Here is a 113087-nt window from a genome sequence, read left to right on the forward strand (position 1 = left end):
AGTTGGGAGTCAGCTGGACGTTCACTGTACGCGGTGTCGAGGATGAAGGTGCGAGCCCTGGAAGGCGTGCCCCGCAGCCCGGTGCGGACCTCAGCGCACGGCGCGCTGGATCTTCTCCTGCTGACGACGCAGCTTGCGGATGGTCCAGCCCATCTGGATCATCCGCATCGATCCCACCAGGGCCATCACCAGTGCACCGGCGATCGCGGCCAGCAGCATCGCCACGCCCAGGGGCAGGTCGAACTGTGCGTTGAAGTACTGGAACGTGGCGGTGACGTTGTTCTGGATCACGAAGATCAGCAGCAGGATCAGGATGATCGCGCCCAGGATCAGAGAGATCCAGATCGCGGCCGTCTTGCCGCCGCTGCGGGGCTCGGGCTCGACCGCCGGATCGTGCTGCTCCCGCGCGGGGGCCGGGGCAGGCTCGGTACGACGACCATCAGCGCGACGCTCATCAACGCGACTCTCACCGGCCCTGCGGTCATCGGGGGCAGGGCCACGGTCACGCAGGTCCCGACCCCCATCAGGGCCCAGGGGCTCGCGGGTGACCGGGCGGTCCAGGTTCTCGCGTCCGTGCTGCTCAGGTCCGGTGCTCATGGAGTGCTCCTCGGGGAAGAACGGGTGGCCACGGCCGGTTCCCGCCGCGCTGGGACCACTCTAGCCACCGGCCAGATCCTCCGCGTCCACGATGCGGTAGGCGTAGCCCTGCTCGGCCAGGAACCGCTGCCGGTTCGCAGCGAAGTCCTGGTCCTGGGTGTCCCGCACCACCACCGTGTAGAAGTGCGCGGTGCGGCCGTCGGCCTTGGGCCGCAGCAGGCGTCCCAGACGCTGCGCCTCCTCCTGCCGGGACCCGAAGGCGCCGCTGACCTGCACAGCCACGGAGGCCTCCGGCAGGTCGATCGAGAAGTTCGCGACCTTGGAGACCACCAGGCGGGTGATCTGCCCGGCACGGAACGCGTCGAACAGCTCCTGCCGGCGCTTGACCGGGGTCTTCCCTGTGATCAGATCAGCGTCCAACCGCTCGGCGATCTCCTCGAGCTGGTCCAGGTACTGGCCGATCACCAGCATCGGCTCGCCGGCATGCCGCTGGGCGATCTGCTCCACCACGGCGTGCTTCGCCGGGTGCGCCGCACCAAGGCGCGCACGGTCCTCCGGCTCGGCCATTGCGTAGGCCATCCGGTCCGAAGCAGGCATCGCCACCCGCACCTCGGTGCAGTCCGCCGGGGCGATGTACCCCTGGGCCTCGATGTCCCGCCACGGGGCGTCGTACCGCTTGGGGCCGATCAGGGAGAACACCTCGCCCTCGCGGCCGTCCTCCCGCACCAGCGTGGCGGTCAGGCCCAGGCGCCGGCGGGCCTGCAGGTCCGCCGTCATCCGGAACACCGGGGCGGGCAGCAGGTGGACCTCGTCGTACACGATCAGTCCCCAGTCCCGCGCGCTCATGAGCTCCAGGTGGGGGTGGATGCCCTTCCTCTTCATGGTGAGCACCTGATAGGTGGCGATGGTGACGGGACGGATCTCCTTGGTGGCGCCGGAGTACTCGCCGATCTCCTCCTCGGTCAGCGTGGTGCGGCGCAGCAGCTCCGAGCGCCACTGCCGGGCCGAGACCGTGGAGGTCACCAGGATCAGCGTGGTGCGCTCCATGGCGGCCATCGCCCCGGCGCCCACCAGGGTCTTCCCGGCGCCGCAGGGCAGCACCACCACGCCGCTGCCGCCGTGGCGGAAGCCGTCGATCGCCTCCACCTGGTAGGGGCGCAGCTGCCAGTCGTCGTCGCGCAGGGCGATCGGGTGGGCCTCGCCGTCGACGTACCCGGCGAGGTCCTCCGCCGGCCAGCCCAGCTTCAGCAGGGCCTGCTTCAGCGCGCCGCGCTGCGAGGGGTGCACTGCCACGCGGTCCGCGTCCAGGCGCTCACCGAGCATCCCCTGCACCCGCTTGGAGCGCATCACCTCCTCCAGCACCGCCCGGTCCAGGGCGTGCAGCACCAACGAGTGCTGGGGGTCGGTGACCAGCTGCAGCCGCCCGTAGCGGTCCATCGTGTCGGCCACGTCGATCAGCAGCGAATGGGGCACGGGATAGCGCGAGTTGTCCACCAGCGCCGCCACCACCGATTCCGCGTCGTAGCCGGCGGCGCGGGCGTTCCACAGCCCCAGGTCGGTGATGCGGTAGGTGTGGACGTGCTCGGGGGCCCGCTCCAGTTCGGCGAACGGGGCGATCGCCGCCCGTGCGGTGGCCGCCCGTTCATGGGCGACCTCCAGCAGCAGGGACTTGTCGCTCTGGACGATCAGGGGGCCATCGGTCATCGAACCAGGCTACGCGCCTGCGAGGAGCGAGCCATGTGAGGTCAGACGGGCTACACCGTGGTCATGCCTGGGCAGGCTCGGGGAGCTCGCGCCCGTTCAGCCGCTCGAACATGCCCATCTGGAACAGCACATAGAAGGGGATCACGACGATCACCGGCAGCACGAACATGCCCGCCACATTGCTGATCACCAGCATCACCAGCCAGGCGACGATCGTGGAGCCCAGATTCGCGCGCACCAGCGCCACGCTCTGCTTGAGCGCCTCGACGGGGGAGGCCCCCTTGACCGCAGCGGGGATGGCGTAGAACAGGAGCACAGAGGCGATCAGCCCGGGGATGTACAGCAGCAGGGAGCCGATCAGCGCGATCGCGCCCACCAGCAGCGCGGTCAGGAAGATCCGCATCGGACCCACCATGGCCTGGCCGATCGTGGGCCGACCGCCCTGGAGCACTACCTCTGCCGATCGCGCAGCACCCGTCTGCCACAACAGCATCAGCGGGATCAGCGGCAGCATGAACAGCAGCATCAGCCCGTAGATCAGGAGGATCTCGGCCCCGGGTGACTCCTGGGAGGCCGGCGTGCTGGTGAGCATGCCGAACAGCACCATCATGGGCACCACCACCGCAGCCACGATGATCAGCATCATCACCACGAAGTAGATGAGCCCGGAGACCAGGTACGCCACCGGGTTCCGCAGCAGGGCGTTGCCGGAGAACTTCAGGGCCGCCCCCAGGTCGGAGGAGAGATCCGTGCCGGGCGCGGGTGCATGCGGGGCGGTGGCCTGCGGTGCGGGGTCCTGCGGCCCGGGGAGGGGGGACTGGGAGCTCTGCGACTCGGCCCACTGGGGAGCAGGGCTCGGTTGCCCGTACGTCGGGCCCGTGCCAGGGGCCGGGGACGGGGAGGACGGCGGCGGGAAGGTGGTCATCGCGTCGGTTCTCCTGGAGCGAGGGGATCAATGGGTCTGGGCTGGCCGCGCTGCCGCCATGTTCCTGAGGGGCTGCCGAGGCCGCAGAAAGAAGCAGGCGGTCACATGGTGGGGCGGGACAGGTCCACAGTAGTCGTGACGGCCCCCGTCGCGATCGTGGCCGGGGTGAGGGTTGCCGGGGATTGCCCCTGCCCCCCGTGCGAATCCGTCCCCGGTCCCTAGAATGGCCGAGAAGAACCGGGCTCCAGGAAGCCCCACCAGGGGCGTCACCCCGGATCGACAGCCACCGACCAGAGGAGTTCCCATGGCATCCTTCGAACCTTCGCCCGCCGACGTCGCCGACATCGGCGTGACCGGCATGGCCGTAATGGGCTCGAACCTGGCACGCAACTTCGCCCGCAACGGCTTCAAGGTCGCGATCCACAACCGCAGCGTCGGCAAGACCGAGAAGGTCATGAACGAGCACGGCTCGGACGGCGAGTTCTACCCCTCGGAGTCCATGGCGGACTTCGTAGCCTCTCTGCAGAAGCCGCGCGTGGCCATCATCATGGTCAAGGCCGGCAAGCCCACCGACGCCGTGATCGACGAGCTCGCCTCCCTGATGGACGAGGGCGACATCATCGTCGACGCCGGCAACGCCCTGTTCACCGACACCCGCCGCCGCGAGGCCGCGCTGCGCGAGAAGGGCCTGCACTTCGTGGGCGCCGGCGTCTCCGGCGGTGAGGAGGGCGCGCTGAACGGCCCCTCGATCATGCCCGGCGGCACCAAGGAGTCCTACCAGCGCCTGGGCCCGATGTTCGAGAAGATCTCCGCGCACGTGGACGGCGAGCCCTGCTGCACCCACGTGGGTTCCGACGGCGCCGGCCACTTCGTGAAGATGGTGCACAACGGCATCGAGTACGCCGACATGCAGGTCATCTCCGAGGCCTACGACATGATGTCCAAGGCGCTCGGCATGAGCGCCCCGGAGATCGGCGAGGTCTTCGCCGAATGGAACAAGGGGGACCTGGAGTCCTTCCTGATCGAGATCACCGCTGAGGTGCTGGCCCACACCGACGCCGATTCCGGCCTGCCCTACGTGGACGTGATCCTGGACCGCGCCGCCCAGAAGGGCACCGGAGCCTGGACCGTGCAGACCGCCTTGGACCTGGGCGTGCCGGTCACCGGCATCGCCGAGGCCACCTTCGCCCGCTTCGTCTCCGGCTCCGTCCCGCAGCGCGAGGCGGCTCGTGCGGTGCTCCCGGCCGAGGCCGATGCCCCCGAGATCGCCGACCGCGAGCAGTTCATCGACGACCTCCAGAAGGCGCTCTATGCCGCGAAGCTGGTCTCCTACTCCCAGGGCTTCGACGAGATCGCCAAGGGTGCCGACGAGTACGGCTGGGACATCAACCTCGGTGACATGGCACGGATCTGGCGCGGTGGCTGCATCATCCGCGCCCGCTTCCTGAACCGCATCACCGAGGCGTACGAGCGCACGCCGGACCTCGCGCTGCTGCTGGCCGATGAGTACTTCACCACCGAGATCGCGAAGTGCATCCCGGCCTGGCGCCGTGTGGTGGCCTACGCCGCCACCGCCGGCTACCCGGTGCCGGTGTTCGCCTCCACCCTGTCGTACTACGACGCGGTGCGTGCCGAGCGCCTCCCGGCGGCCCTGGTGCAGGCGCAGCGCGACTTCTTCGGTGCCCACACCTACCAGCGGGTGGACGCCGAGGGCACCTACCACGTGGAGTGGTCCGAGGATCGCCGTCAGACCCGCCAGGACTCCGACCAGCAGGGAGTCACCCACGGTGTGGTGGACCGCGAGGCCGGTGAGCACACCCAGCGGGAGTCCGCCGACGGCAAGGGGCAGAACCCGGCCTGAGGCCAGCATCCCGCCTGAGGGCGGGATCGCCTCTGAGGGCGGGCCCCGCCTGGATGGCGACGGCCCGCCCCGGCACAGCAGAAGGCCCGGACCGCGAGGTCCGGGCCTTCTGGCAGTCACCGCTTGCCCACCAGGGGCAGCGGTGAGGAGCGGATCAGTAGGTGGTGGTGCCGGTCTGGCTCACCAGGGTCGCGATCAGCACGAAGTACAGGATGATGCCGATGATCGAGAGCACCCAGATGATCGCGAAGGCGATCCAGGCCCACTTGGTGAACTTCTTGGCGGTGACGGGTTCGGTGTCGGCCTTGAGGTAGCCGAGCAGGCCGAGCACGCCCGGGATCATCCCGCCGCACAGGAAACCGACGATGGTGGCGATGAGGGCGTTCTTCTTGATCGACTCGACGTCGAAGCCGCCGGTGGGAGCGGTCATGGGGGTTCCCCTTCCAAGCAATGTGTCACCGGCCGCGGACGCGTACCGGACGATGAGGGCCGCGCGGAGCGCACCGCCTGGCCATGGGGATCGTACCTCAGGTCACACCCCGTACCGCCATGGGGACAACTCCCCATCACTGCGGCGTGTCGACGCAGGTCGTACGGAAGGGTCCTGTGTTCAGCCCAGCCCAGGCCCATCCGGTGCATCAGCCGAGCGTCACCCGGTGCACCAGCACCGTGAACTCCTCGTCACGGCCCACCTCGCGGGCCCGCAGCCTGCCGCCCTCCAGGGAGATCGGCCTGGCCTGCTTGACCACCACTCCGCCGCGACCGTCCACGATCCCGAGCGCCAGGTCGGTGCCCTGAGCGATGGCATCCAGCAGGCGGTCGGTGACGCTGAGGTCCCCACCGCCCGCCTCGGCCTCGCGGATGCGGGCCACGACCTCGGCCGGGGGCAGGCGCAGCTCCGGCCCGTCCACGGTCACCAGGTCCGCAGCGAGCGGACCGCCGGAGAGGGAGTGGGACAGTTCGGTATCCACCGCTCGGCCGTCGGCACCCACGGCCTGGGGTGACAGGCCGGCGCGGCGGGCGCACTGCAGCGCGAAACCGGGATCGGACATGGTCACCGCGACCGTCGGCGCCAGGCGGTGCAGGTTCAGCGCGGCCGCCTCGGGGGCGGCCTGCAGAAGGTCCAGCACCTCGGCCTCGGCCTGCAGCACGGTGGTGGCTCGGGAGACGTGCACGCGCCCGTGGCGCCGCTGCTCGTCGCGGACCAGGTACTCCAGGGCCTGGGGGAGCGGGGTGCTGGAGTGCGCGGCCAGCAGGTCCAGCAGCACCTGCGCGTCCCCGCCCACGCCGAGCGCCCGACGGATCGAGGCGGCGCTGAGGCGCAGGGTGATCGCGCCGCCGCGGGAGATCACCTCGGCCCAGTCCAGCAGCGGCATCAGCTGCTCCGCAGGCCAACCGGGGATCACGATGGTGAGGTCCGCATCGACCAGGACCTCGGTCACCGGTGGGGGAGCGGAGACCCGCAGGGCCTCGGTGAGGCGTTCATCGGCCGCCATCTCGTCCTCGTCCAGGGCCAGCACCAGCTGCCCGCCCAGGACCGTGAGGGCACCGGCGTCGATCAGGCCCACCGCCTCGCCTTCGCGCAGCGCCGCACGGACCTCCTCGGCGATCACGGAGGCCGGGACCAGGGGGAACGCCCAGGCCAGCGAGGCCTGCAGGGACTCCTCGGTGGCGCTGAGGCCGGGGGAGGTGCGCAGAGCCCGCAGCAGGCTGCCGCGGCGGGTGCGCACCCCGTCGCGGCGAGTGGTGTCCGAGAGCAGGGGACGGGCAGTGCCGGAGGCATCGGGGGTGCCCACCACCGCGGCCAGGTGATGGCCACGGGCCCAGGTGAGGGCGAGCTCGGCCCAGCGTGACTCCGCCGGGCGGCCCCGGTGGGCGTCCCAGTCCTGGGTGGGGTGCCATTCCTGGCCGTCGTGGCCGATGAGCCCTGCCTGCCAGGCGGTCTGGAGCACCGTCGCATAGGTGAGCAGGTCGGTCCCGGCCCTCTCGGCCAGCCGGTTCAGGTCCCGCTGGGGGATGCCGCCACGGCGAAGCACACCGGGCGGGTCCTCGTCGAAGCCCCGCACGGTGCCCAGCAGACGCAGCGCCTCGAAGGCCCTGTCCACCGCCTGGGCGGTGCGGCTGCCAGGGATGCGCTCACCCAATGGCGGCCCCTCGGGGGCGGGGCGGCGCGCGGTGTGCACCCGCCGCACCCGCCCCTCGCGCAGGGCCAGATGGATGCTGCGGGGGATCTGCCAGGTGCCGTCCTCGCCGGCCTGCACGATCCGGGCCTCGCGCAGCTGCTGGGCCAGGCGACCGTTGCCCTGCACCTCGGCAGGGCCCCAGGCCGGGGCATCGAGCACCTCGCCGTACTTCTCACGGGCGGCATCGACGATCTGCTGGGCCTGGTCAGGAGCCGGGTCGTCCTCCTGTGCGGGGGCGAGCCCCGCCGGGCTGCGCAGGCCCTCCCGCAGGGGACGGATCAGGTGCAGTGCGTCCTCACCCCACACCACGGCCAGGGTCTCCAGGCGCTCCAGGGCGGGGGAGACGGTGGCCGGGTCGGAGGAGACGGCGGCGGCCAGGTCGCGGGGGGAGGCACCGTCGGGCAGCACCGCGAGGGCCTCCACCAGGTGCAGCTCAGGCAGGGTCAGGGCCGACAGGGCGCGCCGGGCGGAGCCGGCCCCGGCGGCGCGCGCGGCGAGCGGGCCGATGCCCTTGGGCAGGGGCGAGGCGAGATCCGGTCGGGCGACGAGCAGGGCCTCGAGGCGGTCGTCGCCGAACCGTCGCAGGGAGTCCGCGAGGGACCGGATCACAGCGGTCATGGTGCCATCCAGCATAGGGTGAGCAGGCCCTGCGCATCAGCAGTCCGCGAGGGGCACGCCCCTATAGCCCAATCGGCAGAGGCAGCCGCCTTAAAAGCGGCGCAGTGTGGGTTCGAGTCCCACTGGGGGCACCGTGTGCTCGCATGGTCAGGTCCCGCGAGCAGCCAGGTCCCGCGAGGAGGGATCCGCCTCAGATCAGCCCGCGCTGCTGCGCCAGGTGCACCGCCCGGGAGCGGGAGTCCACCCCGAGCTTGGTGAACACGTGCACCAGGTGGCTCTTCACGGTGGCCTCGGTGACGAACAGCTCTCGGGCGATCTCGCGGTTGGTGGCGCCGGTGGCCAGCAGGCGCAGCACCTCCACCTCGCGATCCGTGAGCCGGGGCAGGGGAGCGCGCATGCCCTGCAGCACACGGGTGGCGAGTTCCGGTGCCAGCACCGTCTGACCGGCGGCAGCGCGCACGATGCCGTCCACGATCTGCTCGGGCGGTACGTCCTTCAACAGGTACCCGGCAGCACCGGCAGTGATGGCTCCCAGCAGTTCGGCGTCCCGGTCGAAGGTGGTCAGGATCAGCACCGCGGGGGCGGGGTCCAGGCGGCGCAGCGCCTCGGTGGCCTCGATACCGGTCATGCCCTCGCCCAGGCGCAGGTCGCACAGCACCACGTCCGGCCGCAGCTCGCCGGTCAGGCGCACCGCGTCCTCCCCGGTGCCGGCCTCGCCCACCACCTGGACCGAGGGGTCGGCAACGAGCACGGCACGCAGTCCGCTGCGCACCACGGGATGGTCGTCCACCAGCAGGACGGTCGCAGTCATCTCATCTCCTCCGTCATCGTCCAGTCCCCGGAGTCCCGGCCCCAGGGTGCAGCGGGAGCGGTCCCGGTGCGGGCGGGCGGTACGTGCGGGAGATGGGCCGATATGGCCGTGCCCTCACCCGGGGCGCTCTCGACCTCCAGGTCCCCGCCAAGTTCCCGCAGTCGCTGCCGCATGAAGCGCAGGCCGAAGCTCGCGGAGCCGTCGGCCTGTTCCGGCCCAGGGCCGACGGCCTCCCACCGGCCCACGTCGAACCCGGTGCCGTCGTCACGCACGTCCAGACGCACGGAGTCCCCGGCGCCGCTGAGGCTCACCGCTACCCGGGTCGCCCCGGAGTGCCGTCGCACGTTGCCCAGCGCTGACTGGGCGGTGCGCAGCAGTGCCACCTCCACCTCGCTGGGCAGCTGCGGCACCCCGCCGTCGACGTGGAGGGCCACCTTGATCCCGGTCTCGTCCTCGACGCGGTCCAGCAGCTGATGCAGGGCCCCGGTCAGGGCATCGTCCTCCAGCTGCGCCGGCAGCAGTGCGGCGACGATCCTTCGCACATCCACCAGGCTGTCCTGGGCCAGGCGCTCCACGCGGGCCAGGGTGCGAGCGGCCTCGGGGTCCGAGGTGCGCTGGGACTCGGCATGGGACAGCAGACGGATCGAGGAGAGGCCCTGGGCGACGGTGTCGTGGATGTCGCGGGAGAGCCGGTGCCGCTCCTCGATCGCACCGGAGCGGCGCTGGGCGAGGGCGAGCTCGTCCTGCAGCTGGGCCATCTCGCGATGCGCACGCGTCAGCGAGGCCAGCAGGCGTTCCCGCTCCGCGGCCTCCCGCAGCAGCTGCAGGTATCCGCGGGAGATCTCGAAGGCGAACACCCCACCGATCAGCGGTCCGAGCACGTTCGCCCAGCTGGTGGTGCCGTGGTGCAGCACGGGGGCGACCGCCACCACGCCCAGCACCACCACCGAGAACACCAGTCCCCACCACAGCGGCAGCAGGTGCCCGGCAAGCAGCCACAGCAGGAACGCCAGCCACACGAACTCCGGCGAGACCGCCACGGCCGCGACCCACACCATCGCCAGGCCCAGCAGCCACCACACCGGCCGGGCGGCACGGGGACCGATCCGGCCCGGCGCAGAATCGCCCGGGGAGGGACTCGTGGCGATCACGGAACCGGCCGCATGCCAGCCCAGGATCGCCAGGCCCGCCACGATCGCGGCGGCCGGGGTCACCCCGTCGGCGAGGGCACGCAGCACACCGATCACCGTGAGGGCCACCGCGATCACGTGCCGACCCACCTCCATCGCTCGCGCGGTGAGGCCGGCCGGCACCCGACCGGTGCGCTCAGGCCCGTGCAGGGGCGACTGGATAAGGCTCATGGTCCGATTCTGCGCTGTCGGGCAGGTCCGGCGCACCCGGGGAGGGCGCGGCCGACGGCCTGCCCGGCCACCAGATCCGTTCTCCCACCAGGGAGAAGATCGCCGGGACCATCACGGTGCGCACCACCAGGGTGTCCACCACCACGCCTACGCCCACCACCAGGCCCAGCTGCGCCAGGGTGACCAGTGGCAGCACGCCGAGGGCCGCGAACACCGCGGCCAGCACCACGCCGGCACTGGTGATCACCCCGCCGGTGTGCGTGACCGCCTCCACCATCCCGCGCCGCGTGCCCCAGGTCGCAGCCTCGGACCGGGCTCGGTGCACCAGGAAGATCGTGTAGTCGATGCCCAGGGCCACCAGGAACAGGAACGCCAGGATCGGCACCTGGGGGTCCAGGGCCTGCTGCTCCAGCAGCATGCGGCTCAGCCACGCGCCGGCCCCGATCGCTGCGACGGTGCTGGCCAGGTTCACCATCAGCAGCAGCACCGGGGCGACTGCAGAACGCAGCAGCACCAGGAGCACCGCGAAGGTGACCGCCAGGATCAACGGTGCCACCAGCAGCAGGTCCGCGCGGTTCCCCTCCCGGGCATCCAGATCGCTCGCCACACTGCCGCCCACCAGGGCATCCGCCTCGTCGATCGCATGCACCGCCGTGCGCAGCTCGCGCACCTGGTCCAGGCTCTGCTCGGTCCCGGGGGTATATTCACCCGTGACCATCACCGAGGCCAGAGAGCCGTCCTCCATCGCCGCCAGGGGGTGCGCCCGCACCACTCCGTCCACACCCTGAGCCGCCTCGGCCACCTGCTCGACGCTGCCGGGCGCGGTCACCACGATGATCGGCGCTGCCTCCCCGGGCGGGAAGTGCTCCGAGAGCACCTCCAGTCCCTCCGCGGATTCCGATTCCACACGGAACCGTTCCGCCTGGTCCAGCCCCACCGTGGTGCCCAGCAGGCCGGTGGCCATCACACCGAGCAGGGCGAGGGAGGCGGCCAGGGCGATGACGGGACGGCGCACCACGGCGCCGGCCACCGTGCGCCAGGCAACCGCCCGGGAGCGGTGGCCACCACCATCCACCTGAGGGACGAACGGCCAGAAGACCCGGCGCCCGCACACCGCCAGCAGCGGTGGCAGCACCAGCAGCACCGCTGCCATCGCGATCAGCAGCCCGATCGCGGCAGGGATGGCGAGACCGCGGGTCAGGGGGATCGTGGCCAGCAGCAGGGTCAGCAGTGCCAGCACCACGGTCGCGTTCGATGCCACCACTGCGGGGGCCACGCCTCGCCAGGCTCGGGCCAGCGCGACCCGGTGATCGGCCTCGGTGTGCAGCTCCTCGCGGTACCGGGAGATCAGCAGCAGCGCGTAGTTGGTGCCCGCCCCGAACACGAGCACGCTGATGATGCCGGCATCGAACTGGAGGCCCCAGTGGGCCCCCACCGCGGCGGTGACCCGACCGGCGAGGCCGTCGGCCAGCACGATCACCATCAGCGGCACCAGCCACAGCACGGGGGAGCGGTAGGTGAGGATCAGCAGGGCCGCCACGATCAGGATCGTCACCGCCAGCAGGGTGAAGTCCGCACCGTCGAAGGCGGAGGCGATATCGGCCCCGAAGGCGGGACCGCCGGTGACCTGCAGGGAGACTCCCTCGATCGCGTGGTCAGCGAGCGTGGTGCGCAGGGCGTCGATGGTTTGGGCTGTCTCAGAGTTGTCCGTCCCCACGGTGATCGGTGCGATCAGCAGGGCCGCCTGCCCGTCCTCGCTCACCACCGGTCCCGAGGGCTCCGCTGCCGTGTGCTCACCGAGAGTGGGCAGCAGTCCGTCCAGTGCCTGCAGGTCGTCGGCTCCGAGGGGGCCGCCATCGGTCCGGCTGGCCACCACCAGCACCGACTAGCGATCCGCATCCGGGAACTGCTCCAGCAGGGCACTCACCCGTGCCGATTCGGAATCCACCGGGGCATGGGTGCTGCGCGCTGGGGCATCGGCCCCGCGCAGCAGACCGAACAGCGCCACCATCAGCACCAGGGCGATGGCCAGTACGGCCCACGCACCGCGGCGCGAGGTGAGCAGGGAGGACAGGGAATGGTTCATGCCTGCAGTCCACCGCGTCGCACCTGTCCCGAGCATCGCGTAGGAGGGGGAACCGGATCTCCATCGAACGATGGATGCGGAGACCTCACCGCAGCCGCCGCGGCCCCTCCGGTGGCGCGACACACCCATCCGGTGCCGGGTCCGGGTCACAATGGGAACCATGACTGCCCCATCCCCCGTCGGCCCCCAGCTCACCTCCCGCATCGACGAGGTGCTCTCCCGCATCGATTCCGCCGCGACCCGTGTGGGTCGTGACGGCGCCGACATCACCGTGCTGCTGGCCACCAAGACCCGCACCCCCCAGCAGATAGCCGCGGTGATCGAGGTGCTGCGGGAGCGCGGCCGCACGGCGGCGGTGGGCGAGAACCGCGCCCAGGAGATGGCCAAGCACGAGGACCCGCTGCTGGCAGGCAACGGGGTGCCGCGGCACTTCATCGGCCGCCTGCAGACCAACAAGGCCCGCGACGTGGTGGCCTTCGCCGAGATGATCCACAGCGTGGACCGCGACGACATCGCCGAGGCACTGCAGAGGCGAGCCGAGCAGGCAGGGCTCACGCGGGAGGCGCTGGTGCAGGTGAATACCTCGGGGGAGGAGTCCAAGGGCGGCTACGCGCCCTCCCTCGACGCAGTGCTTCCCGTCGTTGAGCGCCTGCGGGGCAGTGCGAATCTGCGGCCGATGGGGCTGATGACGATCGGGGCCAACACCAGCGACGATGCCGCCGTGCGCGCCTCCCTGAGCTCCCTGCGCGAGCTCCGCGACGGGGTGCGCGAGCGCCTGGGGCTCGAGGACTTCGCCCACCTGAGCATGGGCATGAGCGGGGACCTGGAGATCGCGGTCGAGGAGGGCGCCACCATCGTGCGGGTGGGCTCGGCGATCTTCGGGCCCCGCCCCACCTGAGCGGCCCCGGTTCGCGAGCGGCCCGCCGCACCTGAGCGGTCCCGGTTCACACAACGTCATCTTCTTCTTGGGTGCGACATAAACGGTGCTTAGGTGAGGTGGTCGATCCCGATCACAACCCTTGAGAACCGGAGGCTTCCGCGTGCACATCCAGACCGCCGCCGTGCAGACGCTGCGTGACCACGAGCACGGAGCCGTCGTCCCCCCTGTGCACCTGGCCTCGACCTTCGAGCTCGACGCCGCCACCGAGGACGCTGCCTACGCCTACCAGCGCGGCTCCAACCCCACCCGCGCCCAGCTCGAACAGGTGCTGGCCACCCTCGACGGGGCCGAGCACGGCTTCGCCTTCGCCACCGGCATGGCCGCCACCGCCGCCGTGTTCTCCACCCTCCAGGTGGGCGACCAGGTGCTGCTGCCGGCCAGCGTGTACGGCGGCACCTTCCGCTTCGTGGACAAGGTGTTCCCCTCCCGCGGCCTCACCGGCCGCTTCGTGGACGACCTCGGTGCGCTCACCGACGCCGACTTCACCCCCGCCACGAAGATGGTGTTCGTCGAGACCCCCGCCAACCCCACCCTGCGCATCACCGACCTGCGCCGCCTGGTGGAGCTCGCCCACCGCCACGGTGCCCTGGTGGCCGTGGACAACACCTTCATGACCCCGGTCCTGCAGCGCCCCCTCGAGCTCGGGGCCGACGTGGTGGTGCAGTCCGCCACCAAGTACCTCGCAGGGCACTCCGACCTGCTGGCCGGCACCGTCACCACCAACGATCCGGCGCTCGCCGAGGCCTACGCCCTCGCGCAGAAGGCCCAGGGCGGGGTGCTGTCCCCCTCGGACTCCTTCCGCCTGATCCAGGCGATCAAGACCCTGCCCCTGCGCCTGGATCGGCAGCAGGCCAACGCCGAGCAGATCGTCGCCCACCTGCGGGAGCACGACGACGTGACCACCGTGTTCTACCCCGGCTCCCACAGCGAGGACGAGGCCCGCATCCACGCCTCCCAGGCCACCGGAGGCGGCGCCGTGCTCTCCTTCGAACTCGCAGACGGCCTTGACCGGGTGCGGTTCATCCAGGCGCTGCGCTACCCCGTGTACGCCGTGAGCCTGGGCGGGGTGGAGTCGCTGATCTGCCGCCCGGCCACCATGACCCACGAGGCCATGACCCCCCAGGCCCGCGCCGCCGCCGGGATCTCCGACGAGCTGCTGCGCCTCTCCGTCGGCATCGAGAACATCGACGACCTCATCGAGGACCTCGACCAGGCCCTCGCCGCCGCCCGCTGACCGCCGCCTGTTGACCGCAGACGCAGCCCTGCCCGCTCCCACCCCGCTGACCGCAGACGCAGTCCAGCCCGCTCCCACCCCGCCGCCCCCCGCCGGCCCGCGCCGCGGGACCAACCCTGAAGGACACACCATGAACAGCACCCCCCGCCCCGTTCCCGGTCAGCGACCCACCCGTCGCCTCACCCTCGCTGCCGGCGGTGTCGGCATCGCCGCCCTGCTCGCCGCCTGCAGCTCCGACGGTGACTCCCGCGGCGCCGGGGGACCCGGGGGTGCCGGCGGATCCGACGGCGGGGGCGGCTCGGTGGACGAGGACATCCTGGCCCGCATCAAGGAGAACGGCACCGTGCGCATCGGCCTGGAGGGCACCTACCGCCCCTACGCCTTCCACGACGACTCCAATGAGCTGGTGGGCTTCGAGAAGGACATCGCCGACAAGATCGCCGAGGGCCTGGGCGTCCAGCCCGAGTACATCGAGACCGAGTGGGACTCCCTCATCGCGGGCCTCGACGTGGACCGCTACGACCTGGTGATCAACAACGTGGGAATCACCGAGGAGCGCCAACAGAAGTACGCCTTCACCGAGCCCTACGCGCAGTCCATCGGCCGCATCGCCGTCCCCGAGGACTCCGAGGTGCAGACCGCCGAGGAACTCGAGGGCAAGCGCTCCGCCCAGACCGCCACCTCCAACTGGGCCGCGCAGATGGAGGAGCTGGGGGCTGAGATCGTCCCCGTCCAGGGCTTTGCCGAGGCCATCGAGCTGGTGGTCCAGGGCCGCGTGGACGCCACCGCCAACGACTTCATCTCCTTCCAGACCTACCAGGAGGAGCACCCTGAGGCACCGTTCCGCCTGCTGGACGCGGAGCTGCCCACCGACGTCGCCGTCGGCGTGATCATGCAGCAGGGCCAGCAGGCACTGCTGGACGAGGTCAACGGGATCCTGGAGACCCTGAAGGGCGACGGCACCCTCACCGCCATCTACGAGGAATGGGTGGGTCAGGACATCACCCCGGAAGCCTGAACCCATGCCCGAGTTCCTCGAACTGTGGATCCAGTCGCTGCCGCGGCTGCTGCGGGCCGCCATCGAGGTGACCATCCCGCTGTCGCTGATCTCCTTCGCGATCGCGCTGGTGGTCGCGGTGCTGGTGGCACTGGTGCGGCTGTACGGGCCCGCACCGCTGAAGGTCGTCGCCTGGGCGTACGTGCAGGTGTTCCGCGGGACCCCACTGGTGGTGCAGCTGTTCATCGTCTACTTCGGCCTTCCCAGCATCGGCATCGCGCTGGACGCGTTCCCCGCCGCCGTGGTGACCCTGGCACTGAACACCGGCGCCTACGCCTCCGAGGCGGTGCGCGCCTCGATCCTGTCCATCCCGAGAGGCCAGTTCGAGGCCGCGCAGACCCTGAACCTGTCCCGCGCCACCACGTTCCGCAAGGTCGTGGCCCCGCAGGCGATGCGGATCGTGCTGCCCCCGCTGGCCAACGACTTCATCGACCTGGTCAAGGGCACCTCACTGGTGTTCGCCATCACGCTGATCGACCTGTTCCAGGTGGGCCGCCAGATCGCCGGCAGCACCTTCGAGCCGATGGCCATGTACACCCTGGTGGCGCTGATCTACCTGATGATGGTGTCGCTGCTGAGCCTCGGTCAGAACGTCCTGGAGAAGAAGGTGTCCGCCCATGTCCGCACCAGCTGACCCCCGTGCGACAGGCCCCCACGCGGCCGACGCCCACCACCCGCTGCGGTTGACCGGCATCCGCAAGACCTTCGGTGAGCTGGTGGCGCTGGATTCCGTGGACCTGGAGATCGCCCGCGGCGCCACCACGGTGCTGCTGGGCCCCTCCGGCTCCGGGAAGTCCACCCTGCTGCGCTGCATCAACCTGCTGGAGAAGCCCGATGCAGGCCAGATCGACCTGGGCTCCGGCCCCATTGACGTGGGTGGGAAGCTCTCCCCGCGCACCGTGCGGCAGATCCGGTCCCGATCCACCATGGTGTTCCAGCAGTTCAACCTGTTCCCGCACCTCACCGCGCTGGGCAACGTGACGCTGGCGCCTATCGAGGCGCTGGGGCGGCCCCGTGCCGAGGCCGAGGCCACCGGACGCGAGCTGCTGGCCAAGGTGGGGCTGGCGGAGAAGGCCGACGCCTACCCGGACCGGCTCTCCGGCGGGCAGCAGCAGCGCGTCGCGATCGCCCGGGCTCTGGCGATGGACCCCGACTTCCTGCTGTTCGACGAGCCCACCTCCGCCCTGGACCCGGAGCTCGCCGCCGAGGTGGTCGCGGTGCTGGCGGCCCTTGCCGAGGAGAACCGCACCCTGGTGGTGGTCACCCACTCCCTGGCCTTCGCGCGGCGCGTGGCGGACCGCGTGGTGTTCCTCGAGGACGGCCAGGTGCTGCAGGACGGCACCCCGGACGAGTTCTTCCGCAGCGAGGACGAGCGCCTGCGTCGCTTCCGCGAGGTCATCGGCTCGGTGTGACCCGCCCGGATCCCTCTGGCGGTCCCGGGCTGACGCCCTGAGCGAACGCCCAGGTCGCCCACAGCAGTGGCGAACGGCGACCCTATACAGTAGAACCCGACCGGGCCATCAGGACCTATCGCCCCAGGGGTCACCTTCGACAGGGAGTCCCAGGCGGTGGCCGTGCGGCCCGGCCCCATCGATCTTCCCGAGGAGCACCATGGCCCGCCATAACGTCATCTTCGGCCGTGACCCGGCCGTTCAGCGGGGGTCCCACAACGGCCCGCAGTTCGGTCAGTCCGGCCCGCCCCAGGGGACCCAGTGGTCCTCCGACTTCGGTGCGCAGCAGGCGCAGCAGAACGACCAGCTCGAGGCGATGTACTCGCGCCCCGCAGCCAGCGGTCACGACACTGGCCGCATGACCATGCGCGATGCGCTCAACGCCATCACCGCCACCCTCGGCGTGATCATGGTGGTCGGTTTCGCCGTGGGCATCAGCCCGGCCGTCCTGGGCTTCGTGGCCGGCGAGTCCGGCCTGCAGCTGGGCCTGGTCATCGGCATGGGCGCCACCGTGATCGGCCTGATCGGCGGTCTGGTGCTGGGCCTGGTCAACTCCTTCAAGAAGCAGCCCTCCGCGATCCTGGTGCTGGCCTACGCCGCTTTCGAGGGCCTGCTGCTGGGCGGCCTGAGCGCCTCCCTGGAGTACACCAACTACCCGGGCATCGCCCTGCAGGCCGTGATCGGCACCCTCGCCGTGGCCGCCACCGTGCTGGTGTTCTTCCACCTGGGCATCCTGCGCACCTCCCCAGCCCTGACCAGGATCTTCATGGTCGCCATGGTCGCGTACCTCCTGTTCGGCCTGGTCAACATCGGCTACCTGCTCTTCACCGGGCAGAGCCTGCGTGACGGCCTGCTGGGCCTGGTCATCGGTGGCCTCGCCGTGGTGATGGCCTCCTACTCGCTGGTGATGGACTTCGAGGACGTCAAGCGCGCCGCCGCCGGCTACACCCCGCGTGCCTATGCGTGGCGCTGCGCCTTCGGTCTGGCGGTCACGATGGTGTGGCTGTACGTCGAGATCCTGCGCATCCTCGCGATCCTGCGTGGCAACGACTGAACCCATGCGAGCGCAGCGTCATCCTCGGGTGGTTGCTGGGTTCGCACTCGCCTCGTAGAGCGATTGCTGATCGCGTCCCACTGACGAGGCAGCACACACGGCGGGTCCCCGGAAACGGGGGCCCGCCGTTGTTCGTTTCCCTCGACGCGCAGATCGAGTGTGCCCCTCTAGACGCGCAGATCGAGTGTGCCCCCTGGATGCGCAGATCGACTGTGACGAAATGTGGTCCATCAGCGCTGATAGACCACATTTCGTCACAGTCGATTCCGATTCCGATGCCGTGTCATGTCCCAGGGCTATTGGTACGCCAATCCCAGGGTGACTGGTTCGCCGACCTCGACGTCGCGCACACCGACACCATCGCCACGCATACTGAGCCGTTGTTCTTGAGGGGAATCGGGCTCGAGAACCCACAAACTACGCGGCTCGGTGGGAAGTCGAGACGGGTGAGGCGTGGCAGGCAGGGCAGCGGGGTGAGGCAGGTGAGGCAGGGGGCAACCGGACGGGGCAGGGCAGCGGGGTGAGGTAGGTGAGGCAGGGGGCAACCGGACGGGGCAGGGCAGCGGGGCGAGCCGGGCGAGGCAGGGGGCAACCGGACGAGCCGGGACAGTCGGGGTAGCCGGCGAGTTCGTCGATCAGCCGGACAGACCGGTGAGGGACTTGTACGCCTCAGTGGCGCCGTCCTCGTGCTCCGTCACGCCGATCGCCACATCGGAGGCGAACACGCTGGGGCCCTCCGGGGTGCTCACCACGACCACCTCCAGGCGGGTGGACTCGAACTTCTCGAAATTGTGCTTGCCGAACTTGAGGGTCGCGGTGGTGCGGTAGCCGGGCATCCCGGCCACGGTCACGGCCTCGGTGACCTGGTCGTGCAGGGTGCGCTGGGAGGTATCGCCCCAGATCGAGGCGTTGGCGAACAAGCAGCTGATCAGCCGTTCGGAGGCCGCCTTGTCACCGGGGTACTCCACCCCGGGCTGCCACTCGATCTTCCCCACCATGATGGAGGACACCCAGGTGCCCTCGATCGGGGCTGAGGCCATCTGCGCATCGGTGGTGAAGGCCAGGAACGTCCGGTTGGAGCGACTGTCGAATCCTGCCGGGGGAACCATTTCGAGGCCGCCACCGCGCAGGCGACCAGAGGGGTTCTGCGAGACCCGCTCATCGGAGGCGCTCCAGCAGAGCTTCTCCTCCTCGGGCGGGCTGGACTCCGGCGGCGGAGTGGTGCTGGGTTCGGTGCTCACCGGTTCGCTGGAGATGGTGGTCTGCGACGCGGACGCCGAGCCACCCCCGCCCTCACCGCCGGCACCGCCTCCGGAGGAGCGCAGCACCAGGTAGCCCACGGTAGCGCCCACGATCAGCAGGAACACCAGGGCGAAGGAGATCCCACCGATCAGCAGGGCAACGTTGCGCCCACCGCTGGGTGAATATTCGCCTCGCTGGGGTCCGCTGATCGAGGGTTCGGGTGCCACGTCGCTGCCGTAGCGGTGGCGTCGTTCGGGACCACCAGTGGTGTCGTTGGGGCCGCTCTGTCTACGCTCCTTCCGCCGTGTGTATAGGGCACGCGGCGGAAGGAGCAATCTGGAATGGTACGGAAGATCAGGGCGAAGCTGGTGCTCCAGCTGCGCGCAGAAGGTCTGTCGGGGCGAGCGATTTCGTCCTCGCAGGGCATGTCCCGCAAGTCCGTGAGGGCGGTGTTCGAGGCCGCTGACGCTGCAGGGATCGGGTGGGGCGATATCGCGGACGTCGCCGATGAGCAGGTGTATGCCCGGTTGTTCCCGGGCCGGGGCGAGCACGAGAGCGTGTTCGCACAGCCGGACTGGGAACAGGTCCATCGAGAGATGGCCAGGGTCGGCGTGACGCTGAAGCTGTTGCACGGCGAGTACTTCGACGCGACCACGGCGGCTGGGGATCCGGCGATGGGGTATGACCGGTTTTGCCGCACCTACCAGCACCACGTCATGGTCACCGGTGCCGCTTCGAGAGTCGGTCACAAGGCCGGCCAGAGCGTGGAGGTCGACTGGTCCGGCCCCACGATGGAGCTGGCCGATCCGGTCACCGGCGAGGTCTCGAAGGTGTTCTTGTTCGTTGCCTGCCTGCCTTTTTCTCGTTACGCGTTCTGCTTCCCGGCGCTGGATATGCGCCAGGAGTCCTGGCTGCGAGCGCACGTAGCGATGTTCGAGGCGCTGGGCGGGACGGTCCCGAGGATCGTTCCGGACAACCTCAAGACCGGTGTGGTGAAGCACCCCCGCGAGGGCGAGATCGTCCTGAACGATGCGTATCGCGAGATGGCAGCGCATTACTCGGCGGCGGTGCTCCCGGGGAGGGTGCGGAAACCGAAAGACAAGGCGAGCGTGGAGAACACCGTCGCGCACGTCGCGACCTGGGTCATCGCCGGGCTGCGGGATCAGCGATTCACGTCCCTGCCCGAACTTGCAGCCGCCATCGGGCAGCGGATGGAGGCCTATAACGCGGAGCCGTTCCAGAAGCGGCCCGGATCCCGCGCCAGCGTGTTCGACGCGGAGGAGCGGCCGCTGCTGACGCCGCTGCCGGCGGTGCCCTACGAGATCTCGACATGGCACTACGGACGACGAGTGGGCAGGAACGGGCACGTCACGTTCGCGCGGAACTTCTACTCCGCGCCGTTCGCGCACATCGGCGCGAAGGTCGATCTGCGCATCACGGCCCGGACGCTGGAGATCTATCAGGGCAGCCAGCGACTGACCAGTCACCTGCTGCTCCCGGAGACCGCGAGCAATGAGTACCGCACCAACGACGCGGACCTACCTGCGGGCGAGCGTTTCCAGGCCTGGGACGCGCAGAGGGTGCGGGCGTGGGCAGATCGGGTCGGGCCGGCCACGGTGATCGTGATCCAGCGGATCTTCGAGTCCGTGCCGATCGTGGAACAGGGCCTGGATCCCGCGTTGGCGGTGCTACGGCTCTCTCGCCGCTTCTCCGTAGATCGGGTCGAGGCGGCCTGCGCACTCGCGCTGACGGGACGGGTCCGTTCACCGCGCTATGCGCATCTGCACCCGATCTTGGCCACCGGGCAGGACAAGGTCGCCGCCCTGCGTCCACCCCGCGAGGAACCCGCGGAAGACGGCGGATACGTCCGTGGCGCCGACTACTACGCCGGAGGTGTCCGGTGAGCGTGATCGATAACGACACGAAGCGGAAGCTGCGCGAGATGGGCGCGACCGCGCTGCTGGACGCGATCGATGCCCAGGATGAGGCTCACGTGCTGGGGATGTCGTTCCAGGAACGGCTCCAGCTGATCGTGGACGAGGCGCATTCCATCTTCAATCATGGAAAGGTCGAGGGTCTGATCCGCCGGGCGGGGCTGCGTTATCCCGGAGCGGACCTGCGGCGGCTGGATCTGGTCGAGGAACGGGGACTGAACCGGAACGTGATCGCGCAACTGGCAACCTGCTCCTTCATCCAGCGGCAACAGAACGTGGTCTTCCAGGGCTTCACCGGCTCAGGGAAGTCCTACCTCGGCTGCGCGCTGGCGAAGCAGGCCTGCCAGCACCGGCTCCGAGCCCACTACATCCGAATGCCCGACCTCGAAGAGGCCTGGGCCCTGGCAAAGGACAAGCCGCAGGGCCAGACGAAGTTCCTGCGGAAGTACTCCACGTTCTCGCTGCTGGTGATCGACGAGTGGCTGCTGGACCATCCTGACGAGGGAATGCGTTCGATGCTGCTGGAACTGCTCGAGCGCCGCTATGACACCGGCTCGACCGTGTTCTGCACCCAGTACCCGAAGAAGGACTGGCACGCCCGGCTCGGTGGAGCAGTCCACGCCGATGCGATCATGGACCGCATCGTGCACAACACAATCTGGATCGACACCGGCGACAGGAACATGCGAGAACACACCGCACTGCCCCAGTGACCCGATGCCGGCGGGAGCCAGTGGTCCCCACCGCGGCGGCTACTGGCCCCCGTCGGCACGATCGGCGGTCCCCAAGAGCAAGATTCGGTGGCTCCCACGACTACGAATACTCACCGGGGCCGCTGGGCCGCTGCGGCGCCGTGTAATGAGGTCCTGTGTGCACGGGGTGCTCCTTCGACTGGTCTCGCCGGTGCTGCGTCACTGGATCGCGTCGCCGCTCGATGTCCTCGTCACTCGACGACGTTGAGGCTGGCGATGATCTCCTCGAGCTCCTGGACATGGTCGGGATGATCGGCCGCGACGTCGGAGGCCAGTGCGCTGGGGCCGTTCGGGCCCTCCACCACGATGGAGGTCACGATGGATGCGCTCGAGGTCTCCAGCATGTCCGGGTTCTCGAAATTGTAGGTGGCCTGGACGATCCAGGCGGGGTATCCGTCCACCTCGATGGCCTCGGTGCGGTAGTCGGTGACCTCGGGGTTCTCGCCGAAATGGGTAATCACCCCCGTGGTGGTGGCGTAGCACTGGAAGATGGCCACGGCAGCGCGTTCCATGCCGGGGTATCCGCCCTCGGAGTCGGGGAAGACCACGCGGCCCAGGTTGACCACGCTGTACCAGTTGCCCTCGACGTTTCGCCCTTGGGCATTGACCTGGTCCATGTAGGGCATGGAGTTGGATCCCCAGGGGAAGTCCCAGTTCTCCGGGATGGTGTACTCCAGGTCGCCGCCGCGGATGGTGCCGGAGCCGGACCGGGGAGCCTCCGCGTACTCGGGGACGTGGCAGTCCACGGTGGGGGCCTGCGTGAAGATCGGTGGTGGGGGAGCGATGTCCGGGTCCTCGGGGTCCGGCACGTACTCGCTCTGCCCTTCGGCCGTGCGCGGCCCGGTGGGGTAGGCGGTGGGTGGGTCCTCGTCGAGCACGCTGCGGAACACGGTCTGGGACAGCACCAGGGCCACCACGGCCAGCAGCACCACGCTGGCGCCCACCACGGACAGCACCACGGCGCGTGCCCGGTTGCGGCTGCGCTGGCTGGGTTCGCCCAGGGTCACCGGGCCGCCCGTGCCCCCGTAGGTGGGGAGTCCGTTGGTCCCGTTCCCGTCGGCATCGCTGTGCCCGGAAAAGTCCGGCAGGCCAGTGCTCGGGGGCATGCCGCCTCCGTCGCCACCGCTGCCGGAGTCACTGCCCTCGGCGCGGTTCACCCCCTGCGGATCCTGCGTCATCGCCACCTCCCCGGCGTCACGGGGCCCACCCCCGGTCGTGGGCCAGTGCCCCCGGAGATTCTCGCACGAGAGACCGCCCCGACGCCGGTGGGTCCGGGGCAGGCGCCCGCCCAGTGCGCGTTGGTACCCTCCGGGTGTCGGCCCTGTGCGCCGGGTGTCGGCCTGTGCGGTCGACCATCCGTCGCACATCGATCAGCCGCCCATCGCACGTCTGCCCGGTACCCACCGGGTCGGATCCCTCGATCCCGGAGGAACACATGCGTCCGCCCCTCGTCCTGACCGTCTCCGCCTCCGACTCCGACGGCGCCGCCGGCATCCAGGCCGACCTGAAGACCTTCTCCGCGCTCGGTGTGTACGGCGCCTCCGCAGTGAGCATGGTGTGCGCCGTCAACACGCAGGGCCTGCGCGGCACCCACTACCTGCCCGGTGACGTGGTGCGCTCCCAGATCGATGCCGTCGCCGAGGACCTGATGCTGGACGCCACCAAGATCGGTGCCCTGGGCAGCGCCGCCGTGGTCGAGGCCGTCGCGGCGGCGGTTCGCGCCCACCGCGAGCGACTGGGATGGATCCTGCTGGACTCGGTGATGATCGGGACCGACGGCGCGCCGCTGATCTCATCCGAGGGTGCCCGCGCCCTGCGCACCGCCCTGCTGCCGCACGTGGACATGCTCACCTCGAACATGGTCGAAGCCGCGCAGCTGCTGGGGGTCGCCCCGGCCACCACCATCGACGGGATGCGCGAGCAGGCCCTCGCCCTCCAGGCGCTGGGCCCCACGATCGTGCTGATCACCGGTGGCCGCCTGGTCGGGGACGACGCCGTGGACGTACTGGTGCACCCCGGTGGCACCGACCTGCTGCGGGCTGAGCGGGTGCCGGGCCGTCATGTGCGCGGCGCGGGTGCCACGCTCTCTGCGGCGATCACAGCCCAGATGGCGCGGATCCGGGAGTTCGACCGTGCCGGTGAGCTGGACGAGATCGGGGAGAAGGGTGTTGATGACGACGTCGTCACGATCGTCGCCTCCGCCCGCGAGTTCCTGGCCAGCGCCATCGAGAACGCGGAGGACTGGGAGGTCTCCCGCACCAACGGGCAGGCCTTCGGGCCCGTCAATCACCTGATCACCCTGGACCGGGCCTGATCCACCGCACTGTCAGTCGGGGTTGGTGCCCAGCAGACCGCGGCGCTCCTTCAGCGTGAGCATGCGGCCGGCCGATGCCCGCACCCTTGCGGCCTGCTCCTCCCTGCGGGTCGCCCATTCCTCGATCGCGTCCACCAGTGCGCCGGTGATCGACGGATCGGCGGTCAGCAGAACGTCGCCGCCGGCGTCCAGGAAGCGGGTGGCTCGCTCGGCCACCGGTACCGAGGCGACGGCCTTGGCGGCACCGATGTCGTCGGTGACGGCGAGCCCTTCGAACCCCAGCTGATCCCGCAGCAGGTCGGTGACCACGGCCCGGGAGAACATCGCCGGGGCCTGCCCGTCGATCCGGGCGTAGGTGGCCGAGGACAGCATCACCAGCTCGGCCCCGGCATCGATGCCTGCGGCGAAGGAGTCCAGGAACGGGTCCGCGGCGGTGGTGACCTCATCGAGGATCCCCTCGGCGGAGTGGTCGGTGTTCTGCTCCACCCGGCCCAGGCCCGGGAAGTGCTTGAGGGTGGCGGCGGTGCCGGTCGCATCCAGGGCCTCGACGGCGCCGGCCACGCAGGCACCCACCTGCTCCGGGTCGGTGCCGAACCCGCGATCCAGGCCACCCACCGGGTCGTTGCCCGATCCCAGTTGCGGGTCCACCACATCGGCCACGGGGGACAGCGCCACGGTGATGCCGCGGGCCGCCAGGTCTTCGCCGATGGTCGTGTACGCCTCGCGCACTGCCTCCGGGCCGGTTGAGCCCAGCTCTTTCGCCGAGGGGGTGCGGCGGGCGGCGTCGCCGCGCAGCATCCTCACCTGTCCGCCCTCCTGGTCCACCGCGATCAGCGGCGGCAGCTGCGGGTCCGAGCCCTCGCGGGCCGCGGTCACGATCCCGTCCACCTGGTCGGGGTCGCGCCACACGTCCAGCAGGAAGATCCCCCCGGCGTGGTGCTCGGTGAGCACCTCCGGTGGGATCGAGCCACCGGCCACGATCCCCACCAGCACCAGCTGCCCGGCCATCTGCCGCGGGGTGAGCCTGTCCAGCAGTGCGGTCACCTCCTCGGAAGGGTCCCAGGGCCCGGGTGCCTCCTGGGACGGGGAGGCGTCGCCCCCGTCGGTGCCGTCGCTGCTCGTGCTGGTGGGAGCGTCGGTGCCGGGCCCGGTGGCCTCGGGGCCATCGGGCAGGGCGGGGGTGGAGGTGCCCTGCGGGTCCGTGCCACCGGCACCACAGGCAGCCAGTGCGAGCGCGGGGGAGAGGGCCAGGAGGTGACGACGACGCATGCTGTGCAGTCTTCCAGGCACCGGCCCCACGGGCGAGGCGCCCCGTCTCCGAGGGCCACGACCCCCCTCGGTCAGGGGGCAGTGTCCCCTCCCCGCTGTGACCGGCCCCACCGCCTGACGTCTAGGCTGGTCCCCATGACAGCCGAGCCCGCGCCGAAGGACTATCCGGGCGCGTCCGCGATCTCCCATGCCACCGGCACCGACTTCCCCACCTGGGTGCAGCGCCTGGACGGAGCCGGGGCCCGGGACCTCGACCACACCGCCATCGCCCGCCTGCTGGTGAAGGACTGGGGCGTGCAGGAGTGGTGGGCGCAGTCGCTCACCGTCGCCTACGAGCAGCAGATCGGCCGCCGCGTGGTGGGCCAAAGCTGCGAGGGGGACTTCAGTGCCTCCGCCTCCCGCACCGTCGGCGGCGACATGGACGCCGTGCGCGAGGCGTGGGACCGCTTCATGACCGACGCCCGCCGCGAGCAGTTGGGCCTGAGCGAGGGCCGCCTCACCGACACCGAGAAGTGGCGGTACTGGCGGACCGACGTGGAGGACGGCACCAAGCTCTCCGTCAACGTCACCGCCAAGAACGGCACCGCCGAGAACGACACAGCGAAGAACGGCACAGCCAAGACCGACGCCGCGAGCAGCAGTGCAGACAGCAGCGCAGGCGACAGCTCCCGCAGCACCCTGGCGATCGAGCACAAGGGCATCGAGACCGCCGAGGCCCGTGACGCCTGGAAGAGAGCGTGGAAGAGCACGCTGGACGACTTCACCACCTGGATCAAGAAGAACCGCGACCGATGAGCACCCCCCGCACCGAGGGCTCCACCGAGCCCCGCCACGAGGACCGCACCACCCCCCAGCTGCCCGCTCCCGACGGCAGCAGCGACCCCCACCAGTGGCTCGAGGAGGTCGAGGGTGAGGACGCCCTGGCCTGGGTGCGCGAGCGCAATGCCACCGCGGAGCAGGAGCTGGACGCCGTCGCCGACCCGGCGGATCCGGACGGCGCACCGCTGGCCGTGACCCTGCAGCGGGAGATCCGCGAGATCCTCGATGCGAAGGACCGCATCCCCGGCGTCACCAAGCGCGGCCAGTACCTCTACAACCTCTGGACCGACGCCGAGCACGAGCGCGGCCTATGGCGCCGCACCACCCTGGACTCCTACCGCACCGACGACCCCGAGTGGGACGTGCTGCTGGACGTGGACGCCCTGAACGCCGCCGAGGGCGAGGACTGGGTGTGGCACGGCGCGAGCCTGCTGCGTCCCGCCGAGGGCGAGCCGTACCGCAAGGCCCTGGTGAGCCTGTCCCACGGAGGCTCCGATGCGGACGTGACCCGCGAGTTCGACCTAAAGACCCGCAGCTTCGTCCCCGAGGCCGACGGCGGCTTCCTGCGCCCGGCTGCGAAGGGCTCCCTCAGCTGGATCGACGAGGACACCACGTGGGTGTCCACCGATTTCGGTGAGGGTACCACCACCCTGTCCGGCTACCCCCGCCAGGCCCGCCTGTGGAAGCGCGGCACGGCGCTCGCCGAGGCGGAGCTGGTGTTCGAGGCCGACGAGACCGACATGAGCGTGTTCGTCGCCCACGACTCCACCCCCGGCTGGGAGCGCGACTGGGTGATCCAGATGCACGCCTTCTACGACACCACCCTGCACCTGGCGGACCTGGGCCAGCAGCCCCCGGCGCTGGAGACCATCGACGTCCCGCGCGATCTGGAGGCCAGCGCCCACCGTGACCTGGGGATCTTCTCCCCGCGCAGCGACTGGGAGGTGGCCGGGTCGGTGTACCCGGCAGGATCCCTCGTCGTCGGCGACTTCGCGGCGTTCCGCGCCGGTGAGCCGGAGCTGACGATGCTGTTCGAGCCCAGCGAGAGCACGTCGCTGGCGGACATGACCATCACCCGCAACACGGTGGTGCTGTCGATCCTGGAGGACGTGGTGCACCGCCTCGAGGTGCACACCCGTGACCAGGACGGTGCCTGGGTACGGCAGGACCTGTACCCCGAACTGCGCGGCTCGCTCGCGGTCTCGGCCGTCGACCCCGACGAGAACGACGAGGTGTGGGTGACCGTCACCGACTTCGTGGAGCCCACCACCCTGCTGCTGGGCGACCTGGCGGCGGTGCCCGCCGGCGGCGAGCCCACCGAGCCGGAGCTGATCAAGACGGCCCCGGCCCGTTTCGACGCCGACGGGCTGGAGGTCACCCAGCACTTCGCCACCAGCGACGACGGCACCCGCATCCCCTACTTCGAGATCGGCCGTGCCGACCGCGGGGATGAACCCGGCGCTGGTCCTTCCCCCACGCTGCTGTACGGCTACGGCGGGTTCGAGATCTCCCTGACTCCCGCGTACCTCGGCCCGATCGGCAAGGCGTGGCTGGAGCGGGGTGGCACGTACGTGCTGGCCAACATCCGCGGCGGCGGCGAGTACGGGCCCCGCTGGCACCAGGCTGCCCTGAAGGACAAGCGCCACCGCGCCTACGAGGACTTCTCCTCGGTGGCGAAGGACCTGATCGAGCGGGGCGTTACCGACACCGCACATCTCGCGGTGCGGGGCGGCTCCAACGGTGGCCTGCTCACCGGCAACATGCTCACCCAGTACCCGGAGCTTTTCGGTGCGGTGATCATCCAGGTGCCGCTGCTGGACATGAAGCGGTACAGTCACCTGCTGGCCGGCAACTCCTGGATGGCCGAGTACGGCGACCCGGACACCGAGGACTGGGAGTACGTGCGCACCTTCAGCCCGTACCACCTGCTGGCCGAGGGCACCGACTACCCGCCGTCCTTCGTGCTCACCTCCACCCGGGACGACCGGGTCCACCCCGGTCACGCCCGCAAGTTCACCGCCGCCTTGGAGTCCCTGGGGGCCGACGTGCGCGCCTGGGAGAACATCGAGGGCGGACACGGCGGCGCCGCCACCAACGAGCAGGCCGCCCGCATGAACGCGCTGATGTACACGTTCCTGTGGAGCACCATCGGCAGGAACGACGCATGAGCAGTGCCGAGGAGCCGGAGGCGTTCGATGCGCTGATGGACCGGCTCTCCGCCGAGCAGGAGCAGGCGGAGCAGGATCGCGTCGATCAGGAGCAGGCGGCCCGGCAGCAGGCCGAGCGCGGCGTGTTCGCCGAGGGGCACGCGGGTGAGGGCGAGGACCGTCCCGAGCCGCCCCTGCTGGGGGACGAGGCAGCCACCGTCGACGGATTCCTCGCGTTCCTGCGCGCCACGGTGCTCACCAAGACGGCCGGCCTCACCGACGAGCAGGGTTCCCGTCAGGTGCTGGGCACCCTGACCACCGTCACCGGGCTGCTGCGCCACCTGGCCGACGTGGAGCGGTACTGGTTCCGTGAGGTCCTCGGCGGGGTGCCGGAGGACGAAGTGGGCTATCGCTGGACGGACACCACGGTGCCGGGGGACCCCGATCTCGAGTTCCGCCTCGAGGACGGCGCCTCGGTGGAGGAGGCCCGCGCCGACTACCGCGAGGCCTGCCAGGCTTCGCGGGAGCAGCTCCGCCAGCGCGAGCTGGACGAGGAGGTGCGCGGCTCCTCCGAGCCCCGCACCGTGCGCTGGGTGGTGGTCCACATGATCGAGGAGACCGGCCGGCACGTCGGCCATCTCGACGTGATCACCGAACTGATCGACGGCCGGACGGGGGAGTGACGTGCGCCTGCTGAACAACCACTCGATCATCGAGCGGCCCGGCCAGGACGAGCTGCTGTCGATCCGCAACGACCTGATGACGGTGTACCGCGAGATCGACGGGGCCGGTGTCCATGCGGTGAGCAGCGGTGGCGCCGAGCACGGTGGGGCAGAGGAGGGCAGCGCGGAGCTGTTCCCGCTGCGGTACGCCCGTGCCACTCCACGGCGGTTCCCCCGCCGCCGGGTCCCCGGTTCCTCCCGCACGGTCCTCGATCACGCCCAGGCGCCCCTGCTGGTGATCCCCGACGGTCCCGGCATGGCCTCCGTGCTGCCCTACGACGTGCTGCGCCGCTCCCTGGCCTCCCGCGGGGTGGACGTGCTGATGATGGAGCACCGCGGGGTGGGCCTGTCCCGCCTGGACTCCACCGGCGCTGACCTCCCGATGGCCTCCATGCAGGTGCGCTCGGTGCTGGGCGACCTGCTGGCGGTGATGGACCACGCACGCGTCCAGAAGGCCACCGTGTACGGCGTGGGATACGGCGCCTACCTGGCCCAGGGCCTCGCCGCTCTGCACCCGGACCGGGTCCACTCCCTGGTGCTGGACTCCCCCCTGACCGGCGTGGATGACGAGAAGGCCGGTCAGCGGGCCCTGCGCGCCATGTACTGGGACGGCGAGGACCCTGCGACCGCCACCACCGCCGCGGTACTGCGGCGTCTGGTGGAGGACGGGGTGGTGGACGGCCACCGGGCGGGCACCATCGTGCTGGCCGTGCACGAGTACGGCGGACCCGATGCGGTGCGCGACCTGGCGGACCTGCTGGCGATTGATCGTGGGCAGCTCACCTGGAACAGCATCCGGCAGGTGCTGGCACAGAGCTGGCTGGAGTCCACCCCGTACGTGAGGGAGCTGGACCTGGTGGCGCCGATCGCCCACACCGAGCTGGGCAGCGGTCACGATGCGGACGGCGACCCGATGGACACCCTGGCCCTGTTCGGCGAGCAGTCCCGCGCGGTGCCCAGGTTCTCTGGCGAGCCGCTGGACATGCACGACCTGTCCACGCGCATCACCGCCCCCACCGTGGTGATCACCGGTGGCCGGAACCTGATCTACCCCCCGTCCACGGCGCGCAGCCTCGCGCAGCGGATCCCGGGGGCGAGCCTGCTGGAGCTGCCTGGCACCGGTCACTCGGTGCTGGACTCCCATTCGCAGGTGGCGCAGGTGGCGGCACGCTGGAGCGTCGCCGGAGCGGCGCACCTGCTGCCCGAGCGTGCGGACGAGCTCGCTGCCCTGCCGGCGACCCCCGTGAACCAGGTGCTGCAGCGCGGTCTGCAGCTGGCCATGACCGCCGAGCGGCTCTCCCCGTGGCGGCTCCGGTTCGAGTCGGCCCGAGCCCGGCGCGAGGAGGCCCACGCCGATCCGATGGCACGCCGCTCCCGCCGAGTGCGTTTGGACTGATCTGAAGCCGAACGAGCGCGCCTCCGGCATCCGTTGCACTGACCGGGCCCGTCAGTTGCGGCACACCACGATGAACCCGCCCTCGTCCAGCACGGTGGCGTAGCTCGCGCCCCAGCGTTCCTGCGCCCATCCGGCCGGGTCCTCGGGGAAGCGATCACCCCAGGAGAAGGCGTACCGGTCGGCCAGCACGCAGTCCGGCACCCGCAGGTTCGGCCCGTGCACCCACTGCACGTCGTGGTCGGGCACCGCCTGCGCCAGCAGGGTGATGTCGGAGGCCAGGACAGCGCCGTCCGGTACCGCGTCCAGGGCCTCCTGCGCGGGTGCGGCACGCCAGGTGCGCTCCCACGTGTGCTCCCGAGCCAGGTCCAGCAGCGGCATCGAGGCGCCCAGCACCAGCGTGACGGTGGCAGAGGCCGCGACCGCGGTGATGCGCACGGAACGGGCGGGGCGAGGCACGTTCGTCCTCAACCACGCCGTCGCGCGCCCGGTCCGCCGGTCACCCAGGGCATCCAGCAGTGCGGCCAGCGCGATCGGCATCAGCACCGCGTTGTAGTGCCAGTACCAGTCCCAATAGAACTCCACCGTGCCGGTGAAGCGCCAGGCCAGGGTGGGGACCATCAGCCAGATCAGCGGGGAGCGGGCCCCGATCAGCCCGGCGGCCAGCAGCAGCATCCCCACCGTCATCCACTTCAACGGCGGCCAGAACACGTCCAGCGGGGAGCCCAGGTTGTCGGTGTAGTCGTACTGACCGGCGGTGTTGAGGATCGGCAGGACCACGAAGGTGGACAGCACGAACCAGCCGATGCCCCAGCTCGCCAGCCCCAGCCCCTCGCGCCGATGCGTGCGGTGGCGCAGCGCGATCACCGCGCCGAGCACCGCGACCGTGAGTCCCAGGTCCTCCTTGACCAGCACCAGCGGCGCGGCCCAGGCCACGGCCAGCCCGATCCGTTCCCGCAGCAGGGCGCTCAGGGAGAACGCGAGCAGCGGCACGGCAAAGGCGATCTCGTGGAACTGCACGTCGGCCGCGGCCTGCAGGCCGAAGGAGAACACATACGCCGCCCCCGCAGCAGAGCCGAGACCGGGACCCAGACGGTCGATGGCCACCCGGGTCAGGGGGATCGCGGAGATGCCGAACAGCAGCGCCTGGGTCCACAGCAGCGCCTCACCGGAAGGCCACGCCCACCACACCGGGGCCAGCAGCACCAGGATCGGATGGAAGTGATCGCCCAGCAGGTTCACCTCGTCGCCCTTGATGGGCACGATCGGGGCACCGAACTCCCCGTACGCGCGGGCCAGCTGGGTGAATATCCCCAGGTCCCAGGAGGGGGAGACGAGGTTCCGCCACTGCCGGGAGCCCAGCAGCCCGTAAGCGAGGGTGGCCAGGACCGCGAGCAGCGGCGGCACCAGGCGACGGGTCCACAGGGCCGCGGAGTCGGTGCCGAGCTCGTTCCCCTTGGGGGCATGCAGTTCGGGCTCGGTGCTCCCGGCCTCGGTGCTCCCGGCCTCGGGAGGCGGGGACCCGGAGGGGCGGACGGTCGCTTCAGGCACGCTGCGAGGCTATACGGGGCAGTGGGGGTCGCGCAGTTCAGGAACTGCAGCGCAGCTCAGGAACCCCAGCGGGGCATGTCGAACTCGAGGGTCACCGAGCCGTCGGCCACCGCCCGCTGGTGGATGCCGCGCCGGTTCGCAAGGACTAGACCTTCGACAGGACGGATACGACCAGAGTTCGACGTCCGTCGATGGGCCCGCGTCTACGGTGCATCCATGAGCTCCTCCTCGATCTTCGACCCCGGTTCCGCCCTCCCCGGCCCCCTCGCATCCCGTCGTACCCGGATGCTGATCGCCGCGGGTGTCTCCGGTGCGCTCACGCTGATCGAGCCGCGCGACCTGGGCCCGTGGCAGCGTGCCGCCTACCGCACGGCCGTGTCCGTGGGCAGTGGTCTGCTGGGCGCGGATCTCGCGCGGGAGGATGAGCCGATCATGGACCCGGCCCGGGACGGCCTGCTGATGGGCGGCCTGACCATGGGCCTGATGGACCTCACCGAGCACGTGGACGGGAAGATCGTGGACATCCTGGAGGGCGTGGGTGTTCCCAGGCCGCGCCTGGCGATGGCCGTAGTCAACGCTGCTTCCGCGGCGCTGCTGTATGCGAAGACGCCGGTGGGGGACGGGTGGCTCGCCGCGAGCGACGCCTTCGAGGAGCCCGAGCCGCAGGACCTGCCCGAGCCGGTGCGGGAGCTCATCGGCCTGCTGCTGGCCGCGCCCGAGGGCGGCGAGGAGCTTCCCGGTGCCCCGACCCTGCGCGAGCAGCTTGCCGGCGTGCGCACCCAGGACCTCGGCTACCCCAGCAGCGATGTGCTTCTGATCGTGGAGGACGCGGAGCACCTGGTGGTGCCCCACCAGCAGACCTGGCCGGCCACCGGCTCGTTCGAGCGCGAGGGGATCACCTACCGCCTCGAACTGCAGATCGGTGACGGCGTGCTCAGCATGCTGAGTGTGATGGTGGACGACGAGACCTTCGCCGATGAGGCAGGGGTCGTGGACGACGAGCAGCTGGAGGCGGCGATCGAGTCGCTGTCTTCCCCGGATTTCCGGTGGCCCCGGCCGGCGGAGATCACCGTGCAGACCGAGTCCGAGCAGGCGGTCTGACCAAGGAACGTCAGGGGTGCGGGCGAGAGCCTGCGAGAGGTGCGGGCGGGTACCTGTGGGCGGGACGTGTCGGGGGACGCGTCCCGCCCACAGCATGTCCGGACGGTTCCGTGCCGATCCCGGGCGCGTCCCTGTCGGTCTCGGACGCCTCAGGCGCCGATGCTGCAGGCCACCCCGTTGAAACCGTGGTTGCAGTAGCCGGAGGGGTTGCGGGCCAGGTACTGCTGGTGCTCCGGCTCAGCCGTGTAGTAGACGCCGTTGCCGGCCTCGGCCAGCGGGGACAGCTCGGTGGTGATGGTGCCGCGGCCGGCCTCGGAGAGGGCCTCCTGGTACCGGGCGGCGCTGTCGCGCACTATCTCGCCCTGCGCGGGGGTGGTCCAGTACACGGCGCTGCGGTACTCGGTGCCCACGTCGTTGCCCTGACGGTTGGCGGTGGTGGGGTCGTGCTGCTCCCAGAACTCGGTAAGCAGGGCCCGCAGGGTGTCATCGCCCCCGGTGTAGATCACGCGCACCGCCTCGGTGTGCCCGGTGCGGGCCGAGAACACTTCCTCGTACGTGGGGTGGGGCGTGAATCCGCCGGCGTACCCGGAGGAGGTGGTATGCACCCCGGGAATCTGCCAGGCGATCCGCTCGATGCCCCAGAAGCAGCCGCCGGCCAGGATGATCTCCTCGGCACCTGCGGGCCAGGGCCGCGGGTCGGTGGGGGAGTCCGGGCCCAGCATGTCGGTGCCCAGCACCAGGTGCTCGCGGGCGAGCGCATAGGGGTACCGGTCACGCCCGGGGAGGGCTTCCTCCCGGGTGACCATCTGCTTCTTGTGCCCGTACAGCAGGTCCATCATCTGCCACATGCGCCCCACCGTACGCCGAGGTGGGCCGGTCGCGCCGTGGCGCCCGCCACTGCTTCGCCCTCAGCGGAGCGGTGCTCGCCCACGGCTGCCGGTCCTTGAGCGGCACCCGACCCGAATCAGTTCGATGGAAGGATGGCGGACATGGATCCTGCCGCCGCCACCGCAGCCGTGCCCGCCACCGCAGCCGTGCCCACTACCCCTGGTGAGTCCGCGAAGCGCCCGAACATCGTCTTCATCCTCACCGACGACCACGCCGCCCACGCGATCAGCGCCTACTCCGGGCGCATCAACGCCACCCCGCACCTGGATCGCATCGCCACCGAGGGCGCGCGGCTGGATTCCCTGTACTGCACCAACTCGATCTGCACGCCCAGCCGGGCCAGCATCCTCAGCGGAACGTACTCGCACGTCAACGGCGCGGCCACGATCTACTCGGGCTTCGACTACCGGGTGCGCACCTTCCCGCAGGTCCTGCACGACTGCGGGTACCGCACGGCGCTGTTCGGCAAGTGGCACCTGGGTGAGGCCCCGCAGAACGATCCGCAGGGCTTCGATGAATGGCGGATCTACCACGGCCAGGGCGAGTACAACGACCCGGTCATGTACGGGGTCGACGCCCACGGTGAGCGGACCGAGGGCACCGTTCCCGGCTACGCCACCGACACCGTCACCGACATCGCCCTGGACTTCCTGGACCGCTCCCGGGCCGAGCACCCCGATCAGCCCGTCTGCCTGCTGCTGCACCACAAGGCGCCGCACCGCAACTGGATCCCTCACCCCCGCCACGCCGAGCTGTACCCGGCCGGCTCCATCCCCGAGCCCGACACCCTGTACGACACCCACGAGGGCCGCAGCCGAGCCGTGCGCGGGGTGCGGATGAGCGTGGCCGACGACATGCTCGAGACCGACATCAAGACCCCCACACCACCGGAGCTGCAGGGGGAGGAGAACCGCGAGGCGCGCCTGCGCCGCAACTACCAGCTGTACATGCGCGACTACCTGCAGACGGTGCAGGCGGTCGACGACTCCACCGGCCGTGTGCTGGAAGCGTTGGAACGGCACGGCATCGCCGAGGAGACCATCGTGGTGTACACCTCCGACCAGGGCTTCTTCCTGGGCGACCACGGCTGGTACGACAAGCGCCTGATGTTCGACGAGTCCCTGCAGATGCCGATGATGGTGCGCTGGCCGGCCCGCATCCGCCCCGGCGCAGTGGTGGACCAGCTCGCCACCAACGTGGACATCGCCGCCACGATCCTCGATGCCACCGGCCTGGACCCCCAGCAGGAACTGCCACAGCAGCAGGGACGCAGCCTGCTGCCGCTGCTGGACGGCAGGGCCGACGACGACCTGCTCGCTGCCTGGCCCGATGCCATGTACTACCGGTACTGGGAGCACGAGGACCCCTCCCACGATGCCCCCGCGCACTACGGCATCCGCACCACCACCCACAAGCTGATCCACTACTACGGCGACGGCATGGGCGCTCCCGGTTCGAGCGATGCGCTCCGCGAACCCGAGTGGGAGATGTACGACCTGGTGGCCGACCCCGCGGAGCTGCACAACATCGCGGACGACCCGGCCCAGGCCCAGGTGCGGGCCCAGCTGGAGAAGCGGTTGCGCACCCTCCAGGAGCAGCTGGGTGACCGCCCCTACGAGGGCCCGGACACCCCGCGTCCCGACTGGGGCTGAGCTTCGTGGCCTGACTCCCGGGCACTTCTGCACCGACCGAGGTGCCGACGCACAGATCGGTGTCGCTTCGGTGCACGAATTCCGACGCGGATCTGTGCGTGGGCGGCGGCCGTGGCCTCGGCTCTCGCCCCACCTCGTCCCCGACCATTGCAGCCGAGGTTTCCGGAGCGTACAGTTTTCTGTACAGGAGGTGGATCGTGCGCACTATCAGCTACACAGAATCCAGGGCCAAGTACGCAGAGGTACTGGACAGCGTGATCAATGACCGTGAAGAGGTCATCGTGACCCGTGCGGGGCATGAGCCCGTCGTCATCGTGTCCCTCGAGGACTACGAGTCGATGCGTGAGACGGCCTATCTGATGCGTTCGCCGGCCAATGCGCGGCGTCTGCTGGATGCCATGGAACGTCTTGAGACCGGCCGAGGGACCGTGCACGAGCTCGCCGAGGACCAGTGACGTGCTGCTGGTGTGGGATGAGCACGCGTGGGAGGACTACGTGTGGTGGCAGGCTCAGGACCGTCGTGTCCTGAAGCGGATCAACCTGCTGCGCAAGGACGTCGAGCGGAACGGGAACGAGGGCATCGGCAAGCCTGAGGCTCTCAAGCACGATTTCGAGGGCTACTGGTCACGCCGCATCACCGACGAGCACCGCCTCGTGTACAAGGTGTCCGGCGATGAGATCCGTGTTGCCGCGTGCCGGTACCACTATGGATAGCGCTGGGGCGAGGGCGTCTGCTTGTGTCCCGCCGCGGTAGCACCGCGGCTAGCCCTCGCGAGGCAGCACCGCGTCTAGTCCCCGCGCGGGAGCACCACGGCGAACAGGGCGATGACGGCGAGGATCCCCGGCACGATCATCCACGGCCCCAGGTCCACGCCGATCAGCGCCACCACCATCAGGCTCGCCAGCACACTCCCACCCAGCACCGTCGCGGCCCCGCGCCCCATCAGGGACCAGGCAGAGCGCGACTGGACACCGTGAGCCGGGGCGGTCGCGGCGATCGCGAAGGCGATGTGGGCGACCAGCAGCGCGAACCCCACGCCTGCTGCGGTGAGCAGAGCCCCGTCGGCTAGAACGGCCCCGGCACTCTGCCCGGCACTCGCGCCAACACTCTCCCCCGCACTCGCCCCGGCACTCTGTCCGGCAGTCGGGTCTGTGCCGCCCAGGCCGCCCTGCCCGGCCAGCAGCAGGAGGACGGCGATGGGGGAGAGCAGCCCCAGGTCGGAGTCCGGTCGCAGCACCTGGATCAGCAGGCCGCAGGCCACCGTCATCGCCGCCAGGATCGAGCCCAGGTTCGAGTCGAGCGGGCCGGGGGAGGCCAGCAGCAGGGCCGCCACGGTGGCGGCCACGCCGATCCCGCGCAGAAGCAGTTGGGAGGGGCTCACGGTGCGCAGCTCCAGCAGGCGCTGCGCCACCGGATCCATCATCTGGGACAGACGCATCAGGACCTCCTCATCCGCGGGGCCGACCGGGCCTGCGACAGGGACAGCAGCACCGGCGCCAGGGACGACGGGCCCTCCCAGGCGGTGACCGGCACCCCGGCCTCGCGCAGTTCCCGGACCGTGCGTTCGCGCAGCATGCGCCGCAGCGCCCATGCCTCCGGCCAGAACCGCTCCGAGGAGGCGTCGTTGATCCGCACGGACCTGCCGCGCAGCACGGAGACGTCCCCGATGCTGGGCGGAAGGGTGTCCACCACGATCACGTCGGCACCCTGCGCCACCAGCTCACCGATCTGGGTGATGGTGGTGGGGGCCAGCAGCGGGGAGCACACCACGGTCAGTGTGCCCGTGCGTACGCTGCGCAGACGACGGGCCGGCTTGGCCAGCCCGTCCTCTCGGCGTGACCGGGACAGGGCGTCGGTGAGCACCCGCAGTTGGCGCGGGCCGGTGCCGGCAGGGACCGGGCCGATCAGGTGGCCCAGGTCGAACAGGGACACCCGGTCCCCGGCGGTCAGGTAGTGCCGGGCCACGGCGGAGGTGGCGCGGATGGTCATGTCCAGGCTGGAGGGGGCCTCGTCGTCGGCCCAGGGGGCGGGCCGCACGTCAGCGGTGGTGTCGGTGACGATGAGGACGTCGGTGTCCTGCTCGGTGAAGGTGGCGTTGGTGTGCAGCTTCCCGGTACGGGAGGTGACGCGCCAGTTGATGCGGTGCAGGCGATCGCCGGGGCGGAACTGCCGCACCTCCGACAGCGCCGTGCCGTCACCGCGACGGGTGGACAGGTGCACTCCGCTCACCCCGATCGGGGTGGGGACGGACACGGGGGCATCGAGCACGGTCGATGCCGGCACCACCTGCAGGGCGCGGGCGGGCAGGGTCTGCTGGGCACGGAAGGCCCCCAGGGAATCGGTGAGCAGCACGTGCACCGGTCCCACGTCCACGCGGCCCCAGCGGTGGGAGGTGAGCCGGAGGCGTGCCTCGCCGTCGCCGCTGAGCGAGCCGTAGCGGGGGCTGAGATCGGCGTGGGGCTGCATCGGCGCGGTGGCGGTGGTGAGCACTCCGGGGGTGCTGCGCACGCTGATCGCGGTGGTGGCGTCCTCCTCGATCACCCCGCGCCCCAGTCTCAGCACTGCGGGGGTGGTGCCGCGCATCTCCTCGCGTGCGATGCGACGGGCGATCGCGATCAGTGCCCACACCAGCAGCGGCAGCCCCGCCAGGATCAGCTCCGGCCTGCCCAGCAGCACGGCGAGGGCCAGCGCGGCGCAGCCAACGATGGCGGCGCGCACCAGGGCGGCGGTGGGCCGGGTGGGCAGGCGTTCACCGCCGCGACCCGGGGCGCTGCCGGGGTCGCGACGGGGGCCTGTGGGGGAGGAGCTCACGCGCCGTCCCGGGGGCCGCCTGCAGGTCCCGTCTCGGATCGGGCGTGGCCGGGCGCCGAGGCGTGCTCGGACGTGCCGGCGTGCGCGGTCGTGCCGGCGTGCTCGGACGTGTCGGCGCGCCCCGACCTGCCGGGCGCGGGCTCGACGGCGGCGGGCACCGCGACTGACCCCAGGGCGGATTCGACCACGCCCGCACCGGTGGCGTTCTGCAGCCACAGCTCGGGCTTGACGGTGACGCGATGGTCGAGCGCCGGGTGGGCCAGCTGCTTGACGTCCTCGGGCACCACGTAGTCGCGTCCCCGGATCACCGCCAGGGCACGGGCGCAGGTGATCAGCGCCAGGGTGCCGCGGGGGGAGGCTCCCACCAGGGAGTGGGAGTGATCGCGGGTGGCGGTCACCAGCTCCACGGCGTAGTGGCCCACGCTGTCCTCCACGTGCACGGTCTCCACGGCCTGCTGCGCGGCCAGCAGACCGTCGGCGTCCAGCACCTGGGGAACGGTCTGCTCCTCCTGGCGGCGGCGGATGCGTCGGGCCACCACGTCCCACTCCTGGGCAGGGCTGGGGTAGCCGAAGGACAGCCGCAGCAGGAACCGGTCCAGCTGCGCCTCCGGCAGCGGGTAGGTGCCCTCGTGCTCGACAGGGTTGGCGGTGGCCAGCACGTGGAAGGGCTGGGGCAGCTTGCGGGTGGTCCCCTCGACCGAGACCTGCCGCTCCTGCATCGCCTCCAGCAGCGCGGACTGGGTCTTGGGCGGGGTGCGGTTGATCTCGTCGGCCAGCAGCAGACCGGTGAACACGGGCCCCGGACGGAACACGAACTCGCCGGTGCGCTGGTCGAACACCTCGGCACCGGTGAGGTCGGCCGGCAGCAGGTCGGGGGTGAACTGCGCACGGGTGAAGGGCAGGCCCAGGGCCTGCGCGAAGGAGCGCGCGGCGAGGGTCTTGCCCAGCCCCGGCAGGTCCTCCAGCAGCACGTGGCCACCGGCGAGGATCCCGGCCAGCACCAGCTCCAGGGCCTCCCGCTTGCCGACGACCGCGGTCTCCACGGCATCGAGCACGGCGGTGGCGGCCCGGGCGGCCTCCTGGGTGGATGTCGGCGTGGGCACGGTGCTCGGGGTGTGGGTCATCGGTCCCTCTCCTCGCGCGCGGCGAGCTCATGAAGATAGCGGTGCAGGGTACGGCGGTCGATGGGGGCTACCTCCGGTACGGAACCGTCGGGGCCGGCGGGGGTGCGGGAGCGTTCGATCAGCGTGGTCAGCCCGCTGCTGAGGGCAGGCGGATCAGGGGCCAGAGCGCGTTCGTCGGCGATCTCCCCGAGCACCTGGCCCAGGCTGCGGGCGGTCATGCGGCGGGAGGGCTGGGCCCCATGGACGGCGTCCTCGAGGCGGCGCACGCGCATGTCCTGGGCGTGGGGGAGGGCGTAGTCCGCGGCGAGGTCCAGATCGGGATGGTGCAGCGGCTCGTCGCGGTCGGCCTCCATGTGGATGATCCACAGCACCGCGCCGACGGCCAGGCCCACCGCGAGCGGCACCGGCCAGGAGAGGTGGAGGTCGAACAGGCCGGCCACCACGATCACTGCCGCTGCGAGGCCCGCTCCGGCGGCGAGGCGCCACAGCAGTGGCAGCAGGTCGTCGCGCAGGGTCATCGCGCTCCCCCGTCCGCGTGCTGGTCCAGCTGGGCGGTGAGGCGGTCCAGCAGCGCCAGGGCGCTGTCGCGATCGGACTCGGTCAGCGGCGCGGCATCGAACAGGGCTCGCCGGTACAGGTGCGCGAGGCGGTCCAGATCAGTGGCATCGAGGTCCGCCCCTCCCAGCACGTCCACCACGTACTCCAGGGTGGTCTGGGAGGGTCGGCGGCGGATCCCCACCTGGGCGATGGCGCTCTCCAGCGTCAACCAGGCAGCGATCACGGCGTCCTGCGCGTCCACCTCGGTGGAGAGGCGCTCGCGGGCATCGGCCAGGGCGCCGCGGGCCTGCTCCACGGTGAGCTCCTCGGCATCCGGCATCTCCTCCGCTTCCTCCAGCGGTGGGCTCACCAGGGCCCGCATCCGGATCAGCAGCCACACCGCGAGGCCCGTGACGACCACGGCCAGCAGCACCACCAGCAGGGCGGAGCCGGTGCCGGAGGATGTGCGCGTCTGCGGCGGCTCGGGCACGTCGGTGGGCTCCTCCTGCTCCGGGGCGACCGACGGCGGTGGGGTGCTGCCGCGCACCGTGACGACGTCCCGGGTGGGGCCGTCGTAAGAGCCCAGGGAACCGCGGTCGGCGCTCGCTCCCAGGGTGGCCAGGGCGATCCCGCCCAGCGCCGCCACGAACAGCAGCACCGCGACCAGACGGTGGGCGCTGCCGCCACTGCCGGGGCGCGAGGCCACGGGAGCTGAGTCCTGGTCGCTGCCGGGGGTGGTCGACGGTCCCGTCATCAGTGCGCCCCGGGCGCGTCACGGTGCGGGGAGGCCACGATCACGTGCTGCTCCCCGGCGATGCGGGTGAGGACCAGGGTGGCCGATTCGTCACCGAAGCGCCGCGGACGCAGCTTGCGCCTCAGTTCATCGGGCTCCACGGCGGTGCCGCGCTTCTTGATCTCCAGCACCCCGAGCCTGTGCTCCTTGAGGTAGGTCGTGAGGTGCTTGAGGTTGAAGGGCATCACGTCGCGCACGGCGTACCCGCGGGCGAACGGGGTGGTGGCGCGATACTCGCAGGTCAGGTAGGCGATCGTGGGGTCAAGGGTGTGGGCCCCCAGGTCCTGGGCGAGCAGACCGATCAGGCCTGCGCGGATCACGGCTCCGTCGGGCTCGTACAGGTGGTCCGACAGCGCCCCTGGCTCGGGATCGCCAGGTACGTCGGCACCACCGGAGAGCCGGTGCGCACCGGTGCGGTCCACCACCAGGGCACTGGTGGGTGTCTCCGGGGTGGCCAGGGGGCCGAACCAGCAGGCGGCCTCCAGCACCTGGCCGTGCCAGGACAGCCACTGGGTCTCCGTCCCTGTAGGCAGGGCGTCGCGGTCGATCGCAGGTCCGAGCTTCGCACCCAGCGGGCCGAACCCCTCGCGGCCCTGTGCGCTGCCCAACCGGGAGGCCAGGTCGATCACGGCCGACAACGGCGGTTCGTACTCCTCGGGGTCGTGGATGCGGCGACTGCCGCGACCAGAGACGGTGCGGCGGGCAGGATCCAGCCAGATGCCCTCGGTCTCGGTGGGGTCATGGCCCTCGGCGCGGCCCAGCCGCACCCGGGCGGTGGGGAAGGGACGCAGGTTCACGGTGGCCACGGCCACGGTGGCGGGGTCGCGGTCCACCGCCAGCACGTCCATGCCCAGGCCCGACAGGGCCATCGAGTCCCCGCCGATCCCGCAGCCCAGGTCGGCCACCGAGGCCACGCCGGCGCGGGCGAAGCGTTCGGCGTGCAGGGCGGCCACGGGCAGTCGGGTGGCCTGTTCGAGGCCGTGTGGGGTGAACAGCATCGAGGCGGCGAACTCCCCGAACTTCTCGGCTCCGCGGGCCCGCAGCCTGGCCTGCGTGAGGGCGGCGGAGACCAGGGCCGCATCGTGCCCGGCCTCGCGAAGGCGGGCGCCGAGGCGCAGGGCGTCCTGCTCCTGGTAGGGGGGAAGGGAGTTCAGCAGTGCCCAGCCGTCGGGGTGCAGCAGGGGTTCCAGTGCACGCACCGCATCATCGGCGTCGTCGGCGAGGGGCGCAGGCATGGGTGCGACCCTACCGGGTCCGCGCCGGGTCCTGTTCCTGCCGTGCACCTGTCGGGCACTGCCCCTGCACGCTCACGCGTCGAGGTCCAGCACGATCTTCCCGCGGGTGTGGCCGCCCTCGAGCAGTTCGTGGGCCCGGGATATCTGCTCCAGTGGCAGCACATGGGACACCTCCAGCGGGTAGTGGCCCTCGCGCAGTCCGATCACCAGTCGGTCCAGGCGATCGCGGGTCACGGTGATCTCCGGGATCACCGCGGTGATGCCACGCTCGGTCGCGGGCGTGAGGTCGGCCAGGGTGGGCAGGGGCACCGCACGGCCGCCGGGAGCGATGTGGTCCAGGCTGGGCAGGAACGTGGAGTGGTAGTGGGTGTCCAGCACCACGTCCACCCCGCGACCCTCGGTGGCCTCCTCGATCACCTTCTCCCAGTCCTCCTCGTCGTAGGCGATCGGGGTGGCGCCGAGCTCACGGATGCGCTGCGCGTTGGCGGCACGACCGGTGGCCCACACCTGGGAGGCCCCGGCCTCCAGGGCCATGGGGATCAGCAGCTGGCCCACCCCGCCGGTGCCGCCGTGGATCAGCACCGTGTCACCCGCGCAGACCCTCGCGGCATCGTCCACGGCGGAGATCGCGGTGAGACCCACCAGGGCCAGACCGGCCCACCGGGGCAGTTCCTCGTGCATCACCTCGGTGGGCACGGGGGAGAGGGCGTCGGCCGCGATCGCGATCACCTCGGCCGCCGTACCGCGCAGGTCCCCGGGCGGGCGCATGCCGAACACGCGAGTGCCAGGGGCCAGGCCCCGCGAGCCCAGCTCCGAGTCGTCCAGGTCGGCGCCGCCGCTGATCACGGTGCCGGCCATCTCACGCCCCGTGCCCGCCGGCAGCTCCAGTTGGGACGCGAGGCGGGAGGAGCCGTCACGGATCTTGTGGTCCAGCGGGTTCAGGCCCACGTGGGTGACCTGCACCAGCACCTCCTCGGGCGTCGGTTCCGGCTCCGGGGCATCGCTGGCCACGGTGAGGACCTCGGGACCGCCGAAGCGGTCGAACACGATCGCGCGCATGCCTCCATCATGCACCCCGCATGCGTGGAAGGCGAGGGGCGGGGCGAGCTCACGGGAGGTGGTGGCAGACGGCGACGCCGGCATCGGTGCATGATGGAGTGATGAGCGGCTCCTCGATCGACGTGTTCACCTGGCGAGCCACCGTGCGTGAGCAGGTCGTCCTCGACCCCGGGTGCCTGGACCTGCCGCTCGGTGAGGCCCTCGGACGTGTGCTGGCCCGGCCCGTCACCAGTCCCGAGGACATCCCCGCCGTGCCGCTGTCGGCGATGGACGGCTTCGCGGTGCGTCGATCCGATCTCACCGCACCTGGTGCCACCCGCCTGCCCGTCGTGGCCGACATCCCGGCCCGTCCCGGCACGTCCCCGGAGCTGCCCCTCGGCGTGGCCATGCGCATCATGACCGGCGCCCCGGCGCCGGGTGGTGCCGATGCGGTGGTGGAGGTGGAGGCCACCGATGCGGACCCCTTCGGTGCGGTCCCGGCCGAGGTGACGATCACCCTCGATGCGCTGCCGCCCGAGAACCGCCACATCCGTGGGCGCGGGGAGGAAGCCACCCGCGACGACCTGCTGGCCGAGGCAGGCGACCAGGTGGGCGCGGGACTGATCGGGGTGGCACGGGCCCTGGGCATCACCTCCCTGCCCGTGCTCGCGCGACCGCGCGTGGGCGTGGTGGTCACGGGCGATGAACTGGCGACCAGCGGCCAGGGCGCCGACGATGCCCGCACCGCCGCGGCAGATCCCGCTCCCGGCATGGTGCGCGAGTCCAACGGCCTGATGCTCACCAGCGCCTTGGAGGCCGATGGTGCTGCAGCGCGCGCCTGGCACACCGGGGATGACCCCGCCACCCTGTGCTCCCTGCTGACCGAGATCGAATCCGAATGCGATCTGGTGCTGACCACCGGCGGGATCGGTCAGGGCGCCTTCGACGTGGTGCGCGCGGCACTGGGTGACGGGGGCACCGGCACCTCCCAGCTGGTGCATCTTGCCCTGCGCCCGGGCGGGCCGCAGGGCATGGGACGCCTGCCTGGCGGAACCCCGGTGATCCACCTGCCCGGTACGCCCGTCGGTGCACTGGTGGGGTACTACCTGTTCGTGCGGCAGCTGCTGCCCGCCGGCCACGCCGAGCCCCGACGAGTGCTGCTGGGGGAGGACCCGGGGCCGTTCAGCAGCCACCGGCATCGCCGCGCCGTGCTCGCCCAGCCCGGCAGGCTGCGCACCACGAGCGACGGCACGGAAGTGGTGGACGTGCTGCCCGGCAGGCGCCTGACGCCGTACGCCCGGGCCGATGCCCTGGTGCTGCGGGAGCCCGGGGTGAAGGACCAAGCGGATGCCGGCGGAGCGCCCTGCGCGGATGCAGCGGCTGTAGGCACGGTGCTGGTGCTGCCCCTCTGAACTCAGTCGCGCAGGCCCACTGCGGTCCAGTCCACCCGCTCCACACTGGAGGGACCCAGGTTCAGCACCCCGTCACGCACGGCCCACACCTCCGGCACCACGTGCAAGGGGATCACGGTGAAGGTCTGCGCGATGAGGGTGGAGATCTCATTGGCCAGCCTGGTGCGCTCGTCCTCCTCGGTCGCGGCGTCCAGCTGCTCCACCACCGGCCCGATCCGATCCTCGGCCATGCCGGTGAAGTTCTGGCCCGATTCCAAGGGATAGGCCATCGCCACTGCGGAGGTCCCGGGGAAGCGTGTCACCCGCCACGCGAAAGTGGTCAGGTCGAAGTCTCCGCCGGCGAGATGCGGGGCGAAGAACTCCGCCGCCGGGACAGTGCGCACCTCGACCTCGATGCCCAGGGCGGTGAGGTCCTCCTGCACCAGTGCCGCCCGCTGGGCGAGGGACGGCGAATCGGAGGGCACCACCATCACGATCGACAGGGGCCGGCCGTCCTTGGAGCGCCGTTCGCCCTCCAGCACCCAGCCGGCCTCGTCCAGCAGCGCTGCGGCGGCCTCCGGATCATGCGCGAGCCCGCCGAAGGAGTCCCGGTAGCCGGGCTGGCCTGGGAGGAACACCAGGTTGTCCATCAGAGTCACCGGCGCGCCAAGGGGGTCCAGGGCGGCATGGGCGAGGGCCTGCCGGTTGATGCCGCGGGCGATGGCCTCCCGCACCGCGGCATCGTCCAGGTGGGCCTCGGGCCCTGCCACGTTGAGGGTCAGGTGCGTGAAGGAGGAGCCCGCCGCCTTCTGGATCTGGGCATCGCTGCGCGTTGCCACCTGCTCGAGTTCCTCGGGGGTGCTCACCTCGAGCACGTCGAGCTCACCGGCCACGAAGGCACCAGGGGTCTGGGCCGAGTCCATCGCGGTGACCACGATGCGCTCCAGCCGCGGGGCGCGGCCCCACCAGTTCTCGTTGCGCACCATCGTCACCACGCCGCCTGCGGCATCGATCGACTCCACCCGGAAGGGGCCGCGGGAGGGAGTGGGCGTGGAGACGAACTCCTGGTTGAAGGCCTGGGGCGTGGCGGTGACCGTGGCGGGCACATCCGGATGCAGCACGGTGGGCCAGTCGGCGTAGGGAGAGGCGAACACGATCCTGCCGGTGAACTCGTCGCCGGTCTGTTCGATGGAGTGGATGCGGTCCCAGCCGGCAGTGGTGGCCACCTGGTACGCAGGGTCGCTGCCGTTGTTCGCCTGCCAGCGGGAGATCAGATCCGCCACGGTGATGGGGCTGCCGTCCTCCCAGGTGGCGGCGGGGTTATACCGGAAGCTCACCGTCTGCGGTTGGGTGGCGGTGACCTGGGAGCTCTCGATGTACGTGGGATCGGGGTCGATGCCCTGGGCCGTGAACTCCGCCCCCAGTCCCATCGGCCCACGCAGCAGGTCCAGCTCGGCCACGGCCCCGGCCACGTGATGGGAGTTCCAGTTCTCCGGCAGGCGAGGCACCACCAGGCGCAGCGTTCCACCCTCCGGCACCACGGTGTGGTCGGCGCGCTCCCAGCCCACATCCGGCAGGGTCGGCGCGCTGGTGGTGGCCGACGGGGTGCCCGGGGCAGGGGAGCCCCCGTCGCAGGCTGTCAGCACGATGCCGGTGCCCAGCAGCCCCGCGCCGCTGAGCAGCGCTCGCCGCGTGGGCGGGATGCTCACAGGACCGTCCGGTGGGGGTCGGCTTCCGGTTCCTCCATCTGCCGGGCGCGTTCCTGCTCCCTTCGCTGCTTGGAGTCCCGGCGTTCGCGGCGTCCTCGCATCACCGAGCGCACCAGGTCCAGCCCCGCGATCGCCCCGTATCCCAGGGCGAGGCCCAGGGTGAGGGAGGCCAGCCAGGGGCTGTAGGTCCAGCCGGTCAGCGGGATCAGCACGAGCACGAGCACCCCGATCGGCCAGGTGCCGCGGTCCCGGTGGCGCAGCAGATCGGCCGCCACCACGCACAGGACGACGCCGAGGGCGAGCACGATCAGATGCAGGAAGGTCACGATTCGAGCATAACTTCGCACCCTGCAGGGGCGCCTCAGGCACGGGCGGGGGCGGGAGGGGAGTCCACAACCCGTTCCCGAGACAGGACCCCGGCTGTCAAGGCATTATCGTGTCAGGCGCTATCGTGGCCGGATGCGTGAATCCGGTACACCCGGAGCGCACCGTGAGTAAGCAGTCGGCGGAATCAGCCGTGGAGCTGGGGAACCCGTCCGCAAGGATGTGGTGGGCGTCCGTCGAGGGGTCCAGCATGTCGTGCCCTGGTGCACGACGGCCGGGCCCGGTCAGACGCGTCGACAGTACGGAGAGGAACGGAACGGATGGTGGACCGCATGCCGAGGAGACGACGTGGCTAGATTCGTCGCAATCCGAGCGCTCACGTACGTGATCCTGGCGTTCCTGGCGACGAGCTTCGCCTACCTGCTGGCCGCCGCACTCATGAACCCGCAAGAAGTGCTGTACCCGCCGATCGCCACCGAGCCGGTGCCGTACCAGACGGCGCAGATGTACCTCGACGTGCGAAACGTCAACCCCGACACCCCGCTGATGGAGCGCTACGCGAACTGGCTGGGAGGCCTGGTGCGGGGTGACCTGGGCGTCACCACCGGCACCAACAAGTCGATGGTCCCGGTGACCACGGAGCTGGCCAACCGGATCCCCATCAGCCTGCGCCTGGTGGTGCTGGGCACCATCATCGGCACCGTGGCCGGTGTGCTGCTGGGCATGATCGCGGCCGTGGCCCGCGACTCCATCGGTGACCGCCTCACCACCCTGCTGGCCTTCTTCATCCTGTCCCTGCCCACCCCCGTGATCATCCTGATCGTGCAGCAGACCAACCAGGGGATCATGGACGTGACCGGCTGGGGCCTGCCCGCGATCAACCCCATCAACCCGCTGCTGACACCCGGGTCATGGGCCTCGATCGAGTACCAGATCAAGGCACTGGTGATGCCCACCATCGTGCTGTCCCTCAGTGCCGCGGCCTCCTACTCGCGGTACATGAAGGTCACCACCCTGGACGTGCTGGGCAGCGACTACCTGCGCACCGCCCGCGCCAAGGGCCTCACCCGCGGGCAGGCGATGAACCGCCACGGCCTGCGCATGGCGCTGATCCCCATGGGCCAGTACTTCGCCTTCGCCGTGGGCGCGGCCTTCACCGGCTCGCTGTTCGTGGAGCTCATGTTCAACTGGCAGGGCGTGGGTCGCTTCGCGGTCTCCGCGATCGGCATGGCCGATGTGAACGGGACCGCCGGCGTGGTCCTCTACACCGCCGTCCTGACCCTGCTCTCCGCCACCTTCGCAGACATCCTGCAGGGCGCGCTCGACCCGAGGATCCGGTGAGACGATGACGAATCCTGGCGGCATCCGTTCCACCGACGACGCCTCCGAACTGCGTCGTCAGACCGAGCCCGATGCGAATCCCGTCATGGGCTCCGCCCTGGACGACCCGACCTTCAGGGAGGACGAGCCCGCCGGCGACGGCCCGGGCATCGAGTCGCTCAGCCGCGGCGAGCTGCTGCGCAGGCGCTTCCTGCGCAACCGCGGCGCCTGGGTGGGGATGATCATCTTCACCGTGCTGGTGCTGATGGCGATCTTCGCGCCGATGTTCTACCAGTACGGTCCCTTCGAGCGGGACCTGCGCAACTCGCTGACCGGCCCCTCCCAGTTCCACTGGTTCGGGGTCAACGAGAACGGCCTGGACATCTTCGCCCGCACCATGGCGGGCCTGCGGATCTCCCTGGTGATCGGCCTGGGCACCGCGGTTCTCACCACGTTCCTGGCGCTGGTGGTGGGCATCACCGCCGGTTACATCGGCGGCAAGGGCAAGTGGGGCGCGATCGGCGACGGCGCGCTGGTGAACCTGATCAACCTGTTCCTGGTGATCCCCTCGCTGCTGCTGCTGATGCTGTTCAGCCCGGTCTTGCAGTCGGCCTCCTGGCTGTGGATGATCCCGCTGCTGGCCCTGTTCGCCTGGATGCTCACCGCCCGTGTGCTGCGAGCCATGACCCAGCAGCTGGTGCGCACCGAGTACGTCGAGGCCGCCAAGTTCATGGGCGTGAACCCCATCATCACGATGGTGCGGCACATCATCCCCAACATCGCCAGCTGGATCATCATCGACACCACCCTCGGGGTGAGCGCCGCGATCCTGGGCGAGACGGGCCTGTCCTTCATCGGCTTCGGCATCCAGTATCCGCAGGTTTCGCTGGGCACGGTGCTGCAGGACTACAACATCTCGGCCCCGTACACCTGGATCCCGCCGGCGGCCGTGCTCGCCGCCCTGGTGATCTCCATCAACCTCATGGGTGAAGCACTGCGCGACGCCCTCGACCCGACCAGCGGCTCCAGCCGACTCTGAGGGGGAGCCGAATGTCTGATCCGATCCTTTCCGTGCGTGACCTGAGCGTCACGTTCCCCTCCGAGTACGGCACCGTGCAGGCCGTCCAGAACCTCGACTACGAGGTGCGTCAGGGCGAGGCCCTGGCGATCGTGGGCGAGTCCGGCTCCGGCAAGTCCGTGAGCTCCCTGGCCGTGATGGGCCTGCTTCCCAAGAGCGCCACCATCAGCGGCGAGATCGAACTGATGGGCAAGAAGCTGTTCACGATGGACGACAAGCAGCTGTCCACCCTGCGCGGCAACACCATCTCGATGATCTTCCAGGACCCGCTGTCGGCCCTGACCCCGGTGTACCAGATCGGCCGCCAGATCGCGGAGGTGGTGCGCATCCACCACCCGAACGTGAGCGCCGACAAGGCCCACCGCCGGGCCGTGGAGCTGCTGGAGGCCGTGGGCATCCCGGAGCCGCAGCGGCGTGCCAAGCAGTACCCCCACGAGTTCTCCGGCGGCATGCGCCAGCGCGCCATGATCGCGATGGCGATCGCCAACGAGCCCGAGCTGATCATCGCCGATGAGCCCACCACCGCCCTGGACGTCACCATCCAGGCGCAGGTGATGGAGCTGCTCAAGAGCGCCCAGGAGATGCTGGGCGCGGCCACCGTGCTGATCACCCACGACATGGGCGTGGTCGCCGGCTTCGCCGACCGCGTGCTGGTGATGAAGGAAGCGCAGCTGGTGGAGACCGGCGGGGTGGACGAGATCTTCTACCGCCCCCGCGAGGAGTACACCCGGGCCCTGCTCTCGGCGGTGCCCCGCGTGGACCTGGCCGGCACCGACCACACCGACAGCGTGGCGGGCTCGGCGATGCTGGACCTCGCCAAGATCGCCGACAGCGCCGGCCCCAAGGCCCCCCGCGAGCAACGGCCCAAGGTCCTCGAGGTCACCGACCTGCACCGCGTGTACCCGATCACCAAGGGCGCCCTGGTGCGTCGCAAGGTGGGGGAGCAGCGTGCGGTGGACGGCATCTCCTTCGACATCCGTGAGGGCGAGTGCCTGGCCCTGGTGGGCGAGTCCGGCTGCGGCAAGACGACCACCCTGATGGAGATCATGCAGCTGCGCGCCCCGCAGCAGGGATCCATCAAGATCGCCGACACGGAGACCGAGAACCTCTCCCGCAAGGAGCGCGCCGCCATGCGGGCGGACGTCTCGATCGTGTTCCAGGACCCGATGGCGTCCCTGGACCCCCGCATGCCCATCGCCGACATCATCAAGGAGCCCATGCGCGTGCAGGGCTACAGCGACAAGCGGATGAACGAGCGTGTGGACTGGCTGCTGGGCATGGTGGGCCTGCTCCCCCAGCACGCCGCTCGTTTCCCCACGGAGTTCTCCGGCGGTCAGCGTCAGCGCGTGGGCGTGGCCCGCGCACTGGCCTGCGACCCCAAGCTGATCGTGCTGGACGAGCCCACCTCCGCCCTGGACGTGACCGTGCAGGCCGGCGTGCTGGCCATGCTGGCCGATCTCAAGGCCCGCCTGGGCGTGAGCTTCCTGTTCGTCTCCCACGACCTGTCCGTGGTGCGCCACATCTCCGACCGCATCGCCGTGATGAAGGCGGGCAAGATCGTGGAGCTCGGCCCCACCGACGAAGTGTTCGCGAACCCGCAGCACCCCTACAGCAAGGAGCTGCTGGCCGCGGTGCCGATCCCGGATCCGGAGATCGCCCGGCAGCGCCGCCGCCAGGTGATCGACCGCGAGGCCTTCGCGGGCTCGGAGAACCTGGACGAGGACGACGCCGCAGCAGGGATCGTGGATCCGCTGAACAGGAACGCGGGCGGTTCCCACGCCGCAGGCTGAGGCCGGACCGACCGGATCCGACGAAGGGGGCCACGCGAGCAGCGTGGCCCCCTTCGCCATGCCTGCGGGCATCACCACGCGTGATTGCGCGCGGACCTGCAGTGTTGCGAACAGGTAACAGGGTGGGCCCCAAGGCGTGTCGCGGGTCACGAGGTCCATAGACTGATTTCACCGCGCGCGAGGACCGTGGCCATGGAGGCCACTTCCAGGCCCCGCAGCACGGCTCGATACATCGAGCGGGCCCGAAGATCTCGGAGCCCGTGAGCGAAGGAGATCCACATGCGATTCACGCGACGTTCCATGCTGGGGGCGACTGCCCTGTCGGCAGTGACCGTGACGGCGCTGGCGGCCTGCAGCCAGGACACCGGCCAGGGTGGCGGCTCCGGCGGCACCGGTGGCTCCGGCGGCTCGGACGGCGGCGGTGGCGGCGGCGACCAGATCGCGGCGGATCAGAACGACATCAATGCCAAGGAGCGCGACGAGCTCGGCGAGGGTGGCGTGCTGCGCCTGGCCAACAACGCCTTCCCGGCCAACTGGAATCCCGCCCATACGGACGGCAACGAGGCCAACACCAGCGAGATGCTGCGAGCGATCTTCCCGCTCGAGCTCTGGTGGTCGAACGCCACTGGCGAAGTCACCGCGAATGAGCTCTACCTGAAGCGGCTCGAACTCACCTCCGAGGACCCCCAGGTCATGGAGATCGAGCTGAACGAGGGCATGCAGTGGTCTGACGGCACCCCGATCAACTTCAAGTCCATCGAGAACGCTTTCACCTACCTGGACGGTTCCAAGCCGGACTACGGCATCGCCTCTTCCGAGGGCTACGACAAGGTCGAGAAGATCGAGCAGGGTGAGAACGACCTCACCGCTGTGGTCACCTTCAAGGAGAAGTACGCCGATTGGATGGGTCTGGCCGCAGTTCTGCCGGACTCGCTGGTCGAGTCGGCTGAGGCCTTCAACACTGGCTGGATTGCGGAGCCTCTGGTCACCGCCGGCCCCTACAAGGTGGGCAAGATCGACGCCGCCAACAAGACCGTGCTGCTCGAGCCGGACGAGAACTGGTGGGGCGACAAGGCCCTGCTGTCCCAGGTGCTGTTCACCACCATCGAGGATCCCTCGGCGATGGCCACCAGCTTCCAGAACGGTCAGCTGGACGTCATCAAGACCACCGTCCCCGCCACCTACTCCGTGGTGGAGCCGCTGATCGACAACGGTGCCGTGCTGCGCAAGGCCGCGGGCCCGAACTGGACCCACATCACCCTGAACGGTGCCGAGGGTCGCCCGCTGGCGGACCAGGCCGTGCGTCAGGCCATCTTCCGGGCCATCGATCGCCATGAGGTGTTCCTCTCGGTCAACTCCACCATGCCGTACCCGGAGAACACCGAGCCGCTGAACAACCGCCTGCTGATGACCAACCAGGAGGGCTACCAGGACAACGCCGGTGATATGGGCAAGCCCGATCCCGACGCCGCCAAGAAGCTCCTGGAGGATGCCGGGTACACGATGGAGGGCGACGTCTACACCAAGGACGGCAAGGCCATCGAGATCACCTACGTGTACAACGACGGCTCCAAGACCAACGAGGCCGTGGTGCCCGTGGTCCAGGAGGCCCTCAAGGCTGTGGGCATCACCATGAACGTGCAGAAGGTGCCGCCGACGGATCTGTTCTCCAAGTACGTGATCCCCGGCGAGTTCGACCTGACCCTGTTCGGCTGGGTCGGCAACCCGTTCCTGTCCTCCGGTGACGCGATCTGGAAGACCGACGGAGAGCAGAACTTCGGCAAGGTCTCCTCTCCCGAGGTCGATCTGCTGCTCGACCAGGCCGCGGTGGAGACCGATCCCGCCAAGCGCCTGGAGATCATGAACGAGGCCGATGCCCACCTGTGGGAGGCCGCCGGTGTGCTCCCGCTGTGGCAGTCCTACGACTTCTTCGTCCAGCACCCGGATCTCGCCAACTACGGGGCCTGGGGCTTCGAGCGCCCGAATTGGACCAAGATCGGCTACGTCGCCGGTTCGGACAAGCTCAACGGCTGATCCGACCCGCATCTGAGGAGCCCCGAGCGTTCACGCTCGGGGCTCCTCCCCGTTGTCCGGCAGTGGGAGACTTGGTGCCATGACTGCTGATCCCCGATACCTCCGTCAGATGCGCCTGCCCCAGGTGGGGATCACGGGGCAGGAGAAGCTCGGTGACGCGCGCGTGGCCGTGATCGGAGCGGGCGGACTCGGTGCCCCGGTGCTGTCCTACCTCGCGGCCGCCGGGATCGGCTCGATCACGGTGATCGACGCGGACACGGTGGACCTCAGCAACCTGCACCGCCAGGTCATCCACCGCACCGACGCGGTGGGCAGGCCCAAGGCCGTGAGCGCGGCCGAGCATCTGGCGGCGCTGAACCCCGAGGTCCACGTGCGGGCCGTGGTGGACAACTTCACCCCCACCAACGCCCTGGAGGTACTGGCGGGGCACGATCTGGTGCTGGACGGCACCGACAACTTCCCCACCCGGTACCTGGCCTCCGATGCCTGCGAGATCCTGGACCTGCCGCTGGTGTGGGGCTCGATCCTGGGCTTCACCGGTCAGGTGAGCCTGTTCCACGGCGCCGGGGGAACGGGCGTCACCTACCGCGATGTGCATCCCGTGCCGCCGCGCCCGGGAGAGGTGCCCAGCTGTTCCGAGGCCGGGGTACTGGGAATGCTGTGCGGGGTGATCGGCTCCACCATGGCGATGGAGGCCGTCAAGCACATCCTCGGTGTGGGGGAGACCCTCCACGGCCGCATCGCCCTGTACGACGCGCTCACCGCGCGCTGGATGGAGGTGCCGGTGGCCCGTCACCCTGCACGTGAGGCGGTCACCGAGCTGGAGGACCTCACGCTCACCTGTGGCCTGCCCGGGCCCACGGGACCTGCCACCGACGAGGTCACGGCCGAACAGCTGCCCGGTCTGCTGGCTGCGGGGGTGCGGGTGATCGACATCCGCGAGGACCACGAAGTAGCCCGCGGCATGGTCGCCGGGGCGGAGCATCTGCCGATGGGCACCCTGCTGGCGGCCGATGGGAAGGATGCCGCAGATGCGCACAGGGACTCAGCGCTCGAGGGTGCTGTGCTCTACTGCGCTGCGGGCACCCGTTCCTCCAGCACCCAGCGCACCCTGGCCGGCCGAGGCATCGCGGTGCGCTCCCTGGCCGGCGGCTTCGAGGGGCTGCGCGACCGCGCCGACCAGCTCGGCATCGAACTCACCAGGTGATCACTGGCGATAGACCTCGCGTCGATGACCGATGCGGAGTACCAGGATGAGCACTTCTTCGTGCTCGATGCTCTTGAGTGCTTTCGCTGCTGAGCGACTGTAGGAGATCGAGTACGGCACGTGCGGTGTGAGTATTCGTAGTCGTGGGAGCCACCGAATCTTGCTCTTGGGGACCGCCGATCGTGCCGACGGGGGCCAGTAGCCGCCGCGGTGGGGACCACTGGCTCCCGCCGGCATCGGGTCACTGGGGCAGTGCGGTGTGTTCTCGCATGTTCCTGTCGCCGGTGTCGATCCAGATTGTGTTGTGCACGATGCGGTCCATGATCGCATCGGCGTGGACTGCTCCACCGAGCCGGGCGTGCCAGTCCTTCTTCGGGTACTGGGTGCAGAACACGGTCGAGCCGGTGTCATAGCGGCGCTCGAGCAGTTCCAGCAGCATCGAACGCATTCCCTCGTCAGGATGGTCCAGCAGCCACTCGTCGATCACCAGCAGCGAGAACGTGGAGTACTTCCGCAGGAACTTCGTCTGGCCCTGCGGCTTGTCCTTTGCCAGGGCCCAGGCCTCTTCGAGGTCGGGCATTCGGATGTAGTGGGCTCGGAGCCGGTGCTGGCAGGCCTGCTTCGCCAGCGCGCAGCCGAGGTAGGACTTCCCTGAGCCGGTGAAGCCCTGGAAGACCACGTTCTGTTGCCGCTGGATGAAGGAGCAGGTTGCCAGTTGCGCGATCACGTTCCGGTTCAGTCCCCGTTCCTCGACCAGATCCAGCCGCCGCAGGTCCGCTCCGGGATAACGCAGCCCCGCCCGGCGGATCAGACCCTCGACCTTTCCATGATTGAAGATGGAATGCGCCTCGTCCACGATCAGCTGGAGCCGTTCCTGGAACGACATCCCCAGCACGTGAGCCTCATCCTGGGCATCGATCGCGTCCAGCAGCGCGGTCGCGCCCATCTCGCGCAGCTTCCGCTTCGTGTCGTTATCGATCACGCTCACCGGACACCTCCGGCGTAGTAGTCGGCGCCACGGACGTATCCGCCGTCTTCCGCGGGTTCCTCGCGGGGTGGACGCAGGGCGGCGACCTTGTCCTGCCCGGTGGCCAAGATCGGGTGCAGATGCGCATAGCGCGGTGAACGGACCCGTCCCGTCAGCGCGAGTGCGCAGGCCGCCTCGACCCGATCTACGGAGAAGCGGCGAGAGAGCCGTAGCACCGCCAACGCGGGATCCAGGCCCTGTTCCACGATCGGCACGGACTCGAAGATCCGCTGGATCACGATCACCGTGGCCGGCCCGACCCGATCTGCCCACGCCCGCACCCTCTGCGCGTCCCAGGCCTGGAAACGCTCGCCCGCAGGTAGGTCCGCGTCGTTGGTGCGGTACTCATTGCTCGCGGTCTCCGGGAGCAGCAGGTGACTGGTCAGTCGCTGGCTGCCCTGATAGATCTCCAGCGTCCGGGCCGTGATGCGCAGATCGACCTTCGCGCCGATGTGCGCGAACGGCGCGGAGTAGAAGTTCCGCGCGAACGTGACGTGCCCGTTCCTGCCCACTCGTCGTCCGTAGTGCCATGTCGAGATCTCGTAGGGCACCGCCGGCAGCGGCGTCAGCAGCGGCCGCTCCTCCGCGTCGAACACGCTGGCGCGGGATCCGGGCCGCTTCTGGAACGGCTCCGCGTTATAGGCCTCCATCCGCTGCCCGATGGCGGCTGCAAGTTCGGGCAGGGACGTGAATCGCTGATCCCGCAGCCCGGCGATGACCCAGGTCGCGACGTGCGCGACGGTGTTCTCCACGCTCGCCTTGTCTTTCGGTTTCCGCACCCTCCCCGGGAGCACCGCCGCCGAGTAATGCGCTGCCATCTCGCGATACGCATCGTTCAGGACGATCTCGCCCTCGCGGGGGTGCTTCACCACACCGGTCTTGAGGTTGTCCGGAACGATCCTCGGGACCGTCCCGCCCAGCGCCTCGAACATCGCTACGTGCGCTCGCAGCCAGGACTCCTGGCGCATATCCAGCGCCGGGAAGCAGAACGCGTAACGAGAAAAAGGCAGGCAGGCAACGAACAAGAACACCTTCGAGACCTCGCCGGTGACCGGATCGGCCAGCTCCATCGTGGGGCCGGACCAGTCGACCTCCACGCTCTGGCCGGCCTTGTGACCGACTCTCGAAGCGGCACCGGTGACCATGACGTGGTGCTGGTAGGTGCGGCAAAACCGGTCATACCCCATCGCCGGATCCCCAGCCGCCGTGGTCGCGTCGAAGTACTCGCCGTGCAACAGCTTCAGCGTCACGCCGACCCTGGCCATCTCTCGATGGACCTGTTCCCAGTCCGGCTGTGCGAACACGCTCTCGTGCTCGCCCCGGCCCGGGAACAACCGGGCATACACCTGCTCATCGGCGACGTCCGCGATATCGCCCCACCCGATCCCTGCAGCGTCAGCGGCCTCGAACACCGCCCTCACGGACTTGCGGGACATGCCCTGCGAGGACGAAATCGCTCGCCCCGACAGACCTTCTGCGCGCAGCTGGAGCACCAGCTTCGCCCTGATCTTCCGTACCATTCCAGATTGCTCCTTCCGCCGCGTGCCCTATACACACGGCGGAAGGAGCGTAGACAGAGCGGCCCCAACGACACCACTGGTGGTCCCGAACGACGCCACCGCTACGGCAGCGACGTGGCACCCGAACCCTCGATCAGCGGACCCCAGCGAGGCGAATATTCACGGTGTGGGGTCAGCGGTCGAGCTCTGCCATCAGGTCCTCGTGCGAGATGCGTTCCTCGCGGCGAGCCTGGGCAGCGGCGAGGACGTCTGCACGATCTTCCAGTGCTTCGACGGCGGCGTCGTAGAACTCGGGAGAGACCACGACGGCACGACGGCGTGCGCCGCGAGAGGTGAGTTCGACGGGCTCGCGCTGTGCGGCGGCGATGAAGTCACTCTGCTGGCTGCGGAACTGAGAAAGCGTCGCGGAAACCATGCCGCAAGAGTACAACTTGTACAACTCGGAGGCAATGGTCGGCGCTGGTCAGCCGCCGGCGAACGGCGGCAGCACGTCGATGCGGTCCCCGTCGGCGAGCACGCGAGAGTGATCCGTGCAGGCCACCGCGTTCACCAGCAGGCTGGAGCGCTCGATCGCGGTCGTCGCATCTGCCGGCGCGCCGGCGGTGAGGTCGCGGATCGCTTCGGCCACGGTCGCTCCACGCACGGTGGCGGTGTCGCTGCCGTAGGCGGCCGCGGCCCCGGCGAACAGGCGCACCGTGATGGTGGCAGCCTCGGTCGCGCCGGTCGCGCCAGTCGCGGTGGTGCGGGTCTCGGATGGGGCGGGGGTGGTGGGAGTGGTCATCGTTCCTCCTGACGATGGGGGAGTGGTGCGGTCGGAAGGGGCGGGTTCATCCCCCGATGGCGCTCATCGGGCGGTCGGGCTGGACGAAGTCCTTCGAGTTCATACCGTGGCCTGCCTTCTTGCCCCACTGGGCGGCCCGCCAAATCCGGGCGATGTCCTCATCGGAGCCGCCACCGCGCAGGGCCCCGCGCAGATCGGTCTCCTCACGGGAGAACAGGCAGGTGCGCACCCTGCCCTCCGCGGTCAGGCGGGTGCGGCGGCAGTCCGCACAGAAGGGCCTGGTCACCGAGGCGATGATGCCCACCTGCCCGCGCGGGGTGCCGCTGGCGCGGTCGACCACGTCGTACAGCTCGGCGGGAGCGCCGTTGCGGGGCTCCTCGGCAGGGGTGAGCACGAAGCGGTCCGCGAGGATGCCGTGCACGTCCGCGGCGGTGATCATGGAGGTGCGCTCCCAGATGTGGTCCGCGTCCAGCGGCATCTGCTCGATCACCCGCAGCTGCAGGTTGCGATCCAGGCACCAGTCCAGCAGGTCCGGCAGTTCGTGGTCGTTGACCCCGGGCAGCAGCACGGCGTTGACCTTGATCGGGTCCAGGCCCGCCGCGCGGGCCCCGTCGATGCCCTCCAGCACCCGGTGCAGCAGGGGCCGTCGGCTCATCCGCTCGAAGGTCTCGGAGACCACCGTGTCCAGGGAGACGTTGATCCGGTCCAGCCCCGCCTCCTTCAACCCGGCCGCCTTGACGTCCAGGCCGATCGCGTTGGTGGTCAGGGAGATGTTGGGGCGCGGCCGCAGCGCCGCTACCCCGGCGATGATCTCGGTGAGGTCCGGACGGGTCAGCGGCTCCCCACCGGTGAAGCGCACCTGGTCGATGCCCAGGTGCTCCACGCCGATGCGCACCAGGCGCACCACCTCGTCCACCGAGAGCATCTGGTCCTTGGCCAGGAAGGTGAGCCCGGATGCGGGCATGCAGTAGGTGCAGCGCAGGTTGCAGAAATCCGTCAGCGAGAGCCGCAGGTCCGTGGCCTCACGGCCGAAGCGGTCCAGCAGAGCATCGCTGGCCGGGCGGTCGGCGGTGTCCGGCAGGGAGGTGGCCGTGGCATCGGTGGTGCGCGGCTTGGGCATCCCCAGACCCACTCGGCGAGGGCTCACGTGACATCACTCCCATCGGTCCCGACGAAGGCGGCCGGGCATCCATCCAGCATAGGAGGTCGAAGCGGCATGCACACGGATCGGTGCGCAGTGCCATATCCGAGGGTGTCCGCGCCATACTGGAACCAGCCCGAATCACTCCGGAGAGGCACTCATGTCAGCAGGCGCACCAGGCACGGATCGTCCCTCAGGCACGTCGGCCCCGGAACGCACCCCGCTGTCCGAGCACGTGGCCGACGCCGTGGCGCTGCTGGCCGCGGTGCGCCGTACCGAGCGGATCCGGGTGGGTCACGAGGCGGTGGGCAGGGTCAGTGCGGCCGACCGTCGGGCCGCGGTGGACGTGCCCGGTCACGACAACTCCCAGATGGACGGCTACGCCGTGGCCACCGCAGACCTGGGCGAGCGGGCGGGCACCGCGGGTGCGCCCGCTGCCGGCCTCACCATGCCGCTGGGCCCGACGATCGCCGCCGGGGACCCGCCTGCCGATCACCGGCCCGGCACCGCGGCCCCGATCATGACCGGCGCGCCGATCCCGCGCGGTGCCGATGCGGTGATCCCGGTGGAGGAGAGCGAGGCTGGTCGCTTCGCCGGCGAGCAGCACGGCGCGCCCGCACACACCGTGACCCTCCGCCCTGCTACCACCGAACCCGGCCGCTACGTGCGCCGTCGCGGCTCAGACACCCACCACGGCGACGTGATCCTCCGCGAGGGCCAGGTGCTCACCCCGGCACGGATCGCCCACCTCGCTGCCTGCGGGGTGACCGATGTCGAGGTGATCGCCCCGGTGCGCACCATCGTGCTGTCCACCGGCAGTGAGGTCACCGCCGCGCCCGCAGACCCCGCCGCCCCGACGGCCCCCGACGCGGCCGGCTCAGCCGCCACCCACCTGCCCGACGGCGCCACCTTCGACGCCAACGGGCCGGGCCTGGCCGCGGCCCTCACCGCCGCCGGAGCCCAGGTGGTCCACGTCGGCTCCGTGCCCGACGACGCCGAACAGCTCCTGGCCACCCTCCGCCACCTCGTCACCACCCACGATGCCGAGCTCATCGTCACCAGCGGCGGCGTGAGCATGGGCGCCTTCGAGGTGGTGCGCCACGCAGCCTCCCGCAGCGGCGTCACACTCACCTTCACCTCCGTGGCCATGCAGCCGGGCGGCCCCCAGGGCATCGGCACCCTGGACCTCCCCGCCGAGGAGCACGGCGCGCCCGGCCAGCACGTCACGCCCGGTCAGCACGATGCGGCAGATCACCGGGTGGCCTGGCTGGCCTTCCCCGGGAACCCCGTCTCGGCCCTGCTCAGCTGCGAACTGATCGCGCGCCCCGCCCTCGGCGCCCCCGATCGCCTGCGCCTGCGCCTGCCCGTCCAGCTCGATGCCGACGAACCCTCACCACCCGCGCTCGCCCAGTACCGCCGCGCCCGAGTGCTGCCCTCCGGCCAGGTGCGCCTGGCAGGCGGCCCGTCCTCCCACCTGATCGGCGGCCTGGCCCAGGCCGACGCGCTGGTGCTGGTGCCCGTCGGCACCGATACCCTGCGTGACGGCGACCTGGTGGAGACCATCCTGCTTCCCGGAGGAGAACGATGAACACCCAGCCCGACGACCTCTCGCACGTGCGCGCCGACGGCTCGGCCCACATGGTCGACGTGACCGACAAGGCCACCACCTCACGCCGCGCCAGCGCCCGCGCGGTCCTGCGCACCAGGGCCGACGTCGTGGCCCGCATCGCCGACGGCGACCTGCCCAAGGGCGAGGCCCTGCCGGTGGCCCGCATCGCCGGGATCATGGGCGCCAAGCGCACCAGCGACCTGATCCCCCTGTGCCACCCGCTGCCGCTGTCGGGCATCGAGATCGACCTGGAGGCGCGGGAGGATCGCGTGGAGATCACCGCCACCGTGCGCACCAAGGGCGTCACCGGGGTGGAGATGGAGGCGCTCACCGCCGCCTCAGTGGCAGCGCTGACCGTGTACGACATGATCAAGGCCGTGGACCACCTCGCCGTGATCGAGGAGATCAAGGTGCTGGCCAAGTCCGGCGGCAAGAGCGGGGACTGGCGGCGCGACGAGCCGTCGGCCCCGATGCGCGAGGAGGAGACCCGATGAAGCAGATGCCCGCCCGGCGCAGCGACGCCGACTGCACCGCCCGCACCGAGGACGCCCCCGCGCCCGCGCTCGCCGGCACCGCCCGGGTGATCATCGCCTCCACCCGCGCCTCCGACGGCACGTACGAGGACCGCACCGGGCCGCTGCTGGTGCAGTGGCTGCAAGGCCGCGGCCTGGACCAGGTCAGCAAGGTGCTGGTGCCGGACGGCCCCCAGGTGGGCGAGGCCCTCGCCGCCGCGATCGCCGATGGCGTGGATGTGATCATCACCTCCGGCGGCACCGGCATCAGCCCCACCGACGTCACTCCCGAGCAGACTGCCCCCCTGATCGAGCGGGAGATGCCCGGGGTGCTGGAGGCGGTGCGCCGCATCGGCGCCCAGAAGTCCCCCGTCGCGGTGCTGAGCCGGGGCCTGGCAGGCATGGCCGGGCGCAGCTTCGTGGTGAACCTGCCCGGCTCCCGCGGCGGGGTGAAGGACGGAATCGCCGTGCTGGACCCCATCCTGGACCACCTGCTGGAGCAGCGCGACGGCGGAGGGCACGAATGAGCCCCGCAGACCCCGGCCCCGGCCCCACCCCGTTCGGCGGCGGTCCCGACCAGCTGCGCGTGCCCGAGGACCCCCCGATGGGGCCCGCCCCGCAGCGGGTGCGGCACGCCGAGGTCACCGAGCAGCCCGTCTCCGTCGCCGCCCTCGCCCAGGCCGTGGCCGACCCGCGCTGCGGCGCCATGGTCACCTTCGACGGTGTGGTGCGCGACCACGACGGCGGCAAGGGGGTCTCGCGCCTGGAGTACTCCGGCCACCCCGGTGCCGGCGAGGTGATCATCGAGGTGGCCCGCGAGATCACCGAGCGCTACCCGGACACCGTGATCGCGCTCGCCCACCGAGTGGGGCCACTCGCGATCGGCGAGACGGCGCTCGGCTGCGCGGTGGCCGCACCGCACCGCAAGCAGGCCTTCGCCGCCTGCGACGACCTGGTGGACACCGTGAAGCAGCGCCTGCCCATCTGGAAGCACCAGCACTTCGCCGATGGCACCGACGAATGGGTGGGAGCACTGGGATGACGCCGGGGGCACGCCGATGACCACGGGGGGAACGCGATGACGTACGTACCGCCAGGGTTCGCCTGGGGCCAGGACCAGGATTTCCTGTGGGTCGCTGCCGGGGAGTTCCTGCTTGCCCTCGGCGTGCGGGAGGAGACGGTGCGGCCCCTGGGGCAGCTGCGGCCGCTCTACGAGAAGTGGGAGCAGGTGGAGTAGAAGCTGCTGGGCCCGGCGGCCGGCGCCTCCATGGGCGTCTCCCTGCACCTGCTGGATGACCGGCAGCGGGCCGAACTGGACGACGACATCGCCCGGGCCCTGGCCGTACTGGTGCCGATCGCCGAGGAAGTGCTCCAGCAGCTGGACAAGCAGAGGATCTGCCCCGAGATCCTGGGATACCGGCGGGAATCGCTCGACGGAGCCCTCGCCGATCTGCGCGCCTACGCGGCCGACGAGGGGTGGCGCGGCAAGGACGAGGCCGCCATCGAGGAGCACCTGCGGTGGATCGAGTCCCGGCATCGCATGGAGACCCCGCCCGCCAAGGCGAGCGCGGGAGAGGTGCGGCGCATCGTCGCGATCCTGCGGCGGATGCCGCGGCGCACCCTGCGGCGCATCACCAAGGTCACCAGCACGCCGGCGCTGATGGCGCTGGTGGGCAGCGGCCTGGCCGCGGTGCGCCGCTCCGACATCGGCAGCTCCCCACCACCTGCACCCAGTGCGGTCAGCATGCACACCAGCAGCCGCGAGACGACGTACGACCACCGCTGGTCACTGATCGCGAAGATGAGCCTGGTGGGCATCGCTCCCACCGTCGTCGTGGCGGGGTTGCTGGTGCTGGGGGTCGGGATGCTGATGACCGGAGCCGTCACCGCTGTGGTCGACATCGTGGCCCTGGTGATGCTCACGGTGATGGCCTTCGGAGGCGACAGCTCGGCCTCGGCACGCCAGCAGGCGCTGCGCTCCACCACGGCCGGGGGCATGCTGGCCGCCTGGGGCACCTGGAACTTCGGGGTGGGCCTGTTCCCGCTGATCTACGCCCTGGTCGAGGAAGGATCTGTCATCACCGCGGTGCTCGGTGGGATCCTCACCGTCGTCGGAGCCGTGCTCGGCATCGTCGGTTCGGTGCAGCGGGTGAGCGCGAGGCGCCGGGCCGGTCTTGCCGAGGAGGACTACGACATCCCGGTGGGTATGGTGCCCTGACCAGCACACGCTGGTAGGGGAACGACCTGGCTGACTGGGGGCATGATGACGACAGGGGCACGATCATGAGCGCACCGTGGGAACTGGAATGGGCGGAGGACCCGGCCTTCGTGTGGGTCGCGGCAGGTCAGCTGTTGCTCGCTCTCGGGGTGCGGGAGGAGACGGTGCGGCCGCTGGGGGAGCTGCGGCCCCTGTACGAGAAGTGGGACAGCGCCCTGCACGGCGGACCGGGCGGCACCCTCGCCACCCCACCGCTGGACTCCCTGCCCCGCCGCCGGCGCGCCGAGCTGGACGACGACCTGGGGCGCGCCCTCGCGATCCTGCTCCCGGTGGCCGAGGAGGCCTTAGAACAGCTGGTCCGCCGGCAGATCCGGCCCGAGATCATGGGGATCCGGCGCGATGCCCTGGACGGTGCCCTCACCGACCTGCGGCGCTACGCCGCCTCCGAGGGCTGGCGCGGCGAGGACGAGCAGGCCATCCAGGGCCACGTCCAGTGGATCACCGACGGTCACCGGTGGAAGACCCCCCTTCAGCCGCCCGGCCCGGGGGAGGTGGGCCGCATCGTGGATGTGCTCAGCGCGATGCCGCGCCCCACCCTGCGCCGCATCGCCGGGGTGTCCAACCGGCCCGCTCTGATGGCACTGGTGGGCGGCTGGTTCACCATGGTGCACAGCGGCCGCACAGAGGATGGCACGGCCGTGGCACCGGAGCTCACCTCCGAGCAGAGCGACCCCGTCGCGGAGCTGCAGCGGGAGATGGACCGCCGCGACGCGGAGCTCGAGGAGCAGCTGGCACGCAACTGCGCCGGTGGCGGGGCTGTGGAACATGGCAGTGGGACTGTTCCCGGCCGTCATGGCCCTTACCGAGCCGGAGTACGTCACCGCCGGGATCCTGGGCGGTGCGTTCGCGGTCCTCGCCCTGGCAGCGGCCCTGATCGGTGCCGTGCATCGTGAACGCGCCCGGAAGCAGGCCGGTCTGCCCAAGGACGACATCCCCTTCTACGTCCCCTGACCGGACAGGTCGGGCGAGGTCACCTCCTGGTCACCTGGGGCCGTTAGTCTCACCGACATGCGCATCCTGCACCTGAGCGACACCCACCTGTACGGCGACCCTGCCGCCCGCCACTACGGACGCATCGACACCACCAGAGCCCTGCGCGGGGTGCTGGAGCACCTGGCTGGCCTTGAGCGCGTGGACCTGGTGGTGCACACCGGGGACGCCTCCGAGGACGGGACCGTGGAGAGCTACCGCCTGCTGCACGAGCTGCTGGATCCCTTCGCCGCCCGGCTCGGGGCGCCGCTCGCGGTGGCGATGGGCAACCACGACGTGCCCGCCGCATACGCGGAGCTGGCCGGGCCCGGTGATCACGACCCGCGCTACCAGGACCGGGCGATCACCACGGCCGACGGGGTCCGCGTGGTGGTGCTGGACTCCAGCGTGCCCGGTGCCGGCTACGGCCACCTCGACCCTGCCCAGCTGGACTGGCTGCGTGAGGTGCTGGCCCGGCCCGCCGCTCGCGGCACAGTGCTGGCGGTGCACCACCCGCCGCTGGTGGCCGCCACCCGGATGCTGCGTGCCCTGGACCTCGACGGCCTCGATGAACTAGGTGAGGCGCTCACCGGCAGTGACGTGCGGGTGATCCTGTCCGGCCACTACCACCACGAGATGACCGGGGACCTGGCAGGGATCCCCGTGCACGTGGTCCCCGGCATCACCAACGTGGTGGACCCGGTGGCCGCCGGCGAGCACGAGAGGTCCCTCGCCCTGTCCGGGGCGAGCCTCCTGGAGATCGACGAGACCGGGGCGGCCAGACCCAGGATCATCACCTCCCTGTGGCCGAACGCGGGGGACACACCCGGGGGCGATGCCGGGGACGTCCAGATCCCTGTGTACGACTTCGGCCCGGGCGAGGTGCAGGCGATCATCGATGCCGCCGGACGCTGACCCTTCACCACCTGGCCCCCAGCCCCTCACCCCGGCCGACCACAGGAGGACCGATGGCCGCACTCCGTGACCCCGTCCCGCCATGGGAGCGCCCGGGTTCGTCGGCCCCCGGTACGGCACCTGCGTCAGAGCGCGGCCTGTTCGGTCGCGCCCGCGGATCATCGGCGCCGGAGCGCCGCACCCCCGGGCATTCTCCCAGCAGCGCCGAACGCAGTGCGGTGCGCACCGTCCAGTGGATCGCCACGGTGGTGAGCGCCGCGGTGGCACTGCTGGCCGTGGTGCGCCTGGTGATCGCGATGATGCCGCTGCGCTACAGCGATCTGCTCTCATCCCTGCCGGCGCTGTGGCCGGTCCCGATGATCGCCATGGCCGTGACCGTGGTGGCGCTGGGCGTCGCCCACGGCGTGGCCGGTCGCTGGACCGACGGCACCTCCGCCAGGCTCACGTTCACCCTGGTGGGAACGGTCCTTGCGCCGATGACCCTGCTGGCGGCGATCGTCTTCTCCATCGACGATCTGAACTACCACCAGCTGATGGGGGCCGAGCTCGCCGAGTGGCTCGCGGTGGTGATCGCGGGCGCCGTCGCGGCGGGGCCGCTGCTGCTGGGAACCGCCCTGCTGGTGATCGGCTCTGCGCGAACACCCCGACGCTGTTAGCACTCGCCTTGCATGAGTGCCAACAGGGTCCTAGAGTTGGCGTCGTTGGCAGTCGACAGCCCAGAGTGCCAGAAGCTGCCAGGAGGGATCTTCCCCGGTCGGCACCGCGACGACGACCGGGACCGGGATCCCTGGCCCCCGAACTCACCAGAGTCATTACTTCATGAAGGAGTGAGCCGCATGTCGGTCTCCATCAAGCCCCTCGAGGACCGTGTCGTCATCAAGCCGCTCGAGGCTGAACAGACCACCGCTTCCGGCCTGGTCATCCCGGACACCGCGAAGGAGAAGCCCCAGGAGGGCGAGGTCGTCGCCGTCGGCGCCGGCCGCTTCGACGAGAAGGGCGAGCGCATCCCGGTCGACGTCAAGGTCGGCGACAAGGTCGTCTTCTCCAAGTACGGCGGCACCGAGCTCAAGTACGGCGACCAGGAGTACCTGGTGCTGGGCTCGCGCGACATCCTCGCGATCATCGAGAACTGAACGGACTGAGGTCTAGATCCACATGGCGAAAGAGATCATCTACGACGAGCAGGCTCGTCGCGCCCTGGAGCGCGGAGTCGACAAGCTCGCCAACACCGTCCGCGTGACGCTGGGCCCCAAGGGCCGCAACGTCGTGCTGGACAAGAAGTGGGGCGCCCCCACGATCACCAATGACGGCGTGACCATCGCCCGTGAGATCGAGCTCGAGGATCCCTACGAGAACCTCGGCGCTCAGCTCACCAAGGAGGTCGCCACCAAGACCAACGACGTGGCAGGCGACGGCACCACTACCGCCACCGTGCTCGCGCAGGCCCTTGTGCACGAGGGGCTGCGCAACGTGGCCTCCGGTGCGGCCCCCGCCTCCCTCAAGCGCGGCATGGAGAAGGCCGTCGAGGCCATCTCCGCCAAGCTCGGCGAGATCGCCATCGAGGTCGACGGCAAGGAGCAGATCGCGAACGTCGCGGCCGTCTCCAGTCAGGACCGCGAGATCGGCGAGCTGCTCGCCGAGGCCTTCGACAAGGTCGGCAAGGACGGCGTCATCACGGTGGAGGAGTCCTCCACCACCGCGATGGAGCTCGAGTTCACCGAGGGCATGCAGTTCGACAAGGGCTTCATCTCCCCGCACTTCGTCACCGACGGTGACCGCCAGGAGGTCGTGCTCGAGGACGCCCAGGTGCTGCTGCACCAGGGCAAGATCTCGGCCGTGGCCGACATCCTGCCGCTGCTGGAGAAGGTCGTCGAGGGCGGCAAGCCGCTGTTCGTGATCGCCGAGGACGTCGACGGTGAGGCCCTGTCCACGCTGGTCGTCAACAAGATCCGCGGCACCTTCAAGGGTGCGGCCGTCAAGGCCCCCGCCTTCGGCGACCGCCGCAAGGCGATGCTGCAGGACATCGCGGTGCTCACCGGCGCGCAGGTCGTCACCTCCGACCTGGGCCTGGACCTGAAGACCGTCGGCACCGACGTGCTGGGCCACGCGGGCCGCGTGGTCATCACCAAGGACACCACCACCATCGTGGGCGGTGCCGGTGACGAGCAGGCCGTGGCCGATCGCGTCGCGCAGATCCGCGCCGAGATCGCCAACACCGACTCCGACTGGGACCGCGAGAAGCTCCAGGAGCGCCTCGCCAAGCTCGCCGGCGGCGTGTCCGTCATCAAGGTGGGCGCCCACACCGAGGTCGAGCTCAAGGAGAAGAAGATGCGCATCGAGGACGCGGTCTCCGCGACTCGTGCAGCCATCGAGGAGGGCATCGTGGCCGGCGGCGGAAGCGCCATCGTCCAGGCGGCCTCCGCTCTCGAGGGCGACCTGGGCCTGAGCGGTGACGAGGCCGTCGGTGCACGCGCCGTGTCCAAGGCCGTCGCCGAGCCGCTGCGCTGGATCGCCGAGAACGCGGGCCTCGAGGGCTACGTGGTCGTCGAGAAGGTGAAGGAGGCGCAGGTCGGTCACGGCCTGAACGCCGCCACCGGCGAGTACGTCGACCTGGTGGCCGCCGGCATCATCGACCCGGTCAAGGTCACCCGTTCGGCGCTGCGCAACGCGGCCTCGATCGCGGGCCTGGTCCTGACCACCGAGACCCTCGTGGTCGAGAAGAAGGACGAGGACGAGGACTGATCGCGCGATCGCGTGATCGTCGTCAGGGCATCATCTGATCCCTGCGTCACAGCAGTGCCGTCGGTCTGACCGAACGGCAGGGAGCGGGCCGCACCGGAGACCCCGGGGCGGCCCGCTTCGTCGTGCCTGAACAGCTCGCAGGCGCGCGACACCCGGTGCCCAGTGCTGGTCATGGGGCCGACCAGGGGCCGTCACCGCCTAGACTCAGGAAGCATCGGGAACTCGCCGGCATCGGAGTGCAGGGAACGAACCGGTGCGGAGAACGCCGCGCCGCCGTGGATCGACAGGAGCGCCAGTGGACAGTAAACGGGAGCATCAGCCATCGGCTGAGGCGAACGAGCCCACCCGCACCTTCAGCCCCCCGGGGCGCGTGGTGCTGGGGACACTGCTGATCGCGTTGGTGTTCGTGGTGGTCCTGGAGTTCCTGGTGATCATCAGTTTCGTGGGGCAGCGCCTGTGGCGCGACCCCGCCCTCACCAGCGACCTGGGCTTCACCCTGCCTCTGCTGCTGTGGGTGGCCGTCGCCGTGCTGGCGGTGATCGGAGTGCTGCGGGTGGTCACCGCCTGGCTGCACGTGGATGAGAAGGGCTTCCGCCTCCAGGGCCTGTGCCGCAGCACGCTGGAGGCGCCGTGGAAGGACGTCGCCCGCGTGATCGCGGTGCGGGACATCGATCGTGGCGCCAGCCCCGCTGAGGCGCTCGACTCCGGCGAGACCAGCTACGACGGCGTGTACCTGATGGATGCGCACGACCACCGGATGCTCGCGGTCTCCAGCCGCCTGTTCGGCGACCGTGCCCAGGAGACGGTGCTGCGGCACGCCGAGAACGCCGGTGTGCCCGTGGACCACTACGACGCGATCAGGCCACGCGAGCTGCGCAAGCAGGTGCCCCAGGCACTCACCTTCATCGACCGCCACCCCAACCTGCTGCTGCTGGGCCTGGTGGTGTTCTACGTGTTCCACAACGTGTACACCTTCGTCGTGTGGGGGCTGTGAGCCACTTCCGGCCAGGGCGAGCCGCCCGCAGCCGTGCCCGCCGGTCGGCACCCCCGCTGCCTCAGCGTGACGGCCTCGACCCCGTGCGCCACCGGGTCGCTCGTGACGCTGCGCAGGGCATCGCCTTCGATAGCCTGCTGACCAGGTTCCCCGCCCTGGGTGACCCAGAGGCGACGCCGTTGCACGAGCGCTTCGTGCGCGGTGAGATCGTGCGGGCCGACGGGACCGCCTGGGCCGCCGACGCCCCGGTCGAGCCCGGCGACGAGCTGTGGTTCCATCGAGAGCTGCGCGAGGAAGCCGTGCCGGAGATGGACCTGCCGATCCTGCACCAGGACGACCATCTGCTGGTGGTGGACAAGCCCCACGACATGGCCACGATGCCACGTGGCACCCACGTGCTCTCCAGCGCCCTGGTGCGCCTGCGCCGCTCCACCGGCATCACCACGCTCAGTCCCCTGCATCGCCTGGACCGTCGTACCGCCGGCGTGCTGGCCTTCGGTGTGGATCCTGCCGAACGCAGTGCCTACCAGGAGCTGTTCGCCCGCCGTGAGGTGCTCAAGGAGTACCTGGCCCGGGTAGGGCCGTACCGCGAAGGCGCCGCCGTGCCGGCTGATCTGCCCACGATGGTCGGCGCGCGCACGGTGCTGCGCGATCGCCTGGTCAAGGAGCGCGATGATCTGCTCACCCGCCTGGTGGCAGGGGAGCCCAACGCGATCACCGAGGTCGAGGTGGCCGCCGTCGAGCTGGACGGCACCCTCACCCTGCGGCTGCGACCGCTCACTGGCCGCACCCACCAGCTGCGCGCGCAGCTCGCCTCCCGAGGCATGCCCATCGTGGGGGAGGACCTCTACCCCACGCCTCGTGATCCGGTCGGGTCGCTGCAGCTGCTGGCCCGCTCCCTCGCCTTCACCGACCCCGTCACCGGGCAGGAGCGACGGTTCACCTCCGCGCTCGACCTGCCGGGACCCCCGTCATGAATGGCGACATCGACGGTGAGAGCCCGCGGCCGGCCCCGTACCCTGGGAGGGTGACGACCGGTGAGACGCTCAGCGACGCCGCGACCGCGCCGGCCCCCCGCCGCACCCGGTCCGGCGCGGTGCTCGTCGGCCCCAGCATCAGGGCCCGCTACCTGCCCGGGGTGTTGATCGGGCTGCCCCTGATCTCCTTGCTGCTGTCTCCCTTCGCGGGGGCGGGCCTGCAGCAGTGGCGGCGAACCCGCATCCTGGACGGGCACCGCGGACCGCTCGAGCAGATGCTCGAACCGGCGTGGACGCAGCTGCTTGTCGGTGCGCTGTTGCTGTGGGGCCTGTTCGCACTGTGGGCGTTCGTGCCGTTGGTGTTCACCCGCCGGGTCGCCCTGCTCGATGAGCAGCACGGTGCCCTGGCCCTGCGCAAGGGGATGCGCACCACGGACCGAGCCCGCATGGACCAGGTGGTCTACGCCGTGGGGGAGGCCGAGCGCGGGTCCCTGGCGCTGATCGGGATCCGCGACGATGCGGCGCAGGAGCGCCAGTGGCTGATCCCGGAGATCGGCTGGGACCAGGCCTCCTTCGACGGTCTGCGCATGCTGCAGACTGCCGCCGGTCTGCGAGCGGCACCACCGCGCCGCGTCCTGGTGGACGAGGCGCGCCGGGCCCGACGCGAGCAGAACAACCGGGAGCTCGCCCAGCGGCTCGGCATGCCCTGGCAGCCCGACTACGGGCACGACGAGGGAGCCTTCCAGGCCGAATTCGACCGCGTTCGACGGGTGGTGGGAGGCAAGGAGCCCCCGCGCGAGGGTGATCCGAGCGCGCAGCTGTGAGCGTCGCTCAAAGGGGCATCTGACGGATCCGTTCGAGGGCGCGCTGCAGACTCGGTGACCTGGATGCAGCTCGCATCGCGTCCCAGCGTGACTCAGCGAACTGCTGGAGCGTAGTGACATACCCGGTTCCGATTCGTCCGTTGCTGCGCACCATTGCCGCACGGATCGTTCGTGATCGTGACCGAGCGCATATCTGTAGCAGACGCTGTTTGGGGGCTCTTCGTGGTTCGTGGTGAATGGGTCTGCTGTGGCGGGTATTCACGCTGCGGTTCTCGCGGCGCTGGCCAGCAGGATACGGGTCCGGTAGTTCTCGGCGTTGCGGAAGCCGCGGCCGGTGCGTTTGATGTTCTTGATGCCCGTGTTCGCTGCCTCGACTCGGGCGGTGGTCGCGCCGGTGAGGATGAGGACCTCGATCGCGTCCCACCAGGTCACGATGGTGTCGTAGAGCTTGGTCGCCTCGGGAATGTTCGCGATCTGGACGAAGTAACCCATCCGCATCCGTTCGTCCCAGGCCTGGGCCAGGGTGTCGGTGGCCAGCAGGCGGCGGAGCTGCTCCTTGATGTGAATATTCGCCTCGCTGGGGTCCGCTGATCGAGGGTTCGGGTGCCACGTCGCTGCCGTAGCGGTGGCGTCGTTCGGGACCACCAGTGGTGTCGTTGGGGCCGCTCTGTCTACGCTCCTTCCGCCGTGTGTATAGGGCACGCGGCGGAAGGAGCAATCTGGAATGGTACGGAAGATCAGGGCGAAGCTGGTGCTCCAGCTGCGCGCAGAAGGTCTGTCGGGGCGAGCGATTTCGTCCTCGCAGGGCATGTCCCGCAAGTCCGTGAGGGCGGTGTTCGAGGCCGCTGACGCTGCAGGGATCGGGTGGGGCGATATCGCGGACGTCGCCGATGAGCAGGTGTATGCCCGGTTGTTCCCGGGCCGGGGCGAGCACGAGAGCGTGTTCGCACAGCCGGACTGGGAACAGGTCCATCGAGAGATGGCCAGGGTCGGCGTGACGCTGAAGCTGTTGCACGGCGAGTACTTCGACGCGACCACGGCGGCTGGGGATCCGGCGATGGGGTATGACCGGTTTTGCCGCACCTACCAGCACCACGTCATGGTCACCGGTGCCGCTTCGAGAGTCGGTCACAAGGCCGGCCAGAGCGTGGAGGTCGACTGGTCCGGCCCCACGATGGAGCTGGCCGATCCGGTCACCGGCGAGGTCTCGAAGGTGTTCTTGTTCGTTGCCTGCCTGCCTTTTTCTCGTTACGCGTTCTGCTTCCCGGCGCTGGATATGCGCCAGGAGTCCTGGCTGCGAGCGCACGTAGCGATGTTCGAGGCGCTGGGCGGGACGGTCCCGAGGATCGTTCCGGACAACCTCAAGACCGGTGTGGTGAAGCACCCCCGCGAGGGCGAGATCGTCCTGAACGATGCGTATCGCGAGATGGCAGCGCATTACTCGGCGGCGGTGCTCCCGGGGAGGGTGCGGAAACCGAAAGACAAGGCGAGCGTGGAGAACACCGTCGCGCACGTCGCGACCTGGGTCATCGCCGGGCTGCGGGATCAGCGATTCACGTCCCTGCCCGAACTTGCAGCCGCCATCGGGCAGCGGATGGAGGCCTATAACGCGGAGCCGTTCCAGAAGCGGCCCGGATCCCGCGCCAGCGTGTTCGACGCGGAGGAGCGGCCGCTGCTGACGCCGCTGCCGGCGGTGCCCTACGAGATCTCGACATGGCACTACGGACGACGAGTGGGCAGGAACGGGCACGTCACGTTCGCGCGGAACTTCTACTCCGCGCCGTTCGCGCACATCGGCGCGAAGGTCGATCTGCGCATCACGGCCCGGACGCTGGAGATCTATCAGGGCAGCCAGCGACTGACCAGTCACCTGCTGCTCCCGGAGACCGCGAGCAATGAGTACCGCACCAACGACGCGGACCTACCTGCGGGCGAGCGTTTCCAGGCCTGGGACGCGCAGAGGGTGCGGGCGTGGGCAGATCGGGTCGGGCCGGCCACGGTGATCGTGATCCAGCGGATCTTCGAGTCCGTGCCGATCGTGGAACAGGGCCTGGATCCCGCGTTGGCGGTGCTACGGCTCTCTCGCCGCTTCTCCGTAGATCGGGTCGAGGCGGCCTGCGCACTCGCGCTGACGGGACGGGTCCGTTCACCGCGCTATGCGCATCTGCACCCGATCTTGGCCACCGGGCAGGACAAGGTCGCCGCCCTGCGTCCACCCCGCGAGGAACCCGCGGAAGACGGCGGATACGTCCGTGGCGCCGACTACTACGCCGGAGGTGTCCGGTGAGCGTGATCGATAACGACACGAAGCGGAAGCTGCGCGAGATGGGCGCGACCGCGCTGCTGGACGCGATCGATGCCCAGGATGAGGCTCACGTGCTGGGGATGTCGTTCCAGGAACGGCTCCAGCTGATCGTGGACGAGGCGCATTCCATCTTCAATCATGGAAAGGTCGAGGGTCTGATCCGCCGGGCGGGGCTGCGTTATCCCGGAGCGGACCTGCGGCGGCTGGATCTGGTCGAGGAACGGGGACTGAACCGGAACGTGATCGCGCAACTGGCAACCTGCTCCTTCATCCAGCGGCAACAGAACGTGGTCTTCCAGGGCTTCACCGGCTCAGGGAAGTCCTACCTCGGCTGCGCGCTGGCGAAGCAGGCCTGCCAGCACCGGCTCCGAGCCCACTACATCCGAATGCCCGACCTCGAAGAGGCCTGGGCCCTGGCAAAGGACAAGCCGCAGGGCCAGACGAAGTTCCTGCGGAAGTACTCCACGTTCTCGCTGCTGGTGATCGACGAGTGGCTGCTGGACCATCCTGACGAGGGAATGCGTTCGATGCTGCTGGAACTGCTCGAGCGCCGCTATGACACCGGCTCGACCGTGTTCTGCACCCAGTACCCGAAGAAGGACTGGCACGCCCGGCTCGGTGGAGCAGTCCACGCCGATGCGATCATGGACCGCATCGTGCACAACACAATCTGGATCGACACCGGCGACAGGAACATGCGAGAACACACCGCACTGCCCCAGTGACCCGATGCCGGCGGGAGCCAGTGGTCCCCACCGCGGCGGCTACTGGCCCCCGTCGGCACGATCGGCGGTCCCCAAGAGCAAGATTCGGTGGCTCCCACGACTACGAATACTCATTGATGCCCCAGGCGGCGGAGAGCTCGTCGGTGGGGTCATCGGTGCCAAACACGTCCTCGAGCCGCTCCCAGGCGCGCGGGGTGAGGGTGTCAGCGCCTCGCAGCAGCAGCATCCGGTGCGCCCAGGCCGGATCGTCCTTGCGACCCCGACGACCGTGGTGGGTGCGGGCGAGGCGCTGCCTGACAGTGGTGACCATGTCGTTTCCCAGCTTGACGAGGTGGAACTTGTCGACCGATACCGCGGCGCGGGGCAGGTAGGTCCGCAGTGCTTTGCGGAACGCCGCTGAGGGATTGAGTATTCGTAGTCGTGGGAGCCACCGAATCTTGCTCTTGGGGACCGCCGATCGTGCCGACGGGGGCCAGTAGCCGCCGCGGTGGGGACCACTGGCTCCCGCCGGCATCGGGTCACTGGGGCAGTGCGGTGTGTTCTCGCATGTTCCTGTCGCCGGTGTCGATCCAGATTGTGTTGTGCACGATGCGGTCCATGATCGCATCGGCGTGGACTGCTCCACCGAGCCGGGCGTGCCAGTCCTTCTTCGGGTACTGGGTGCAGAACACGGTCGAGCCGGTGTCATAGCGGCGCTCGAGCAGTTCCAGCAGCATCGAACGCATTCCCTCGTCAGGATGGTCCAGCAGCCACTCGTCGATCACCAGCAGCGAGAACGTGGAGTACTTCCGCAGGAACTTCGTCTGGCCCTGCGGCTTGTCCTTTGCCAGGGCCCAGGCCTCTTCGAGGTCGGGCATTCGGATGTAGTGGGCTCGGAGCCGGTGCTGGCAGGCCTGCTTCGCCAGCGCGCAGCCGAGGTAGGACTTCCCTGAGCCGGTGAAGCCCTGGAAGACCACGTTCTGTTGCCGCTGGATGAAGGAGCAGGTTGCCAGTTGCGCGATCACGTTCCGGTTCAGTCCCCGTTCCTCGACCAGATCCAGCCGCCGCAGGTCCGCTCCGGGATAACGCAGCCCCGCCCGGCGGATCAGACCCTCGACCTTTCCATGATTGAAGATGGAATGCGCCTCGTCCACGATCAGCTGGAGCCGTTCCTGGAACGACATCCCCAGCACGTGAGCCTCATCCTGGGCATCGATCGCGTCCAGCAGCGCGGTCGCGCCCATCTCGCGCAGCTTCCGCTTCGTGTCGTTATCGATCACGCTCACCGGACACCTCCGGCGTAGTAGTCGGCGCCACGGACGTATCCGCCGTCTTCCGCGGGTTCCTCGCGGGGTGGACGCAGGGCGGCGACCTTGTCCTGCCCGGTGGCCAAGATCGGGTGCAGATGCGCATAGCGCGGTGAACGGACCCGTCCCGTCAGCGCGAGTGCGCAGGCCGCCTCGACCCGATCTACGGAGAAGCGGCGAGAGAGCCGTAGCACCGCCAACGCGGGATCCAGGCCCTGTTCCACGATCGGCACGGACTCGAAGATCCGCTGGATCACGATCACCGTGGCCGGCCCGACCCGATCTGCCCACGCCCGCACCCTCTGCGCGTCCCAGGCCTGGAAACGCTCGCCCGCAGGTAGGTCCGCGTCGTTGGTGCGGTACTCATTGCTCGCGGTCTCCGGGAGCAGCAGGTGACTGGTCAGTCGCTGGCTGCCCTGATAGATCTCCAGCGTCCGGGCCGTGATGCGCAGATCGACCTTCGCGCCGATGTGCGCGAACGGCGCGGAGTAGAAGTTCCGCGCGAACGTGACGTGCCCGTTCCTGCCCACTCGTCGTCCGTAGTGCCATGTCGAGATCTCGTAGGGCACCGCCGGCAGCGGCGTCAGCAGCGGCCGCTCCTCCGCGTCGAACACGCTGGCGCGGGATCCGGGCCGCTTCTGGAACGGCTCCGCGTTATAGGCCTCCATCCGCTGCCCGATGGCGGCTGCAAGTTCGGGCAGGGACGTGAATCGCTGATCCCGCAGCCCGGCGATGACCCAGGTCGCGACGTGCGCGACGGTGTTCTCCACGCTCGCCTTGTCTTTCGGTTTCCGCACCCTCCCCGGGAGCACCGCCGCCGAGTAATGCGCTGCCATCTCGCGATACGCATCGTTCAGGACGATCTCGCCCTCGCGGGGGTGCTTCACCACACCGGTCTTGAGGTTGTCCGGAACGATCCTCGGGACCGTCCCGCCCAGCGCCTCGAACATCGCTACGTGCGCTCGCAGCCAGGACTCCTGGCGCATATCCAGCGCCGGGAAGCAGAACGCGTAACGAGAAAAAGGCAGGCAGGCAACGAACAAGAACACCTTCGAGACCTCGCCGGTGACCGGATCGGCCAGCTCCATCGTGGGGCCGGACCAGTCGACCTCCACGCTCTGGCCGGCCTTGTGACCGACTCTCGAAGCGGCACCGGTGACCATGACGTGGTGCTGGTAGGTGCGGCAAAACCGGTCATACCCCATCGCCGGATCCCCAGCCGCCGTGGTCGCGTCGAAGTACTCGCCGTGCAACAGCTTCAGCGTCACGCCGACCCTGGCCATCTCTCGATGGACCTGTTCCCAGTCCGGCTGTGCGAACACGCTCTCGTGCTCGCCCCGGCCCGGGAACAACCGGGCATACACCTGCTCATCGGCGACGTCCGCGATATCGCCCCACCCGATCCCTGCAGCGTCAGCGGCCTCGAACACCGCCCTCACGGACTTGCGGGACATGCCCTGCGAGGACGAAATCGCTCGCCCCGACAGACCTTCTGCGCGCAGCTGGAGCACCAGCTTCGCCCTGATCTTCCGTACCATTCCAGATTGCTCCTTCCGCCGCGTGCCCTATACACACGGCGGAAGGAGCGTAGACAGAGCGGCCCCAACGACACCACTGGTGGTCCCGAACGACGCCACCGCTACGGCAGCGACGTGGCACCCGAACCCTCGATCAGCGGACCCCAGCGAGGCGAATATTCAGGATCGATGGCGACGACCTCGATCCGCTCCCGCCAGCACTCGGAGCGTTGGGCGAGCCAGGTACCGACGGCGGTGGAGTCCCGGCCGTCGACGATACCGAGGACCTGCCCAGTGGTCAGGTCGACCAGGGTCGTCATCCAGGGCTCGAACCGTCTCCAGGCACCGTCGTCGGTGCGGAACCAGCGCACCGACCGGTAGCGGTGCTCATCGATGCCCAGGCGCGTCACCGGCACCTCGTCAACGGCAGGCAGGGCCACGGCGGCAGCCGCCAGCGCGGCCTGGACCAGCCACCACGAGACGCCATGGGCCTGAGCGACTTCCGAGGCCGCCCGGCCCGAGGTGATCACCGCAGAGACGACCTGATCGCGCGGCCGGGTGGTCGAGCGTGCGTATCGGGGGACCTGGTCGGTGGCTTCCCAGAACGTGCGCCGGGCGCAGGCCGGCTCGAGGCAGAACCAGCGCCGCTTGGCCCACACCACCTGAACCGTCCCGGCCACGGGGACGTCTCGCACCTGCTGAGAGCGGCGGGAGTGGACCTTCGTCGCGATCACCCCGCACGACGGGCACCCGGGTGGGACGCTCGAGGCGATCACCACTTGACGCCCTCCGTCGGACAGGTCGATCGCGTCAACGACGCGGTAGTTGGGCAGGTTGAAGATCGTGCTCGCAGCATCACGCTGCGGACCAGTACTCTCATACACAGGCTCGTGGTCCTCTGAGATATGGATGTCTTGACAACACCCATCACAGCAGGACCACGAGCCGCTCTACGCCAGCGACGCGACGCTCTCCATCACCACGAACCGTGAAGAGCCTGTTTGGGGTCTCTGATCATCTCCGGGGCAGCAGGCAGATCATCGGTGCGTACGGAGAAGTACTGCGCGAAGCCCTCGTGGTCGGCCATGAGCCAGGCCTCCGTCATCGCATGCGCGATACGGAGTTGGAAGCTCGGGGGCAGGGGCGAGACTGTTCCGACAAGTTCCTCGCGGAGCTCGACGGGGCAGACGCCGTCTGAATCGCGAATGATGACGTAGGAACCGTGGGCACTCGCCGAGATGTATTTGTGCAGATCTCTATCCAGCGCCCCCGTGCCGCGCTTGACGAAGACGCGACCAGGGGACCTGCCCGCAGCCTCGATGACAGCCCGAGCGGCCGCGACGTCGGAATCTCCCTCCACAACGACGGTGATGCCCGCAGTCATCATAGCCGCAAAGCCAATTGACGCGCCGCGACGGGTTCGATCAGAGATTGGACGATCTCCGACAAGGGGAGACCTGAGTCCACCTCGGCCCGGACCTCTGCAATGTCGGAGAGCAACGAGGCGGTGCTGCCGTCTTCTGTGACCCGCATGACCAGCACTTCCTCCGGTAGAACTGTCTCCTCGTCCAAGAGCTCTGGCGCGTGCGTGGACAGCAGCACTTGCAGATCGCGATCGCGCTGCACACGGGCAAGAAGAGCGGGCACGGTGCGAACGATTCCCGCGTTCAAAGACAGCTCTGGTTCCTCGAACAGGAGCACTCCACCGGAGGAGGGGGCGCTGACGAGCGTCCACAGCAGGCCGATCAAGCGCAGCGTCCCATCGGACAGCTCCGACTCGGTCTGCCGGGTGGGGGCGGGGCGCCAATTGCGGTAGGTGGCGTGCAGGTGGGGGACCCCGGACGCATCGGGCTCAACGCTCAGGGACTCGAACTGGGGTACAGCAGCCTGCAGCGCGTTCTCTATCTTCTGCAGCCACGCCGATCGGGTCCGCGACGCCGTTTCGTTCATCTGCTTAATGACGTCGCTGCCGAAAGGGTCGCGCGGCCCGGATGCGTGGAAGAAACCGGGGTTGCGGATGATCTGTGGAACCGGATGGAAGTACCGCGTCTTCTGGAGGTGCTCGGCAAGTTCGCGGAACGATTTGTTGGCCGTGATCTGTTCCAGGTGGGTCTGGGTCAGCAGTTCCGGATCGGCTTCGTCGGAGGCATCGGGGCGTCGCAACAACTCTTCGCCGTTGCGCGTGACCACTTCTTCTGCGACGAGAGCGCGATGGTGGCCGCGCTGCTCGCCCTTGACGGCGAGGTGGTACGTCCACTCATCTGCATCGTCGCTGAAATGTGCGGTCACCGATACCTGTCCGTAACGGTGGTTGCGTGCGAAGAGGGACCGCACCGCACTGAAGCCGCCCCGATCAGCGAAGGCGGCCGCGAGACCTCCGCCGGGCCGGGCTATGTCCGTAAGGAACCGGAACACATCTAGCAGATTTGATTTCCCCGCGGCGTTGGGTCCCACGATGAACAGTCTGTCCTCGATTGGGAACTGGACGTCCTTGAAGTTCCGCCAGTTTTGGACGTTCATGTGTGTGAATCGCATGGGCCCTCCTTCCGTCATGATGGCGGGAGTCTACCGGTGAGTTGTGGCGTGGGAACCGCCGGTAGGCTCGCTGTATGACCAGCAACGCCGCGTCACCGGCACCGGAGCGGGAACCGGGGGACCATCGGCCTGGGTCCCGGCCGGTGCCCACCTCGACCAGCCCCATCGGGGTGGCCGACTCCCTCACCATCCGCTCCGAGGCGGCGGCCGCGGTGGGCAGCGAGCTGCTGGCCGGTGGCATGGCGTCCTACCGGGTGAAGGTGGCGATGAGCCGCACCGCCCGTGCCCTCGGCCTGGACTCCTTCACCTCGATCGTCACCTACACCGACATCACCGCCACGGCCACCCTGAACGGCCGCTACCGCACTCGCATCACCCAGCCGAAGCACGTGGGTGTGGACGTGGACCGCCTGTACCGCACCCAACGCTACGTGGAGTCCCTGCCCCCGCGCGGTGCCACCGCGGCCGACGTGTTCGAGGCCCTGGCCCGGATCAACGCTCGTGGCTCGCTGTACTCCCGCCCGGTGAACGCTCTTGCCGCCGGCATCGCCTGCGCGGCCTTCGCCTTCCTTAACCAGGCCGGCCTCATCGAGATCCTGGCGGTGCTGCTGGCCGCCACCGTGGGGCAGGCCGTACGGCGGGTGTTCCAGCTGCGCCAGTGGAACCATCTGCTGGTCACCGTGATCGCCGCGGTGGTGACGGCGAGCCTGTACCTCACCGTGGTGGGTATCCCTGCGCAGCTGGGCTGGATCGGGCCGGGGAACCTCGGCGGGTTCATGGCCTCGGTGCTGTTCCTGGTGCCGGGCTTCCCGATGATCACCGGGATCCTGGACCTGGTGCGATCGGACTTCTCCGCGGGGATGGCCAGGCTCACCTACGCGGCGATGATCATCCTGGGCGCTGCGGCGTCCATCTGGACGGTGAGCGTGGCCGCCGGGGTGGAGACGCACCCCGCCACCCCGCTGGGACTGCCGTTCGAGCTGGAGCTGCCGTTGAGGGCCCTGGCCACGTTCATCGGTGTGCTGGGCTTCGCGATCATCTTCAACTCCCCGTGGAAGATCGCGGTGGCCGCTGCGACGGTGTCCACGGTGGCCAACTCCCTGCGCTTCCTGATGACCGAAGGCGGGATCCCCGTGCAGCTGGCCACCCTCGCGGCCACGGTGCTGGTGGGGGTGGCCGCGTACGTGATCGCCCGGATCAGGCACGTGCCACGCATCTCGATCTCCGTGCCGGCGGTGGTGATCATGATCCCCGGCTACGCGATGTACAGCGGGTTCGCGACGCTCAATGCGGGGGAGCTGGCCGGCAGCGTGCTGCTGCTGCAGGAGGCGGTGCAGACGGTGCTGGCCGCTGCGTTCGGTCTGGCCCTGGCACACCTGGCCACCTCACCAGCATGGCGACGGGTGCACCAGCCCACGTGAGTCCACAGCCGCACGGCTGATGGATGTCCTGCTCGCCGTCCGTTCCGGCGCTGAGCAGGGACGCCAGATGATCAGGCCAGGAACAGCGCGCGCAGCAGCAGCACGGTCACGGCGCCGATACCCGCCGCGGCAGGCAGGGTGATGATCCAGGCCAGGAAGATGGGCCGCATCAGCTTCCAGTTCGCTGCCCGGTTCACGATGCCCACACCGAGCACTGCACCGATCAGGATGTGCGTGGAGGAGACCGGGAGGCCCAGCACGGAGGCCAGCAGCACCGTGGCCGCTGCGGCCAGTTCGGCAGCGAACCCGGAGGAGGGGTGCATCGAGGTCAGCCCCGTCCCGACGGTGTGGATCACCTTGCGTCCCACGAACCACAGACCGGCGATGAGAGCCACCCCAAACGCGATCAGCACAGCCATGGGCACCGCGGCCTCCTGACTGACGGTCCCGGTGCGCAGCACATCGAGTACCGCAGCGAACGGGCCCACCGCGTTGGCGATGTCGTTCGCACCGTGGCTGAACGCGAAGGCGCAGGCGGTGAACACCTGCAGCCAGCTGAACATGATGAAGGTGGCGCGGGAGATGGTCTGCTTGCGCAGGGCGCGGGCGAAAACCGTGGTGGCCATCCACACGCCGACCGCCAGCATGATCAGCATGACCCCGGCGCGCCAGAGAGTGAACTCCAGGCCCACGTTGCCCAGACCCTTGAACATCAGCATGGCGGCGATCACCACCGCGGCGCCCGCCGCGAGCGGGGGGACCCGCTTCTCCAGGGCGTGGTAGGCGGCCTTGCGCTCCACGTTGCGGGCGGCCTTGCGCTCCTTCTTGCTCAGCTGGCCGGCCTGCTCCACCAGTTCCGCGCCGGGGCTGCCCGGGCGGCGGTCCAGCTCGGCGGACTCGGCGAATGCGGACTGCTGCAGTTCGGTGACGCGCTCGTAGCCGGGGACGTGGCGGGACTCGTCCTCGGACGCGTCGTTGTCGTCGTCCTCGTCGTCGTCCTCATCGAATCCGCGTGAGCCCAGGGCGATCGCCCTGGCCGCCGGGGCCAGGATGCGGCGCTTGATCGCACCGAACAGCAGGTACGCCGCGATCCCGCCGAGCAGCGGGGAGAGCACCCAGGAGACCGCGATCTGCCCGATCTCGCCCCACTGCACCATCGCCAGACCGCCGGTCCCGGTGACCAGGCCGGTGGTCACAGCTGCGCCCACGATGCCGCCGATGATCGCGTGGGTGGTCGAGACCGGCCAGCCCATCCGGGTGGCCAGTAGTAGCCACACCGCAGCTCCCAGTAGGGCCGACATCATGATGTAGGCGAAGGCTGGTGCATCGGACTGCAGGCCACCGAGGTCCACGATGCCGCTGCGCACCGTCTCGGTGACCGAGCCGCCGGCGAGCACTGCACCGGAGACCTCGAACACGGCCGCCACCACGAGGGCCTGCTTCATGGTGAGGGTGCCGGCGCCCACGCTCGTGCCGAAGGAGTTGGCGACGTCGTTGCCGCCGATGTTGAACGCCATGAACAGGCCGAAGGCGATCGCGAGGATCAGGATGAAGCTGTTCACCCCGGTGCCGGTGTGGGTGAACGCCCAGATGGTGAAGGCAACAGCCGTGGCGACCAGAATCAGCCCGGCACCGAGGTGCCAGTTCCGGTCGGGGCCGAGTGCGCCGTACTGAGCCGGCGCGGCCCTGCCCGAAACAGCCGGGCGATCGCTGGAGCCCGGCTCGTGGGTGCGTGGCATCGTCGTGGTTCCCGAGGGTGGAGAGGGGAGGATCCGCGGGTCACGTGCACACCCATGATTCCTGGCGAGGACGTGCTCACTCTAGGACGTCAACAACGCCGGGGTGAACCTTGCGTGAATACAGAGAACGACATCACGTGCACGCGCTCGGAGCACACGTGCACGCGCACAGCCTCAGGGGCACAACGCGGGACAGGAGTCCCGCGTTCCGTGGTCGAGCGTGGTCAGCGGTCGGTCGAGGACGAGTCGTCCGCCGAGGTCGTGGCCGGTGCGAGATCGCCCGACTGCTGGTGCTCGAAGCCGATCAGCCACAGCAGGCCGTAGCGGTCCCGCACCTGCCCGTCCGAGGCGCCCCAGGGCCTGCGCTGCAGCTCGTCGACGACGGTGCCCTCGGAAGCCAGCCGCGCGTACCAGCGGCGCAGCACGGCAGGCTCAGCGGCGCCCAGCAGTGCGAACATCAGACCGTCGGTGCGCAGCTGCGGGTCTCCTTCGACGGCGTCGGCCGCGTAGAGGGAGACGGGGCCGGTCAGCACACCGTGCGCGATCGCGGCACCGGGGCCGTCGTCCCGGCCGAAGTCGGCGAAGGTGTGCAGGGTGAGCTCACCGCCGAACACCTCCGCGTAGAAACCCAGGGCTTCGCGCGCGGTGCCGGGGAAATGGAGGTACGGGGTGGGTGAGGTCATGGATCGACTGTAGGCCCTGCACAGGAACAGGGCACGTGTCAGGGACCACGGTCCCGCGGGGTGATACCTCCGCGACGGCATGGGTAGCATCGATCCATGACGAGCGCGGACCCCTTCGGTTTCATCGGCCTGACCTACGACGACGTGCTGCTGCTGCCGGGGGAGACGGATGTGATCCCCTCCGAGGTGGACACGGGTACCCATCTGACCAGGGAGATCTCCCTGCGGGTGCCGCTGGCGAGCGCCGCTATGGACACCGTGACCGAGTCGCGGATGGCGATCGCCATGGCCCGCCACGGCGGCATCGGCATCCTGCACCGCAACCTCTCCATCGAGGACCAGGCCCACCAGGTGGACCTGGTCAAGCGCACCCAGACCGGCCGCATCTCCAACCCGATCACCATCGGCCCCGACGCCACCCTCGAGGACTTCGACTCCCTGTGCGGCCAGTTCCGTGTCTCCGGCCTGCCGGTGGTGGATGAGAAGAACCAGCTGCTGGGCATCTGCACCAACCGTGATCTGCGGTTCATCCCGGTGGCCGAATGGGCCACCACCCGCGTGGCCGACGTGATGACCACCGAGCTGTTCACTGCACCGGAGGATGTCACCCCCGAGCAGGCCACCGCTATGTTGCGCAAGAACAAGCGCGAGCGCCTGCCGCTGGTCGCCGCCGATGGCACCCTGCGCGGCCTGATCACGGTGAAGGACTTCGTGAAGTCCGAGCAGTTCCCCGATGCCTCCAAGGACGGGCAGGGGCGCCTGCTGGTGGGCGCCGGGGTGGGCTTCTTCGGCGACTCCATCGACCGTGCGGGCGCCCTGCGTGACGCCGGTGTGGACGTGCTGGTGGTGGACACCGCCAACGGCCACGCCCGCCTGGCCCGCGAGATGATCCAGCGCATCAAGTCCGATTCCTACTTCGACGGCGTGCAGGTGATCGGCGGCAACGTCGCCACCCAGGCCGGGGCCCAGGCCCTGGTGGACGCCGGTGTGGACGCGGTGAAGGTGGGCGTGGGCCCCGGCTCCATCTGCACCACCCGCGTGGTGGCAGGCGTGGGCGTCCCCCAGATCACCGCCATCCACGAGGCCTCCAAGGCCACCAAGCCCGCCGGTGTCCCCTTGATCGGCGACGGTGGCCTGCAGTACTCCGGTGACATCGCCAAGGCCCTGGTGGCCGGCGCGGACTCCGTGATGGTGGGCTCCCTGCTGGCCGGCACCGAGGAGTCCCCGGGTGAGGTGGTGCTGGTCAACGGCAAGCAGTTCAAGTCCTACCGCGGCATGGGCTCTCTGGGTGCGATGGCCTCCCGCGGCAAGAAGTCCTTTTCCAAGGACCGCTACTTCCAGGCCGACGTCTCCAGCGACGACAAGATCGTTCCCGAGGGCATCGAGGGCCGGGTCGCCTACCGAGGCCCGCTGGGCAGCGTGCTGCACCAGCTGGTGGGCGGCCTGCACCAGTCCATGTTCTACGTGGGCGCCCACACTGTGCCCGAGCTGAAGGACAAGGGCCAGTTCGTGCGGATCACCCCGGCCGGTCTGAAGGAGTCCCACCCTCATGACCTGGCCGCGATCATGGAGGCGCCCAACTACTCCTCGCACTGATCAGGACGGTGCGGGGGCCTGGCACCGTTGCGCCCGGCACTGCCACATCCGCAACCGGTCCCGCCGCGAACGCTGCCACGACCGCCAGGACCGGGAACCGATGGGACGCATCTCGCTGATCCTGGGCCTGGTGTCCCTGCTCGGCGGCGGGATCGTCGCCGGGCTGATCGGATCCACCATCGCCCAGCAGCAGGCCGAGGCCGGCCGCTTCCTGAGCGACACCCCCGAGGGCTATCAGACCCTGGTGACCCTGGGAATGGGGTCCTTCCTGCTGTGGTCGCTGATCGCGCTCGTGGCACTGGTCACCGGCATCGTCGCGCTGGTGCGCAAGGAGCGACTGGGCGGTGCATTGACCGGCATCCTGACCGGGCTGTTCGCCCCCGCCGTGTGGTTCGCGGCGTTCGCGATCCCGGCAGTGCTGATCGCCTCCTCGCTCAGCTGACCCCTCGACCGTATGAGGCCGGCCGGCCCGAGATGGGCCGGCCTCCCTCCCCAGCGCGGCTTCGTCCACAGCGGCCGGCACCGCGGCCCGGGATGTCAGCCCCGGCCCCTACCCTGGGACCATGACCGCCACGGAGACCACCACCGCCTGGACCCAGCGCCCCCTGCTCGGCTTCGATACCGAGACCACCGGCACGGATGTGGCCCGGGATCGCATCGTCACTGTGGCCCTGGTGCACTCCGTGGCCCCGGGCCGCTTGGGGGAGACGGTCGCCACCTGGCTGATCGACCCGGAGATGGAGATTCCCGAGGGTGCGCAGCGGGTGCACGGCATCTCCACCGAGCACGCCCGCGCCCACGGAATGAAGGCCGCGGAGGCATTGGAGGAGGTCGCCTCGATGCTGGCCGAGGCGCTGGCGAAGGATGTGCCCATCGTCGCCTTCAACGGCAGCTTTGACCTGGCGATCCTGGAGAACGAACTGCGGCGCCTGGGCCTGCCCACCCTCACCGACCGGGTGGGCCACGTGATCGCCCCGGTGATCGACCCGCTGGTGGTGGACCGCGGGGTGGACCGGTTCCGCAAGGGCAAGCGCACCCTCACCGACCTGCTCGCCCATTACGGCATCCAGCAGGATGGCCGCCTGCACACCGCCGACGTGGACGTCTCTGCCACCCTGGACGTCCTGCGGGCGATCGTCACGGCTCACCCACAGGTGGGTGCCTCCAGCCTGGAGGACCTGCACCAGCAGCAGATCACCTGGCACCGCTCCTGGGCCGAGAACTTCAACGAGTTCCTCAAGAAGAAGGGCCGGAATCCTGACGTGAGTCTCGACTGGCCTCTCTGATCCGGCCCAGCGGGTCGCTCAAGCGGCGCTCACGCGCCTGCTTCTGCAGTCTCTCGTCGTGCTCGACGTGCTGCTGCCACCGATCAGTGGTCCACCGGCCCAGCGCCATCCCGAGCAATCCGGTCACAGCACCCGCCACGATCATCGAGAAGCCCGGTTCCAGACCCGAGATGCCACCGTCGAGCGCGGACCACATGCCCAGCGCTCCCATCAGCAGCAGCGAGCCGCCCACGCCGGCCACCCAGGTCGCGTGCATCGAATGGGCGCCCATCACCCGCCGGGACGGCACCCCGTCCTGCGCCTCGACATCCCAGCGGGCGGCCGCGAGACTCATCTGCGCCAGCCGACCCAGCGAGTAGCCGCCGGCCAGCAGGGCCAGGTAGAACAGCAGCGGCACCAGGTATCCGGGCCCGCGCGCATCGGCCGCGGTGCCGAAGGCCTCGACCGCCGCCGGGATCGCCAGCACCAGCCCCACCACCGAGGGCACCGCCGCCCACACCGGGGAGAGCGGGCCCACCCGGGCCCCCGTCCCCGCTCCCTTGGCCCGACCACGAGCCCGTGCCGGGCGGACGCCGTCGGCGGAGTCCCCGGGGATGCGGTCGCTGTCGTCCATGCCTCAACGGTAGTCGCCCAGGCCGCGGGGACGGCGCGAGGATAGACTCGCCCGTGTGATGAACGAGATCGAGATCGGCCGCAACAAGCGGGGACGACGCAGCTACAGCCTCGACGACGTGGCGGTGGTGCCATCCCGCCGCACCAGGGACCCCGAGGACGTCTCCACCGCCTGGCAGATGGACGCCTACCACTTCGACATCCCGATCTTCGGTGCCCCCATGGACTCCTCCATGTCCCCGGCCACCGCGATCGCCCTGGGCAAGCTCGGGGGCCTGGGCGTGCTGGACCTCGAGGGCCTGTGGACCCGCTACGAGGACCCCACCCGCTACTACGACCGCATCGCCGCCGCCGCGGACGACGACGTGGTCGAGCTGATGCGCGAGGTGTACTCCGAGCCGATCAAGCCCGAGCTGATCCGTGACCGGATCCGCGAACTGCGCGACGCCGGTGTCACCGCCGCCGGCTCCCTGTCGCCACAGCGCACCCAGGAGCACTGGAAGACGGTCGTGGATGCCGGGGTGGACCTGTTCTTCATCCGCGGCACCACCGTCTCGGCCGAGCACGTCTCCTCCGGTCGCGAGCCGCTGAACCTCAAGAGGTTCATCTACGAGCTGGACGTCCCGGTGATCGTGGGCGGCTGCGCCACGTACACCGCGGCCCTGCACCTGATGCGCACCGGTGCCGCCGGTGTGCTGGTGGGCTTCGGCGGCGGCGCCTCCCACACCACGCGCGAGACGCTGGGCATCTCGGTGCCGCTGGCCAGCGCCGTCGCTGATGTGGCAGGCGCCCGCCGCGACTACATGGACGAGTCCGGTGGCCGCTACGTACACGTCATTGCCGATGGCGGCCTGGGTCACTCCGGTGACATGGTCAAGGCCATCGCCTGTGGCGCCGACGGTCTGATGGTGGGTGCCGCCCTGGCCCGCGCCGAGGAGGCCCCCGGTCGCGGCTACCACTGGGGCAGCGAGGCCCACCACCCCACCCTCACCCGCGGGCACCGGGTCGCGGTCGGCACCGCCGGCCCGCTCGAGCAGATCCTGTTCGGCCCGTCGGTCACGGCCGACGGCACCACCAACATGGTGGGCGCGCTGCGCCACGCCATGGCGACCACCGGTTACCTGGACCTCAAGGAGTTCCAGCGCGTCGAGGTCGTCACCACCTTCTGAGCCGGGATCGAGGACGGGGGACGGGGATGGACGGGTTCGGGTTCCTGCCGATCGTCGCGGCGATCTGGATCATCATCGTCGTGGCGAAGAAGCTGTCCGAGACGAGGGACGAGAAGAGCCGTCAGCAGGCCCTCGAACAGGCGAGGATCCGACGCCAGCAACGGCATCATGCACGTCGCCGCCGCGAGGCCGACGCCCGGAAGTTCGAGGCGAGACAGAACCGGCCCGCTCGTGAGCGCTCTGCGCGGGAGGACGACGAGTACTCGGCGCTGAGAGTGGCGATCGGGCGCAGCGAGAACCGCCGGGACGAGCGCGAGATCCTTCCCGGGGACCCGGAGATGTGGGAGGACGACACGGTGTCCAACCTCTTCGACCGTCTCGCCGAGGCCGGCGCGGCCGGCGCGGCCGGGGTGGCCGGGGCGGCCGCCGCATCGGCTGCGCTCCGCGACCAGGAACGAGACGACCTGGGGGAGCCCCACCACGGCGCCGGTGGCCAGGAGCAGCCCACACCCCGGCCGGAGCCTGAGCTGGCGCTGCCGCGGGAGCACGGCCGGCGACCGGGCCACCAGCCGGATCAGGACCTCGACAGGGGCCTGGACGCCACCGACGGCGCCGACGAGCCGGCGGCGCCGTACGAGTACAGGTCCTCGCTCACTGCGCCCTCCTCGTCGTCACCGTCGACCTCGTTCGAGTACACGACGACCTTCACCACCACGACGGCCTCCACACCGGGGGAGTCCTCTGTGACTCCGTCGGCTCCCGCCCATGCAGCGTCTCCGGCCACACCTGCCGAGGGGGCGTCCAGTTCGTCCTCGCTGTACTCCGTGGGTGACGTGTACACCCCCTCCGCCGTGTACCCTGGCTCGTACTCGGTGTACTCGGGCAGCGGGTCCGGTTCCTCATCCGCGGCCGGGACATCGGCGGAGGGCACCACCGAGGACAGCGACGGGCCCGACGATGACAGCCCGGCCAAGGATGCGGACGCACCGTCCCAGCACTGACCCGCCAGACCCCTCGGCACCAGCGGCAGGAGTCCCTGTGCAGCACGACATCACTCTCACGCGCGGCCCTGTTCGCCTGCGCCCGCTCGTCCTCGGGGACGCTGCCGCTCTCCGCGCCCTGGTGGATGAGGGGATCTGGGCGGGAATGAGTTGCCCCCTGCCGCGCACCGACGCGGAGATGACCGCGCATCTGGCCGAGCTCACCGGGAGCCCGGCCCTGTACGGCTTCACCGTGGAGCGCGACGGCACAGTGGTCGGTCGCACCGCCTTCTACGACCTGGTGCCAGGATTGCGCGTCGAGATCGGCCACACCTTCTACGCCCGTGATCAGTGGGGCAGCACCCTGAACCCCACGGTGAAGCTGCTGCTTCTGGACCATGCCTTCGCCGCCTTCTCCGTGGCACGGGTGGCACTTCGCTGCGACAGCCGCAACACCCGCTCACGCGGGGCGATCCAGCGGCTGGGGGCCACCTACGAGGGCACGCTGCGCCGGTTCCGTCGAGCGGCCGACGGCACCATCGCCGACGCCGCCTACTTCAGCATCATCGCTGAGGAGTACCCGGCGGTGCGGGAGGGCCTGCTCGGGCGTATCGACCAGTGACGCTGGAGCGACGGATGACGTGACAGCGGCAGGTGATGAGTCACCCACGTGCCCGCTGCCCGGCGTCAGCTGCGGGAGCGCACCAGCGCGAGGATCCCCCAGATCAGGAGCACCAGCGAGGCCAGGCCAAGGACCACCGGGATGATGAAGCTGACCACCGTGCTCACGAAGAACCCGGTCATCCCCATCTCCGACAGTGCCAGGGAGTCGGTGCCCTGGCAGCTCACGGTCACCTGCTGGTCTCCGACGGCATTGATGGTGTACACGGTCACGTGCTCGACCCCGTTGATCACTCCTACCGGGGTGTTGGCGGTGTCCGGTTCGATGGTCACGTCCTGGCCCTCCACCTCGCAGGTGACGGTCTCGACGGCATCGGCCGGGACGGCGAGGTAGTGGATGCTCATGGTGCTGGCCTCGAAGGTGCCGCCGCTGGGGTCGATCGCCTCCGCATCCAGCATTCCCATCGCCCCGATCACACCACCCAGCAGGACACCGAGGATTGGCATCACGATCAGGCCGAAGGCGTTCAGGACCAGCCCGATCGCACCGAAGACGGTGCGCTTGACGCCGCGCCGCTTGGGCGGCGGCTGCTGCGGGTAGGCGGAACCGGACTGCGGCCCGTAGGAGGGTCCGAAGGAGGGCTGGTAGGTCATGGTCACTCCTGGTGCGAAGGCGGCAGGTGGGGCCAGCCTAACGACCGATCCGCGACTGGAGGACGATCGGGCCCGGCACGCTGGTGCATGCCGGGCCCGATGTCGTCGTGGGTGCGCCGCTCAGAGCGAGGCGGCGACCTCTGCGGCCTGCTGAGCGATCGCGAACTCCTCGTCGGTGGGGACCACCAGCACGGTCACCGCGCTCTCGGGGGTGGAGATCACGCGCAGCTCCTTGGAGCGCTCGCGGTTCTTCTCCAGGTCCAGCTCGATGCCGAAGCCCTCCAGGCCCGCCAGCGCCTGCTCGCGCACCTGCCATACGTTCTCGCCGATGCCGGCGGTGAAGGTGATGGTGTCCACGCCGCCCAGCACGAAGGAGTAGGAGCCGATGTACTTGCGCAGCCGGTGCACGTACACCTCCAGTGCCAGCTCGGCGGTCTTGTCGCCGGCGTCCACCGCCGCGGTGATGTCGCGGAAGTCGCTCATCCCGCACAGGCCCTGCATGCCGGAGCGCTTGTTGAGGATGGTGTCGATCTCGTCTGCGCTGAGGCCGGCCTGACGGTGCAGGTGGACGTACACCGAGGGATCGATGTCACCGGTGCGGGTGCCCATCACCAGGCCCTCCAGCGGGGTCAGGCCCATCGAGGTGTCGAGCGGGCGGCCACCACGGATCGCGGAGGCAGAAGCACCGTTGCCCAGGTGCAGCACGATCTGGCGCAGGTCCGAGACATCCTTGCCCTGCGCGGCCAGGTGCTCGGCCACGGTCTCGGAGACATAGCGGTGGCTGGTGCCGTGCGCGCCGTAGCGGCGCACCTCGTACTGCTGAGCGAAGTCCTTGGCCAGCGCGTAGGTGGCCGCGGAGTCCGGCAGCGCGGTGAAGAAGGCGGTGTCGAAGACCACCACGTGCGGGACGTCCGGCAGCAGCTTGCGGGCACCGTCGATGCCCTCCACCGCCGCGTAGTTGTGCAGCGGGGCCAGGCGGCCCAGGTCGTACACGTCCTGACGCACGTCATCGGTGACCAGGGTGGGGCCGCCGAAGCGGGCACCGCCCTGGACGACGCGGTGCCCCACCGCGGTGATGCGGTCGTCGGTCAGCGACAGGCCCACCTCGCCGAAGAGCTGCTCCACGATCCGCATCGCCTCGACGTGGTCCGGCACCGGGCCGGCGAACGTCGACTCCTGCTCCCCGGCGCTGATGCGTGCAGCTCCCATGTCCAGGCCGATGCGCTCCACGATGCCGGTGGCGTCGACGGTGCCGTCGGTGGGGGAGAGCAGCTGGAACTTCAGGGAGGACGAGCCGGAGTTGATGACGAGGACGCGGGATTCGGCGGTGGTTGCTGTCATGGGGTGATGTCTCCTGGTCGGTGCGGAAGGCACGGGTGGCGGTGATGGCGGGCGGCGGTGACGCCCGTGGTCAGCAGTGTGATCTCGGTGCGCGGCGAGCGGCGCCCGGGGATCAGCTCTGGATGGAAGCGGACTCGGCCTGCGCCTGGATGGCAGTGATCACCACGGTGTTGATGATGTCGTCCACCAGCGCGCCGCGAGAGAGGTCGTTGACCGGCTTGTTCAGGCCCTGCAGCACCGGGCCGATGGCGATCGCCCCGGCGGAGCGCTGCACGGCCTTGTAGGTGTTGTTGCCGGTGTTGAGGTCCGGGAACACGAACACGGTGGCGCGACCGGCCACGGAGGAGTCCGGCAGCTTGGTCTTGGCCACCGACACGTCCACCGCGGCGTCGTACTGGATGGGGCCCTCGACGTCGAGGTCGGGGTTCTCCCCGCGCACGATGGCGGTGGCCTCACGCACCTTGTCCACGTCCGCCCCGGTGCCCGAGGTGCCGGTGGAGTAGGACAGCATCGCCACCCGCGGGTCGATGCCGAACTGCTTGGCGGTTGCGGCGGACTGCACGGCGATGTCGGCCAGCTGCTCGGCGGTGGGGTCGGGATTCACGGCGCAGTCGCCGTACACCAGCACCCGGTCCTCCAGCGCCATCAGGAACACGGAGGAGACGATCTTCGCCCCCGGCTTGGTCTTGATGATCTCGAAGGACGGCCGAATGGTGTGGGCGGTGGAGTGCACCGCGCCGGAGACCATGCCGTCGGCCTCGCCCATCTGCACCATCATGGTGCCGAAGTACGAGACGTCCTGCACCTTCTCACGGGCCTGCTCCAGGGTCACGCCCTTTTTGGCGCGCAGGCGCGCGTACTCCGCGGAGTACTTCTCCAGCAGCTCAGGGTCCTGCGGGGAGACCACGCGCGCGTCGGAGATGTCGTGCCCCAGCTGTGCGGCCTTGGCGCGGATCGCGTTCTCGTCGCCCAGCAGGATCAGATCGGCCACACCGCGGGCCAGGATCGTCTCCGCGGCAGCGATGATCCGCGGCTCGTCGCCCTCGGGCAGCACGATGCGCTTCTTCTCGCCGCGGGCACGCGCCAACAGCTCGAACTCGAACATCATCGGGGTGACCACCTCGGAGCGGTTCAGCTCCAGGGCCTTCAGCAGCGTCGGGGTGGGCAGGTGCTCCGCAACCGCACGACGGGCCGCGTCCAGCTTCTGCGGACTGGAAGCGTGGAGGCGACCGCGGGTCCTCGAGACCCGGACCGCGGTCTCGAAGGTGGACAGCTCGGTGGCGATCACCGGCAGGTCCTGCTGGATGCCGGAGACCAGGCGGGTCACCTCGTCGGGGATCTCGTAGCCGCCGGTCAGCACGATCGAGGACAGGGCGGGGAAGGTGCCGGACTGCTGGGCCATCAGCAGACCCGGGAGCAGGTCGAAGCGGTCACCGGGAGTGACCACGGTGCAGTTCTCGGTGAGGTGGCTGAGCACGTTGGGCAGGCTCATCGCGGCCACCACGGTGCCGATGGCCACGCGGCCCATCCACTCGGGATTGCCCTGCAGCAGGGTGCCCTCGACGGCGTCCTTCACCTCCTGCACGGTGGGGGCCATGATCACCGGGTTCTCCGGGATCACCGCGACGATGCCGTCGGCGAACCGACCCTGCACGGCCTCGCGGATCGCATCGATGGAGGTCTCGGCGGCACGATTGACCACCACGGCGATCGGCGGGGCATGGTGCCCGGCGAACTCGCTGAGGGACACGGAGGCCAGGGCCCCGATCTGATCGGGGCTGCGGTCCAGGCCCGACAGCACCAGAACCACGGAGGCGCCCAGGTTCGCGGCCACCTCGGCGTTGAAGGCGAGCTCGGCGGGGTTGGCGAGGTCGTCGTAGTCCGAGCCCAGCACCACCAGCACCGAGTAGCGCTCGGCCAGTTCACGGTGGCGGCGCAGGATCTGCTCGTGCGCCTTGTCCGGGTCGGACAGCATCAGCTGGTAGTCCACCCCGATGGCGTCCTCATAGGACTGATCCACGGCGGGATGCCTGGTGAGCAGGTCGACCGCGTAGTCACGCGCGCGATCGGCCTTGACGACCGGGCGGAACACTCCGACCCGATCAGACTGGGATGCGAGGGCTTCGAGCAGGCCGAAAGCCACCATCGACTTCCCGGTCATCCCCTCCGGACTGGCGACATAGACACTCTGGGACACGGTCCCCACCATACGGTCATCGGCCTGGGAACGGGAGGCCATGAGTCCCATCGGTCCTCCGCTGCCTCGCCGTGGCCGGATACCGACGAGCGTCCCAGGCGACGCTCCTACCATGGGGCCATGCTGCGCACCGCTCTCCGTCCCCGCATGCTGGGGCTGCTCGCCCTGATGGTGGCCGCGACGCTGGTGTGCGGACTGCTGGCCTCCTGGCAGTGGGACCGCGCACACCGCGCGCTCACCTCCCGTGATGACGGACCGACGTCCCTCGGCGAGGTGCAGGACGTGCTCGAGGTGGGCGGTGCTGTGACCAATGACATGGTGGGCAATCTGGTCGATGCGACCGGCGCCTTCGACCCCGCCGAGCAGCTGCTGGTGCCCGGCCGCCGGATCGACGGCGCCGACGCCGCCATCGTGATCTCCGCCCTCCACCTCGACCTTCCCGACGGCAGCACCGCCCGTCTGCCTGTCGCGCGGGGCTGGCTCCCCACCGCGGACGTCACCGGTGCCGACGGCGAGCTCGACCCGGCCCTCGTCCCGCCGCCCCCGACCGGACAGGTGCAGATCACCGGCCGCATCGAGGCCAGCGAGGCCGCCTCCGACGGCATCCGGGACGGAGTGGCCTCCGAGATCGCCACCCCACTGCTGGTCAACGAATGGGGTGGACCGATGTACGCCGGATACGTCGCCCAGACCTCTCAGGCGGAGGGTCTGGCCCCCATGCCCACGGCGCAATCCGCGTTCACCCGGGGCCTTGACTGGCAGAACATCGGGTATGCGGCGCAGTGGATACTGTTCGGGGCGTTCTTCCTGTACCTGTGGTGGCGCTCCGTGCGCACCGCCTACCTGGATGAACTGGCCGACCGGCGCGAGGCCCTGCAGCGCGAGATCGACGGGCGCACCGACGCCGGGGGTGACCCTGATGCCGGGGGTGACCCCGTCACGGCCGCATCGGCATCGCAGATGCCTCTTACCTCCCACACATCGACAGCACCTAAGGACGTATGACCGTGGCCTCCACCACCCGCCCCCTCGACGAAGTGGCCGTGCGCACCTCCTTCGCCCGCTTCCGCATCGCCTCCATCGTGGAGGGCATCGCACTGCTGGTGCTGGTGGCGATCATGGTGATGCGCTACGGCGTCTACGGCGGCGAGGGACTGTTCACCTCCACCTCCCACACCTGGGACCAGGTCTCCGAGATCTGGTCCCCGATCCACGGACTGATCTACATGATCTACGTGGTGCTCGCCTTCTACCTGTGGCTGCGGATGCGTTGGGGGATCGGCCAGATGCTGCTGCTGATGTTCTTCGGTGTGGTGCCGGTGCTGTCCTTCTTCGGGGAGCGCTGGACCCACCAGAAGGTGGAGGCCGACCTCAAGCGCCGCCCCACCCTCCAGGACGAAGCACGCCTCGCCTGACGCCGTAGACTCGGGGCCGTGAGCACAGCTGAGAACACCGATGCAGATCCGGTCCTCGTCGTCGACTTCGGGGCCCAGTACGCGCAGCTGATCGCGCGCCGGGTCCGCGAGGCAGACGTCTACTCCGAGGTCGTCCCGCACACCATGCCCGTCCAGGAGATCCTGGCCCGGAAGCCGCTGGCGATCATCCTGTCCGGAGGTCCCAGCTCGGTGTACGAGCCGGGCGCACCGCGCCTGGACCCGGCACTGCTGGAGGCCGGGGTGCCGGTGCTGGGCCTGTGCTACGGCTTCCAGTCCATGGCCGCGGCGCTGGACGGCACCGTGGCACCCACCGGCGTGCGCGAGTACGGCGCCACCCGCCTGGAGGCCGTCGACGGCGCCTCCCAGCTGCTCGCCCAGCAGGACCTGGACCAGAACGTGTGGATGAGCCACGGCGACTCCGTCACCGCCGCCCCTGAGGGCTTCCAGGTGGTCGCCACCTCCGCCGGTAGCCCTGTCGCCGCTTTCGAGCATCCCGGCAAGCGCCTGTACGGGGTGCAGTGGCACCCCGAGGTGGGGCACTCCGACCGTGGCCAGGAGGTGCTGGAGAACTTCCTGTACCGCGGCGCGGGCATCGAACCCACCTGGACCACCGGCAATGTGATCGAGGAGCAGGTGGAGCGGATCCGCGAACAGGTCGCAGAGGGCACCGCCATCTGCGCCCTCTCCGGTGGGGTGGACTCCGCCGTCGCCGCGGCCCTGGTGCAGCGTGCCATCGGTGAGCGCCTCACCTGCGTCTACGTCAACCACGGCCTCATGCGGCAGGACGAGTCCGCGCAGATCGAGAAGGCCTTCGGCGAATCCACCGGCGGCGCGAAGCTCGTGGTGGTCGATGCCGAGGCCCAGTTCCTCGAGGCGCTCGCCGGGGTGACCGACCCCGAGCAGAAGCGCAAGATCATCGGCCGCGAGTTCATCCGTACCTTCGAGCGCGCCCAGGCCGACATCCTGCGCGAGCAGGGCGTGGTGGAGGCAGAGGCCGACGGCGGCACCCACACCACCAGCGCTGATGCCACCGCCTTCCTGGTGCAGGGCACCCTGTACCCGGACGTTGTGGAGTCCGGCGGCGGCGAGGGCGCCGCGAACATCAAGAGCCACCACAACGTGGGCGGCCTGCCGGAGGACCTCTCCTTCGAGCTGGTCGAGCCGCTGCGCACCCTGTTCAAGGACGAGGTGCGGGCCGTGGGCTCCGAGCTGGACCTGCCCGACGAGATCGTGTGGCGCCAGCCGTTCCCCGGGCCCGGCCTGGGCATCCGCATCATCGGCGAGGTCACCCGGGAGCGGCTGGACATCCTGCGCCGCGCGGACGCGATCGCCCGTGCCGAGCTCACCGCCGCGGGGCTGGACCGCGACATCTGGCAGTGCCCCGTGGTGCTGCTGGCCGATGTGCGCTCCGTGGGCGTGCAGGGCGATGGCCGCACCTACGGCCACCCGATCGTGCTGCGCCCCGTCACCAGCGACGACGCCATGACCGCGGACTGGGCCAAGGTGCCCTACGACGTGCTGGGCCGCATCTCCACCCGCATCACCAACGAGGTGCCGGAGATCAACCGGGTGGTGCTGGACGTGACCAGCAAGCCCCCGGGCACCATCGAGTGGGAGTGATCCCGCGCCTGCCGCAGGAGTGAGGCCGGGACGTGTCTCGTCCTGCGGCTGGCAGGGCCTCTACTGCCCGTCGCGCAGCAGGTTCGAGGGCAGCGCCGGCACGGCGCGGTGCCAGGTCTCCGACACCTCTGTGGTGACCCACCCCATCGATCGGTACAGGCCGTCCGCGCCGGTGGGGGAGTCAGCATCGACCTCGAGGCCCACCCGGGTGAGGCCGCGCTCGGCAGCGTCGCGGATCGCGGCGTTCAGCAGAGCCTTGGCCACCCCGCGGCCGCGGGCGCTGCGGTGCACCCCCAGGTACTCCAGGTAGGTGCCCTCGCCGGCGGTCGCTGTGGCGGGCATGACGTCGGCCACCAGGCCGCCGCCCGGCCACCAGGAGCCGTCGTCCTTCTGCACCTCCGCGATCCACCAGTGGTCCCAGCGGGCGCTGTCACCGGAGGTGAGCCGGCCCACGAACTCGGGGAAGGACTCCCGGTAGGAGTTGAAGTGGTCCGCGAAGGACTCCTCGAGGGTGCGATGCACCCAGCGCACGTCCTGGGCGTAGGGGAGGCCGGACGTATGCAGGTGGACGCGGCGGGCGCGCACCCCGGCGCGGGGCTCGGGAGTGGTGGTGGCCTCCTCGGCGGTGACCGGGCGTTCCATGTGCTCCCAGGTGCGGGCACGGGTGAAGCCGGCAGCGGTCATCAGTCGCTTGCGGTCCGCATCGCGCTCGTCCGCTCCGTCGTTCAGCACGGTCTCCTCCACCCCGCGGTGCCGGGCGAAGGCCCCGCCCACATCCGCCGCCCAGTGCAGCAGCGATCCCACCAGCTCGTCGCGGTGCGGAGCGTCGGCGGCGGCGAACCACTGCACGTTGGTGCGGCCGGCGGCGCGGTCCTCCGCGCTCACCCAGGCCAGGGGTGGCTGGTCGATGCTGGGGGAGCCGTCCTCGGCGCGGGGCACCACCAGCACCTGCCGGCGGGACCAGGACTGCGGGCCCACCAGGCGGGTCCGGGCACCCTCGGTGCCCACCTGCGCATCCGGCACGACGCGTCGGCGGTCCGCCGTCATCAGCGCGACCACGTTGTCCACGTCCTCGTCACGGATCAGGCGGGTGGTGAAGGAGTCACGCAGCGCGGCGGGCAAGGACGGCGGGAACGGGTCAGCGCGGATCACCCGTAGATTTTTGCACAGCCGCTCATGTCGGCCCCGGCATCCTCCCGCAGTACCGGGATGGGGTACCGGGATGAAGGTCTGCGCGTGGCCGTCAGGCCTGCCGGGACCCTGCCGTCTCGGTGTCACGCGTGGGTTCTGATGCGTTCGTGCCGGTGGGCGCCGAGCTGCGCACCGCGTCGAGCTCCTGGCGCTCGTTCTCGTCCCAGCCGTCCTCGGCGCCGATCGCCGGCACCGATCCGGTCGTGGTGCGGGGCTCTCGCTTCTGCAGGGTGGTGCGCAGTGGACGCTCGGCGATGAAGATGGTCAGCAGCAGGGCCAGGGCCGCTACCGGCACGATCGCGATGAACACGGTGCTGATGGCCTCCGCCAGGCCCTCGCGGATCGCGTCGGCCACGGCCGGGGGCAGGTCCGCCAGGGCCGAGGGGTCCAGCACGGAGGAGGCGTCGAGGTCGGCCGCGGCAGCATCGGCCCCGTCGGGCAGGTGGGACGCGATCGAACCGGCCATCGAGGCCGACATCAGCGCGCCCAGCACCGCCGTGCCCACGGTCGAGCCGAGGTTCCGGGCGAACTGCAGGGAGGCGGTGGCGATGCCCAGCTCGGACTGCGGCACCGCGTTCTGGACCGCCAGGGTGTAGAGCTGCACGGTCATGCCCAGGCCGATGCCGGTGACCAGCATCGGGATCACCAGATGCCAGGGGGTGTCGTCGAAGCGCACCATGGCCAGCGCCCCGTAGCCCACCACCAGCAGCAGCCCACCGGTGAGCATGAACGCCTTGTAGCGGCCGAAACGGCTCACCAGCAGACCGATCACGATGCCCACCAGCATCATCGAGAGCGTGTGGGGGATCAGGATCGCGCCGGAGTCGGTGGCGCTGACCCCCATCGCCCCCTGGGCGTACACGGGGATGTACACGATCGCCCCGAACATCGCCACCGAGATCAGGAACGAGGCGGCGATGGACAGGGCCACCACCGGGTCGCGCAGCATCGACAGCGGCACCAGGGGGGACTCGACCTTCAGCTCGATCAGTACGAACGCCACCAGCAGCACGATCGAGGCGGCGAACATGCCCAGGATCACCGGGGAGGTCCAGGCGTAGGTGGAGCCCGCCCAGGTGGTGGCCAGCAGGCCCAGCACCAGGGCAGGGGTGAGGGTCGCCATGCCCCACACGTCGATGCGGGCGGGCTGCGCGGTGAAGTCCAGGCGCATGAACCGCACGATGAACGCGAAGGCCAGGATGCCCAGCGGCAGGGTGAGGAAGAACAGGGAGCGCCAACCGAAGTTGTCGGTGACGGTGCCGCCCACCAGAGGGCCCGCCACAGAGCTCACCGCGAACACGGTGCCCATCAGGCCCTGGTACTTGCCGCGCTGCCGCGGCGGGATGATGTCGCCGATGATGGTCTGGGACAGCGGCATCAGGATGCCCATGCCCAGGCCCTGCACGGCGCGGGCGAACACCAGGAACCAGAAGCCCCCCGAGAGACCGGCCAGGATCGTACCGGTCATGAAGATGCCCAGGCCCGCCAGGTACAGGCCCTTGCGGCCGTACATGTCCGAGAGCTTGCCGGCGATCGGCACCACCACGGCGGATACCAGCATCGCCGCGGTGATCACCCAGTTGTAGTAGTCCAGGCCGCCCAGGTCGGCGACGATGCGGGGCATGGCCGGGCCCACGATGGTCTGCGACACGGAGGCCACGAACATGCCCAGCATGAGGCCGGCGAACACCAGCTTGCCGTCGCGGTCCAGGCCCGTGAACTCCACGTCGTAGGACCCGGTGCGGTCCGGTCCGCTGCTGCGGCGGCCACGGCTCGCGGCCGCATCGGACTTGCCGGTGGGTGCGGTGCTGGCGGTGGCCGGGTCGGTGGGCGGGGTCGACGGCGTCGAGGGCAAGGGTGCTCCTGCACGAGAGGGGGATGGGTGGATGGCCGGGCTCCTTCGGACGGCTCCCGTCATGCTAACCAACGCTTGCACTCACTGCACTATTTCAGTGAGTGCAGTTGTTGTGATGTGCCGCGTACGATATGCGCCGTGAGCATCGATCCACAGCACGAGCCGCCGCCGCAGGACGTCGAGGAGCACGCACCCGGAGAGCACGCCCCGGAGCAGGAGCGTGCCCCGGAGCAGGGACTGCGTGCACGCAAGAAGCGCGCCTCCCGATTGCAGACCCACCGCGCGGCCCTGCAGCTGGTTGCAGAGCACGGCATCGGCGGCGTGACGGTCGAGATGATCGCCGAGCGTGCAGGTATCAGCCCCCGCACCTTCTTCAACCACTGGGCCACCAAGGAGGCTGCGCTGCTGGGCGTGGTCTTCACCGACCCCGACGAGATCGGGGACGCGCTGCGCGCGAGGCCCCTCGACGAACCGGCCCCGGTCGCTCTTCGAGCCGTGCTTCGTGACTGGATGGCAGCGATGCCCCACGACCAGGACCTGCGCGACCTGCGCAAGCGCGTGATGGCCAAGGAGCCGTCCCTGCACGCCATGAACGCCGGCCGCACCGTGCAGCTGCAGGGCGGACTGGTGGCGGCGCTCGAGGAGCGGCTCTCGGGGGAGGACGTCCACGCTCGCGCGGTGATCGACGTGCAGATCGCCTTCGCTCTGACCCGCAGTGCGTTCATCCTGTCGATGGCCAGCGGCACCCCCCTGGACCAGGAGTTCGAGCGGGTGCTCGAGCTGTTCGACACCGGCGCGGCCCTCGTCTGACCGGCTCGCCGGTCGAGTGCGACGTTATGAACAGTTGAGCTGCCTCCAACTGTTCACAACGTCGCACCCGAAGCGCCGCGGCTGGTCTCCCGGGGTCGCGTGTCGGCTTGCGGCGTCCGGCTCCCCCTCGGCGGCTCATTCGCTGGGTCAGTGGCGGGTCAGCTCCGGGTCAGTCGGCCCGTGCCACCCGTCCAGCCGCGTCCGTCGAGCAGGCGCTCCACGATCGCCGTGCGTAGGCGCGTGTCCGTGGGCAGCTCGGTTGGTTCGTAGGGCGGGCGACGGTTGAACACGAAGAATACGGCGTCGTCATCGGCCCGGAAGGTCTTCTCGATCTCCCAGCGGGCCGCGAAGGCACCGAGATTCGACTCCGGGCCGACGATCTCCGGGAGCTCTGCGTTGACCAGCCAGGAATGGCACACGAAAGTGTGGCCGAAGGAGGTGCGGCTCCCGTCAGCTCCGTTCTCATCCTCGGCCAGGTCACCGAAGTGCGAGGTGAAGAACGTGGTGGCGCGGTCGAAGGAGGCATCCACCTCCGCCGACAGCAGGCGCCCGGTGGCCGGGATGTGCGTACCGATCTGCCAGCGCCCTTCACCGGCGCGGTGCAGGTCGAACTGCAGGCGCCCCAGCCAGAACAGGCGCCCGGTCCAGTTCAGCGCCGTCCACCCCACCGTGTGATGACCGAGCTCCCCGAACGTCGCCCGGTGCACCCGCATCTGCTGGCCCAGGTCCGACAGTGCCCGCCAGGACTCCTCCTCGCCGAGTCCACGCGCCGCGTGCCAGGCGCGCACCACGTCGGCCGCCACCATGTGCGCGAGGATCACCAGCAGTCCCTGGCCCGGCAGGATCCGCTCCTGCAGGGCGTTCAGACGCTCGGTGTGCTCCTCCAGCGGCGCTGTCGTGGCGTCGAGCCCGGCCTCCCGTCGCAGCAGGTTCGCCATCTCGGCGACCGCGCCCAGCAGCTCCTCGTCCGCCGCAACGCGGGGAAGCAGGGGAGCGAGCTCGGTCCGGTCCTGCTCGTCCATGCCCAGCAGCTCCATCAGGCGCGGGGTACTGCGTGAGGTGAGCATGAGCCGCACGGCGTCGGCCTCCAGCTCGAAGGCGGGCCGCACCGCAGTGGGCGGGTCCCCGAGGATCCGGGGGCGGTCGTCAGCACGGTTGCTCATGGGCCACACGGTAGTGGGTGGGGTGGCACGGGCGACGGTCGTGGGCTCGGCGGCGCGGGCGAATCAGGAGCGATGCGCCTGGTCCGGCGATACGATCGGGCGTCGACCCCGTACCCGCCGGACGCCGGCGCACAAGGAGCAGCCATGACCACCCCGCAGCCCAAGGACCCCGCCTCCTCCTCGCCCGACGCCCCCTCGCTCAGCGAGACCGCGACACGGGTGCGCGACGCCTACGCCTTCGAGGGTGGCCGGATCCACATCGGCGCCATGATCGAGGACGGCGAGCCCAACGCCGCAGTGGCCGTCAACCTGCCGGTCGCGATGCTGAACCGCCACGGCCTGATCGCCGGCGCCACCGGCACCGGCAAGACTCGCACCCTGCAGGTGATCGCCGAGCAGGCCGCCCACGCGGGCGCCGCCGTGTTCGTCGCCGACATGAAGGGCGACCTCTCCGGTATCGCCGTGCCCGGGCCCGCCTCAGAGAAGCTGACGGCGCGCGCCGCCGCCCGCGGCCAGGAGTGGGTATCCCGTGCGGCACCGGTGGAGTTCTACAGCCTGGGCGGCCAGGGCGAGGGCGTGCCGATCCGCACCACCGTGAGCGACTTCGGGCCGGTGCTGTTGAGCAAGGTGCTGGATCTCAACGAGACCCAGGAGAGCTCGCTGGGCCTGATCTTCCACTACGCGGACCAGGGCGGTCTGACTCTGCTGGACCTCAAGGACCTGCGTGCCCTGATCCAGTTCCTCACCTCCGACGAGGGCAAGCCGGAGCTCAAGGGCATCGGTGGCATCTCCACCGCCACCGCCGGGGTGATCCTGCGCAAGCTCACCGCCTTCGAGGCATCCGGGGCCGACGTGTTCTTCGGCGAACCCGCCTTCGACACCGCCCAGCTGCTGCGCACCAGCGCCGACGGCACAGGGATCATCTCCTGCCTGGAGCTGCCCGGGGTGGCCTCCCGGCCCGAGCTGTTCAGCACCTTCATGATGTGGATGCTGGCGGAGCTGTACCAGGACCTGCCCGAGGTGGGTGACGCCGAGGTGCCGAAGCTCGTGTTCTTCTTCGACGAGGCGCACCTGCTGTTCAAGGACGCCTCCAAGGCGTTCCTGGACCAGGTGGTGCAGACGGTGCGGCTGATCCGCTCCAAGGGCGTGGGCATCTTCTTCATCACCCAGACCCCGAAGGACGTGCCCGGGGACGTGCTCGCCCAGCTCGGCAACCGCGTCCAGCACGCCCTTCGCGCCTTCACCCCTGCCGACGCCAAGGCGCTCAAGGCAACCGCCTCCACCTTCCCCACCAGCGACCATGACCTCGTGGAGGTGATCCCCGCGCTGGGCACCGGTGAGGCGATCGTGACGGTGATGAGCGAGGACGGCGCCCCCACGCCCGTGGCCATCACCGCAGTCCGCGCCCCGGAATCCTCCATGGAACCGGCACCCGAGGGCGTGATCGCCCAGGCCGTGGCGGCCTCCCCGCTGAGCGCACAGTACGGCACGGTGGTGGACCGGGAGTCGGCCTACGAGATCCTCGCCGCCCGCGCCGAGGCGGAGGCCGAGGCCGCCGCAGAGGAGGGCGCAGAGCCGGCGCCGACGTCGACGCGGACAAAGGGCGCCGCGGCCCCTGCCCGGAAGCGCTCCTCCGGTGCGAAGGACGAGGGTGTGCTCGCCAACCCGGCGGTGAAGTCGTTCCTGCGCTCGGCCGGGACGGTGCTGGGCCGGGAGATCACGCGCAGCCTCTTCGGGACCCGGCGCCGACGGCGCTGAGCGTGGGGAGGGGAAGCATCTGAGGTCAGATGTCAAGGGGTAGAGCTACCCATCGACATCCGGCGGCGTGGACCCTAGCCTGATCGGGCCCGGGGCGTTCGGCCCGCTGGGACGGCCCCGAGCTCGTCGAGGCGGTCAGCGGCGCGCCTGCGGCCCCGGGTGGCCTCCATCCCCCCGCATCGAAGGGACCGACATGCCCGATCTCACGACGACCGCTCCCCGGCTGACCCGCCGCGGAGCCCTGCGCACGCTCGGCACCGCCGCGCTCCTCGGGACCGGCCTGGCGGCCGGCAGCGCCGCGCTGTCGGCGCCGGCCTCCGCCTCCGGCCGCGTCGAGACCGCCTCGAAGCACCTCTACCAGCCGAACTCTTACTACTGCGGCCCGACGTCGGTGTGGATGGTACTGAGCGCGAAGATGGCGACGCCGCCGTCGCTCGCGACGATCGCCGCGCACCTGGAGACGGAGGAGTACGGCGCCACCCCGTTCTGGACCATCGACGACTACCTCAGCGCGACGATGCCCGGAGCCACCTACAGCTTCCAGAAGGTCCCCACCAAGCCGGCGACCTCCTACTCCGCGAACCTGCTGTGGGAGCGCGTCACTGAGAACGTCCGCAACGGGTACCCCTCGATCGCGTACTGGCAGGCCTCGGCGGGCTCCTACCCGCTGTGGCACGGGAACACCAGCCGCATCGGGCACTACGTGGTGATCGACGGCTACGACCCGGACACCCGCGAGCTGCTCATCGCGGACCCCGCGGGCAGCGCCCTGGGCGGGTTCACCGCCCCGGCCTACTACTGGCTGCCCCTGTGGCAGGTCGCGAACCTGTGCGGCGTTTACGACGGCTGGGACGCGGGCTATTTCTGGTGACAGCTGGCTGATCCCGTCGTGAGACGAGGGCGCCCCCGGACGATGGTCCGGGGGCGCCCTGCGTTCGGAGCCGATGCGGCATCAGGCACGCACGGCGGTCACTTCTTGCCCTGGTTGGCCACGGCCTCGGCTGCGGCCTTGGCGGCCACGGGGTCGAGGTAGCGGCCGCCCTTCTCCACCACGTCGAAGTTCTCGTCGAGCTCGTACACCAGCGGCTGGCCGGTGGGGATGTTCAACCCGGAGATCTCCTCGTCGGAGATGCCGTCGAGGTACTTCACCAGTGCTCGCAGCGAGTTGCCGTGGGCGGCGATCAGGACCGTCTTGCCGGCCTTCAGATCCGGCTTGATGCCCTCCTCCCAGTAGGGGAGGAAGCGGGCCACGACGTCCTTGAGGCACTCGGACTTCGGCATTTGGTCGCCGAGATCAGCGTATCGGGGGTCCTGGTCCTGGCTGAACTCGGAGCCGAACTCGATGGGCGGCGGCGGTGTGTCGTAGGAGCGGCGCCAGGCCATGAACTGCTCCTCGCCGTACTTCTCGCGGATCTCGGACTTGTTCATGCCCTGCAGGGCGCCGTAGTGGCGCTCGTTCAGGCGCCAGTCGCGCTTGACGGGGATCCAGTGACGGTCCGCGGCGTCCAGGGCGAGGTTCGCGGTCATGATCGCGCGGCGCAGCAGGGAGGTATGCACGACATCGGGGTGGATGCCGGCCTCCTTCATCAGCACACCGCCGGCAACGGCCTCCTCGCGGCCCTTCTCGGTCAGCGGCACGTCCACCCAACCGGTGAACAGGTTCTTGGCGTTCCAGTCGCTCTCGCCGTGGCGGAGCAGTACGAGTGTGTAGGTCATGCCCCCAGGGTACGTCCGGCCGCCTGCGTGTGCGAAGGGAACCGGTCCCCCCGGGTCCGCGCACGGGGCGAGGGCCGGGCGCCACAGGTGGGCGCGGGCTCACGCCTCCAGCAGGATCGTCACCGGCCCGTCGTTGACCAGACCCACCCGCATGTGGGCGCCGAAGCGGCCCTCCTGCGCATTGACCCCGCGCTCCCGGATCGCCTCGATGACCTGCTGGACCAGCGGTTCCGCCACCGGGGCGGGCGCGGCCCCGTTCCACGAGGGGCGCCGCCCCTTGCGCACGTCGGCATACAGCGTGAACTGGGAGACCACCAGCACGGAGGCTCCCGCATCCAGCACCGAGCGCTCACCGTCCAGGATCCGCAGCTCGCAGATCTTGCGGGCGATGGTGGCCACCTGCTCGGGGCCGTCGTCATGGGTGACGCCCACCAGTGCCAGCAGTCCCTCGCCCTCGATCGCGCCGACGACCTCCCCGTCCACCTCGACCCGGGCGCCGTCCACTCTCTGCAGCACAGCTCGCATGGGGCGGTCCTCAGTTCGGGACGATCGAGCTGATCGACCGTTCCTGGGTGGGGGAGTCGTCCCCCGGGGTGTCGGCGCGGACGTCCCCGTCACCGGGGCGGCTCGAGTCGTTCGAGGTCATAGCGCCCGGCCCCTGTCGATCCACGGGGGAGAGCGGCGGCCGGGAGGCGAGCGGCTGCTGGCCCGCGGTGAGCGGCTGTTGGCCGGTGGGGACGGGATGGTGCCCGGCCGGGCCCACCCAGCGTGCCGCGGTGGATCCCGGGAGGCCAGGCTGCTCGGGGCGGGAGCGTTCAGCGGCACGGGCGATGTCCACCCATTGCTCGGCCACCCGCACGATCGCCTCGGTGGCGGCCTCCCAGGCGGTCTCCTGCTGCCGGTGCGGGCCCGTGGCGAGCGAGAGCACCACCCCGGCCGATCGCAGCGCCAGCTCGGTGGGGTCCACCCGCTGGTCGAACACCGCCTGCCAGGTGGAGATCGCACGCTCCACCCGGGACTGCATGGCCTTGTCGATGCGGCCTGCGTTGCCGTAGTCAGCCAGCACGCTCAAGTGGGCCAGCAGGCAGGCCAGGTCGTCCGCGCGACGCCCCGGGCCCACCGTGTCAATGTCCAGCAGGCCCACCACGCGGCCCTCCTGGACGAACACCTGGGCCTCGTAGAAGTCTCCGTGGACCACGTCATGGGGGCGCATGTCCATCCGCTGCTCGAGCGCCGTCAGACCCTCACGGATGGATCGGACCAGGGCATCCAACCGTGGCCCCAGGGACGGCATGGAGGACGCCACGATGCCGGCGTAGAAGTCCACCGAATCCGTCCACGGCGGCCGCAGCGGCAAGGGGTACAAGGACGCAGGCAGGCGGTCCAGCAGTGCCACGAGGTCCTCCCCGCGGCAGGCATCCACACCCTCGTCCACCACGGCGCGGGCCAGGGGGCGGCCCGGCAGCTCCTGCAGCACCACCAGGCCGTTGTGGTGCGCGATCACCTCCGGAACCGGCACGCCTGCGGCGAGCAGCCGCTGGTGGCGGTCCACGATCTCGCCACTGCGATGGGGCTGCATCACCTTCAGGTACACCGCGCCGGACCCCTGCGCCACACGCAGCACGGCGCGCCTGCCGGGCCGGTAGGACACCACGTCGATCGCGATCTGCATGGTGGGGTCGCCGATCGACACCCCCAGCTCGTGCAGGGTGCGGCCCACCACATCGGGGTAGCACACCAGCGGAAGCATCGGCAGCCAGGGATCGTGGGGGTAGCGCCACACGCGCACGTTGATGTCGCCGTCGGTCATCACGAGCGTCTGCTCCGCCACATAGAGGTTCTTCTCACGTTCCCCGATGTGGGCGCTGGCCCCGAACAGCTCCTCGCGGGCAGGAGCACCGGCACCGTCCAGCTCCGGCCAGGACACCATGGTGCGGAACAGTGCCTTGGTGCTGCGGCCTGGGCGATGGTCCACGTGGTCGAGCTGCCAGCTGTGCAGCACGCCACCGGAGTTGCCGACGGCCGAGCGGAGCAGGCCTCCCGCTCCAGGGCCGGTCAGCAGCTCCGAGCCGTCCTGCGTTCGTGTCATGGGTCGTTTCTACCAGGTGCGGACCGTCCAGGTACCAGCGCCTATCATGTTGAGCATGTCCGAAGCTGCCGATGCGTACCGTTCCCGGAACCTGCTGGGGATCCCCGAGACCCGTCTCCCGGAGGACTTCGTCGACGTGGAGGTCGCCGCAGCGCTCGCCGAGCACCGGCCGCCGCGGGAGACCTCGCCCGTGAACACCCCGAATCACCCCTGGTGTGGGCCGAGCTCGCCCAGGACGCCCTGTGCGACGGTGACGAGATCGCGGCCTACGCCTATGCACGCACCGGCTACCACCGTGGCCTGGACGCGCTGCGTCGTGCCGGTTGGCGCGGGCAGGGCCCGATCCCGGCATCGCACGCCCCCAACCTCGGGTTCCTCAAGGCCCTGGCGCTGCTGGGTGAGGCCTCCCGTCGGATCGGGGACGTCACCGAGGCGGACCGCGTGCAGGAGTTCCTGCAGGAAGCAGATCCGTCCCTCCTGGCCTGACCCAGATCGGCCCGGTTGGTACGATCCTCGCGTCCCCCTCGACCATCTCAGGAGTCGCCATGCCCGCCGTCATGATCGTCGGAGCCCAGTGGGGCGATGAGGGCAAGGGGAAGGCCACGGACCTGCTCGGTGAGAGCGTCGACTACGTGGTCAAGCCCAATGGCGGCAACAACGCCGGCCACACCGTCGTCATCCACGGCGAGAAGTTCGAGCTGAAGCTCCTTCCTGCCGGGATCCTCAGCCCCGGCGTGACCCCCGTGATCGGTAACGGCGTGGTGGTGGACCTCGAGGCCCTCAGCGAGGAGATCGAGGTGCTGAAGGCGCGCGGTGTGGACACCGCCCGCCTGCGCATCAGCGCCAACGCCCACGTGGTGGCCCCCTACCACCGCACCCTCGACAAGGTCACCGAGCGCTTCCTGGGCAAGCGCGCCATCGGCACCACCGGCCGTGGCATCGGCCCTGCCTACATGGACAAGGTGGGCCGGCTCGGCATCCGCATCCAGGACCTCTTCGACGAGTCGATCCTGCGGCAGAAGGTCGAGGGCGCGCTCCGTCAGAAGAACGCGCTGCTGGTCAAGCTGTACAACCGGCGCGAGGTGGAGATCGACGAGATCACCGAGCAGCTGCTGGGCTATGCCGAGATGCTGCGCCCGATGGTGGTGGACACCACCACGCTGCTGAACGACGCGTTGGACCGCGGCGAGGTGGTGCTGATGGAGGGCGGCCAGGCCACGTTCCTGGACGTGGACCACGGCACCTACCCCTTCGTGACGTCCTCGAACCCCACCGCGGGTGGCTCATGCACCGGCTCGGGCATCGGCCCCACCCGGGTGGATCGGGTGATCGGCATCGTCAAGGCGTACACCACCCGCGTGGGTGCGGGCCCCTTCCCCACCGAGCTGGAGGACGAATGGGGCGAGTTCCTGCAGCGCGTGGGCGGTGAGGTGGGTGTGAACACCGGGCGCCCCCGGCGCTGCGGCTGGTACGACGCCCTGATGATCCGCTACGCGGCCCGCGTCAACGGCTTCACCGATCTGGTCCTCACCAAGCTCGACGTGCTCACGGGCATCGAGGAGGTGCCGATCTGCGTGGCCTACGACGTGGACGGCACCGTCCACCACGAGATGCCGATGACCCAGACCGAGTTCCATCACGCCAAGCCGGTGTACGAGATGATGCCCGGCTGGAGCGAGGACATCTCCACCTGCCGCACCGTCGAGGAGCTGCCGGCCGCGGCCCGCGCCTACGTGGAGCGCCTTGAGGAGCTGGCCGGCTGCCGGATCAGCGCGATCGGCGTGGGCCCGGACCGCGCTGACACCATCGCCGTGCACGACTTGCTGCCCGATCCGGCCCAGCAGCGGCCTGCGGGCGCCTGAGGTGGCCACCCGCCGCACCGATCCCGAGGCCGGCCGCCGAGCCCTGCAGGACTGGGCCGGCCACACCCCCTCGGACGGGCCTGCCCCGCGCTCCGTGCGCGCCACCGCCGTTCGTCACACCCTCGAGCTGTTCGCCGAGGAGTTCCCCGGCGGCGCCGTCGAGCTGAGGGTCCCCCCGTTCGCCGCGGTGCAGGCGATCGCCGGGACCCGACACACGCGCGGCACTCCGCCTGCCGTGGTGGAGACCGATGACGAGACCTGGCTGGCCCTGGTCTCGGGCGACCTCACCTGGGACGACGCCACTGCTGCCGGTCGCGTGCGGGCCAGCGGTGAGCGCAGTGACCTCGGCGCCCACCTGCCGCTGCCCGGCCCGCGCCGTGCAGTGCGGGAGGCCCGAGCAGATGTCGAGCAGGAGGACGCATGAGCATCCGCGTGGAGATCGCGGTCCAGGACGTGGCCGGGCTCGAGGTGGCCGCACGGGCAGGTGCCCACCGTGTCGAGCTGTGCGTGGACCTCGACCGTGGCGGCCTCACACCCCCTGTCGCGCTGGTGGAGGAGTGCGCCCGCCGTGCCACCTCCCTGCTGGATGCGCAACAGGCGCGCCCGCACTTCGACGTGCACGTGCTGATCCGCTCCCGTGCCGGCGACGGTGACTTCCTGGGCCGCCCGGCGGAGTTCGTGTACACCCCCGAGGAGATCGCACTGATGGCCGAGCAGGCTGCCGCATCGGTGCAGGCCGGTGCTGCGGGCATCGTGTTCGGCGCCCTCACCCCCGAGGGTCGTCTCGACCTGCCCGCCATCGAGCAGGTGCGCGACGCCGCGCTCGAAGCTGCGCAGTCCACCCTGCGCTCGGTGACCTTGACCGCGCACCGCGCCCTGGACGCCATGCCCGCTGCAGACCACCGGGTGGAGGCCGTCGAGCAGCTGCTGGGCGCCGGGTTCCACCGGATCCTCAGCTCCGGTGGGGCCGCCCGCGCGCTGGATGGCGCCGATGACCTGGCCCGCATGGTCGAGGCCTCCGAGGGGCTGCTGGACGTGTGCGCCGGGGGAGGGGTCAGGCCTGCCGACATCGCCGACCTGGTGCATCGCAGCCATGTCGCCGACGTGCACCTCTCCGCCCGCCGCCGGCCCGGCGCCCCGCTCGAGCCCGATGCCCCCGACACCCCCACCGACCCCGCGATCGCCGCTGCAGCGGTGGACGCCGCAGGAGCACTGTGACCCAGTCAGACCCCACCGTGAACAGCCCCGTCGAGCCCGACCGCGGCGACCGCGACCCCGCCGAGCCCGACCGCGTCGGGCACGATCCCTCGCCCGACACCACTGTGTACGTGCGCTCGCGTCGCACGCCCACGCTCGCGTTCTGGGTGGTCCTGGCCCTGGTGGTGCCCGCCGTCGCAGCGCTGCTGGTGGCCCCGTTCCTCGGGGTCGGCGATCTGGGAGGCTTCTTCAACCTGGCGATGGTCGCGGTGCTCGCGATCGGCGCGCCGCTGGCCGCGCTGGCGTGCGTGGTGGACATGGTCCTGGAGCGTCGACGCGCCCGCGAGGCCCGGGACAGCCGGAAGGGCCGCTGACCGCACGGGACCCCGATGCACCGTCGTGACCGCGCTGTGGCATCATGATCCGGTGGCACCACGCGGCGACGGACACCTCTCCCATGACCTGCTCCCCGGGGAGAAGGGCCCTCAGGACGCATGCGGCGTCTTCGGGGTCTTCGCCCCTGGTGAAGAGGTCGCCAAGCTGACCTACTTCGGGCTGTACGCCCTGCAGCACCGTGGCCAGGAGTCGGCGGGCATCGCCGCCAGCGACGGCTCCCAGATCATGGTGTTCAAGGACATGGGCCTGGTCTCCCAGGTGTTCGACGAGGCATCCCTGGAGACCCTGCAGGGGCACATCGCCATCGGCCACACCCGGTACTCGACCACCGGCGGCTCCGTGTGGTCCAACGCCCAACCCACACTGGGCCCGCGGCCCGACGGCACGGTGGCCCTCGCCCACAACGGCAACCTGGTCAACACCGGGGAACTGCTGAGGCTGCTGGAGGAGCGCGAGAACGGGCACTCCGGTGAGATCGCCCGCGGCAACACCACCGACACCGCCCTGGTCACCGCCCTGCTGAACACCGAGGGCTCGCTCGAGGGCGCCCTGCGCGAGCTGCTTCCCCAGTTGCGCGGGGCCTACTGCTTCACCCTGATGAGCGAGGACACCCTCTACGCCGCCCGCGACCCGCAGGGCATCCGCCCCCTGGTCCTGGGCAGGCTCGAACGGGGCTGGGTGGTGGCCTCGGAGACCGCCGCCCTGGACATCTGCGGCGCCAGCTTCGTGCGCGAGGTGGCCCCCGGCGAGATGCTCGTGATCGACGAGGAGGGCCTGCGCTCCGAACAGGTGATGGAGCCCCGCCCCAAGGGATGCGTGTTCGAGTACGTGTACCTGGCCCGGCCCGACACCCGCATCGCCGGCCGCAGCGTCAACGAGTCCCGGATCGAGATGGGCAGGCGACTCGCGCAGGAGCACCCGGTCGAGGCCGACCTGGTGATCCCCACCCCCGAGTCCGGCACCCCGGCCGCGATCGGCTATGCCCAGGAGTCGGGCATCCCCTACGGCCAGGGAATGGTGAAGAACGCCTATGTGGGCCGCACCTTCATCCAGCCCAGCCAGACCATCCGCCAGCTCGGCATCCGCCTGAAGCTCAACCCCCTGCGCGAGGCCATCCAGGGCAAGCGACTGGTGGTGGTGGACGACTCCATCGTGCGCGGCAACACCCAGCGGGCCGTGGTGCGGATGCTGCGGGAGGCGGGCGCGGCCGAGGTGCACGTGCGCATCTCCTCCCCGCCGGTGCGCTGGCCCTGCTTCTACGGCATCGACTTCGCCACCCGTGCCGAGCTGATCGCCAACGGCCTCGGCGTGGAGGACATCGCCCGCTCCATCGGCGCCGACTCCCTGGGCTACATCTCCCAGGAGGCCATGATCGAGGCCACCGACCAGCCCAGCGGGTCGCTGTGCAGCGCCTGTTTCACGGGCGAGTACCCGGTCAGGGTCACCGATGCCGATGAGATCGGCCAGGGGACCCTGGACCTCCACACCCAGCAGACCATCGCCGCCGCCCTGGAGGACGCATGACCGACCAGCCCATCACCTACGCCGGAGCAGGCGTGGACACCGCCGCCGGTGACCGCGCCGTGGCCCTGATGAAGGAAGCGGTGGCCGCCACCCACGGCCCCGAGGTGCTGGGCGGCATCGGCGCCTTCGCCGGGATGGTCGACATCAGTGCGATCAAGCACTACGAGCGCCCCCTGCTGGCCTCCTCCACGGACGGCGTCGGCACCAAGATCGCGATCGCACGCGAGATGGACGTGCACGACACCATCGGCCGCGACCTGGTGGGCATGGTGGTCGACGACATCGTGGTGGTCGGCGCGAAGCCACTGGCCATGACCGACTACATCGCTTGCGGGAAGGTGGTGCCCGAACGCATCGCCGACATCGTCCGCGGCATCGCCGAGGGCTGCCAGGAGGCGCAGTGCGCCCTGGTGGGCGGTGAGACCGCCGAGCACCCGGGCCTGATGGCCCCGGAGGACTACGACGTGGCCGGTGCCGCCGTGGGTGTGGTCGAGGCCTCCCGCATGCTGGGACCGGAGCGGGTGCGCGCCGGCGACGTGGTGATAGGGATGGAGTCCTCCGGACTGCACTCCAACGGCTACTCGTTGGTGCGGGCGGTGCTCGCCGCCCGCCAGTCGGACCTGGGGCAGCACATCGACGACTTCGGCCGCACGCTGGGGGAGGAGCTGCTGGAGCCCACCCGCATCTACGCCGCGCATGTGCTGGCGATGATCGAGGACCCGCGCTCCGGGGCAGGGGTGCACGCCCTCAGCCACATCACCGGCGGTGGCCTCGCGGCGAACCTGGCCCGGGTGCTCCCGGCGGGGACCGGGGCACGGGTGGATCGCTCCGCCTGGGAGCCCGCCCCGGTGTTCGGCCGGATCGCGGACTGGGGCTCGGTGCCCCAGCTGGATCTCGAGGGGACCCTCAACATGGGTATCGGCATGATCGCCGTGGTCGCGCAGGACACCGCGCATGCGGCGATCGGCGGGCTCGCCGAGAGCGGGCTCGCGGCCCGGGTGATCGGGGAGATCGTGGACGAGGCCTCGCTGCCGGCGCCGTCCGGCCCGCTGGAGCGGATCGTCTCCGGCGCGAAGGGGGTCGACGGGGGCGGTGTGCTGCTCACCGGCCAGCATCCGGGTTGGCAGGGCACGCGGGAGGCGTGAGCATCCTCTGATGCCCGGACAGGCGACGCGCGGACATGCGACGAGGGATGACCCCGATGGTCATCCCTCGTGCGTGGTCACGGTTCCTGTGACAGGTGCTGCAGCAGGTCAGCGGCGGCGCGCTGACGGAGCGTCCTCGGCCCAGTCGTCGCTGTCGTCGGACCACGGGTCACGGCTGGTGCCGGAGTCGTTCGACGAGGCGTTCCGCTGGGACTGGAGCTCCCGCTGGAGCGCCGAGAGGTCCGTGGGTGGACTGTAGTACTTGAGGTCCCGTGCCACCTTGGTCTGCTTGGCTTTCTGTCGGCCACGAC

The 113087-nt window shown here is 70.1% G+C and carries 107 protein-coding genes, 1 tRNA gene and 3 pseudogenes (1 of these 111 only partly in view); 62 read left to right on the plus strand and 49 right to left on the minus strand.

The genetic code is table 11. From position 1 onward, the window contains the following. Positions 1-90 precede the first annotated feature (90 nt). The 3 genes from JOD52_RS02345 to JOD52_RS02355 all read right to left on the minus strand — a co-directional run bounded on the left by JOD52_RS02345 (position 91) and on the right by JOD52_RS02355 (position 3226). Complete coding sequence (locus JOD52_RS02345) at positions 91-597, minus strand: LapA family protein (RefSeq protein ID WP_017822328.1); 507 nt, start codon at positions 595-597, stop codon at positions 91-93. A gap of 60 nt (positions 598-657) precedes the next feature. After that, entirely contained in the window at positions 658-2301 is a 1644-nt protein-coding gene (locus JOD52_RS02350; RefSeq protein ID WP_204408675.1) for a DNA repair helicase XPB, read from the minus strand. Between the two features lie 61 nt (positions 2302-2362). Further along, entirely contained in the window at positions 2363-3226 is an 864-nt protein-coding gene (locus JOD52_RS02355) for a hypothetical protein (RefSeq protein ID WP_204408676.1), read from the minus strand. 304 nt (positions 3227-3530) lie between these two features. On the opposite strand from JOD52_RS02355, the gene gndA reads away from it, so the two are divergent. Next, positions 3531-5087, plus strand: a complete 1557-nt coding sequence (gndA, locus tag JOD52_RS02360) for an NADP-dependent phosphogluconate dehydrogenase (protein WP_204408677.1) — start codon at positions 3531-3533, stop codon at positions 5085-5087. 154 nt (positions 5088-5241) lie between these two features. Here the strand turns inward: gndA and JOD52_RS02365 are convergent, their stop codons facing one another. Together JOD52_RS02365 and JOD52_RS02370 are read right to left on the minus strand one after the other, a co-directional pair. Next, entirely contained in the window at positions 5242-5517 is a 276-nt protein-coding gene (locus tag JOD52_RS02365) for a hypothetical protein (protein WP_204408678.1), read from the minus strand. 208 nt (positions 5518-5725) lie between these two features. Next, positions 5726-7888, minus strand: a complete 2163-nt coding sequence (locus tag JOD52_RS02370) for a helicase-associated domain-containing protein (protein ID WP_204408679.1) — start codon at positions 7886-7888, stop codon at positions 5726-5728. A 57-nt stretch (positions 7889-7945) separates the two neighbouring features. Between JOD52_RS02370 and JOD52_RS02375 the strand changes: the two genes are divergently transcribed. After that, positions 7946-8019: transfer RNA gene (locus JOD52_RS02375), tRNA-Leu, on the plus strand. Positions 8020-8078: 59 nt separating this feature from the next. Here the strand turns inward: JOD52_RS02375 and JOD52_RS02380 are convergent. Genes JOD52_RS02380 through JOD52_RS16920 form a run of 4 tightly spaced genes read right to left on the minus strand, consistent with a single transcriptional unit; the run spans position 8079 to position 12146 of the window. Beyond that, a complete protein-coding gene (locus JOD52_RS02380) occupies positions 8079-8699 on the minus strand; it encodes a response regulator (protein ID WP_204408680.1) in 621 nt (206 codons plus the stop codon). Then, entirely contained in the window at positions 8696-10060 is a 1365-nt protein-coding gene (locus JOD52_RS02385) for a sensor histidine kinase (RefSeq protein WP_204408681.1), read from the minus strand. Before JOD52_RS02385 ends, JOD52_RS02380 begins: the two co-directional genes overlap by 4 nt. After that, the gene (locus tag JOD52_RS02390; protein WP_338124039.1) at positions 10026-11942 is read right to left on the minus strand and encodes an MMPL family transporter; all 1917 of its coding nucleotides are present in this window, start codon (positions 11940-11942) and stop codon (positions 10026-10028) included. The genes JOD52_RS02385 and JOD52_RS02390 overlap by 35 nt, the downstream gene beginning before the upstream one ends. Before the next feature lie 3 nt (positions 11943-11945). Further along, on the minus strand, positions 11946-12146 hold the full coding sequence (locus JOD52_RS16920) for a hypothetical protein (protein WP_239551741.1): 201 nt from the start codon (positions 12144-12146) through the stop codon (positions 11946-11948). Between the two features lie 160 nt (positions 12147-12306). Here JOD52_RS16920 and JOD52_RS02395 point away from each other — a divergent pair, with 160 nt between their 5' ends. The 6 genes from JOD52_RS02395 (at position 12307) to JOD52_RS02420 (ending at position 17882) form a co-directional block, all read left to right on the plus strand. Further along, the gene (locus JOD52_RS02395) at positions 12307-13044 is read left to right on the plus strand and encodes a YggS family pyridoxal phosphate-dependent enzyme (protein ID WP_204408682.1); all 738 of its coding nucleotides are present in this window, start codon (positions 12307-12309) and stop codon (positions 13042-13044) included. A 142-nt stretch (positions 13045-13186) separates the two neighbouring features. Continuing rightward, positions 13187-14320, plus strand: coding sequence for an aminotransferase class I/II-fold pyridoxal phosphate-dependent enzyme (locus JOD52_RS02400; RefSeq protein ID WP_204408683.1), 1134 nt, complete (start codon positions 13187-13189; stop codon positions 14318-14320). Between the two features lie 130 nt (positions 14321-14450). After that, on the plus strand, positions 14451-15338 hold the full coding sequence (locus JOD52_RS02405) for a transporter substrate-binding domain-containing protein (RefSeq protein WP_204408684.1): 888 nt from the start codon (positions 14451-14453) through the stop codon (positions 15336-15338). Positions 15339-15342: 4 nt separating this feature from the next. Continuing rightward, the gene (locus JOD52_RS02410; RefSeq protein ID WP_204408685.1) at positions 15343-16011 is read left to right on the plus strand and encodes an amino acid ABC transporter permease; all 669 of its coding nucleotides are present in this window, start codon (positions 15343-15345) and stop codon (positions 16009-16011) included. After that, complete coding sequence (locus JOD52_RS02415) at positions 15995-16789, plus strand: amino acid ABC transporter ATP-binding protein (protein ID WP_204408686.1); 795 nt, start codon at positions 15995-15997, stop codon at positions 16787-16789. The genes JOD52_RS02410 and JOD52_RS02415 overlap by 17 nt, the downstream gene beginning before the upstream one ends. Before the next feature lie 199 nt (positions 16790-16988). Continuing rightward, entirely contained in the window at positions 16989-17882 is an 894-nt protein-coding gene (locus tag JOD52_RS02420) for a Bax inhibitor-1/YccA family protein (protein WP_204408687.1), read from the plus strand. A 635-nt stretch (positions 17883-18517) separates the two neighbouring features. Here the strand turns inward: JOD52_RS02420 and JOD52_RS02425 are convergent. Beyond that, complete coding sequence (locus JOD52_RS02425) at positions 18518-19351, minus strand: hypothetical protein (protein ID WP_239551743.1); 834 nt, start codon at positions 19349-19351, stop codon at positions 18518-18520. Positions 19352-19465: 114 nt separating this feature from the next. Here JOD52_RS02425 and istA (JOD52_RS02430) point away from each other — a divergent pair, with 114 nt between their 5' ends. Genes istA (JOD52_RS02430) through JOD52_RS02440 form a run of 3 tightly spaced genes read left to right on the plus strand, consistent with a single transcriptional unit; the run spans position 19466 to position 22018 of the window. Further along, positions 19466-21028: an IS21 family transposase gene (gene istA, locus JOD52_RS02430; RefSeq protein WP_204408388.1), complete on the plus strand. Its 1563-nt coding sequence runs from the start codon at positions 19466-19468 to the stop codon at positions 21026-21028. Next, positions 21025-21771: an ATP-binding protein gene (locus tag JOD52_RS02435; RefSeq protein WP_338124028.1), complete on the plus strand. Its 747-nt coding sequence runs from the start codon at positions 21025-21027 to the stop codon at positions 21769-21771. The genes istA (JOD52_RS02430) and JOD52_RS02435 overlap by 4 nt, the downstream gene beginning before the upstream one ends. Before the next feature lie 4 nt (positions 21772-21775). Next, positions 21776-22018, plus strand: a complete 243-nt coding sequence (locus JOD52_RS02440; protein WP_204408688.1) for a hypothetical protein — start codon at positions 21776-21778, stop codon at positions 22016-22018. Here the strand turns inward: JOD52_RS02440 and JOD52_RS02445 are convergent. Then, on the minus strand, positions 22002-22988 hold the full coding sequence (locus tag JOD52_RS02445; protein WP_017822312.1) for a hypothetical protein: 987 nt from the start codon (positions 22986-22988) through the stop codon (positions 22002-22004). The two genes, JOD52_RS02440 and JOD52_RS02445, sit on opposite strands and share 17 nt — an antisense overlap. 257 nt (positions 22989-23245) lie before the next feature. On the opposite strand from JOD52_RS02445, the gene thiD reads away from it, so the two are divergent. After that, positions 23246-24124, plus strand: a complete 879-nt coding sequence (thiD, locus tag JOD52_RS02450; RefSeq protein WP_017822311.1) for a bifunctional hydroxymethylpyrimidine kinase/phosphomethylpyrimidine kinase — start codon at positions 23246-23248, stop codon at positions 24122-24124. Positions 24125-24136: 12 nt separating this feature from the next. On the opposite strand, the gene JOD52_RS02455 is transcribed toward thiD, so the two are convergent. Further along, complete coding sequence (locus JOD52_RS02455) at positions 24137-25393, minus strand: glycoside hydrolase family 3 protein (RefSeq protein ID WP_204408689.1); 1257 nt, start codon at positions 25391-25393, stop codon at positions 24137-24139. Positions 25394-25528: 135 nt separating this feature from the next. On the opposite strand from JOD52_RS02455, the gene JOD52_RS02460 reads away from it, so the two are divergent. From JOD52_RS02460 to JOD52_RS02475, 4 genes are read left to right on the plus strand one after another with little or no spacing between them, the layout of a single operon-like run. Beyond that, positions 25529-26188, plus strand: a complete 660-nt coding sequence (locus tag JOD52_RS02460; RefSeq protein ID WP_204408690.1) for a hypothetical protein — start codon at positions 25529-25531, stop codon at positions 26186-26188. Beyond that, positions 26185-28380, plus strand: a complete 2196-nt coding sequence (locus JOD52_RS02465; protein ID WP_204408691.1) for a prolyl oligopeptidase family serine peptidase — start codon at positions 26185-26187, stop codon at positions 28378-28380. Before JOD52_RS02460 ends, JOD52_RS02465 begins: the two co-directional genes overlap by 4 nt. Then, complete coding sequence (locus JOD52_RS02470) at positions 28377-29042, plus strand: DinB family protein (protein WP_017822307.1); 666 nt, start codon at positions 28377-28379, stop codon at positions 29040-29042. Before JOD52_RS02465 ends, JOD52_RS02470 begins: the two co-directional genes overlap by 4 nt. A gap of 1 nt (position 29043) precedes the next feature. Beyond that, complete coding sequence (locus tag JOD52_RS02475) at positions 29044-30477, plus strand: alpha/beta fold hydrolase (RefSeq protein WP_204408692.1); 1434 nt, start codon at positions 29044-29046, stop codon at positions 30475-30477. A gap of 51 nt (positions 30478-30528) precedes the next feature. Here JOD52_RS02475 and JOD52_RS02480 read toward each other — a convergent pair whose 3' ends face one another. Beyond that, complete coding sequence (locus JOD52_RS02480; protein ID WP_204408693.1) at positions 30529-32025, minus strand: DUF2079 domain-containing protein; 1497 nt, start codon at positions 32023-32025, stop codon at positions 30529-30531. Between the two features lie 216 nt (positions 32026-32241). On the opposite strand from JOD52_RS02480, the gene JOD52_RS02485 reads away from it, so the two are divergent. Further along, complete coding sequence (locus tag JOD52_RS02485; protein WP_204408694.1) at positions 32242-33126, plus strand: hypothetical protein; 885 nt, start codon at positions 32242-32244, stop codon at positions 33124-33126. A gap of 149 nt (positions 33127-33275) precedes the next feature. Here the strand turns inward: JOD52_RS02485 and msrA are convergent, their stop codons facing one another. Then, the gene (msrA, locus tag JOD52_RS02490; RefSeq protein ID WP_204408695.1) at positions 33276-33974 is read right to left on the minus strand and encodes a peptide-methionine (S)-S-oxide reductase MsrA; all 699 of its coding nucleotides are present in this window, start codon (positions 33972-33974) and stop codon (positions 33276-33278) included. A gap of 141 nt (positions 33975-34115) precedes the next feature. On the opposite strand from msrA, the gene JOD52_RS02495 reads away from it, so the two are divergent. The 3 genes from JOD52_RS02495 to JOD52_RS02505 all read left to right on the plus strand — a co-directional run bounded on the left by JOD52_RS02495 (position 34116) and on the right by JOD52_RS02505 (position 36380). Further along, positions 34116-35666 (plus strand): sulfatase family protein, encoded by a 1551-nt coding sequence (locus JOD52_RS02495; protein WP_204408696.1) that lies wholly within the window; start codon positions 34116-34118, stop codon positions 35664-35666. 197 nt (positions 35667-35863) lie between these two features. After that, entirely contained in the window at positions 35864-36121 is a 258-nt protein-coding gene (locus tag JOD52_RS02500) for a type II toxin-antitoxin system Phd/YefM family antitoxin (RefSeq protein WP_017822300.1), read from the plus strand. A 1-nt stretch (position 36122) separates the two neighbouring features. Continuing rightward, positions 36123-36380 (plus strand): Txe/YoeB family addiction module toxin, encoded by a 258-nt coding sequence (locus JOD52_RS02505; protein WP_204408697.1) that lies wholly within the window; start codon positions 36123-36125, stop codon positions 36378-36380. A gap of 74 nt (positions 36381-36454) precedes the next feature. Here JOD52_RS02505 and JOD52_RS02510 read toward each other — a convergent pair whose 3' ends face one another. The 7 genes from JOD52_RS02510 to JOD52_RS02540 all read right to left on the minus strand — a co-directional run bounded on the left by JOD52_RS02510 (position 36455) and on the right by JOD52_RS02540 (position 43226). Further along, positions 36455-37105 (minus strand): hypothetical protein, encoded by a 651-nt coding sequence (locus tag JOD52_RS02510; protein WP_204408698.1) that lies wholly within the window; start codon positions 37103-37105, stop codon positions 36455-36457. Then, positions 37105-38478: a DUF58 domain-containing protein gene (locus tag JOD52_RS02515; protein ID WP_204408699.1), complete on the minus strand. Its 1374-nt coding sequence runs from the start codon at positions 38476-38478 to the stop codon at positions 37105-37107. The genes JOD52_RS02510 and JOD52_RS02515 overlap by 1 nt, the downstream gene beginning before the upstream one ends. Then, positions 38475-39602: an AAA family ATPase gene (locus tag JOD52_RS02520; RefSeq protein ID WP_204408700.1), complete on the minus strand. Its 1128-nt coding sequence runs from the start codon at positions 39600-39602 to the stop codon at positions 38475-38477. Before JOD52_RS02520 ends, JOD52_RS02515 begins: the two co-directional genes overlap by 4 nt. Continuing rightward, on the minus strand, positions 39599-40120 hold the full coding sequence (locus JOD52_RS02525) for a hypothetical protein (RefSeq protein WP_204408701.1): 522 nt from the start codon (positions 40118-40120) through the stop codon (positions 39599-39601). Before JOD52_RS02525 ends, JOD52_RS02520 begins: the two co-directional genes overlap by 4 nt. After that, positions 40117-40845 (minus strand): DUF4129 domain-containing protein, encoded by a 729-nt coding sequence (locus tag JOD52_RS17680; protein WP_204408702.1) that lies wholly within the window; start codon positions 40843-40845, stop codon positions 40117-40119. The genes JOD52_RS02525 and JOD52_RS17680 overlap by 4 nt, the downstream gene beginning before the upstream one ends. Before the next feature lie 47 nt (positions 40846-40892). Then, positions 40893-42167, minus strand: coding sequence for a THUMP-like domain-containing protein (locus JOD52_RS02535; protein WP_204408703.1), 1275 nt, complete (start codon positions 42165-42167; stop codon positions 40893-40895). A 72-nt stretch (positions 42168-42239) separates the two neighbouring features. After that, complete coding sequence (locus tag JOD52_RS02540; RefSeq protein WP_204408704.1) at positions 42240-43226, minus strand: NADP-dependent oxidoreductase; 987 nt, start codon at positions 43224-43226, stop codon at positions 42240-42242. Between the two features lie 101 nt (positions 43227-43327). On the opposite strand from JOD52_RS02540, the gene JOD52_RS02545 reads away from it, so the two are divergent. Continuing rightward, positions 43328-44617: a molybdopterin molybdotransferase MoeA gene (locus JOD52_RS02545; protein ID WP_239551745.1), complete on the plus strand. Its 1290-nt coding sequence runs from the start codon at positions 43328-43330 to the stop codon at positions 44615-44617. Positions 44618-44619: 2 nt separating this feature from the next. On the opposite strand, the gene JOD52_RS02550 is transcribed toward JOD52_RS02545, so the two are convergent. Continuing rightward, entirely contained in the window at positions 44620-46305 is a 1686-nt protein-coding gene (locus JOD52_RS02550; RefSeq protein ID WP_204408705.1) for an ABC transporter substrate-binding protein, read from the minus strand. Next, positions 46302-46631: a hypothetical protein gene (locus JOD52_RS02555; RefSeq protein ID WP_204408706.1), complete on the minus strand. Its 330-nt coding sequence runs from the start codon at positions 46629-46631 to the stop codon at positions 46302-46304. Before JOD52_RS02555 ends, JOD52_RS02550 begins: the two co-directional genes overlap by 4 nt. 346 nt (positions 46632-46977) lie before the next feature. Here JOD52_RS02555 and JOD52_RS02560 point away from each other — a divergent pair, with 346 nt between their 5' ends. The 5 genes from JOD52_RS02560 (at position 46978) to JOD52_RS02580 (ending at position 54058) form a co-directional block, all read left to right on the plus strand. Further along, the gene (locus JOD52_RS02560) at positions 46978-47970 is read left to right on the plus strand and encodes an ABC transporter permease (RefSeq protein WP_031306875.1); all 993 of its coding nucleotides are present in this window, start codon (positions 46978-46980) and stop codon (positions 47968-47970) included. Positions 47971-47974: 4 nt separating this feature from the next. Next, the gene (locus tag JOD52_RS02565) at positions 47975-48988 is read left to right on the plus strand and encodes an ABC transporter permease (RefSeq protein WP_017822287.1); all 1014 of its coding nucleotides are present in this window, start codon (positions 47975-47977) and stop codon (positions 48986-48988) included. Positions 48989-48999: 11 nt separating this feature from the next. Then, a complete protein-coding gene (locus JOD52_RS02570; RefSeq protein WP_204408707.1) occupies positions 49000-50817 on the plus strand; it encodes an ABC transporter ATP-binding protein in 1818 nt (605 codons plus the stop codon). Between the two features lie 279 nt (positions 50818-51096). Next, positions 51097-52851 (plus strand): ABC transporter family substrate-binding protein, encoded by a 1755-nt coding sequence (locus tag JOD52_RS02575; RefSeq protein WP_204408708.1) that lies wholly within the window; start codon positions 51097-51099, stop codon positions 52849-52851. Positions 52852-52930: 79 nt separating this feature from the next. Then, the gene (locus tag JOD52_RS02580; RefSeq protein WP_239551747.1) at positions 52931-54058 is read left to right on the plus strand and encodes a ThiF family adenylyltransferase; all 1128 of its coding nucleotides are present in this window, start codon (positions 52931-52933) and stop codon (positions 54056-54058) included. Here JOD52_RS02580 and JOD52_RS02585 read toward each other — a convergent pair whose 3' ends face one another. The 6 genes from JOD52_RS02585 to moaA form a co-directional block, all read right to left on the minus strand. Further along, positions 54059-54295, minus strand: coding sequence for a type II toxin-antitoxin system RelE family toxin (locus JOD52_RS02585; protein ID WP_204408709.1), 237 nt, complete (start codon positions 54293-54295; stop codon positions 54059-54061). A 4-nt stretch (positions 54296-54299) separates the two neighbouring features. After that, positions 54300-55046 (minus strand): ATP-binding protein, encoded by a 747-nt coding sequence (locus JOD52_RS02590; RefSeq protein WP_338124028.1) that lies wholly within the window; start codon positions 55044-55046, stop codon positions 54300-54302. Beyond that, complete coding sequence (istA, locus tag JOD52_RS02595) at positions 55043-56605, minus strand: IS21 family transposase (RefSeq protein WP_204408388.1); 1563 nt, start codon at positions 56603-56605, stop codon at positions 55043-55045. The genes JOD52_RS02590 and istA (JOD52_RS02595) overlap by 4 nt, the downstream gene beginning before the upstream one ends. Before the next feature lie 172 nt (positions 56606-56777). After that, complete coding sequence (locus tag JOD52_RS02600) at positions 56778-57020, minus strand: type II toxin-antitoxin system prevent-host-death family antitoxin (protein WP_017822282.1); 243 nt, start codon at positions 57018-57020, stop codon at positions 56778-56780. A 48-nt stretch (positions 57021-57068) separates the two neighbouring features. Next, positions 57069-57386 (minus strand): MoaD/ThiS family protein, encoded by a 318-nt coding sequence (locus tag JOD52_RS02605; protein ID WP_204408710.1) that lies wholly within the window; start codon positions 57384-57386, stop codon positions 57069-57071. A gap of 46 nt (positions 57387-57432) precedes the next feature. Continuing rightward, positions 57433-58506 carry a GTP 3',8-cyclase MoaA gene (gene moaA / locus JOD52_RS02610; RefSeq protein ID WP_017822280.1) on the minus strand — a complete coding sequence of 358 codons (1074 nt, stop codon included), beginning with the start codon at positions 58504-58506 and terminating at the stop codon, positions 57433-57435. A 256-nt stretch (positions 58507-58762) separates the two neighbouring features. On the opposite strand from moaA, the gene JOD52_RS02615 reads away from it, so the two are divergent. The 14 genes from JOD52_RS02615 (at position 58763) to JOD52_RS02680 (ending at position 70347) form a co-directional block, all read left to right on the plus strand. Further along, positions 58763-60115, plus strand: coding sequence for a molybdopterin molybdotransferase MoeA (locus JOD52_RS02615; protein ID WP_338124040.1), 1353 nt, complete (start codon positions 58763-58765; stop codon positions 60113-60115). Further along, positions 60112-60630: a cyclic pyranopterin monophosphate synthase MoaC gene (moaC, locus tag JOD52_RS02620; RefSeq protein ID WP_017822278.1), complete on the plus strand. Its 519-nt coding sequence runs from the start codon at positions 60112-60114 to the stop codon at positions 60628-60630. The genes JOD52_RS02615 and moaC overlap by 4 nt, the downstream gene beginning before the upstream one ends. Next, positions 60627-61175, plus strand: coding sequence for a MogA/MoaB family molybdenum cofactor biosynthesis protein (locus JOD52_RS02625; RefSeq protein WP_204408712.1), 549 nt, complete (start codon positions 60627-60629; stop codon positions 61173-61175). Before moaC ends, JOD52_RS02625 begins: the two co-directional genes overlap by 4 nt. Beyond that, complete coding sequence (locus JOD52_RS02630) at positions 61172-61690, plus strand: molybdenum cofactor biosynthesis protein MoaE (RefSeq protein ID WP_204408713.1); 519 nt, start codon at positions 61172-61174, stop codon at positions 61688-61690. Before JOD52_RS02625 ends, JOD52_RS02630 begins: the two co-directional genes overlap by 4 nt. Before the next feature lie 36 nt (positions 61691-61726). After that, positions 61727-61885 carry a hypothetical protein gene (locus JOD52_RS02635; RefSeq protein ID WP_204408714.1) on the plus strand — a complete coding sequence of 53 codons (159 nt, stop codon included), beginning with the start codon at positions 61727-61729 and terminating at the stop codon, positions 61883-61885. Positions 61886-61915: 30 nt separating this feature from the next. Next, positions 61916-62866 carry a hypothetical protein gene (locus JOD52_RS02640; protein ID WP_204408715.1) on the plus strand — a complete coding sequence of 317 codons (951 nt, stop codon included), beginning with the start codon at positions 61916-61918 and terminating at the stop codon, positions 62864-62866. Positions 62867-62931: 65 nt separating this feature from the next. Then, complete coding sequence (locus JOD52_RS02645) at positions 62932-63819, plus strand: hypothetical protein (RefSeq protein ID WP_204408716.1); 888 nt, start codon at positions 62932-62934, stop codon at positions 63817-63819. 115 nt (positions 63820-63934) lie between these two features. Further along, entirely contained in the window at positions 63935-64810 is an 876-nt protein-coding gene (locus tag JOD52_RS02650) for a metallophosphoesterase family protein (protein ID WP_017822272.1), read from the plus strand. Between the two features lie 53 nt (positions 64811-64863). Beyond that, entirely contained in the window at positions 64864-65466 is a 603-nt protein-coding gene (locus tag JOD52_RS02655) for a hypothetical protein (protein WP_204408717.1), read from the plus strand. A 180-nt stretch (positions 65467-65646) separates the two neighbouring features. Beyond that, positions 65647-65943, plus strand: coding sequence for a co-chaperone GroES (gene groES, locus JOD52_RS02660; protein ID WP_017822270.1), 297 nt, complete (start codon positions 65647-65649; stop codon positions 65941-65943). A 22-nt stretch (positions 65944-65965) separates the two neighbouring features. Next, positions 65966-67552, plus strand: coding sequence for a chaperonin GroEL (gene groL, locus JOD52_RS02665; RefSeq protein WP_017822269.1), 1587 nt, complete (start codon positions 65966-65968; stop codon positions 67550-67552). 295 nt (positions 67553-67847) lie between these two features. Then, positions 67848-68546 carry a hypothetical protein gene (locus JOD52_RS02670; RefSeq protein ID WP_017822268.1) on the plus strand — a complete coding sequence of 233 codons (699 nt, stop codon included), beginning with the start codon at positions 67848-67850 and terminating at the stop codon, positions 68544-68546. An 83-nt stretch (positions 68547-68629) separates the two neighbouring features. Further along, positions 68630-69523 carry a pseudouridine synthase gene (locus tag JOD52_RS02675; protein ID WP_017822267.1) on the plus strand — a complete coding sequence of 298 codons (894 nt, stop codon included), beginning with the start codon at positions 68630-68632 and terminating at the stop codon, positions 69521-69523. A gap of 50 nt (positions 69524-69573) precedes the next feature. Then, entirely contained in the window at positions 69574-70347 is a 774-nt protein-coding gene (locus tag JOD52_RS02680) for a hypothetical protein (protein WP_042342685.1), read from the plus strand. A gap of 258 nt (positions 70348-70605) precedes the next feature. Here the strand turns inward: JOD52_RS02680 and JOD52_RS16930 are convergent. Further along, positions 70606-71031, minus strand: a pseudogene (locus JOD52_RS16930) (transposase); the annotation flags it as partial. 40 nt (positions 71032-71071) lie between these two features. Here JOD52_RS16930 and istA (JOD52_RS02690) point away from each other — a divergent pair. After that, on the plus strand, positions 71072-72634 hold the full coding sequence (gene istA / locus JOD52_RS02690) for an IS21 family transposase (RefSeq protein ID WP_204408388.1): 1563 nt from the start codon (positions 71072-71074) through the stop codon (positions 72632-72634). Further along, positions 72631-73377 (plus strand): ATP-binding protein, encoded by a 747-nt coding sequence (locus JOD52_RS02695; RefSeq protein ID WP_338124028.1) that lies wholly within the window; start codon positions 72631-72633, stop codon positions 73375-73377. The genes istA (JOD52_RS02690) and JOD52_RS02695 overlap by 4 nt, the downstream gene beginning before the upstream one ends. 109 nt (positions 73378-73486) lie before the next feature. On the opposite strand, the pseudogene JOD52_RS02700 reads toward JOD52_RS02695, so the two are convergent. From JOD52_RS02700 to JOD52_RS02725, 6 genes and pseudogenes are all read right to left on the minus strand, one after another. After that, positions 73487-73786 (minus strand): annotated as a pseudogene (locus JOD52_RS02700) (transposase); the annotation flags it as partial. Positions 73787-73895: 109 nt separating this feature from the next. Then, positions 73896-74642 (minus strand): ATP-binding protein, encoded by a 747-nt coding sequence (locus JOD52_RS02705; RefSeq protein ID WP_338124028.1) that lies wholly within the window; start codon positions 74640-74642, stop codon positions 73896-73898. Then, positions 74639-76201 carry an IS21 family transposase gene (istA, locus tag JOD52_RS02710; protein ID WP_204408388.1) on the minus strand — a complete coding sequence of 521 codons (1563 nt, stop codon included), beginning with the start codon at positions 76199-76201 and terminating at the stop codon, positions 74639-74641. Before istA (JOD52_RS02710) ends, JOD52_RS02705 begins: the two co-directional genes overlap by 4 nt. 161 nt (positions 76202-76362) lie before the next feature. After that, a pseudogene (locus JOD52_RS02715) lies at positions 76363-77064 on the minus strand (transposase family protein); the annotation flags it as partial. Between the two features lie 92 nt (positions 77065-77156). Further along, complete coding sequence (locus tag JOD52_RS02720; RefSeq protein ID WP_204408718.1) at positions 77157-77564, minus strand: hypothetical protein; 408 nt, start codon at positions 77562-77564, stop codon at positions 77157-77159. Beyond that, the gene (locus JOD52_RS02725; protein ID WP_017822264.1) at positions 77564-78715 is read right to left on the minus strand and encodes an AAA family ATPase; all 1152 of its coding nucleotides are present in this window, start codon (positions 78713-78715) and stop codon (positions 77564-77566) included. Before JOD52_RS02725 ends, JOD52_RS02720 begins: the two co-directional genes overlap by 1 nt. Positions 78716-78789: 74 nt before the next feature. Between JOD52_RS02725 and JOD52_RS02730 the strand changes: the two genes are divergently transcribed. Next, positions 78790-80136 carry a threonine/serine exporter family protein gene (locus JOD52_RS02730; protein ID WP_239551751.1) on the plus strand — a complete coding sequence of 449 codons (1347 nt, stop codon included), beginning with the start codon at positions 78790-78792 and terminating at the stop codon, positions 80134-80136. Positions 80137-80207: 71 nt separating this feature from the next. On the opposite strand, the gene JOD52_RS02735 is transcribed toward JOD52_RS02730, so the two are convergent. Continuing rightward, on the minus strand, positions 80208-81875 hold the full coding sequence (locus JOD52_RS02735) for an inorganic phosphate transporter (RefSeq protein WP_204408719.1): 1668 nt from the start codon (positions 81873-81875) through the stop codon (positions 80208-80210). Between the two features lie 224 nt (positions 81876-82099). Next, positions 82100-82558, minus strand: a complete 459-nt coding sequence (locus JOD52_RS02740; RefSeq protein WP_204408720.1) for a VOC family protein — start codon at positions 82556-82558, stop codon at positions 82100-82102. Between the two features lie 96 nt (positions 82559-82654). Between JOD52_RS02740 and guaB the strand changes: the two genes are divergently transcribed. The 3 genes from guaB (at position 82655) to JOD52_RS02755 (ending at position 85440) form a co-directional block, all read left to right on the plus strand. Continuing rightward, positions 82655-84154 (plus strand): IMP dehydrogenase, encoded by a 1500-nt coding sequence (gene guaB, locus JOD52_RS02745; protein ID WP_204408721.1) that lies wholly within the window; start codon positions 82655-82657, stop codon positions 84152-84154. Between the two features lie 100 nt (positions 84155-84254). Continuing rightward, positions 84255-84596 carry a hypothetical protein gene (locus JOD52_RS02750; protein ID WP_204408722.1) on the plus strand — a complete coding sequence of 114 codons (342 nt, stop codon included), beginning with the start codon at positions 84255-84257 and terminating at the stop codon, positions 84594-84596. A 121-nt stretch (positions 84597-84717) separates the two neighbouring features. Further along, a complete protein-coding gene (locus tag JOD52_RS02755; protein ID WP_204408723.1) occupies positions 84718-85440 on the plus strand; it encodes an exonuclease domain-containing protein in 723 nt (240 codons plus the stop codon). Here JOD52_RS02755 and JOD52_RS02760 read toward each other — a convergent pair. After that, positions 85391-86053 (minus strand): hypothetical protein, encoded by a 663-nt coding sequence (locus JOD52_RS02760; RefSeq protein WP_204408724.1) that lies wholly within the window; start codon positions 86051-86053, stop codon positions 85391-85393. The two genes, JOD52_RS02755 and JOD52_RS02760, sit on opposite strands and share 50 nt — an antisense overlap. Before the next feature lie 58 nt (positions 86054-86111). Between JOD52_RS02760 and JOD52_RS02765 the strand changes: the two genes are divergently transcribed. The 3 genes from JOD52_RS02765 to JOD52_RS02775 are packed head-to-tail and all read left to right on the plus strand — an operon-like array spanning position 86112 to position 88823. After that, positions 86112-87221 (plus strand): GuaB3 family IMP dehydrogenase-related protein, encoded by a 1110-nt coding sequence (locus JOD52_RS02765; RefSeq protein WP_204408725.1) that lies wholly within the window; start codon positions 86112-86114, stop codon positions 87219-87221. Between the two features lie 26 nt (positions 87222-87247). After that, positions 87248-88222 carry a hypothetical protein gene (locus JOD52_RS02770; protein WP_204408726.1) on the plus strand — a complete coding sequence of 325 codons (975 nt, stop codon included), beginning with the start codon at positions 87248-87250 and terminating at the stop codon, positions 88220-88222. Positions 88223-88259: 37 nt separating this feature from the next. Further along, a complete protein-coding gene (locus tag JOD52_RS02775; RefSeq protein ID WP_204408727.1) occupies positions 88260-88823 on the plus strand; it encodes a GNAT family N-acetyltransferase in 564 nt (187 codons plus the stop codon). A gap of 65 nt (positions 88824-88888) precedes the next feature. On the opposite strand, the gene JOD52_RS02780 is transcribed toward JOD52_RS02775, so the two are convergent. From JOD52_RS02780 to pta, 3 genes are all read right to left on the minus strand, one after another. Then, the gene (locus tag JOD52_RS02780; protein WP_204408728.1) at positions 88889-89476 is read right to left on the minus strand and encodes a hypothetical protein; all 588 of its coding nucleotides are present in this window, start codon (positions 89474-89476) and stop codon (positions 88889-88891) included. A 120-nt stretch (positions 89477-89596) separates the two neighbouring features. Then, on the minus strand, positions 89597-90817 hold the full coding sequence (locus JOD52_RS02785; RefSeq protein ID WP_017822254.1) for an acetate kinase: 1221 nt from the start codon (positions 90815-90817) through the stop codon (positions 89597-89599). A gap of 112 nt (positions 90818-90929) precedes the next feature. Then, a complete protein-coding gene (gene pta, locus JOD52_RS02790) occupies positions 90930-93026 on the minus strand; it encodes a phosphate acetyltransferase (RefSeq protein WP_204411451.1) in 2097 nt (698 codons plus the stop codon). A gap of 108 nt (positions 93027-93134) precedes the next feature. Here pta and JOD52_RS02795 point away from each other — a divergent pair, with 108 nt between their 5' ends. The 3 genes from JOD52_RS02795 to guaA are packed head-to-tail and all read left to right on the plus strand — an operon-like array spanning position 93135 to position 96070. Continuing rightward, positions 93135-94019, plus strand: coding sequence for an SURF1 family protein (locus JOD52_RS02795; protein WP_204408729.1), 885 nt, complete (start codon positions 93135-93137; stop codon positions 94017-94019). Then, positions 94016-94429 (plus strand): DUF3817 domain-containing protein, encoded by a 414-nt coding sequence (locus JOD52_RS02800; protein WP_204408730.1) that lies wholly within the window; start codon positions 94016-94018, stop codon positions 94427-94429. Before JOD52_RS02795 ends, JOD52_RS02800 begins: the two co-directional genes overlap by 4 nt. An 18-nt stretch (positions 94430-94447) precedes the next feature. After that, on the plus strand, positions 94448-96070 hold the full coding sequence (gene guaA / locus JOD52_RS02805) for a glutamine-hydrolyzing GMP synthase (RefSeq protein WP_204408731.1): 1623 nt from the start codon (positions 94448-94450) through the stop codon (positions 96068-96070). Positions 96071-96130: 60 nt separating this feature from the next. Here the strand turns inward: guaA and JOD52_RS02810 are convergent, their stop codons facing one another. Beyond that, positions 96131-97222 carry a GNAT family N-acetyltransferase gene (locus JOD52_RS02810; RefSeq protein WP_204408732.1) on the minus strand — a complete coding sequence of 364 codons (1092 nt, stop codon included), beginning with the start codon at positions 97220-97222 and terminating at the stop codon, positions 96131-96133. Positions 97223-97313: 91 nt separating this feature from the next. Continuing rightward, the gene (locus JOD52_RS02815; protein WP_204408733.1) at positions 97314-99116 is read right to left on the minus strand and encodes an MDR family MFS transporter; all 1803 of its coding nucleotides are present in this window, start codon (positions 99114-99116) and stop codon (positions 97314-97316) included. A gap of 138 nt (positions 99117-99254) precedes the next feature. Between JOD52_RS02815 and JOD52_RS02820 the strand changes: the two genes are divergently transcribed. Then, entirely contained in the window at positions 99255-99926 is a 672-nt protein-coding gene (locus JOD52_RS02820; protein ID WP_259885106.1) for a TetR family transcriptional regulator, read from the plus strand. Positions 99927-100084: 158 nt separating this feature from the next. Here JOD52_RS02820 and JOD52_RS02825 read toward each other — a convergent pair whose 3' ends face one another. After that, on the minus strand, positions 100085-101089 hold the full coding sequence (locus JOD52_RS02825) for an acyltransferase domain-containing protein (protein ID WP_204408734.1): 1005 nt from the start codon (positions 101087-101089) through the stop codon (positions 100085-100087). Between the two features lie 72 nt (positions 101090-101161). Between JOD52_RS02825 and JOD52_RS02830 the strand changes: the two genes are divergently transcribed. Both JOD52_RS02830 and JOD52_RS02835 read left to right on the plus strand, forming a co-directional pair. Next, positions 101162-102847 carry a helicase HerA-like domain-containing protein gene (locus tag JOD52_RS02830; RefSeq protein WP_446680592.1) on the plus strand — a complete coding sequence of 562 codons (1686 nt, stop codon included), beginning with the start codon at positions 101162-101164 and terminating at the stop codon, positions 102845-102847. A 193-nt stretch (positions 102848-103040) separates the two neighbouring features. After that, a complete protein-coding gene (locus tag JOD52_RS02835) occupies positions 103041-103718 on the plus strand; it encodes a C39 family peptidase (RefSeq protein ID WP_204408736.1) in 678 nt (225 codons plus the stop codon). A 98-nt stretch (positions 103719-103816) separates the two neighbouring features. On the opposite strand, the gene JOD52_RS02840 is transcribed toward JOD52_RS02835, so the two are convergent. From JOD52_RS02840 to JOD52_RS02850, 3 genes are all read right to left on the minus strand, one after another. After that, complete coding sequence (locus tag JOD52_RS02840; protein WP_017822243.1) at positions 103817-104563, minus strand: phosphoglyceromutase; 747 nt, start codon at positions 104561-104563, stop codon at positions 103817-103819. Between the two features lie 99 nt (positions 104564-104662). Next, a complete protein-coding gene (gene dtd / locus JOD52_RS02845) occupies positions 104663-105088 on the minus strand; it encodes a D-aminoacyl-tRNA deacylase (RefSeq protein ID WP_017822242.1) in 426 nt (141 codons plus the stop codon). A 10-nt stretch (positions 105089-105098) separates the two neighbouring features. After that, complete coding sequence (locus JOD52_RS02850; protein WP_204408737.1) at positions 105099-106652, minus strand: phosphotransferase; 1554 nt, start codon at positions 106650-106652, stop codon at positions 105099-105101. A gap of 213 nt (positions 106653-106865) precedes the next feature. Here JOD52_RS02850 and JOD52_RS17915 point away from each other — a divergent pair, with 213 nt between their 5' ends. Genes JOD52_RS17915 through purM form a run of 7 tightly spaced genes read left to right on the plus strand, consistent with a single transcriptional unit; the run spans position 106866 to position 112776 of the window. After that, positions 106866-107138 carry a DUF3151 domain-containing protein gene (locus JOD52_RS17915; protein WP_446680591.1) on the plus strand — a complete coding sequence of 91 codons (273 nt, stop codon included), beginning with the start codon at positions 106866-106868 and terminating at the stop codon, positions 107136-107138. A gap of 59 nt (positions 107139-107197) precedes the next feature. After that, on the plus strand, positions 107198-108514 hold the full coding sequence (locus tag JOD52_RS02860) for an adenylosuccinate synthase (protein WP_204408738.1): 1317 nt from the start codon (positions 107198-107200) through the stop codon (positions 108512-108514). A gap of 1 nt (position 108515) precedes the next feature. After that, a complete protein-coding gene (locus JOD52_RS02865; protein ID WP_204408739.1) occupies positions 108516-108938 on the plus strand; it encodes a sterol carrier family protein in 423 nt (140 codons plus the stop codon). Beyond that, positions 108935-109732, plus strand: coding sequence for a copper homeostasis protein CutC (locus tag JOD52_RS02870; protein WP_204408740.1), 798 nt, complete (start codon positions 108935-108937; stop codon positions 109730-109732). The genes JOD52_RS02865 and JOD52_RS02870 overlap by 4 nt, the downstream gene beginning before the upstream one ends. Beyond that, positions 109729-110085 (plus strand): hypothetical protein, encoded by a 357-nt coding sequence (locus tag JOD52_RS02875; RefSeq protein ID WP_204408741.1) that lies wholly within the window; start codon positions 109729-109731, stop codon positions 110083-110085. The genes JOD52_RS02870 and JOD52_RS02875 overlap by 4 nt, the downstream gene beginning before the upstream one ends. A 52-nt stretch (positions 110086-110137) precedes the next feature. Beyond that, positions 110138-111631 carry an amidophosphoribosyltransferase gene (gene purF, locus JOD52_RS02880; protein ID WP_052326296.1) on the plus strand — a complete coding sequence of 498 codons (1494 nt, stop codon included), beginning with the start codon at positions 110138-110140 and terminating at the stop codon, positions 111629-111631. Next, positions 111628-112776 carry a phosphoribosylformylglycinamidine cyclo-ligase gene (purM, locus tag JOD52_RS02885; protein WP_204408742.1) on the plus strand — a complete coding sequence of 383 codons (1149 nt, stop codon included), beginning with the start codon at positions 111628-111630 and terminating at the stop codon, positions 112774-112776. The genes purF and purM overlap by 4 nt, the downstream gene beginning before the upstream one ends. Before the next feature lie 108 nt (positions 112777-112884). On the opposite strand, the gene JOD52_RS02890 is transcribed toward purM, so the two are convergent. Further along, positions 112885-113087, minus strand: partial view of a DUF3073 domain-containing protein gene (locus JOD52_RS02890; RefSeq protein ID WP_017822233.1) — the 3' portion only. Its footprint extends 4 nt past the window's final position; only the last 203 of its 207 coding nucleotides appear in the window; its start codon lies beyond the right edge, outside the window — the gene reads right to left on this strand; its stop codon occupies positions 112885-112887.

Origin of the sequence: Brachybacterium muris (assembly GCF_016907455.1) — a bacterium.
In the GTDB taxonomy this organism is placed as follows: Bacteria; Actinomycetota; Actinomycetes; order Actinomycetales; family Dermabacteraceae; genus Brachybacterium; species Brachybacterium muris.

Excerpts from the sequence above, each read along its gene's own strand:
- JOD52_RS02770 (WP_204408726.1), top strand. The coding sequence starts at position 87,248 with ATGGACGGGTTCGGGTTCCTGCCGATCGTCGCGGCGATCTGGATCATC.
- JOD52_RS02730 (WP_239551751.1), top strand. The coding sequence starts at position 78,790 with ATGACCAGCAACGCCGCGTCACCGGCACCGGAGCGGGAACCGGGGGAC.
- JOD52_RS02765 (WP_204408725.1), top strand. The coding sequence starts at position 86,112 with ATGAACGAGATCGAGATCGGCCGCAACAAGCGGGGACGACGCAGCTAC.
- JOD52_RS02355 (WP_204408676.1), bottom strand. The coding sequence starts at position 3,226 with ATGACCACCTTCCCGCCGCCGTCCTCCCCGTCCCCGGCCCCTGGCACG.
- JOD52_RS02565 (WP_017822287.1), top strand. The coding sequence starts at position 47,975 with ATGACGAATCCTGGCGGCATCCGTTCCACCGACGACGCCTCCGAACTG.
- istA (WP_204408388.1), bottom strand. The coding sequence starts at position 76,201 with ATGGTACGGAAGATCAGGGCGAAGCTGGTGCTCCAGCTGCGCGCAGAA.
- JOD52_RS02760 (WP_204408724.1), bottom strand. The coding sequence starts at position 86,053 with ATGGACGACAGCGACCGCATCCCCGGGGACTCCGCCGACGGCGTCCGC.
- dtd (WP_017822242.1), bottom strand. The coding sequence starts at position 105,088 with ATGCGAGCTGTGCTGCAGAGAGTGGACGGCGCCCGGGTCGAGGTGGAC.
- JOD52_RS02465 (WP_204408691.1), top strand. The coding sequence starts at position 26,185 with ATGAGCACCCCCCGCACCGAGGGCTCCACCGAGCCCCGCCACGAGGAC.
- JOD52_RS02460 (WP_204408690.1), top strand. The coding sequence starts at position 25,529 with ATGACAGCCGAGCCCGCGCCGAAGGACTATCCGGGCGCGTCCGCGATC.
- JOD52_RS02405 (WP_204408684.1), top strand. The coding sequence starts at position 14,451 with ATGAACAGCACCCCCCGCCCCGTTCCCGGTCAGCGACCCACCCGTCGC.
- JOD52_RS02365 (WP_204408678.1), bottom strand. The coding sequence starts at position 5,517 with ATGACCGCTCCCACCGGCGGCTTCGACGTCGAGTCGATCAAGAAGAAC.
- JOD52_RS02640 (WP_204408715.1), top strand. The coding sequence starts at position 61,916 with ATGGGCGTCTCCCTGCACCTGCTGGATGACCGGCAGCGGGCCGAACTG.
- JOD52_RS02510 (WP_204408698.1), bottom strand. The coding sequence starts at position 37,105 with ATGCGTCTGTCCCAGATGATGGATCCGGTGGCGCAGCGCCTGCTGGAG.
- JOD52_RS02635 (WP_204408714.1), top strand. The coding sequence starts at position 61,727 with ATGACGTACGTACCGCCAGGGTTCGCCTGGGGCCAGGACCAGGATTTC.
- JOD52_RS02415 (WP_204408686.1), top strand. The coding sequence starts at position 15,995 with ATGTCCGCACCAGCTGACCCCCGTGCGACAGGCCCCCACGCGGCCGAC.
- JOD52_RS02520 (WP_204408700.1), bottom strand. The coding sequence starts at position 39,602 with ATGACCCACACCCCGAGCACCGTGCCCACGCCGACATCCACCCAGGAG.
- JOD52_RS02830 (WP_446680592.1), top strand. The coding sequence starts at position 101,162 with ATGCGCCTGGTCCGGCGATACGATCGGGCGTCGACCCCGTACCCGCCG.
- JOD52_RS02455 (WP_204408689.1), bottom strand. The coding sequence starts at position 25,393 with ATGCGTCGTCGTCACCTCCTGGCCCTCTCCCCCGCGCTCGCACTGGCT.
- moaC (WP_017822278.1), top strand. The coding sequence starts at position 60,112 with ATGAACACCCAGCCCGACGACCTCTCGCACGTGCGCGCCGACGGCTCG.
- msrA (WP_204408695.1), bottom strand. The coding sequence starts at position 33,974 with ATGTGGCAGATGATGGACCTGCTGTACGGGCACAAGAAGCAGATGGTC.
- JOD52_RS02750 (WP_204408722.1), top strand. The coding sequence starts at position 84,255 with ATGGGACGCATCTCGCTGATCCTGGGCCTGGTGTCCCTGCTCGGCGGC.
- istA (WP_204408388.1), top strand. The coding sequence starts at position 19,466 with ATGGTACGGAAGATCAGGGCGAAGCTGGTGCTCCAGCTGCGCGCAGAA.
- JOD52_RS02385 (WP_204408681.1), bottom strand. The coding sequence starts at position 10,060 with ATGAGCCTTATCCAGTCGCCCCTGCACGGGCCTGAGCGCACCGGTCGG.
- JOD52_RS02535 (WP_204408703.1), bottom strand. The coding sequence starts at position 42,167 with ATGCCTGCGCCCCTCGCCGACGACGCCGATGATGCGGTGCGTGCACTG.
- JOD52_RS02585 (WP_204408709.1), bottom strand. The coding sequence starts at position 54,295 with ATGCCGGCGGGAGCCAGTGGTCCCCACCGCGGCGGCTACTGGCCCCCG.
- JOD52_RS02860 (WP_204408738.1), top strand. The coding sequence starts at position 107,198 with ATGCCCGCCGTCATGATCGTCGGAGCCCAGTGGGGCGATGAGGGCAAG.
- JOD52_RS02570 (WP_204408707.1), top strand. The coding sequence starts at position 49,000 with ATGTCTGATCCGATCCTTTCCGTGCGTGACCTGAGCGTCACGTTCCCC.
- JOD52_RS02840 (WP_017822243.1), bottom strand. The coding sequence starts at position 104,563 with ATGACCTACACACTCGTACTGCTCCGCCACGGCGAGAGCGACTGGAAC.
- JOD52_RS02725 (WP_017822264.1), bottom strand. The coding sequence starts at position 78,715 with ATGCGATTCACACACATGAACGTCCAAAACTGGCGGAACTTCAAGGAC.
- JOD52_RS02575 (WP_204408708.1), top strand. The coding sequence starts at position 51,097 with ATGCGATTCACGCGACGTTCCATGCTGGGGGCGACTGCCCTGTCGGCA.
- JOD52_RS02440 (WP_204408688.1), top strand. The coding sequence starts at position 21,776 with ATGCCGGCGGGAGCCAGTGGTCCCCACCGCGGCGGCTACTGGCCCCCG.
- JOD52_RS16920 (WP_239551741.1), bottom strand. The coding sequence starts at position 12,146 with ATGAACCATTCCCTGTCCTCCCTGCTCACCTCGCGCCGCGGTGCGTGG.
- JOD52_RS02625 (WP_204408712.1), top strand. The coding sequence starts at position 60,627 with ATGAAGCAGATGCCCGCCCGGCGCAGCGACGCCGACTGCACCGCCCGC.
- JOD52_RS02655 (WP_204408717.1), top strand. The coding sequence starts at position 64,864 with ATGGCCGCACTCCGTGACCCCGTCCCGCCATGGGAGCGCCCGGGTTCG.
- thiD (WP_017822311.1), top strand. The coding sequence starts at position 23,246 with ATGCGTCCGCCCCTCGTCCTGACCGTCTCCGCCTCCGACTCCGACGGC.
- groL (WP_017822269.1), top strand. The coding sequence starts at position 65,966 with ATGGCGAAAGAGATCATCTACGACGAGCAGGCTCGTCGCGCCCTGGAG.
- JOD52_RS02545 (WP_239551745.1), top strand. The coding sequence starts at position 43,328 with ATGAGCGGCTCCTCGATCGACGTGTTCACCTGGCGAGCCACCGTGCGT.
- JOD52_RS02410 (WP_204408685.1), top strand. The coding sequence starts at position 15,343 with ATGCCCGAGTTCCTCGAACTGTGGATCCAGTCGCTGCCGCGGCTGCTG.
- JOD52_RS02380 (WP_204408680.1), bottom strand. The coding sequence starts at position 8,699 with ATGACTGCGACCGTCCTGCTGGTGGACGACCATCCCGTGGTGCGCAGC.
- pta (WP_204411451.1), bottom strand. The coding sequence starts at position 93,026 with ATGGTGGGGACCGTGTCCCAGAGTGTCTATGTCGCCAGTCCGGAGGGG.
- JOD52_RS02485 (WP_204408694.1), top strand. The coding sequence starts at position 32,242 with ATGAGCTCCTCCTCGATCTTCGACCCCGGTTCCGCCCTCCCCGGCCCC.
- JOD52_RS02800 (WP_204408730.1), top strand. The coding sequence starts at position 94,016 with ATGACCGTGGCCTCCACCACCCGCCCCCTCGACGAAGTGGCCGTGCGC.
- JOD52_RS02540 (WP_204408704.1), bottom strand. The coding sequence starts at position 43,226 with ATGCGCGCGATCGTGTTCGACCGCTTCGGCGGTCCCGAGGTCCTCACC.
- JOD52_RS02345 (WP_017822328.1), bottom strand. The coding sequence starts at position 597 with ATGAGCACCGGACCTGAGCAGCACGGACGCGAGAACCTGGACCGCCCG.
- groES (WP_017822270.1), top strand. The coding sequence starts at position 65,647 with ATGTCGGTCTCCATCAAGCCCCTCGAGGACCGTGTCGTCATCAAGCCG.
- JOD52_RS02720 (WP_204408718.1), bottom strand. The coding sequence starts at position 77,564 with ATGACTGCGGGCATCACCGTCGTTGTGGAGGGAGATTCCGACGTCGCG.
- JOD52_RS02630 (WP_204408713.1), top strand. The coding sequence starts at position 61,172 with ATGAGCCCCGCAGACCCCGGCCCCGGCCCCACCCCGTTCGGCGGCGGT.
- JOD52_RS02785 (WP_017822254.1), bottom strand. The coding sequence starts at position 90,817 with ATGACAGCAACCACCGCCGAATCCCGCGTCCTCGTCATCAACTCCGGC.
- JOD52_RS02525 (WP_204408701.1), bottom strand. The coding sequence starts at position 40,120 with ATGACCCTGCGCGACGACCTGCTGCCACTGCTGTGGCGCCTCGCCGCC.
- JOD52_RS02850 (WP_204408737.1), bottom strand. The coding sequence starts at position 106,652 with ATGACACGAACGCAGGACGGCTCGGAGCTGCTGACCGGCCCTGGAGCG.
- JOD52_RS02420 (WP_204408687.1), top strand. The coding sequence starts at position 16,989 with ATGGCCCGCCATAACGTCATCTTCGGCCGTGACCCGGCCGTTCAGCGG.
- JOD52_RS02495 (WP_204408696.1), top strand. The coding sequence starts at position 34,116 with ATGGATCCTGCCGCCGCCACCGCAGCCGTGCCCGCCACCGCAGCCGTG.
- moaA (WP_017822280.1), bottom strand. The coding sequence starts at position 58,506 with ATGCCCAAGCCGCGCACCACCGATGCCACGGCCACCTCCCTGCCGGAC.
- JOD52_RS02735 (WP_204408719.1), bottom strand. The coding sequence starts at position 81,875 with ATGCCACGCACCCACGAGCCGGGCTCCAGCGATCGCCCGGCTGTTTCG.
- JOD52_RS02780 (WP_204408728.1), bottom strand. The coding sequence starts at position 89,476 with ATGACCTACCAGCCCTCCTTCGGACCCTCCTACGGGCCGCAGTCCGGT.
- JOD52_RS02350 (WP_204408675.1), bottom strand. The coding sequence starts at position 2,301 with ATGACCGATGGCCCCCTGATCGTCCAGAGCGACAAGTCCCTGCTGCTG.
- JOD52_RS02445 (WP_017822312.1), bottom strand. The coding sequence starts at position 22,988 with ATGACGCAGGATCCGCAGGGGGTGAACCGCGCCGAGGGCAGTGACTCC.
- JOD52_RS02580 (WP_239551747.1), top strand. The coding sequence starts at position 52,931 with ATGACTGCTGATCCCCGATACCTCCGTCAGATGCGCCTGCCCCAGGTG.
- JOD52_RS02825 (WP_204408734.1), bottom strand. The coding sequence starts at position 101,089 with ATGAGCAACCGTGCTGACGACCGCCCCCGGATCCTCGGGGACCCGCCC.
- JOD52_RS02835 (WP_204408736.1), top strand. The coding sequence starts at position 103,041 with ATGCCCGATCTCACGACGACCGCTCCCCGGCTGACCCGCCGCGGAGCC.
- JOD52_RS02600 (WP_017822282.1), bottom strand. The coding sequence starts at position 57,020 with ATGGTTTCCGCGACGCTTTCTCAGTTCCGCAGCCAGCAGAGTGACTTC.
- purM (WP_204408742.1), top strand. The coding sequence starts at position 111,628 with ATGACCGACCAGCCCATCACCTACGCCGGAGCAGGCGTGGACACCGCC.
- JOD52_RS02870 (WP_204408740.1), top strand. The coding sequence starts at position 108,935 with ATGAGCATCCGCGTGGAGATCGCGGTCCAGGACGTGGCCGGGCTCGAG.
- istA (WP_204408388.1), bottom strand. The coding sequence starts at position 56,605 with ATGGTACGGAAGATCAGGGCGAAGCTGGTGCTCCAGCTGCGCGCAGAA.
- JOD52_RS02650 (WP_017822272.1), top strand. The coding sequence starts at position 63,935 with ATGCGCATCCTGCACCTGAGCGACACCCACCTGTACGGCGACCCTGCC.
- JOD52_RS02740 (WP_204408720.1), bottom strand. The coding sequence starts at position 82,558 with ATGACCTCACCCACCCCGTACCTCCATTTCCCCGGCACCGCGCGCGAA.
- istA (WP_204408388.1), top strand. The coding sequence starts at position 71,072 with ATGGTACGGAAGATCAGGGCGAAGCTGGTGCTCCAGCTGCGCGCAGAA.
- gndA (WP_204408677.1), top strand. The coding sequence starts at position 3,531 with ATGGCATCCTTCGAACCTTCGCCCGCCGACGTCGCCGACATCGGCGTG.
- JOD52_RS02755 (WP_204408723.1), top strand. The coding sequence starts at position 84,718 with ATGACCGCCACGGAGACCACCACCGCCTGGACCCAGCGCCCCCTGCTC.
- JOD52_RS02470 (WP_017822307.1), top strand. The coding sequence starts at position 28,377 with ATGAGCAGTGCCGAGGAGCCGGAGGCGTTCGATGCGCTGATGGACCGG.
- JOD52_RS02645 (WP_204408716.1), top strand. The coding sequence starts at position 62,932 with ATGAGCGCACCGTGGGAACTGGAATGGGCGGAGGACCCGGCCTTCGTG.
- guaB (WP_204408721.1), top strand. The coding sequence starts at position 82,655 with ATGACGAGCGCGGACCCCTTCGGTTTCATCGGCCTGACCTACGACGAC.
- JOD52_RS02395 (WP_204408682.1), top strand. The coding sequence starts at position 12,307 with ATGACTGCCCCATCCCCCGTCGGCCCCCAGCTCACCTCCCGCATCGAC.
- JOD52_RS02795 (WP_204408729.1), top strand. The coding sequence starts at position 93,135 with ATGCTGCGCACCGCTCTCCGTCCCCGCATGCTGGGGCTGCTCGCCCTG.
- JOD52_RS02605 (WP_204408710.1), bottom strand. The coding sequence starts at position 57,386 with ATGACCACTCCCACCACCCCCGCCCCATCCGAGACCCGCACCACCGCG.
- JOD52_RS02370 (WP_204408679.1), bottom strand. The coding sequence starts at position 7,888 with ATGACCGCTGTGATCCGGTCCCTCGCGGACTCCCTGCGACGGTTCGGC.